Raw genomic sequence first — 113152 nt, forward strand, 5'->3', positions numbered from 1 at the left:
ATTTACTCCATCCAAAGATGGAAAAACCTTCCTCTGATACTTCGTGTGAGACTCTTGATACTTTCGCTATATCCAGCCCCGAAGAACCAGACCGCACCCAACATCAAGCGCCCACACTTATCGGCTGTTAGTTTTTAAAGAGCATTGCGCCAAGAATTTGCTTTGCTGCTTGCTTGCTTTCTTGCGCACCGTCATTCAACGGGAGGCGAATTATGCGGACCAATTTCGATGCCGTCAAGCGGCTTTTTTAAAAAAAATCGAATCAGAACCACGAGAAGGGCGCCTGCAGCCGACCGATGACTCGCAACGAATTGTCGCCCTGATCGCCGCAGCACGAATGTCGTAGCCCAGTGCTTCGGCCTGCACTCCTTCCTCCGCTAGATTGCACGCTCAATCGCGGGTGCAGATGTACGGCTGGCGCGAAGCCGCCCGGCCGCGACCGTAACCGGGCAGGAAGAACAAGCTCAGGATTCTTGAATGAGCACCCTCGCCGATAGCAGCGGGCACATGCTCGAGATCCCAATCGCGCACGCCGCAGGATGCGTTGACGGGGCACGATGACGCCGACCGCCAGTTCGTCGATGCTCTCGCCGTCGATCGGCATCGAGGGTTACAACTTTAGGGAGACGCTGTTAATCCGATGACCCGGAACGCCATCGGCCGGCATCAGCGCCGTGTTATACACGCTTCGGCGCCAGCGCTGAGCGTCAAATGCAACTCGACGATGCATCAGCGGCAAGGGCACGAGCGAAACGCCCGTTCTCGCCGATTGCAACGAGAAAACCAGTGTCCAGGGGCGTGAGCTACACGAGCGCGGCGAAGCAGAACGGCTTCAAGTTCAATTTGCTTTACGACGGCCCATATGAGCGCGCGATCTCGCTGTCTGCCGTCGCCGAGACATATTCGGCGCGGCGGGATCGACTAAAGGCAGTGAGGCCGCGACGTTTCTGATCGGTCATGACGGGGCGATCAAGGGTGTCGGAGCGAGCGGCTGTCGTTTAGCGGAACGGCGATTCCTCACTGAGACAAAAATTTTCTGGATGCCTCGGTTACGTTTGCAGCCGCGCCTTGTCTTTATCCGGACGCGACGGTCGCCGGGGTCGCGCTTTTCAGCAACGGCCAGTTGCTGACGGCGCTGACGCTGCCCGATCGGTCGGCCGAGTTCGTCGTTGCTGCTGCGAAGTAAGGGACGCGGCGTTTGAGTCGAACGGAATCGATGGCGCCCTCTCGATGCATCTGCCCACCTTTAATTTCGACGGGTCGGTTGATTTAATTCTGGCGTCTACTCAGGCTGTCGGCGAGTGCTGGTTTGCGTGAGTTTCATTTTAAGACCGTTAGTTGCGCTCGCCCCCGCTGGGGCTTCGGCAGATTTCCGGCGACGCGCCGCACCGTCGTACGTAGACTCGAAATTCGATCATCGCGTTGTATCTGCGCGTCCGGTTCGAACGCGGCGAAAAACCGGCGACACGCCTTGGATGTTTTCAAGATGAGCCCTAGGCGCGGTCAAACGCGGCGTCCAGGGACCCGTCAAGTCACTCGCAAGCGTGGATGTTCGCCGTACGATCGGACGACCGGTAGAACCGGTGCGCCGAAGCTGCGTCGCTCACCTTTCGCGATCACAAATCGCAAAGTATGTTTCGTTATCCAAACCAGTTTTTTATGGCGCAGGCGGACGGCGAATTCGATTTCGGCACTCGCTGGGCTACCGCGTCCAGCGCTGCACCGAATTTCGAAGTCGACTGCGAAGACTCCTTCGCGACGAATAGCTAGCGCATCCGCAAGAGGCCATCTGTGCCCTTGCGCCGATATCTGCGATGCTCCGCGCGCGCACCTGGCGCGCGCTGCAGGCACGAGCTTCGTCTCGTTTGGCCGTAATGCCGCGCTAGCATCATGCTGGCCGACGGCGAGCACTGTCCGTTTAGCCGCGCGCATCATTCAATCCTGGCGGAGAGACCTACGATGACTCGTCTGAGTTCTGCGCTGGCTCACGCGACCGTTATTGACTGCCTTCGCAATGCGCGCGTTGACGTGCGGTTCGAGCGGCACCCGTTCGAGTGCGGCGTTTGCGGCTCAGGATCGACCGATGAGGCCGATAGCAAGCCGAGTGCCATCAAGCCCGGAGCAGCGGAACGTCACATATTCAGCTCGACGCGATCCGCCGCCGCGCGCCCGTATTAAGTGGTCTTCTTCAGCGGATTGTGAGCGGCATCAGCCAGAGTTGAATCAGTGATCAAAGCCATATCGTGACGCCTTCTCACGACATTGATGTGGCGCTGCCGGACGCAAACTAAACGCAAGTAGATGCTACGACACAGTGGGATTCTGGAACCGAGGAGGTAGCCATGGCTTTGCTCGAATTGCTCGGCACGACGTTGTTTGTCGCCGTCGTGTTTTTTTCGTTACTGGCGATGATGGACATCCTGATACCGCGCTCGATTCCTGCCTCGATCGGTGGCCGTTCATTTGACCACTCGCGCGCAAGCAAAATTGCAAGAGCACACTCGCGTGCACGCTAATCACGCACCTGGGCTCCGCATCTTCGCTAATTTTCGACTGTGCTGACGGAACCGACTTAAGGCCGGAGCAAGTGCTGAATGCTTGACCCGTGACTACTTTAGGTGGGCCGGTGGCGCCGGCAACGCGACAAATCGCATACCGACGTTTTATCGGACGTGAGCTTGCATGGACGGCCGGTCAGTCCGGTCCAATGCCTACGGCGACGCCCTCGGGCGGCGATCACGTCTCGACGATCGACCGTATTGAATACTACACCGGTCGTTTTGATCACTACAAACGCTCATATGCCTCGTTCGATCGCGCATTCGACGCAGCGATGCTTGAGACGTCCCGCCTAACGCAGGGCCGTTCCGTGGAACAATCCCTCAAGTAGGGGCGCAGACTACTTCTGGAGTCTTATGCAGCAAGGCTCTTTGGGTTTTATCGCTGCTGAGGGGATTGTTTCACGATCTCTTCGTCATCGCGATATGCGCGCGGCGCTCAAGCTGCAGTCGAGATTATTCGCCCCCGCTGACGGCCCGAGCAGATTATCGTCGCGCAGGGATGGCAGGAGGCCATACACATTCGCGACTTATCAAGAGCGCGAGGCATAAACAATCGGCCCGCAATCAATTGGTGGGCTACTCTCTAAACTTACGGATACGTCCAAGCCACCTTGATTTCGACGAACGGATCTGGACGGGAGGCTGGAGTAAATCGGAAAAACTGCGATGGTGTAGGCGGAGTGCTTGCGGCAAGGGCAGAGGTGCCTTGCCCTCTCGTTCCCACGACGCCGCGTTGGGCTTACCGGGCTACCGAATACCCGACAATCGGAATTCCTCAACTCGTTGCGAGTTCAATCGAGCGTCGGCTCGAAGGGCGGCCCCGCAGTTTGTGAAGCCGCTGTCTCTGCCTAATAAGCAGCGACATCGGCATGGCAATTGCGGAACTAGAAATCTGCCAGAGGGCGTGAGAGTGTCCCAAGTCGGGACACTCGCGGGATGGGGCTCAGAAATTCATCGAGTGAAAAACCGGACCAAGAGTGTCCCAAGTTGAGACACTCTGACTAAAGGACGATCGACGTGCGAGTCACGGAGGCGTCGGCTGAAGAAAACCGTCCCCGGCTATCGAACGTTCCTAACCGTTATCCCCGAACAACTGCGCGACCAAATCACGGATCTGCTTTTCTTTATCGGCCGTGAGCATGCCCGCTTTGATTTTGACAGTCAGTCCCATCGAATCCTTGGTGATCGACCCCGCCTGAGATCCGCCCGCGAAAATCTTGTCGATGCTTCGATCGCTCACGCCCTGCGCCGGCTTCCCCTCGTCCTCCAACGCCTGCTTAATCGCCTTCCCAAACTTCAACTGGTCCAAATCGCCCGCTACCACCCGCGCCCACAGATCCTTCGCAATCTCGAACGCAGCGCCATTCCGTCCGCGGAGTACAGAGACGACGCTCTCGGCAGCTGTCGCACCCAGTAAGCGAGGCTGCACATCCAGATCCTGAACAACAAAATCGGGCAGCTCACCGAACGACAAATAGCGATAGAGCTCGGATCGAGAAATCCCCAAGGCTTCAGCCATTCGTTTGCGGTTCGGAAACTCTTTCTCGGTCCGTCGAATCGATCGCGAAATCTCGTAGTCGCAGAGATCCTCGCGTGCGACGTTTTCCACTAGGGCAAGCATCGCCATCTCTTCATCCGAGAGATCGACGACCAAGACCTTGATAAACTCTTTTCCGATCATCTTGTGCGCGCGCCACCGGCGCTCGCCTGCGACAATCTGAAAACCCGCGCCGACGCGGCGAACGACGATAGGCTGGACGAGACCCGCCTCGCGAATCGACTCGGCCAGTTGCACAAGCTTCGCATCGTTGAACACCTGACGCGGCTGCCAAGGATTCGGAACGATTTCCGATACCGGTGCCTCTGACGCGGGACCGGCGTGCTCGAGTTGAGCGATGCGCTGTTGCGCGGCCGCCAATGCGGCCGCCATTCCCGGCGCGGTACGCGGGCTCGCGGCCTTTTCCTGCTGCGGATCGAGCTGAATGTCTTTGGCCGCACGAACTTCAGCGGTCTTGCTCATCATGCGGTCGCGAAGGCTGCTCATTGTCCTGCCCTCCATTGGGCAACATATTGGTCATCGATCCATTTGCAGTAATCCACCATCGGCTGTTTTACACGCGCCAAGGTTTTCGCGACGGTCTCGGCACGCGACAAATCGAACACCGTCGAGAACGCCAACGCACCATTACTCATGACGGAACTGGCCGGGATTTCGGTGGTATGCAACCAGTCTCCATAGGCTCGCTGGGACCACGAGCGTACGACCGGCGCAGACGACGTGCTCCCATAGTCCACACGCGAGAGCAGCACCGATACGAAATCGTAGGTTTTGTCGACCTCGTGTTCGACGAAGCCATTCGCAACCTCGGCAAACAATGACCAGAACGACACGGACGAAATGAAGTCGAGACTTTCGGGGACGAGCGGCATCACCATCGAATCGGCGGCCATCAGCCCGTTGAGCGTCATATACGAGAGCGACGGCGCCGTGTCCAGAATGATGTAGTCATATTGCGCACGCAGCGGTTCGATCCCTTTCCTTAGCACCGACCAGAACTCGAAGTTGGCATTCGTCTTCTGCGCCGTCGGCAGGTGGAATTCGGCGTCGTGCAAATAGTTATGTGCCGGAATGACGTCGAGCCCGTCCCAATACGTAGTCTGTACTTTTGACGAAAGGCCACCCTCGATATCCGGATCGTAAATAAAGGGCAGGACTGTATCCTCCCAAGTCAAATCCTTCTCCGCGTACAAGCCGCACAGTTCCGAAAGCGATGCTTGCGGGTCGAGGTCGATCATGAGAACCTTGCGACCACGCAGACTCAGCCCTTGACCAATGCACATCGACGTCGTTGTCTTGCACGAGCCGCCTTTGAAGTTCGCGGTGATCAGGACGCGACCCCGATGCTCGCGCGTGCCAGTGACGAGCGGCGTCTGGTAGATGTCCGAGACCTGTTGCACCCAAGTCCGCGCATCCTGCAATGAGAAGATGCGCGCACGGCCGGTTCCGTGCGTCTCGCCCGGAGGCAGTTCGCTTCCCTCCTTGGTTGCCAGATAGTTGATCTTTTGGCGATCGATTCCGCACATGTCGGAGAGCTCGCCGATCGTGAAGACGGGAGCCGTCTTCCGCGGCCTGGGCGCCAGAATCTGGTCTCGCAGTTCGTTCGTCATGACCGACAAACGCTCCGCGAACTCTCCAAGATTGGAGAGCTTTACCCTTCGATTGATCCCTGGCAGTTCACTCAAATTCATTCGGCGCTTCCTTTTAAGTCCACGGTGAGGTGTTTTATTACGCTCGGTGGTGTTTCCACGGTTTTGCTGTAACTAGACGTCGAACCGTAGAATACTCGCCGGGTTGATGAATGGCTATTGGAATCGAATGAAAGTTGCAAAATCGTTCGCCGCGCTGAAGAAAACCCTTGTTTATCCGACGCTTATGCACTCGCGCGGTGCCGCTGTTCTGGCTGAACGGCAGCGGATTGGCGCGTCGGTACCTCCATCAGGCAGCAACCTGACACAAAACACCTCACCTCAGCGAGAGGCCGCGCACGCTATGAGCCGCAAAGCGATCGCACCGATCACAATTCGCCTCACCCAAACACCCCGTTTTTATGTGAATGAAAACGCCGCATATGCAATCCCTTTTTGAGTACCCCGCAACCCCTTTGTCCTAACCGCTGGTTAGTTCGTTTTTTTAAAAAAACAAAACGTACCACCACCAACACACATACCAAGTCCCCTATAAATCAGATACATACGCTCACATGGTGAGGTTTACTGTGATCAAAGTGATGTGGATTGAGCATCAAGGTGCTGCGTTTACCACACCAAGGTGAAGCGAAATGCCGCCCAAGGTGAGGCGTCTGGGCGGTAATGGTGAGGAGATTTGTGATGAAGGCCGGTAAAGGTGAGCTTTTATGTGTCGACGGCGGCCCAAGGTGAGGTAGCTTGTGTTGACATCTCACCTTGCAGCCGTTAACGTACCGCTCGATAGCAAAACTACAGCGCGTGACGTGGAGGCGGGATGACGACAGGAGGGCAGGTGGCCACGTCCAGACAACTGGCACTGGCGTTATTCGACGACGCGAACGCCGAAGGCCTGCCCGTTGATGCTGCACGATCGGACATCGGCTTCGCGCGCAAGAACGTTCTGATTCGGATCGTCGATCTCGGTGTGTCGGCTCGTCGTCTTATCGACGCAGCGTATTTCATCGTCGCTCAGGAACACAAGGTTCACGATCTTTACGATGTCGAGCTGGACTATTTCAAGTGGCTCATGCGTTACTCGAGCCGCAACAACGCGCATCTCGAACAGGTGATCACGGAGGCGCAGCGGGCCCTCATTCAGGCGACCGCCGAACCCGATGCCGACGGCTCGAAGCCCTTCGGATCGGTTCAACTGATCGGACGTATTTCGTACGTGGGCGGGCGCTTCCAGTTCCGGGTGCCTCCGGATCTCATCGGGATCATCCGCGGTCCCGGGAAATCGCACTGGCTGAGCCTGCGCATCACATCTCTTTTCACGCTCAGCTACGCGCGCGTCATGTACGACCATCTTCTTCCGTACGCGGGCGAGGGTGTAACCGAATGGTTCACGCTCGATGAACTGCGCGCGTGGCAGGGAACGATGGGCGCGAAGGCACAGGAGTTCAAGTACTTCAAACGGGACTGGCTCGCGCCGGCGGTGGACCAGATCAATGAGGTGTCCGATCTTTCCTTGTCGTACGAGACGCGCAACGAACCGGGCTCTCGCAAGATCGGGCGCATGCGTTTTCGCGTCGAACGAAAGGAGATGGCCGAGCGTTTGCTTCACACGCACGAACATGCGCAGGCGCTGTATCAGACGCTGAAGCAGGAGATTGGTCTTTCGAGCACGCAATTCGGCCAGATCGCTTCCGACCGTGACACCTACACCGATGCACGCCTCGAACAGGCAATCGAGCGCACGCGTTTCAGTCTGAAGCTGGGCAAAGTGTCGAAGAGTCCGGCTGGCTTCTTCATGAAGGCCTTGAAAGAAGGCTGGATCGTCTCCGATGCGGAGCGTCAGATGGTACAGATCCAGGAAGGCTTGTCGCTGACAGACCAACGCGAGGCCGAGGCCAAGGAGCAAGCAGAGGCGCGTCGGGCATTGCAGGTCGCAGCGCAAGACGTCAATGCCCAGAACCGGATCGTCGACGAAGTTCGTCGGGGCTGGGAAGTGTACGAAGCCGCGACGCCGCGACAACGCGAGGACTGGCGCCGCACTTACAAGACAAGCCCCGGCGGGAAACTCACGCTGCGCAGGCTCGGCATCGATCCATCGAGTGACCTGGCCGAAGCCATCATTCAGAAGTACCCCGACCTGCGGGACGGATTCTCGGGGTATGTGTTCAACAAGGTGCGATCCGTGAAGGGCAGGGGCTAGCTGCATCGGGACGATGCCGCTCAGCATTACGGCTGCTCGATCGCCTACGCCCCGAGCGGACGCGCAACCTGCCTTGCGCGCTTCCCGACTTTCGTCGCAGATGCGAACAACGCAAGCCAGAACGATTTCGGCTAGCCTGTCCGTTTCATCTCCAACTTTCACCACGCTTATGTCCCGCGCTCTCCAAATCGACTTCGTCTCCGACATTGCCTGCCCGTGGTGCGCTGTCGGCCTGTCTTCTCTGCTACGCGCGCTGGAGCGCCTCGGTAACACCGTCGATGCGCGCATCACGTTGCATCCCTTCGAACTGAATCCGGACATGGGGCCGCAAGGCGAGCGCATCGTCGATTATCTCGGTCGCAAGTATGGCCGCACGCCGGAGCAGATTCGCGAGACGCAGGCGATGATCCGCGAGCGCGGCGCGCAAGAAGGCTTCGCTTTCGGTGAACGCAACTGGGTGTACAACACGTTCGATGCGCATCGGCTGCTGCACTGGGCGCGCATCGAGGGCAAGCAGCTCCCGCTCAAGCTCGCGCTGTTGCGTGCCTATCACGGTGACGGCAAGGATACGAGCGATCCGGACGTTCTCATCGAAGCGGCCCGAAGCGTCGGCCTCGATGGCGAAGCAGCGCGCGCGGTGCTGGAAAATGGGAAATATGCCGACGAGGTGCGGGCGGAGGAGCGGGAGTTCCAGCAACTCGGCATCCAGTCGGTGCCCGCGATTATCTTCGACCAGAAGTATCTGGTGAGTGGCGGCCAGCCTTCCGAAGCATTCGAGGACGCGATTCGGAAGACCATCGATGAGAACGGTTGAAGCAGTTGTCGATTTTCGGCGATGCTGGCCCGACACTTCTCAGCGCTAGCCGACCACATGTAGTTCACTCGTATGCCCCCGCCGTCAAACGCCCCACGCGCACTATGCGATGCCGTAGAGCGACGAGCGCGCGCATCAGCGCGAAGATTCATGTGGCCGTGCGATGGTCGCTCCAAAAGCGCTTCACGAGATTCCGCGTCGCGCCGTATGCATGACGACTGTCGATCTTGACGGGCCTGCCGTCCTTGTCGCGCTCGTTCAATGCCGATGGGCGCAGTCCAACCCTCGTCTGGAACGCGGCGCTCGCAAGCGCGCAGAGCATTCCTTCAGATGCGTGCACATGTCGCACGAAGACAGACGCAGCCTGTGCCCATGCGCAAGCCGATCAGCGCGCGAAGCGAATCGCCGCCGCCGGGACACTGATCGATGCGAGCGGACCCTACGTTGTGCTCGCGGCGCGCGATCGTCTCGATGTGATCGTCGTCCAAACGTGCGCGAGCAAGCCCGCGACGATCGATCTCGAACTGCACGCGGGCGCGCGGCTGCCTGTCGCTTCGTCGCCGCTGGGCTGGGCGCTCCTCGCCCGCGTATCTATCGAACGTTCTTCACGAGAAAGCGGTCGAGTTGCGCGGCGAAATTCTTGCCGTCGCGCGGTGCATACGGTGACGGTCCGCCCGTCTGGACGCCGGAGCCGCGCAACTGATCCATCATCGCGCGGATCGACAGGCGTTCCTCGATGTTGTCCGCGTTCATCCATTCGCCGCGCGGATCGAGCGCGAAGGCGCCCTTTGCAATCACCGAGGCGGCAAGCGGAATGTCCGACGTGATGATGAGATCGCCGCCCTCGGCAATCTCGACGATGCGCGCATCGGCCACGTCGAACCCCGCCGGCACCTGGATGGCGCGTATCCAGGGCGAGGGTGGCGTGCGAAGAAATTGATTTGCGACCAGCGTCACGTTCACCTTCATGCGCGGGCCTGCGCGAAAGAGGATGTCTTTCACGACGGCGGGGCAGGCGTCGGCATCGACGATGATTTGCATCGGTTGGTATCCCGGAATGTTATGTCGCCGTCGCGAAGGGGAAGCGAGCATAGCGTCGCGACGAGTATCGCACGATGTCTTCCGGCGACGCGGCGCGGACCCGAGCGCCTATACTTTCTGAAACGCATCTCCTCCAGAACGGAGAATCACCGTGAGAACGAAGCTGGCAAGCATTGCTGTGTCACTCATCATGGGCGTTGTGGGCGTGTCCGCGGCCCCGCTTTCCTATGCTCAAGATACCGGTTCGGCCGCAACGGACGCGACGCAAGCCGCACCCATGACGAAAGCGGAAAAAAAGGCCGCGCGAAAACAGGCGCGCGCGAAGAAGAACGCCGAGTTGAAGAAACTCGAGGACGCGGGCTACAACCCCGGCCGCGCCAACGATCCCAACTATCCCCAGGATTTGCAGAACGCTCAGAAAAAAGCGGGGATCGGGGCGGGCGCGAGTCAGTAGGTCTTTGCCCGTCGCGGGTTGCCGTTGCCGCTGAAGGCATCGGTCGATCTCGTGATAGGACGGCTGCGATAGCTGAACAAAAAAATCCGTGCAATTGGGGTTCGGGCCGCTTGCACGCCGAATTCTATTGTCCAACACTTCATTGCATTCCGATTAGCCAGATATCTGTCCGATATACCGGACAGTGCGCCGTGACTAGCTCTACGATGCGGACGGGCTTTGGAACCGGTTCGCTTCCCAATCTTTCCATCAGGACCCGCACATGAAACTCTCGAACTTAGGCGCAAGAAGTGTCTCGCTGTTCGTCATCGCCGCAGCGCTGGCGTTGTCCGCGTGTACGAAAGTTTCGACGCCGGCGGAAGGGGGCCCCACGGCAGGCTCTGCTCCCACGCTTCAGGCCGTACTTCAACGCGGTACCTTGCGTGTCGGCGACTGCCTGACCTTCGCGCCCTTCGGCTTCTACAACAAGGACGGTCAACCGGACGGGTACGACGTCGATCTCGCCAAGGAGCTCGCCAAACAAATGGGCGTCAAGCTCGAAGTCGTGAACACGACGAGCGCGAACCGGATTCCGAACCTGCAGACGAGCAAGGTCGATGTCGTGTTCTGCAACTTCACGCGCAACCTGGAGCGCGCGAAGGTCATCGAATTCACGACGCCTTACGTCGTCGCGAGCGAGGCGTTGCTGGTCAAGAAGAGCAGCGGCATTCAGTCCGTCAAGGACATGGGCAACCGTACGATCGCGACCGTGAAAGGCTCGACCAACGGCGATGAAGTCCGCTCGCTGAACATTCCCATCAAGATCCAGGAATACGACAGCTCGCAGGCCGCGATTCTCGCCGTGAAGCAAGGTCAGGCCGACGCGATGATCGAGGACAACAACTTCCTCGCATATCAGGCGACGCTCGACCCCGAACTGACCGTGACGAACGAAGCGCTCGTGCCGCTCGAATACAACGGCTTCGGCGTGAAGGCGGGCGATCAGGCGTGGCTCAATTACCTGAACCTGTTCCTCTTCAACATCAACGCGTCGAAGCTCAACGCGCAGCTCTACAAAAAGTGGTTCGGCACCGATCCGCGCTATCCGCTCAACCCGCAGTTCTGAGAAAGGCGTGATGTCGATATCGCATGAAACCGGAACGACGCGGAGGCTGAAATGAGTTACGAGTGGCTCACCTTGTGGGGCTATGTCCCCGAGTTCCTGAAAGCCGGCTGGCTGACTCTGCAAGTGACGCTGCTCGCGTTCGTGCTGGCGGTGCTGCTCGGACTGCTGACGGCGCTGGCCAGCATATCGCCGGTCGCCGTGTTCCGGTACATCGCCCGGGCTTATGTCGAAGTCATCCGCAATACGCCGGTTCTCCTGCAGATCTTCATCGTGTTCTTCGGCTTGCCGTCGGCGGGCATTTCGCTCGATGCCTACTGGGCGGGCGTAATCGCACTGGGGCTCAATGTCGGCGCTTACCTGTCGGAAGTGTTTCGCGCGGGCATTCAGTCCGTGCCGCGCGGACAGCTCGAAGCCGCGGGCATCCTCGGTCTCGAGCGCGGTCAGATCTTCACCGAGATCGTATTGCCGCAGGCCGCGCGTGCGGTTTATCCGGCGATCGTCAACTATCTGATTCAGCTCTTGCTCGGCACCTCGCTGCTGTCCGCGATTGCGTTGCCCGAACTGACGGGCACCGCGACGGTGATCAACTCGCGCACGCTGCTGTACGTCCAGACCTTCGCGGTCGTTCTCGTCGCGTATCTGGTGCTGAGCAACGTGCTGTCGTGGATCGCGAGCCAGCTCGGCGCCCGGATGTTTCATCCGCCGCTGATCGTGCGGCCGCGCGCACGGTTCGGCGGCTTCGCGTTGCGCCGCGCCAATCGCGCCTGATGCCCGAACCGGAGCCGCATCATGTCAATCGAATTGCTGAGAACCAGTCTGTCGATCCTGCTGCAAGGTCTCGTGACGACGCTGCTGCTGTCGGTCGCCTCGATCGTCGGCGGCACGTTGATCGGCCTTCTTGCCGCCGTGTTGCGATCGTTCGGACCGTGGGGCACGGATCGCATCGCGCGCCTTTATACCGAGCTCTTTCGCGGCACGCCTGTCCTGATCACGCTGATGTTCATCTATTTCGGTGTCTCTTACTTCGGTTATGCAATCGACGTATTCGCGGCCGGCGTGATCGGCCTGAGCGTCTATCAGGGCGCGTATATCGCCGAAGTGTTCCGTTCGGGGATCGAATCGGTGGCGAAGGGCCAATGGGAAGTCTCGCAGATTCTCGGTCTGTCGCGCATGCAGGCGTTCGCGTTCGTCGTGTTGCCGCAGACCGGCAGGATCGTGCTGCCGCCGCTCATCGGACAATACCTCTCGCTGATCAAGGACACGTCGATCGTCAGCATGATCGGCATGTCCGAGCTGATGCACGGCGGGCAGGCGATCGTCGATCGGATCGGCAAGCCGGTCGAGATATACGGGCTCGTCGCACTCATCTATTTCGTCGTGTGCTTCCCGCTTTCGCAATGGGTGCGCCACCATGACCGCAGGAGACTGTCGTGAGCAATCAAAGCCAGACCAGGCCCGTCATTTCGCTCTCGGGCGTGAGTAAAGCATTCGGCGCGACGCGCGTGCTCAACGAGATCAATCTCGACGTGCGGGCGGGCGAGGTGCTCGTGCTCATCGGCGCGTCGGGTTCGGGCAAGAGCACGGTGCTGCGCATCATGGCAGGACTCGAAAAGACGGATTCCGGCGAAGTCTGGGTCAACGACGTGCCGATGCACGACCCGAAGCGCGCACGCGACATTCGCGGTCACGTCGGCATGGTCTTCCAGCAGTTCAATCTGTTTCCGCACAAGACCGCGCTCGGCAACGTGACGCTTGCGTTGATCAAGGCGCGCAAGATGAATCCGGCCGATGCGCGCAAGCGCGCAATGGAGGTCCTCGATCGCGTCGGGCTCGCGGATCGGGCCGACCATTACCCGAGCCAGCTGTCGGGCGGGCAACAGCAGCGCGTCGCGATCGCGCGGGCGCTCGCGGTCGAGCCGGGTATCATGTTCTTCGATGAAGCGACGTCGGCGCTCGATCCGGAACTCGTCGGCGAAGTCACCGAAGTGATGCGCGGACTCGCACGCGACGGCATGACGATGGTCGTCGTCACGCATGAAATGGGTTTCGCGCGCAAGACCGCCGATCGCGTCGTCTTCATGGACAAGGGCGTGATCGCGGAGCAGGGCGAGCCGGAGGAGATCTTCGTCAACCCATCGAACGAGCGCACCCGGCAGTTTCTGCATCGCGTGCTCGACCATTGACGCATACGGAGTGAATGCATGGCAGTTACAGAATCGTCGCGAGCGAGAGGCGTGGACCGGGTCATTGCCATGTTTCGGCAATTGCATCTCGCCCAGCGCCCGATGACGATGCGCGAGTTGATCGAAGCGACCGGTGCGCCGCGTTCGAGCATCTATGAGCTGGTCGCGATTCTCGCGGAAGTCGGCTGGCTCGAAACATCGGCCGATGGAAGCGTCTTCTTCGGTCGGGAGATGCACTACTACGGCTCCGACTATGCCACGCACAACGACCTGATCAGCCGCGCGCATCAGTCGATTCTCGCGCTGGTGCGCAAGTATGACGAAACCACGCAGTTGTGCATGCTCGAGGGCAACAAGTACACCGTGGTGCTGTCCGAGAACAGCGCGCGCCCGTTCAACATCAGTTCGGATATCGGCGTGAGAGTGCCGATTCCGTGGACCGCGACCGGACGCCTCCTGCTGGGTCATCTGAACGCCGACGACATCCGCGCGTTGATTCCGCGCGAGGACTTCACGCTCGACAACGGCGTGACGATCGACTTCGATGAATTCATGCGCGATGTCCAGCGCGCGAAGGAACTGGGCTACTGCTGCACGGAAGGATTGTCGAACGCGTTTCGCCTGTGCATGGCGGCGCCCGTGCGCGATCGCGCCGGCATGCCGATCGCCGCGCTGTGCTTCATGACGGGTCGCGATACCGATCCCGAACGCCGGCAGGCGATGCTCGACGACCTGCTTCAGTCCGCGAAGGCGCTGTCGCACAGATAATGTTCGTATGGCTCGTCGCAAGTTCGCGTGGAAGAGCGCCGCGCGGCCGGGACGGTTACTTGCACGCTCACGCCGCAGGCGCACGGAGCACACTTCGTCCGCGAATTCATTTACCGCACGCCTTCGCTCTGGTTTGCGCTCCTCGATCGCATCGCGCGAAGGGCACGAGAAAGCGCGGTTCAGCTTTGCCAAGGTACTCGTAAACTCACGCTGTTACGATTTCGCCTCTTTCCTCTCGAAGACAACGAACTCATGAAAAAGGCTGTTCTCGCCGTATTGGCCGCTGGCATGGCATTTTTTTCCGTCGCTCCGGCTTTTGCTGACTCGCATCACCATCATCCGGTGTGCCACAAGGTGCGCGTGCATCATCATTGGGAGCGCCACTGCAAGTAAGCGCATTACGCTGCTGAAAGCACAGAGCCCCGTCGCGAATGCTGACGGGGCTCTTTTTTTGATGCGACGCTTCAGCGAACCCGCGCCACCGCACCGCCGCATCCGACAACGCCCACCCCAGCCCGAGGCTTTTCTGAAGCGACACGAAGTCCTTCAGCAATTCGGCTTGCGCGGCCACCACGTCCTGTTGCGCGACAAACTGCGTGCGTTGCGCATCGAGCAGATCGATGAGCGTCGATACGCCCGCCGTGTAACGCTGACGCACGAGCGTGGCCGAGCGTTCCGCCGATGCCTGAACCTGCTGAAGCCGCACCACGTGCTCACGCTGATTGCCATAACGCGACAGCGACGAATTGGCGTCCTTCAGCGCGCCGAGCACGGTCTTCTCGTAGCGCGCTTCGGCTTCGTCGCGCGCGGCTTCGGCGGCATCGACATTCGCCGCCGTCCGTCCGAAGTCGAACAGATTCCATTGCAGATACGGCACGCCGACCCAGGAAAAATTCTGCTTGCGCAGCAGATGGCCGGGGTCCGACGCGGAAAAGCCGATATCGCCGAGGAGGGACACCTTCGGGAAATAGTCCGCGATATGCTCGCCGATCTGCGCATTGCTCGACGCAAGACGCCGCTCGGCTGCGCGAATATCGGGACGCTGCTGCAGCATCGTCGCCGGATCGCCGATCGGCACCGACGACGGCAACGCGGGCAGCGGCGCACGCGCGCCGAGTTCGGCATCGAGGGCGCCGGGCGTGCGGCCCGTCAGCACGGCGAGCTGATCCAGCGAGTCGGTGATCTGCACTTGCAGCGGCACGAGCGTCGCGCGCGTCGTATCGACCTGCGTGGTGAGGCGTTCGACATCGACTTCCGCCGCCGTGCCGCGCGCGCGGCGCTGCTCGGTGAGCGTGAGCATCTGCTGTTGATACTCGGCCGTGTGTTCGGCGAGGGCGAGCCGCTGCTGCTGGTCGCGCAGGTCGACGTACACCGAAGCCACTTCCGCGGCGAGCGAAACTTGCGCGTCGGAAAGATCTGCATCCACGGCGTCGGCTTCGTCCGATGCGGCTTCGATCGCGCGGCGCGTGCCGCCGAAGAGGTCGATTTCCCAGGAGGCGTCGAAACCCACGGTGTAGAAATCGACCGGACCGCGCCCGTTCGATGCCGCCGCGCCCTGATCACCCGACGACGAGCCGAAGATCGACGTATCCGGCGAACGCATGCGCAGCGCCGCCGCCGAAGCCGACACCTTGGGCAACTCGTTGGCGCGCTGCCCGCTCAGTTGCGAGCGCGACTGGCGCAGACGCGCCCGTGCCATCTTGAGGTCGGGATTGTGCGCGAACGCGGCATCGATCAAGGTATTCAGTTGCGCATCGTCGAGTGCCTGCCACCACGCCGCGGGCGCATGCGTCGCGACAACGCCTCGTGCCGGTGCGCGCACGAATGCGCCGCTTTTCGCGGCATCGGACGCGACGTCCGGCGCGCCGTGATAGTCGGGGCCGACCGTGCACGCGGCGAGCGCCAGCGCGGCGAGCGGAAGCAAACAGGTGAAGCGTGAAGGAAACATCGTCGAATGATTCATGACATCAGTGGCCGGCGGACGGCATCTCGCCGGCTTGAGCGCGCGGCGTCTTGAGAAGGAGCGCGAGCGGCAGGCACGCGAGCAGTGCGATCGCCAGCACGTAAAAAGTTTCGGAGTAGGTCATCACGATTGCCTGCTGGCCGATTTGCATCGACAACTGACCGAGCGCCTGCATTTTCGCGTGTGCGATGTCGCCACCTTGCGCCGCGAAGCTCGCCGCGCTCGCCGCCATGCGCTCCTGACCGATCACCGAGTTCGCCGTCAGCGATTCGCGGATCGCCGCCGTATGGAAGTCGTTGCGACGGTCGATCACGGTGCCGATGATCGCGAGGCCGACCGACCCGCCGAGATTGCGCGCCATGTTGTAGAGGCCGGCCGCATCGCCGGATTCCTCGCGCGAAACCGCGGCCATCGACGCCTGATTGAGCGGCATCATCGCGAGCATCTGGCCGAAGCCGCGCAGGATCTGCGACCAGAAGAAGTCGTGCCCGACGCTTTGCGCCGTAAGCGAAATGTCGAGCAGGCAACTCGCCGCGAAGAACAGCAGCCCCGTGATGACCAGCACGCGAAAATCCACCTTGCCGAGCAGACGCGGCAGCACCGGCATGATGAGAAACGCGGGCACGCCGGACACCAGCATGATCGAGCCGGACTGCAACGCGTTATAACCCGCGACCACGCTCAGGAACTGCGGCAGCAGGAACGACACGCAGTAGAGCCCCGCGCCCACGGCGAACACGATCAGGATCACGCTCGCATAGCGCGGATTGCGCAGCAGCGAGAGCCGCACGATCGGCTTTTTCGCAAAGAACTGCGAGAGCGCGATGAAGAGGAAGCCGAACGCCGTGACGCAGGTGAGCATCACGATCTCGCTCGATTCGAACCATTGATTGCGCTGGCCTTCCTCCAGCACGACGGTGAGCGAACTCAGACCGATCGCCAGACCCGCAATGCCGAGCCAGTCGGCCTTGAGAAATGCCTCCCAGTGCGACTTCTCGGGCGGCAAGCCGGTGATGAGCAGCGCGACGAGCGCAAAGCCCACCGGCACGTTCACGAAGAAGCACCACGACCATGAGATGTTCTCCGCGAGCCAGCCGCCGAGCACGGGGCCGAGCAGCGGTCCGAGCAGCACGATCAGACCGAAGATCGTCATGCCGACAGGCATCTGCTCGCGCGGCAGCCGCGTGCGGATGATGGTCTGCGCGGTCGGGATCATCGCGCCGCCGGTGAAGCCCTGACCGATGCGGCCCACGACCATCATCGGCAGCGAGTTCGAAAGGCCGCACATTACGGAAAAGAGCGTGAACAGCACCGCGTTGCCGAGCAGGAAGTTGCGCAGGCCGAATACGCGCGTGAGCCACGCGGCGAGCGGAATCATCACGATTTCCGACATCAGGTAGCCGGTCGATATCCATGTGCCTTCGGTGCCGGTCGCGCCGATCTCACCCTGAATCTGCGGCAGCGCGGAGTTGGTGATGGAGATATCGAGCGTGGCCATCAGCGCGCCGAGCGCACCGGCCGTGACCGCGATCCAGTCGACGGCGCTCGCGCGTGCGTGCGATTCAGTCATGGCGATTCTCGGCGGCGACGCGCTTGCTGTCGTCGGTGGCCGCTTTCGTGTCGACATCGACCGTCACCGACAATCCCGGCAGCAGCACCTTGCGCGTTTCCGGACCCGTATCGACGCGAATACGCACGGGCACGCGCTGCACGATCTTCGTGAAGTTCCCGGTCGCGTTCTCGGGCGGCAGCAGCGCGAACTGCGCGCCGGTGCCCGGCGCGAAGCTTTCGACGACACCGTGCAGCTCGGTGCCCTTGAGCGCATCGACGTGCAACGTCGCTGGCTGACCGACACGCATCCGGCCCACTTGCGTTTCCTTGAAGTTCGCCTCGAGATACAGCGACTGGACCGGCACGACCGTCATCAGGCGCGTGCCGGGTTGCACGTACTGGCCGACGCGCACCGTGCGGTCGCCCACGCGACCCGCGACCGGACTCACGAGCGTCGTGTCGTCGAGGTCGAGCTTCGACTGGTTGAGCTGCGCCTGCGCCGCTTCCATCTGCGCGCGCGCCTGCGCGATCTGCGCTTCGGTCGCGCCGATCTGCATCGTGGCGGAGCGCGCGGCGGCGAGATTCGCGGCGAGCGTGGCGCGCGCCTGATCGCGCGTCGAAACGAGACTCGCGAGGCGCTCGGCGGTTTCGGCGCCGGTCGCGACGAGCGGACGATAGCGAGTGACGTCGTCCTCCGCGTGCGTGAGGCTCACGCGCGACACATCGGCCTGCGCCTTCGCCTGCTCGGCGTTCGCGTGCTGCTGCTTCAATTCGGCTTGCGCGCGCTGGATATCGGCGGCGCGCGCATCGAGCGTCGCCTTTGCCTGATCGAGCGATGCCTGATACTGCCGCGCGTCGAGGCGCGCGAGCGGCGCGCCCGCCGCGACGGCCTGATTGTCGTCGACCAGCACTTCCGTGATGTAGCCGCTCACCTTCGGCGCGATGGTCACGCTGTCGGCCTTGAGATAGGCGTCGTCGGTGGTTTCGACGAAGCGGCCGACAGTCCACCAGCGCAAACCCCACGCAACGCCGACGACGACCGCGACGATTCCGATCGCGATCAGCACGCGCTTGCGTGACGGTTTGCCCTGGGCGGCGTCAACGGGTTGGTCGCCGTGCGTGGGCACTGTGACTGACATGATTTCTCCGGGATCTTTTGCACTACCGCGTGCGTACGGTAGTCTTCGGTGAATACGAGACGGCGAGCGCGCTTGCGGCGTGTGCGATACACGCGGTGCGCTCGCCAAACTAGACGGTGTCGTCTAGTATGCCCGAGTCTAGACGATTGCGTCTAGTTTTGCCCGTCCCAGGAGAGACGATGAAGAAGCCTCGTGCGGATAATGAAAGCGAATTGCAGGGTCAGGAGCGCGGCAGCACCGCGCGTTCGCCGCTGCAGGCGCGCGGGCGTGCGCGCATCGAGGCTGTGCTCGACGCGACCGCCGAGTTGATTGTCGAAAAAGGTCTCGAGGGCGTCACGATGCACGGCGTCGCCCGGCGCGCAGAGACGCCGATCGGCTCGATGTATCACTTCTTCCCGGATCGCGACAGCCTGCTTGCCGCGTTGTGGGATCGGCACGCGGCGGCGCTCGACGAACTGGAAGACGAGCTTGGCCGGATCGACAGCGAGACGTGGCGCGGGCTGTCGGCGGAGGCGGTGATCGATCGCATCATGACGCCGCACATCGAATACTTCGAGCGAAAGACCGATTTCCTGATTCTGATGTCGGCGAGGCCGCACGACGAAGCGAAAAAGAAACGCAAGTCCAGCATGATGAGAAAGGTGATCGACGCGCGCATGCCCGGCGTGAAAGCGTCCGAGCGCGAACTTTACGTGGAGATGCTTCATGCACTCGCGGGCGGCGCGTTAGCCGTCAAATTGCGTCCGTCGATGGGCGATGTGCAGTTGGCGCGCCGCTATCTGCGCGAAGTCAAGCGAGCGCTGGCAGCCTATCTGGCCGCTGTGGAAGCGGCGGTCCTCAAGTGATGCGGTTGGGAAACAGCATGCGAACTGATTAGAGCTTCGTCGTGCGAAATATATCGAAGCGCATAGGAGTTCTTCGCGGCCGCGCCGAACGCAAAGCGCTACGCAGTGTTTGCATCCACGCTTATTCTCCGCCGCCGACGACCTCGGCCTGCCTCCGAAGCTGGCGCGTCATGAACTCGCTGGAATCGACATCGTCCGGAGTCAGCGAACGGCCACACGCTGAACACGCGGGCGTGTTGTCCGCGAAGAGGCGGTCGGTGCCGTCGTAGTGGCCGTTATCGGAGAGGCCTTGCAACGTCGCCCGATACCAGTGCGAGTGCCCGTCATCGTAGATGCTTTCCACGATCGAGCCGCGATGCCCGCAGGGGCAGTTCACGTGTGTGATGATGCCGACTTTCATGCGTGCCTCGATAACGATAGCGAAGCGTTGAAATGTGAGAAGCGCCCAGCAAGCGTGTCAATGGACAAAACACGCGCAACGCGTGTACCTGATTTCCTCGAATTTGGCAGGCGATCGGATAGCGAAGTTCATTCCGCATACAAGGAATCCGGCAAATAAGCGTCATCCTTCTCCGTAGCGGGTCGGGTCCGGTGAAAAGGACTCTCGACGCGTTTTCATTGTCGTCATGCATCGGCGGCATCGACGAAAATTTCGCTATACAAAATCCATAAACCGCGTAGGATGGAACAACTCAAGCGAGTTGAAATAATTCGCAGCATCCGATAGCGCTCAAGCGCCGGCCCCGAACGGGACAGCCTCACATCGGAGACCGTGCAACGCGGTCATTCGTGTCAGCTTGCCGATACTGCTCTACGCCCCCTTAATACATTGCCGCCTGCTTGCGGCGAGAGATCATTTCATGACAGTCGAAAACCGCCTTTACCGTGGCCTGGAAATATGCCCGCTCGTCTTTTCACATCGGGCCGCCGGAGCCGTTCACGCATACAACCAGGACGATGGGTTCGATGCCGCCGTGCGCATTCAGGAACCGCCGGAGTCAATGGGCCTGTCGCGCAGCCGTGTATTCAAGCTTAGCGCAAGCGAGCCGTTTCAGAGCGCCGGCGACGCGCGTCGCGCATCGATCGCCTATGCCGAGCAGATGATCGACAAGTGCCCGCAGGCGAGATCTTTCCTCGACTAGCGTGGTGAGCAGTTCGGGCAGCGCCCTCGATGGCCTGCTGTCGCAACCGGCGAGGCCGGGATTGACCGCTTCTCGCGGCGATCGGAGAGTAACTGTGATGCAACCCGACATCAGCAACATTCGCATCGATCCAACGCCGCGCCGGGCCGATGGGGAGTACATGGCGCATGCCCGCATCAGTACCAGCGGTGCGGACGGCCGCGAAACGGATGTCTTCGTGAGCGGCGACCTTGCCGGATTCGACCGGCGCGACGAGGCCGTCGCTTTTGCGGCGAACTGGGCGCGCGCGTGGCTCGAAGTCCGGTTTGGCTGAATTGACATCGGTATAACAAATGCCGTGATTTCGTATGCGCAGGCCGCCGCGCCTCTGGCTAACGTCTCACGTTGGCAAAGAAGCTGAATGTGGAGAGAGGATGGCCGGTTCCCGTCGAAATCAAGTAAGCGAAGTTCATCATCCGGACGCGCAAGGCGTCGTAGCCGATGCGGTGCAGTCCGACCGGCAGCGACGCGCAGACGAACAGCAACGGGCGGTACGCGCTTTGATCCGTGTAGCGAGGGATCAAGGCTTTGTCACGCATGCGCAGATCAATGATCACCTGCCCGATGATGTTGCCCAGCCGACAGTGCTCGAAGATATATCGCGCACGTTCCTCGAAATGGGCGTGACGGTCTACGAACAGGTTCCCGATACCGAAACGCTGTTGCTCGATGACGCGCTTCCTGCTGTCACGCTCGACGATCAGACGGAAGAAGACGCCGAAGTCGCGCTTTCGACCGTCGATGCCGAATACGGCCGCACGACCGATCCCGTGCGCATGTACATGCGCGAGATGGGTGCGAAGCAATTGCTGACGCGCGCGGCCGAGGTTCAAATTGCACGGCGAATCGAAGAAAGTATCAATGAGATGATTCAGGCCATCGCGGCTTGTCCTCCCACCATCTCGATGATTCTCGCGAGCGCCGGGCAGGTCGCGGAGGACAGGCTCGGCATCGACGAACTCATCGACGGCATCGACGATGCATCCATGCCGGCGGATCTCGACAAACCCGGGCGCGCCGATGGCGAAAGCGATCCGGAGGCCGAGGACGAGGCGAACCGGTTGCGGCTGATGCAACTCAGGCACGACGCACTCGATCTTTTTACGCGGGTGGGCCAGTGCGTCGATCAGCTGCGCGAAGCGGGCGCGGACGATGTTCCGGCCGCTCACGAGACGATTCGACATGAACTTGCGCGCGTGCGCTTTACCGCGCGCACGGTCGAACGCGCGTGCAACGACATCCAGCAGCGGCTCGCGCACGTGCGTCAGATCGAGCGGCGGATTTCCGGCATCGTCATCGACCGGTGCGGCATGCCGCGTGAGCAGTTCATTGCATCGTTTCCGGGCAACGAGACCGACCTCGACTGGACCGCGAATACCGCCGCGAAATCGCGCGATTACGGTCCATCGCTGGAACGCAGTCTGCCCGCCATTCAGGCCGAGCAGATGCGCCTGCTCGATCTCGAACGGCAGGCCGCCATGCCGATTCAGCGCCTGAAGCACATCGGCCGCAAGCTGCTCGCGGCGGAATCCCGCATGCGGCATGCGAAGAACGAGATGATCGAGGCCAATCTGCGGCTCGTGATTTCGATCGCCAAGAAATATATGAATCGCGGCGTGCACTTCCTGGACCTGGTTCAGGAGGGCAACATCGGATTGATGAAGGCCGTCGATAAATTCGAATACAGGCGCGGCTGGAAATTCTCGACATATGCGACGTGGTGGGTTCGTCAGGCCGTGACACGCGCGGTTGCGGACCAGGCGCGCACGATTCGCGTGCCAGTGCATATGGTCGAGACGATCAACAAGCTCAACCGCATTTCGAGCGAGATCCTGCAGCAAACCGGCAAGCCTGCGCTGCCCGCGGTGCTGGCCGAGCGCATGGAATTGCCGGAGGCGCGGATCGGCAGCATTCAGAAGATGGCCATGCGCCTGATTTCGCTTGAAACGCCGGCGAACGATGACGCTGACGCGACGCTTGGCGATCTGATCGAAGACTCGAACGCGGAGTCGCCGCTCGATGCCGTCGTGCGCGCAAGTTTGCGCGCTGCCATCGACGATGCTTTGAACGCGCTTTCACCACGCGAGGCCAGAGTGCTGCGCATGCGCTTCGGCATCGATATGCTCAACGAATTTACGCTTGGCGAACTGGGCACGCATCTGGGCGTGTCGCGCGAACGCGTCCGGCAGATCGAAAGCCAGGCAATCCGCAAGCTCATGCATCCTCGTCGCGCGGACAAGCTGCGTTCGTTTCTCGATCATTGAACGCCCGCAGGCATGGACGCAACGGACGCGCAGTGCAATGCGTCAGTCGTTCGTGAGGCTCATCAGTACGTCTGCGTACCAGGCGCTGTTGAGGCCGAGCGACTCGTCGACCTGCAAATCGCGCGTGTTCATGTCGATGGTCGACGAGTGAATGCCCAGCAGCCGCCAGGGAAGTGCGCCCGCCGCCCCGTTCTCATCGGTCGGCAGGTGGCTGATCACTACCGGCGCGCCGCTCGTGCCCCGGTGCGTGCGCGCATCCGTGATGAAGCAGCCTTTGCCCTGAAACCGCAGCCCGAACGCGGACGCGATGATGCCTTGTCTGACCACGGGCAGATGATGCAGCGAGTCATGAAAGCCCAGCGGAAAGCCGACGATCAGCACGGATGCGCCAATCGGCATTGCTTCGCCGGATGTGGGGAGATGTTCGGGACCAAACGCGGCGAACACGGCCGTAGCCGGCAACTGATTGCGGGGGACTTCGAGCACGGCGACGTCGATTTCGCCGCCGGTATCCGATGCCTGGCGCCACAAGCTCATGCCTTTGTCGTATAGCGGCAGTGATGCCCACGCTGACGCGCCCAGATTGCCGCCATCCACGTGCAATTCGATCTCGATACGGTCCGGATAATGCCGGCTCGGGGTGTCCGTGAGCACGTGACGGCTCGTGACGAGAAAGAGGCGATCGCCGCGCGTGAAGAAAAAGCCGCTCGCGTTGGTCAGATGGTGCGTCTGCGCGAAGGTGCGCACTCGCACCGCCGTGAGCAGAAGCGTTTCCACCGTGGGCCCGCGTGCCGCGTCAGATTCGCTGGGGACATTCGAACTGGCCGTGCTTCTTGCGAGGAAGTCTCGCAGCGCTTCGTGCTGCGGGCCCTGATTCTGCCGGTCGTTTTCCGACAGAAACTCCGCGACAGGCTTGTCCGAAACAGATCCGCCGGACGCTGCGTTTGGCACGTGCCTGACAACGGCACGCGCTCCATCGAACAAGAGCCAGCTGTCGCCGTTTGAACTGCGATAAAACTCGGTTGGGTGCATGCCGTAGTGTCCTGGTGACGCGCATTTGCAGCGTCGCCGTCGTCCACGCGACCGTCTATCCAAATGGGTCGCTTCGGGTGCAGCGGTCGCCGGGAATATGCAGATTGGAGAGGACGTGAACCGGAGCATGGATGCTCCCGCTCACGATTGAGGGACTCGAGCGGCGCGGGGTTTTATCGCCGCGTAAGGCAGTTGATTGATGGACAGCTATCGAATGCTCAAGCTTGAATCGACGATACGCATCTCGCTCGACCCGGTCAAGGTGTTTTCTCGGACCAGGCAGCGGGTGAAATGCGATACGCGGACGAACAAGTGCACGCGTGAATGAAGCGAGGCCCGCGGGCCACGCACTATCCGCGTGTGTCGATCCAGTCCTTCGCCCAGCGATAGGCGTAAGCGACCGCCTCGACTTCTTTCGAGAAATAACCGAGGGAATAAAAAGTGTATTGAGATTCTGAAGAACGCTTGCTCGTACGGTCGACAGACACATTTGCCGAAAACGTACGATCCGGCAGGCGGTGGGCGGTCGCTTGTACCGCATAGCCTTGATAACTCTGAATAGATGCCATTAGGTTTTATATTTTTTGGCGCTGATACTTACGTTCAAACGCGATGAGTGGGAAAAGAGTGCGCGCAATCAGTCACCGACCAATGTCGGGACACGCGGCAGGGAGGGGGTGAGGAGAAAAGCGGAGAGACCTGAGGGAACGGGACCCGGAGAGCGGATCCCGTGATGCTGCGATTACAGCGGCTTGATGTTCGAAGCTTGCATGCCCTTCGGGCCGCGCTTCGTTTCGAAGCTTACCTTCTGACCTTCAGCCAAGGTTTTGAAACCGTCAGCGCGAATCTCGGAGAAGTGCGCGAACAGATCATCGCCGCCGTTATCAGGGGTAATGAAACCAAAACCCTTGGTGTCATTGAACCACTTGACGGTGCCGTTATCCATGAAAAATCCTTGAAATAAAAATTGGGGTGTTGAAGAGGTGAAGCATCAAGGAGAGAGTGGACAACGAATTCCGGTGCAACGGACGATTGATGAGCAGCAGTCGACTTCTTGAACTTCAATTTGAATAGTACCAAACCCCAATGAATTGGTCAACTATTAGTCGAATTAATTGCGGCGAGCGCGGCGGGACGGCCTCATCGGCATCCATCGGCAGTCATCGGCGACAACGCGCCGCTCGACGATCTGCGTCGCAGCCTTCATGGGACCGTCGCGCTTCGTCCGACAATACGGAGAATTAATGATTGACTGCCTCACGCCGCGAGGCCGATGCTTTCGGCAATACTTCGTCATGGAGCCCCTGGACTGATTACGCGCTGAACATATTTCCTTCCGCCATGCGCGACATTGCATGGTCTCGATAAACGGAGAAGAGAATGCGAAGGATACGAGGGCTGGTTCTCGCTATTTCATCAGGAGTATTGATTTCCGGATGCGGCGGCGACGCCGGGTCCGATGCTCCGGGTTCGAACGGAAAGAGTGCAACTGGGCAGCCGGCGGCGCAGGAAGGTGCCACGACCAAGGGTTATGCGCTGTCGACCGTCATCTGGGACCGCGTTCCCATTGGCGTCTGCTGGGACATGAGCAACGCCGATTTCGCACGGTACTCCGCAGAACGCGGCTGGAGCCGTCTCGCGGTTCAGGCAACCTGGGAGGAGCATTCGGGCGCCCGTTTCACGGGATGGCAGCAGTGCACGAACGATCCGAACTACTACGGCATACGGATTACTGTCGAGGACGAGCCGGGGAGCGCACCGCACACCCTTGGCCTGGGTGCGATGCTGGACAACGCGGCGGGCGGAATGGCGCTCGACTTCACCTTCAGGAACTGGAGCCAGAGTTGCCAGGGGCGTGAAGAGTACTGCATTCGACGGGTTGCCGCGCACGAGTTCGGTCATGCGCTGGGCTTTGCGCACGAGCAGAACCGCCCTGACACCCCTTCGACGTGCAACGAGCCCGCGCAAGGCACATCGGGCGACACGATGATCGGCGCATGGGATCTCGCATCGATCATGAACTACTGCAATCCGAACTGGAATGGCGACGGCGAGCTTAGCGCCACCGACATCGAAATGGCGCAGAAATACTACGGACCCCCGCGGCGCACCGAAACCGTGTACACGTTGACGCGCGCCCAGGCCCCGGCTCGGGTGACCGCGTACGATCTCGCTTCGCGCGTCGCCAAGGCTTCGATCGATCTTTCGCTGACGGGCGACTATAAACAGGTCGATCAGATGTTCGCCAGCCTGGACGGGACACGGCTGCACGTGCTTCTGGAGAGAAATCCGACGTCGATCGATCTCGCCACGATCGACACCGCAACCAACAGGGTTCTGCACGTCACGCCCATCGGTCCATTGCTGACGACCTCCACCGGATATAGCCTCGAGCCTGCGCCGGATGGGAAACAGGTTTATCTGTCGAGCAAGAACATCATCAACGTCATCGACACCGAGTCAGGCGCGCTACTCAGGAAGCTGGTGCTGCCTAAGGACTTCAGCCTCATCAAGGTAGTGACGGCGAAGAATGACGACGAACACCTCTACGCGCTGGCGAGCGCGCCGGGAGCGAGGCTGGAAGTTCTGCGCATCGAGACGGCCAGCGGGTACATCGTGGGCGGCTATCCGGCGGGTTCGGCGTCGAGCACGATGAGCGGCGAATTTACCGTGACCGACGATGCGAAAAAGGCTTATTTCGTGAGCTTTGCGTCCGTTCAGGCCGCGGGCAGCCTGACCGAAATGGATCTCGGGAGCGGCATTACGCGCGTGCTGACCGATCTGCCGGAAAAGAAACCGAGATTCCTCACGGCCATCAATAACCAGCAGATTCTTTTTGCTGACGACAACGACACGAGCCCGAGTCCGATCATCCTCTATGACGTGACGAGCAGAACCCGCACGACCTTGCTGAATTCACCGAGCATGGTGGCATACATGCAATACGATCCGATCAACAGGTCCATTCTCCTCGAGCGAAGCGGCGTTTGGTCGGTCAATCAGTTGAAGCAGCGGGCGGACGGCAAGTACCGGAGCACGGACCTCGGACTGCGGTCATTCACCAGCGGCGCAACGTACAACGGTCTCGCACCGTTCGTATTGGTGGCGCGCTGAACAACGCCATGGCGGGCGCCGTGGGCGACGGTCCATGCGCGCCCGCGCCGTCTCGCGGCCTTCGAAATCGCATGAAGAAAAATATTAAGCGATCCGAACGATGATATTCGTCAGATGTAATGCGGCGAGCTTCGACCCACTGATGAGCGGAAAGACGAAATTGAGAATACGCGCTTGACGATAGCCGAAAGTGCCGTATGATGGTCCTGTATATTGCAGTGCAGCAAAAACCATTTCGGTCATAACTACGGCGTCCCGTCGAATCTCATTTCAGGAGCATCAATGTTTCCTTCATTCCCTAATCAGACATTCGCATTCCCGGCAGCCAACGTGCAAGTTCTCGTGAATATCACCAAGCGCTATGTGAGCGGGCTTCAGCAGCTTGCCGAACTGAACGTTCAGACCGTGAAGACCGTTTTCGAAGAAAGCGCAGCGGTCGCCGGTGCGGGCCCGAAGGCGAAACCGGGCGACTTTCTGAACTGGCAAACTACGCTGCTTGCCGAGATGCCCGAAAAAGCGGCCGCATATTCAAGGCACTTTTTGCAGATCGTTCGTGCGACTCAGACGGATATCCTCAATGAAGCGAGTGGCCCGCTCAAGCAGTTCGGCTTTGAGTTGAAAGGGGTGACTGATTCTGTTTCGCAGAAGCCGCTCGCACTCCTTTCGGATATCGCCAGGACGTCGACCGATGTTGCGGATGCCGGCGCCGAGGCGATCAGCGAATCCGAAAAGGCACTCCGGCCTTCGAAAGCCGACTCGAAGCGCTAATGCATGTCATCAACCTGACGTGCTGCTAATGATGTTCAAAGCCCGCACCAAGCGGGTTTTTTATTCCGCCCGACCCCACGGGGAAAATCGATGAATCCCTTCCATCCCCTTGCGTGGGCGCACGACTCGTTCTGGTCGTTCTTCCCTCGCGAAATCGTCGGTCTCACGGCACAGTTATTCGACAACGCCGAGACCGCGATCGCGGCACCCGCAACTCCATTGCAGTCGGAGAGCGAAGCGCACACAGCGCATGCCAAAGATGACCCGCCGCGCAGCGACACGCCGGTCGCGCGAGTGAGCGCGACCGCCTCCCACGCCGAAACGCTCGTGCCCGAAGCGACCGCTCATCGTTGGTTGAGCAAACATTTCGAGCATGGCAACGAGACGTATCGATTCAAGGTCTACATTCCCGGTGCACACGATGGTCGTCCGTTACCGATGATCGTCATGCTGCACGGTGCGCAACAGGACTCGGACGACTTCGCGTCAGGGACCGGAATGAACATCGTTGCCGAAGAGAATGGCTTTATCGTCGTTTATCCGGAGCAGCCGGAGAGTTCGAATCCACTGAAATGCTGGAATTGGTTCCTGCCGGCGAATCAGACACGCGAATCGGGCGAAGCGGCGGCGATCGCGGCGCTCACGCGCGAGGTCGCGGACATGTTTAACGTCGATCGCGCGCGCATTTATGTTGCAGGCATGTCGGCCGGTGGCGCGCTGGCCGTCAATCTCGCCGTGACTCATCCTGAGCTGTACGCTGCCGCGGCGATTCATTCAGGGCTGGCATTCGGCGTCGCCGACGAGCAACTGGCGGCACTCTGCGCGATGAATGACGGCAAGGGAAAGGTGCGCCTTCCGCAAGCGTCGTCCGGGCGAGCCACGGCGCGCGCCGTGCCGCTGATCGTCTTTCACGGCGATGCCGACGACACCGTGCATCCGCGTAACAGCGAACAGATCGTGTCGATGAGTCGGCTATTGCATGGCATGTCTGACGACACGGTGACGTCATCCGTGGTCCACGTCGCCCAGGAGGAGGGCGGCCACGCTTATACCCGACACGAGTTTCATGATCGTGACGGTGTATTGATCGGCGAGCAGTGGATCGTGCACGGGCTGGGTCATGCATGGTCGGGAGGCCATCCCGATGGAACCCACACGGACATCCGCGGACCGCGGGCGAGCAGGGAAATCGCTCGATTCTTCGATCGACTCGCAGGAAACGGTAGCCTCTAGCCGCCGGCGTCCGGTTCAATGACGTCCGCATTGATTTTTCCTTCTCGCCGCCTAGACTTCGATTCCACACCATAAGCAGTCGACGAAAGCGCGAATTCGTCTGCGCATTTCCACAAGTGCTTCTGCCTGTCCGTGGGCGTGCCGAGAGGAGAGACGATGAAATGCATCGAATTATACACCGGCCACGACGGCCACTCGTCGTTCAGAACCGTCCACACATTCGAAGCAAGCCCCGTGATATTCAATGGCGTCGCCGTGTCGTTATCGGCGCCGCAGCCGTGCGAAAGCGTGCTCGTGCATGAGTTCGACGCAGACTATGTGCTCGGCTGGCACAACCCGCCATGCAGACAGTACGTCGTCGTCCTCGAGGGGGAACTCGAAATCACCGTGCAAGGCAGTGACGCCGCGCAACGTTTTGCAGCAGGCGCGATATTCGTTGCCGGTGACATGAACGGCACAGGCCATACGACGCGCGCCATCCGATCAGGCCGCGCATTGGTCGTCAACCTGCGGGGATGACACCAATGTTATCGAAGGATGCGCTGGCAGTCGTGACGGGCGGCGGCAGTGGCATAGGCCTCGCCGCCGCCGAACGATTCCTTGCCGAAGGCGCGCGCGTGGTCATCAGCGGACGTAACGCGGAAAAACTCGAACGTGCCGCGCACAAGCTCGGCAGGAACGCGCTGCCTGTTGTCGCCGACGCCGCGGTTCCCGACGACATGCGTCGGTTATACGAGACGGCAGTCGGCCACTTCCAATCGAATGTCGATATCGTCGTCGCCAATGCGGGTGTATCCCGTCAAACGCCGGTGCGCGACACGTCGCTGGCGCAGTTCTCCGAAGTGTTCGATACCAACGTCGGCGGGGTCTACGCCACCGTGCGCGAGGCACTGCCGTTTCTCGCGAGACCGGCGTCGATCATTCTCGTTGCGTCGCTTGCGGCCCATCAGGGCACGAAGAATTTTTCTGCGTACTGTGCGTCGAAGGCGGCGGTCGTTTCGCTTGCAAAGAGTTTCGCGGCGGAGTTCGTCGAGTCCGGCATACGCGTCAACAGCATTTCGCCGGGCGTGGCCAATACGCCTATATTCGATAGCCTCGGCATGTCGGAAGCGCAACTGCTGGAATGGTCTCGCGTAATTCCGATGAAGCGGCCCGCCGACCCCGCCGAAATCGCCGCAGCCATTCTCTTTCTTGCTTCCGATGCATCGCGCTACATGACAGGCGCCGACCTCGCAGTCGACGGCGGCATGTCAGGCATCAGTCCATTTTGATGGATGCTGTCAAGACGCCGCGCTAACCAGAAGCGCGCGCCTTTTTCCCGCACCCCGCGAAAACCCCTCTGCCGCCATGCGAAGCACGCTTCGCGGCTCGCCCCCGTTATCCCCGCATCAAGCGAAGCGGCATTCGCCGGCATTGCCAGCGCTCATCGTCTAACCCCTTGCGCGACAAGGCTTTGGCGCGTTTCTTCAAACTGGCACGACCTTCGCAAACAGAAGTGCGTGCGAGCTTCGAGTCTCGCCAAACAGCGCAAAAGGAGCGACAAAATGCACGATATCGGAAGTTCCCGGCCCACCGGATGGGGCCCCGGCTATAACGAGTTTGAGCAGGAATTGTCGGCCGAAGCGGCGGGCGAGACGGCTCAGGAATTCGAGGGCGAAGGCGAGTTCGAAACCGAGTTCGAAGTCGGCGAAAGCGAGTTCGAGAACGAATTCGAAGGCGAAGTCTCGGGCGAAATGCAGGAGATGGAACTCGCCGCCGAACTGCTCGCCGTCAGCAACGAACAGGAGATGGAACAGTTTCTCGGCGGGTTGATCAAGTCCGTCGGACGCGCGGCGACGAACTTCGCGAAGTCGTCCGCGGGCAAGGCGCTCGGCGGCATCCTGCGCTCCGCGGCGAAGTCCGCGTTGCCGATCGTCGGCAGTGCGCTCGGCAACTTCGTGGTGCCCGGAGCCGGCGGGCTGATCGGCGGCAAGCTCGCGAGCATGGCCGGCAGCGCGCTGGGTCTCGAACTGGAAGGGCTCAGCAACGAGGATCGTGAGTTCGAAGTCGCGCGCCGTCTCGTGCGCATCGGCCAGCATGCGACCCAGCATCTCGCGTCGATGCCCGCGCACGTGCCGCCCGCCCGTGCGGCGCGCATCGCGTTCCTGCGCGCCGCGCGTCAGGTTGCGCCGGGACTCGTGCCGGCAATGCGCGCGATCTCGCGCAACGGCATCGCGGCCGCGCGCCAGGCGCCTGTGGCGATCTTCGGTGCCCCCGCGCGCCGCTATCCCGGCCAGCGCTATGCGCCGGGCGCGTACTACGACGGCGCCGCAACCGCATCGGCCTACGAGGGCTCCGCGCCCGCCGCGAGCGCGCCTTGCCCGAACTGCGGCACGCATACGCAGGTCGCGATGCCTCACAGCGGGCAATGGCGTCGTTCGCGCAACGGGCGGGCCATCATCCTCTATCTGGGCCCGCGCCGTACGGCGTACTGAACCGCGAGGCTCGAGTGCGATGAACTCGTGTGAAGAAGCGCTGCGTCTGCTCGAACAAGAGGTGCTCGGCATCCGGGCACGGCTCGACGCGCAACTCCCGTATGCCCTGCAGATGCCGATGGTGCCCGCCGCGAACGTCAGCGACGAAGCGATGGGCGCCATCGAACGGCACATGCAGGCGGCCCGCCAGCAACTGCGCAAGCGCATCGCGCAATTTCTGCGGCAGTTGCGCACGCTCGCGGCCACGCCGGCGAACGTGGCCCGGGCGCAGCGCCGCCATGCGCTCCTGAAGCTGTATTTCCAGGCCGCGCTCACGCATTTCGAGATTTTCGCGGAGGTGCTCACGCAGCGCAGCCAGCACGGCACCGGCATCTGGCTCGCGGGCCTCGATGTCGCCGCGCAGGACGGCCTGCGACAGCCGGGCGTGCCGGTCGCGCCGCCGCCTGTCATCTGCTACGTCGAGCGCGGGCACGGCGGCGCGATACGGCGCGCGCGCACGCGGCTGCCGGGCGGCGGCAACAATCCGGTCGCGGTGATTCGCATGCCGCGCGAGCGGATGGTCGGCACGGGCATCGCGGCGTCGCTCTATCACGAAGTGGGGCATCAGGCGTCGGCGCTGCTCGATCTCGCCAACGCGTACAAGCGCGCCTCGCCGTCGCGTTTCGTGCGCGGGCCTTCGATCTGGCGTGCCTGGGATCGATGGATCGGGGAGATCGTCGCCGATCTGTGGGCGGTGTCGCGTGTGGGCATCGCGGCGAGCGTCGGGCTGATGAGCGTCGTGAGCCTGCCGCGCGCGTTCGTCATGCGCATCAATCTCGACGACCCGCATCCCGCGCCGTGGATACGCGTGAAGCTCTCCGTCGCGATGGGCCGCGCGCTCTATCCGCATCCGCAGTGGTCCGCGCTCGAAGCGGTGTGGGAGCGGCTTTATCCGCGGATGCAGATGAGCGCCACGCAGCGCAGTTCGTTCGATGCGCTGTCGCGTGCGATTCCACGCTTCGTCGCCGTGCTGCTGTCGCTGCGGCCGCATGCGTTGCGCGGCCGGACGATCGGCGCCGCGCTCAGTCTGCCGGACCGTCATCCCGAAGCGCTGCTCGCGCTCTGGCAACGCGTGAAGGCGCGGCCGCAGCAATTGCTCGCGGATACGCCGGCGCTGTCGTTCGCCGTGCTCGGGCAGGCGCGCTACAGCGGTCTACTGCCGGCGCAGACGGAGTTGAAAGTGATCGCCGAGCTGCTGCAACGCTGGGCGCTCGCGGGTTATCTGCCCTGGAGCGCGGGCAGCACGCAACTGAGCGTCGCGCTCAATCAGCGACGGCCGCCCGCAACCTCGCCTCACGCAAGTTCGCTGCACGCAAACCCATTCGCCGCATACGCATGATTTCATGAAGGAGCACAACGATGAGCACCATCTTATTTCCGGGCGTGCTGCAACTGAAGATCGATCGGGACGATCCCACCGATCCCGGCAACTACACCGTGCAGATATCCGTCGAAACGCTCGCCGCCACCGAGCGCAACGCGAAAGGCCTGCTGCTGCGACGCGCCGGCTTCACACCCGCTAAGCCGGCCGCCGTGAGCGCGGGCGGTTCGATCGACGGCGCGCTCACGCTCTACACGAATCCGGACAAGGCGAGCGAGCTGGACGCGGGCGACCTGATGCTGCAACTGGTCGATGCGCTCGGCGCGTTCGTCACGGCCGACACCGACCCGAACGTCATCACGAAGATGGCGGCGTTCCTGCTGCGGGGCGAGAACGTGAAGCTCACGGGCAAATTCACGGCGCCGCTCGATGCCGGGCCCGCGGCGGCGCCGGTGAATGCGCCGGTGAATGCGCCCATGAACGCGCCGGTCGATCCGAAGCGCATCGAACGCATCAAGGTGGGCGCGCGGCCCCTTGCGAACCCCGCGTCCATCGACCCGCTCGCCAACGAGCACCACGCCCTCGCGCCGCTCGCCGAGCACGCTGTGGCGCTGCCGGACCCGCCCGCATCCATCGAGGTCGACGACCAGGACAACGGCGGCGATCTCATCGGCGAACGCTCGGGCGTGGTCAACGACAACAGGATGTTCAGCAAGCTCACGCCGGTCACGATGCGCCGCGCGACGCTTCCGCTGACCGCCGACGTCGCGCTGTGGATCCTCATCAAGCGCAACGCCGACATGCTGTCGTGGGACAACTACACGCGCAATCTCGATCTGCTGTTCTTCACGGGAAAGAGTGTGGACGGCATTCCGCTCTACAACGAAGCCACGCGGCTGAGCCGCCGCCGCTTTCTGCCGTTCACCGATACGGAGGCGTATCGCGCGCTCAAGGTGGCGACCGAGGCGTTCGTCGTGACGTGGGGCGCGGTCGTGCAGAACGGCGACGACATCGTGATGCTCAAGGATCTGCTGATGGGCGACCAGCGCGCGGTGGCGCTCGCCAACGAGCGCCTCGGGCTCAATCTCAACACGACGGACGTGTCGATTCTCGCGGACATGTACTTCAAGGAGAAAGGCCAGCTCGACGATTCGCCGTCCGTGCCTTATCTGGAGCGCATCGTCAGTCAGTTGCAGGGCACGGGGGCGGGCGAGATCGCCGTCGAAATGACGAAGGAGATTCGCGGCGAGCGGAGCGATCAGTGCGGCGGCAAATGCCTCTGGCTCACGCAATGGAACAACAACTACTCCGCGAAGCTGTTGCACCCGCCGCTCGTCGAACTGATCTGGAGCTACTGGATGGAAGAGCTCCAGCTCGTGCAGACGATGAACGCGGTGTCGCGGCGCTTCCAGAACATCTCGAGCGGCCCGCGCGATCCGCTCGGCCAGCTCGAGCTCGATTCGCTTCGGCCCCTGAACAATCTCATCTGGGGCTGGGTGCAGGACGAGCAGCATCGTCTGCCGATCGAGCGGCGCGCGGCGGAATACGCGCATCAATACGGCCTGCAACTGTTCGGGCGCGCCGTTCCGAAGATGCGTACCGCCGATAACCGCAGCAAGTTCCTCGAAGCGTTCCACACGCTGCTGAACCTGTGCGTGCCGTTCTTCCGTCAGGCCGACGACACCACGGTCGTGCCCGACGGATTCCCGATCCTGAACGCGCTGCGCGAAGTGCATCTGATCCTGTCGGAAGGCGCGCACAACCAGTTCCTCGATCTGCCGACGACCTCGCGCATCGAAATGATGATGCAGCAATGGCTGCTCGCGCGGCCCGAATTCCGCGAGTATCTGCCGCGCCGCGCGATGGTCGCGTATCCGGAGCCGTGGATGCATTCCGTCGAAAGCATGCGCAAGCTGCAAGGCTGGGGCGACACCAACTCCTTCCAGTTCTGGCAACTCGCGACGATGGGCGAGCAGATCGTCTCGTCGATCCGCTGGGGCGACTGGAACTCGATCAACGATCCAGCCAATGCCGCGAACTGGGCCACGTTCTTCCGGCCGGAGATCCAGGCGTACATCCACTCTTACCGGGCGGTGACGGGTGTGGACGTGAGTGCGGAACCGGTCGATGTGCAGGTGCCGGGCATTCATCTGCTCAGGCGTCTGCGCGAGCGGCGCGGCAGTCTCGCGGCGTAAAGAGAAGAGGGGCGCGCGATGATCGACTTCGCTTCCGCGCTGTATCTCGGCATGCGGCATCCGGCGGGCGCGCTCGGCGCGTGGGACGCGCTCACGACCGGGCTGCCCGCCGCGCTGGCGGCCGCGCCGCTCGCCCGCCGCGTCGCCGCCGATGCCGCGTCGCTGCAGGGCACGGAAGCGGGCATGGTCGGCGCATCGACGCTGCATCTGGCGATCGATGCGTTCGACCGGCTCGGCCGCACGCATGCGCTGATCGCCGACGACGCGCTGTATCCGGTGATGCGCTGGGCGCTCGAGCGGATGATGGGCCGGGGCGTGCCGGTAACGTGGTTCAGGCACGGCGACGCCGCCGATCTCGCGCATAAGCTCGCGCGGCGCGCGGCGGCTCGCCCGCCCGCCGTCGTCACCGATGCGACCGTCGGCAATGGCGTGCCCGCGCCCATCGAACGATACGTGAACGCGGTACGGCGCGAAGCGGGGCTCGTGCTCGTCGATCACAGTCAGGTGCTCGGGCTGACCGGCGAGCGCGCATCGTCGCGCAGTCCGTGGGGGCAGGGCGGCGGCGGCGCCTTGCGGCATGCCGCGTTGACAGCGCCGTCGACGCAGCCGGTGCTGCTGCTCGCGTCGTGGGCGAAGGCCTTCGGCGCGCCGCTCGCGACGCTGTGCGGGCCGGCGGCGCTGATCAACGATATTGCCCGCGATGGCCCCGCGCAATCGCATTGCAGTCCCGCGAGCGCCGTGGCGCTGCTCGCCGCGCTCGACGCGCTCGCGATCAACCGCCGCGCGGGCGCACGGTTGCGGCTGCGGCTGTTGCATCGGTTGCATCGTCTGCATGACGGGCTGCGCGCGCTCGCGCGGTTCGCCGTGCCCGATCTGCATGTGTCGGGCCGATGGCATCCGCTGCAACGGCTCGAACTCGCGAGCGACGAACGCGCGCTCGCGCTGCATGCGGGCTTGATCGCGCGCGGCATGCGCACCGCGCTGCTGCGTCAGCGCGGCGGCGGCTACGCGCTGATCGTGATCGCGCGGGCCGATCATCGCGTCGCGGACATCGACGCGCTGCTCGACGCGATCGCGTCGCTCGCGCCGCGCCTTCCCGCTGCGAGGGGTGTCGCGCGGCGCATTACAGCATCTACGGAGATCGAGCATGTTTAAGACCGCGGACGGACACACACTGGAGCTCGCGCCGTGGCGCATGCGCCGGCTCATGCGGCTCGTCGCGCAGGCGCGGCGCACGCCGCCAGGCATGAGCTCGCGCACGCTCGGGCAGGACATGCAGATCCTGCTGCGGCGCGCACGGCGCGTGAGCGCCGACCCTCATCGCGGGATCGTGCGTTTCGAAAGCTCGGGCGCGTGCTGTCGCGCGTGCTTTCTCGCGCGGCAGAAGCGCGATGCGATGGAGATCGTCGCGCTTGCGGTCGCGCCGGGCGCGCATGTGCACGAGCAGGAAGCCGGAGGTTTCGGGATCGACTTCGAATCGATGCCGAAGTCGGCGAACATCACGCTCGCATGGACGCCTTACGACAGTCTCGAAAGCGCCGCGAAGAACGTGCGCGGAAAAGGCGTCTATATCCTGACGCGCGGCGGCAAGCCTCGCTATGTGGGCAAGTCGCTCGATCTCGCCGGGCGCATGCGCATGCATCGCCTGTATGCGACGCAGCACGGCGCCGGCCTCGGCGTGTGGGTGGCCAATACGCGCTCGCCGGAACAGGCGGCGGCGGTCGAGCACGCGCTCGTGAGGACGCTGGGCCGCGGCCTGACGAACTCGAAGCTGCATGGCGACATGCGAATCGGCAAGCGCGGGCTCGATATCAACGGTCTGCTGCCGACAGTGTTCGGAACCTACGAAAAGGCCCCGGGAAACCGGGCATTCCGCAAGCCGGGTGGAATTTTCGAGCTCGCGCCATGATCATCGACTTCCATGTACACGCGGGCCAGGGCGACGGCATGACCGGTCCGTGGGACACGACCGCGCCGCTCGCCGCTTACGCGCGCCGCGCGACACGCGCGGGCATCGCGCGTTCGGTGCTGCTGCCGGTGTTTCAGTCCGACTACGCGCGCGGCAACCGCGATGTCGCGGCGATCGTGCGCGCGGACCCGCAGCGCTGGATCGGCTTTGCGATGGTGCATGCCGAGCGCGACCGCGAGCGCATTCATCGCATGATCGAGGAAGCCGTGCTGATGCTGGGCCTGCGCGGGATCAAGGTGCATCGGCACGACGCGCGCATTCATCGGCAGGTCTGCGATGCCGCGCAACGCTGGAATCTGCCCGTTCTCTACGATCCCGGCGGCGAAACGGGCGGGCTGGAGCTGCTTGCGCAAACGCATCCGAATGTCGCGTTCGTGTTCGCGCATCTCGGCAGCTTCGCCGATGACTGGGCCGCGCAGCGGCGCGTCATCGATCTCATCGTTCGATATCCGAATCTGTATGCCGATACGTCCGGCGTGCGGCGCTTCGATCTGCTCGAAGAAGCGTTTCATCGCGCGGGGCCGCGCAAGCTGCTCTTCGGCACCGACGGCCCGTGGCTGCATCCGGGGCTCGAACTCGCGAAGATCCGCGCACTCGAGCCGTCGCGCGAAGCGTTCGACGCCATCGCGGGCGGCAATGCGATGCGCCTCCTCGCGCGCTCGCGCGTCATGGCGGCGCCGCGCGCGGCCGCTCACTGACCTGCTTCGGACGGCCGCATCTGACGACGCAACTGCAGCGCGCGCGGCGTGACGCGCAAGAGTTCCGCCGCGCGGCTCGTCGATCCGGCGCGACGCTCGGCCAGTTCCACGGCAAGCGTCTCCGCAATCTGCCCGATGTTCTTCAGCCCGAGTCCGGCGTCGAGCGCGCCTTCGATTGCGAGCGCGAGCGCCTGTTCCCATCCGCTCACGCTGACGGAGGGCGCGCCGGGCGTGAAGGCGTCGCCCAGACAGCCGGTGCTCAGCACCCGAAAGCCGCGCTGCCTGTCCGCGAGGCGCAGCACGACGTTGCGCAGCTCGCGCACGTTGCCCTGATAGTCCGCCGCAACGAGACGCTGCATTACTTCGGGCATGACCTGCGGCGCGGCATCGCCGTGTTCGGCGAGAAAGTGTGCGACGAGCAGCGGGATATCGTCGCGCCGCTCGGCGAGACTCGGCGCGCGCACGGTCCATCGCGCGATGCGGAAGTACAGGTCGTTGCGAAAGCGCCCGGCGAGCACTTCGCCTTCGAGGTCCCGATTGGTCGCACAGGTGAGACGGAAGTCCGACTTGCGCCACACGTCTTCACCGATGCGCTTGTACGTGCGTTCCTGAATCACGCGCAGCAGACGCGCTTGCAAACGCGGCTCCAGTTCGCCGATTTCGTCGAGAAAGAGCGTGCCGCCGTCGGCCATTGCGACGGCGCCATCGCGCGCGCAGACGGCGTGCGTGAATGCGCCTTTCGCGTGACCGAAAAGCTCGCTGCCCGACAGTTCCGGGCTGAGCGTCGTGCAATCGACGACGACGAACGGCCCGCGCCTTCGCACCGGATCGAGATCGTGCACGAGGCGGGCGAGCAGCTCCTTGCCGCAGCCGCTTTCGCCGAGCAACAGGCAAGCGCCGTCGCCGAAGCGGCCGATTTCCGCCACCGTGCGCAGCGTGTTGCGCCAGATCGTCGACGTGCCGACTGCGCGCTCGCGCAGCCATTCCGAATCGAGGATCGACTCCATCTCCGCGAGACGCGCGACGCGTCGCGCGATTTCATCGAGCAGCAGGTCGTCATCGCGGGCAAGCACCATGTCGCACAGCGACGCGGGCCACCATGCCTCGGGCTGGCAGTCGGCGCGCGTGGCCGGCGTGCATCCGACGATGAAGCCCTCCGGCAACGGATGGCGCCGCAGCCAGCGCGCGGCCGCATCGGCGACCCGGTTGCCCTGCGCGATCACGACGACCACGTATGGGCCCTCGCCCGTCGAACCCATTTCGACTTCGTCAGGGACGCCGCGCTCGCGCAACGCTGCATCGAGCGCGCGCGGATCGTCGTGATGCAGAACGATGCGCATCGCGTTCACATCGGCAAGTGGTCTTGCGGGCTCAGCGAGGCTCGGGTTCTGTCAACGCGCGAACGCGTGCCGTGTGCGTGCCCCGCGCGATGCGCTTGTCGGGAAATGTCCGCGTGTTTCGCATGTGAACCTCGCATTCGGCCGGCTGTCATGCGCCATGCATGCGCCCGCGATCGGGCAGCAAGGCAAGGACGCGCCGTGCCTGAACACGGCGCGCGTGCCTCTGCCCACATTGATCAATGCCCGAAGGATGGTTCCCGCTTTGAGTGTGCGGTCGCGTTGTGATGCCGACGCGTGTGTATCGGAGCCGGTCGAGCAGCTTTCGTGTATGCGTATCGTAGGAAACGTTTGCGCTGTCCTGTTGAACGAAAGCGCTTTACGTGAGGGTTAGCGCACAATCGTCCGCTAATACGCCGAGGGGCGCGAAACCGAATGAATTCGTTATCCGTATCAATGACCGCTAAGTGCGTGATCCTGGCGGATAACGTCTTCAAACGCGGGCTGCGCGGGTTTTCAGTACTTGCTTCGTGAAACGGCGCGGCCCGGTCTTTCGTGCCCGCATCGGCGGCCGACTCGAATGTGGACCCAACGATTGGTCCCGTCTGGCACTAACTTTCCGGATTTTTCGCTGTGGATACTCGGTCACCGGTTCGCTGCACGCGCAACGAGCCTGCACCGGAAAAGGGAATGCCGCGCGCAAGGCGTTTCCCATCCTCCACTTCTCCAGGAAAGCTCATGAAAACGATCCGCGTCTCCGGCTTGAAATGGTTGCCCCGCAAGCTGCTTCGAACGTTCGCGCCGGCGCGCGCGCTGGCCTCGCTTGCGATCGCCGCGTGTGCATGGGGCGTCGCACAGGCAGCCCATGCCGAAGACAAGGAAGTGACGATCGCGTACCAGCAGATCGTCGATCCGTGGGTCGTCGGCATCGCCGATGGCTCGATCGCCAAAGCGACGGGCTACAAGATCAACTGGCGTCAGTTCGAATCGGGCGCGAAGGTCGCGACCGCGATGGCGTCAGGCGACGTCAAGATCGGCGTGATCGGCTCCAGTCCGCTCGCCGCCGCCGTGAGTCAGGGCGTGGATGCGCAGCTCTTCTGGATTCTCGACAACATCAACGAGGCCGAGGCGATGGTCGTGCGCAACGGCTCGGGCGTCGAGAAGCCGGCCGATCTGAAGGGCAAGACCATCGGCGTGCCGTTCGTCTCGACGACGCACTATCACACGATGTTTGCGCTGCAGCACTGGGGCATCGATCCGTCCTCCGTGAAGATTCTCAACATGCAGCCGAATCAGATCGCGGCGGCATGGGAGCGCGGCGACATCGATGCCGCTTATGTGTGGGACCCGGCGCTCTCGCAACTGAAGAAGAACGGCAAGGTGCTCATCACATCGGGCGACCTGTCGAGGCTCGGCAAGCCGACCTTCGATGGCATCGCCGTCGATCGCGCATGGGGCGAGGCGCACAAGGACTTCATGGCGAAGTTCGTCAAGGCTATTTCCGATCTCGATCAGCAATATCGCAGCGATCCGTCCAGGTGGAGCGCGCAGTCGCAGCAGGCCGCGGCGATCGCGAAGACGATCGGCGGGACGCCGGCCGACGTGCCGGGATCGCTCGCGCTGTACGGCTATCCGTCGGCGCAGGAGCAGGCGTCGAAGCAGTGGCTGGGCGGCGGTGCAGCGAGCCGCGCGGCCTTCGCGCTGAAGGACACGGCGGACTTCCTCAAGCAGCAGAAGCGCGTCAACGCGGTGCTGCCGGACTATTCGAAGTACGTGACGGCCGAATACGTCGAGGCGGCTGAAAAGCTGAAGTGAGTCCGACTGCGGGCACGCGCCGCGCGCCCTTGCCATATCCGCGTCCGGGAGGACATATGAGCTGCATGCAGGTGAAGAACGTCAGTGTGGTGTTTCCCGGACGACGCCCGGGCGAGCGCGTGCATGCGCTCGATGGCATCGATCTCACGATCGGTGATGGCGAATTCGTCGTCGCGCTCGGTGCGTCGGGTTGCGGCAAGACGACGCTGCTCTCGCTGATGGCGGGCTTCATCGCGCCGTCGTCCGGCGAGATGTTGCTCGGCGGCAGGGCGGTCGAAGGGCCGGGCGCCGATCGCGGCGTCGTGTTTCAGAAACATGCGTTGCTGCCGTGGCTCAACGTGCTCGACAACGCGACTTTCGGACTGAAGTTGCAGGGCGTGCCGAAGGCGCAGCGTGAGGAGATCGCGAAGCGCAACCTCGCGCTGGTCGGCCTTCAGGACTTCCACAAGCACATGATCTATCAGTTGTCGGGCGGAATGCAGCAGCGTGTGGGCATCGCCCGTGCGCTGACCTGCGATCCCGCGATGCTGCTGATGGACGAGCCGATGGCCGCGCTCGACGCCCTCACGCGCGAGACCATTCAGGAACTGCTGCTCGATGTCTGGCAGCGCACGCAGAAGATGCTGTTCTTCATCACGCACAGCGTGGAGGAGGCGCTTTTTCTGGCGAGCCGCCTGATCGTGATGTCGCCGCGTCCGGGCCGCATCACGCATAGCTACGATCTCGATTTCAACCGCCGCTTCCTCGCCACGCGCGATGCGCGCGCGATCAAGTCGAGTCCCGATTTCATCGAGATGCGTGAGCGCGTGCTCGGCATCATCTACGGCGACGAACGCGCAGCGCATCAGGCTGCCGAGGAGATTCAGCATGGATAAGCGCGTATCGATGACGGTGCCCGCTGCCGCGATCGAACGGGAGATCGGCGCATCGCGGCGACCGCCCGGCAGACCCGCGCGACGGTCGAAGAAGAAGCCGGTGAAACCGGGCGACACCTTCGGCGTGCCGGGCTACGGCAGCAGCCTTGCGATGAGCATCGTCACGGTCGCCGTGCTGCTGGCCGGCTGGTTTCTGATCACCGGCATGCATTGGGTCAAGCCGCTGTTCCTGCCGTCGCCGCAAGCGGTGTTTGCGAAGTTCGTCTCGGTGGCGAGCGAAGGTTTCGCCAACTCGACGCTCACCGAACATATCGCGGCGAGCCTGTTGCGCGTATTCGGTGCGTTCGCGCTCGCCTGCGCCACGGCGATTCCGGTCGGCGTGATGATGGGCGTCTCGCGGCATGCGCGCGGCGTGTTCGATCCGCCTATCGAGTTCTATCGGCCGCTGCCGCCGCTCGCATATCTGCCGCTCATCATCATCTGGTTCGGCATCGGCGAGTTCTCGAAGGTCTTTCTGATCTATCTCGCGATCTTCGCGCCGCTCGCCATTGCCGCGCGCGCGGGCGTGCGCTCGGTCTCGATCGAGCAGATTCACGCGGCCTATTCGATGGGCGCGACGCGCACGCAGGTCGTCATCCACGTGATTCTCAAATCGGCGCTGCCGGAGATCTTTACGGGAATGCGCATTGGCATCGGCGTGGGCTGGACGACGCTCGTCGCCGCGGAAATGGTCGCATCGACGCGCGGCCTCGGCTTCATGGTGCTGAACGCGGCGGAGTTTCTGGCGAGCGATGTCGTGATCATGGGGATCATCGTCATCGGCTTCTTCGCGCTGTGCTTCGATCTGCTGATGCGGTATCTGGAGAAGGCGATGGTGCCGTGGAAAGGGCGGGTGTGAGTGCTGTACCGGCGAATGCGGGCGCTGCTTCGCTACGCCCGCAAGCGCCTGCATGTTCGCGCATTGCGCCTGGCCGTTTCGTACAGTGGCTAATGGCCGTCGCGGTGCGCTGCGACAGCTTAAGCATCGACTGTGCCGCCGGATCATCGACCTCGTCGTGTCGTCGAGGCCCGACGAAGGTTACTGATTGGTCGGCTCTCCCGGGTCCTCGACGCCTTTCTCGATGTTGTCTTTCTGATCACCATAATCCTTTCGATTCGCGCCATTGGTGATCTCGACATCGCCCTTTACCTTGCGGTCTTCATTGCCGGTGACGGTTCCGATTACCGTGTCTGTCCACCCTTTGATCTGTTCCTCGATACCTTCCTTTTGATCGCGGTTCATCGTGTGCTCCGTGGTTCGTATGTGAATCGGCGGTGTGTCCTGCGATGTCCGAAGCGCTCGTCGTGAGCCTAGGCTTCATTGTCGGACTTGCCTGGTCTGCCGCTGCGGCTCGCGGGTTCGAGATCCGGATCGACGTGATCGTGTTCGGGTGCGTACGGACCCTCGTCGGGATGTTCCTTGCCCTTCGGCACGAGGCTCGGGTCGATGTTGCCGTGCTCTCGCTGCTCGATGGTGCCGTCGCGTTTCTCTTTTACATCGCCTTCGCCGAGCGTTTTGCGGCGTTCGTCCGCGCGCTCGACGGGATCGGATGGTTCGTTTTGCATCGTCTGCTCCTTTGCGTCGGATGGGATTGCGTCGTACTTCCAAGCAACGGATATGCCCACGTCCCCGGCGTGTTGCAGCGCGGAAGCGGGTTTGTCAGGCGCAGGCAGTCAGGGGGCACACGTCATGCTGAATCAAGGCAATCCTCAACGAAACGCGGGTATGCCATGCGAATCAAACTGAAATCGCTCGACGAGCAGGTCATCGTCATTACAGGCGCGACAAGCGGGATAGGGCTCGTCACCGCGCGCCTTGCCGCTACACGCGGCGCTCGCCTGATGCTCGTCTCGCGTGATGAGACAGCGCTCACGGAACTCGTTCGAGAGTTGTCGCGGGACGCTCACGACCGCGTCGCGCATGCCGTGGCGGACGTCGGCGACCGGACGCAACTGCAGGCGGCCGCGGATGCCGCGATCCAGCGCTTCGGCGGATTCGACACCTGGATCAACAATGCGGGCGTGTCGATTTACGGACGTTGCGCCGACGTGCCGCTTGACGAGCAACGCAAGCTCTTCGACACCAACTTCTGGGGTGTCGTGAACGGATCGCTGATCGCCGTGCAACATCTGCGTGAGAAAGGCGGGGCGCTCATCAATCTGGGCAGTGAATTGTCGGATGTCGCCGTTCCGCTGCAGGGCGCATATGTGGCCTCGAAGCATGCGGTGAAAGGCTATACCGATGCGCTGCGCATCGAACTCGCCAATGAAGGCGCGCCCGTATCGGTGACGCTCGTCAAGCCCGCTGGCGTCGACACGCTGTTCGTCGAGCACGCCAGGAATCATCTCGACCGGCAGCCCAAACTGCCTCAGCCCGTCTATGCGCCCGATGTCGTCGCGCGAGCGATTCTGCATGCGGCCGTGCATCCGACACGCGACATATATGCAGGCGGCGCATCGCGCGGCATGGCGTGGTTCGGGCGCTCGGCGCCGCGCGTCTACGACGCCATACTGAGCAAGCTCGGCGTGAAGGCACAACTTACCGACGAGCCACGTCGCGACGGCGACGCGCTCGATCGCGGCGGCGCGGATCTGCGCGAACGTTCGGGACGTCATGGCAGGGTGCGCGAACGCAGCTTCTACACCGATGCCTACACGCTCGCCGCAGGCCCGCGCGCGGCGCTCATCGGGATCGCGGGCGTCATGTTGGTCGCGGCAGCGGGGCGCTACCTGCGCGAGGCCAAAGGGCATCGCATATCGGCGTTCTGAAGCGGCGTCGGGAAGGCTGATTCGGCAGCGTCACGGCGCAAAGCCGGTCGAGAGATAGGGAGGCATGGCATGCAAACGCACATCCGGGAATTACTCATCCGCGCGATAGGCTCCGGCTCCGCTGCCGGACTGGCGTCGGCAGCGGTCGCGTCCGCCGGCGCGATGCACAAGGGGCACGGGCCGTACGCGGCGATGAACGCCGTCACGCATTGTTTGTGGCGCGACGCATCATGGCGAAGGAGGCCGAGCGCGAAGTACACGGGCCTCGGCGCGGCGATTCATATGGGCAGCGCGGTCTTCTGGGGCGTGCTGTTTGAAGCGCTGTGCGAGCGCGGATACCGGCGATCCGGGGGGGCGAGCATCGCGAACGCAGCCGCAACGACTGCGGTCGTGGCCTACGTCGTCGATTATCACGTCGTGCCCAAGCGTCTCACGCCAGGTTTCGAGAGCCACCTGTCGAAGGGCTCGCTGGGGCTGACTTATGTCGCGCTCGGTGCGGGCTTCGCGCTCGCGGCGTTGCTGCGGCAGCGGGCATAGCCTCCCCCTCGACGGATGAGACCGCTGTTCCGGTGGCGCGTTGGGCGTCCATGCCGCATGGTCGTTTGTGCGTCGCTTGTGGCGGGTTTTCGTTGATGCCTCTTGGCGCGCTGGAGATCTGTCCGTTGATCAGCAATCGCTAGACGTGGCCCAGTGTCTAGGCGCTACTGGCTGGCGCCCGAGGGCGTGTCGCTGGCGGCCGTAGCAGGGAAGCTCGCCGCAGCCGGACCGGATGCACCCGACGCTGGCGCAGCCGCCGCGGTGTCGCTGGCCGCGTTGCCCGTGGTGACGGTCGTGCGGTTGCGGTTGCAGCCCGCCGTGAGACAACTGCACGCCGTCAATGCGATGATCAGCGATATTTTGATGCGGTTGGAAGCCTTCATGGTGCGCTCCTGGTCAGACGGCGGGTGAGAAGCGATGAGCCCTCATTTGAAGGCAGAGAAGCATCATGCGTACCCGGCGCGGCTCATGCGAAGGAATCGACGGCAGGTTTCACGCATGGTCGTGGTCGGCATCGAGCGGGATCACGGGTGCATCGCCGCGGAAGGACGACGCAAACAGCGAAACCCGATCCGAGTGGGCCGTACTGGATTCGAACCAGTGACCAACGGATTAAAAGTCCGCTGCTCTACCATCTGAGCTAACGGCCCGGACGCACTCGACATCGGTCGTCATCCCGCCACTTCGCGCGTTCCGCTCATCCAATATCAATAGTCCGACTCGCGGATCGTGCCGGCTCCGTTTTCGGCACGGTCAGCGTCAGCACACCGTTATCGAATTTGGCCAGAGCGTGGTCAGGGTCGGCGTCTTCCGGCATCGGGATCGTGCGCATAAAGCGTCCATAGGCTCGTTCGAGCCGATAGCAGCCGTCCTCCTCGCTGCGAACGTCCTGCCGTTTCTCACCGCGCAGTACGATCGCTCCGTCCTCGACGCTCACAGTGACGTCATCGCGTTCCATCCCTGGCAGTTCAGCGGTGACGCGCAGCACTTTCCCTTCGTCGACCACGTCGATGCGCGGCTGGAAGCGCGACGAACTGAAGTCGCCAAACCATCGCTCGAACGCGCCACGACCTGCGAACGGGTCATGAAGGAACTCCTCCACTGCCCGCCACGGCTCGCGGGAGAACAGCCGCGGAAGGTCAGGCCACGAGGCACGCCACTGTTCGTTTTCCGGCGGGCTTTCCGGGCTCTGCGCCTCGGACTTGTGCACCGCCCCGCGAAGAAACTTGAATGGATTCCACTTTTTTGGATCGGTGTTCATCGTTTCCTCCTTCAGGATGCACGGCAAGCGAGCCGAATCGGAGGGTGGCGGCTGACGCGCCGCCACCGATGATCCCCTTGCCGCTACCCCCTGCTTTCGCCTTCAGTCCGTCCGTACCTCGATCCGGCGCGGACGAGCTTCATCCCGTCGCGGGATCGTCAGCTTCAGCACGCCGTCCTTCAGGCTTGCATCGATTTTCGATGCATCCAGGTCGCCGCCAAGAGAGAACGCCCGCGCAAAGTGAGGCTGGCGAACCTCGGCGTGTTGCAGGCGCAGACCCGCGGGCGTGGATACCGCCGCCTCGGCCTCGATGAACAGGTTGCCATCGTGGACCTTCACGTCGAGCCGGTCTTTTGTAACGCCGGGCAGATCGGCCCACAGGGTTACGCCCTGGCTATCCTCGAAGATGTCCACGGGCGGCGTCAGCGTGATCCGGCGTGGCGACGAGTCGTCTTCGCGCCGGGTCATCGCCGTTTCGTCTTTCCGGGTAAGTTCGGTCGTGTCGTTCATGATGTCAGTCCTCAATCCTGCGACAAGTTTCATTGAACAGTGATGGCCCGCGGCTTCGACATCTCTCGCTTGCCGATGCTCACAATCAGACAGCCATTGATGTACTGTGCCGCGACCTTGTCGGGGTCCGCATGGTCCGGCAGTTCAATGACGCGCCGAAAGGCACCGGCGAACCGTTCCTGCGCATACGTTCGCGTGTCGTCGCCGGCTGCTTCCGGTCGCGCAGTCCCGCGCTCGCCGCTGATGTTCAGCAGCCCTTTGTCGATGGATACATCGAAGCTTTTCGGATCGACACCCGGCGCGAACGCGACGATCTCGATGGAATCGTCGGTCGAACCGATGTTGACCTGCGGAAAGGCGCCGGAGCGCCCCGAACGGATGCTGGAAGGGAAACCGCCGAAGGCGTTCGCCATCTGGCGTTGCAGACGGTCGAACTCACTGAAAAGGTCGGTCCCGAAGAAGAGATCGCTCATGGTCATTTCCTCCTTTCAAGCAGCAGGAAACGAACTGGCTTACGCGCTCCAGTCCGTCTGCCGTGCTGCAGGCAAACAAATCGAAACACGCAGCGCGCCGGACTGCCGGCGCGACTGTCCGAGCGAAATTCAAGATAGTTTCGGGAGCGGAAATTTCAAGGGGGCAAGGCGATTTTTTGCACAAAATCAACTGCCGTTCAAAGCCGCTTGGCAACTCTTATATAAGACATAAGACATAAGACGTTTGACGTTGTCCGCGACCTTAAATTAGAATGGCGATGAACGCGGTGCCCGGAACAGCCTCGGTGTGTCTGGAAAGCCTTTCCCTGAAACGCAATACAACGGTCCCCCATGCTTGAAAATTTTCGTGCTCACGTAGCCGCACGCGCAGCGCTCGGCATTCCTCCTCTGCCGCTGACCGCCCAGCAAACCGCCGAACTGGTCGAATTGCTGACGAACCCGCCCGCCGGCGAAGAGCAGATCCTGGTCGATCTGATTACCCACCGTGTGCCCGCCGGCGTGGACGAAGCCGCCCGTGTGAAGGCGGGCTTCCTGGCCGCCGTGGCCAAGGGTCAAACGGCCTGCGCGCTGATCTCGCGCGCCCGCGCCACCGAGCTGCTCGGCACGATGCTGGGCGGCTACAACATCCAGCCGCTGATCGAATTGCTGTCCGATGCCGAAGTGGGCGTCGTGGCCGCCGATGCGCTGAAGAACACCCTGCTGATGTTCGATCAGTTCCATGACGTCAAGGAACTGGCCGACAAGGGCAACGCCAACGCCCGCGCCGTGATTCGAAGCTGGGCCGACGCCGAGTGGTTCACCAGCCGCCCGGAAGTGCCGCAAAGCCTGACCATCACCGTCTTCAAGGTGACGGGCGAAACCAACACCGACGACCTGTCGCCGGCCCCGGATGCGACCACCCGCCCGGACATTCCGATGCACGCGCTGGCCATGCTGAAGAACGCCCGTCCCGGCATCACCCCGGAAGAAGACGGCAAGCGTGGCCCGGTCAAGTTCATCGAGTCACTGAAGGAAAAGGGCCATCTGGTCGCATACGTGGGCGACGTGGTGGGTACCGGCTCCTCGCGCAAGTCGGCCACCAACTCGGTGCTGTGGTTCACCGGTGAAGACATTCCCTTCGTCCCCAACAAGCGCTTTGGCGGCGTGTGTCTGGGCGGCAAGATCGCCCCGATCTTCTACAACACGATGGAAGACGCCGGCGCCCTGCCGATCGAGCTCGACGTGTCGAAGATGGAAATGGGCGACGTGGTCGAACTGCGCCCGTACGAAGGCAAGGCGCTCAAGAACGGCGAAGTGATCGCGGAGTTTCAGGTCAGGTCCGAAGTCCTGTTCGACGAAGTGCGCGCCGGCGGCCGCATTCCTCTGATCATCGGTCGCGGACTGACGGCCAAGGCACGAGAAGCGCTGGGTCTGCCCGCATCGACCCTGTTCCGCCTGCCGCAGCAGCCCGCCGACAGCGGCCGGGGCTTCTCGCTCGCCCAGAAGATGGTCGGCCGCGCCTGCGGCCTGCCGGAAGGCCAGGGCGTCCGGCCGGGCACGTACTGCGAACCGAAGATGACCTCGGTCGGCTCGCAGGACACCACGGGCCCCATGACGCGCGACGAACTCAAGGATCTGGCGTGCCTGGGCTTTTCGGCCGACCTCGTCATGCAGTCCTTCTGCCACACCGCCGCCTATCCGAAGCCGGTGGACGTGAAGACGCACCAGACGCTGCCGAACTTCATCAGCACCCGTGGCGGCATCGCGCTGCGTCCGGGCGACGGCGTGATCCACTCGTGGCTGAACCGCATGCTGCTGCCCGACACCGTGGGCACGGGCGGCGACTCCCACACCCGCTTTCCGATCGGCATCAGCTTCCCCGCCGGTTCGGGCCTAGTCGCCTTTGCGGCGGCCACCGGCACGATGCCGCTCGATATGCCTGAATCGGTGCTCGTCCGCTTCAAGGGCAAGATGCAGCCGGGCGTGACCCTGCGCGACCTCGTCAACGCCATTCCGCTGTACGCCATCAAGCAAGGCATGTTGACGGTTGCGAAGCAGGGCAAGAAGAACATCTTCTCGGGCCGCATCCTCGAAATCGAAGGTCTGCCCGAGCTGAAGGTCGAACAAGCGTTCGAATTGTCGGATGCGTCCGCCGAGCGTTCGGCCGCCGGTTGCACGGTGCACCTGAACAAGGAACCGATCATCGAATATCTCAACAGCAACGTCACGCTGCTGAAGTGGATGATCGCCCAGGGCTACCAGGACCCGCGCAGCCTGCAGCGCCGCATCACCGCAATGGAGCAGTGGCTGGCCGATCCGCAACTGCTTTCGCCGGATGCCGACGCCGAGTATGCAGCCGTCATCGAGATCGATCTGGCCGACATCCACGAGCCGATCGTGGCCTGCCCGAACGATCCGGACGACGTGAAGACGCTGTCGGAAGTCGCCGGCGCCAAGATCGACGAAGTGTTCATCGGTTCGTGCATGACGAACATCGGTCACTTCCGCGCCGCGTCGAAGCTGCTGGAAGGCAAGCGCGACATCCCGGTCAAGCTGTGGGTGGCTCCGCCGACCAAGATGGACCAGAAGCAATTGACCGAGGAAGGCCACTACGGTGTTTTCGGCACCGCCGGTGCGCGTACCGAAATGCCGGGCTGCTCGCTGTGCATGGGCAACCAGGCACAGGTGCGCGAAGGCGCGACGGTCATGTCGACCTCCACCCGTAACTTCCCGAATCGTCTGGGCAAGAACACGAACGTGTACCTCGGCTCGGCGGAACTTGCGGCGATCTGCTCGCGCCTAGGCAAGATCCCGACCAGGGACGAGTACATGGCCGACATGGGCGTGCTCAGCGCGGACGGCGACAAGATCTACAAGTACATGAACTTCGATCAGATCGAGGACTTCAAGGAAGTGGCCGACACCGTGAACGTGTAAGTGTTCTTGTCGTAGCGCCACGCAACGGCGCCGCGGGCTGAAGCCTGCGGCGCCGTTCTTCTTTTCGGGACGAGGAGATTGACGCGCCTCGCATCACATGAGTACCGTTGGAGTTCTTGCGGATACACGGCAACCTGGAGCAATCAGTGAAGAAAATCCTCATCATCGGAATTGGCGCAGGCGATCCGGAATACGTCACCGTTCAGGCGATCAATGCGATGAACCGGGCCGACGTGTTCTTCGTGATGGACAAGGGCGTATCGAAGGCGAAGCTCGTCCAGGTGCGCAAGGAAATCATCGAGCGATACGTCAAGGAGCGGGGCTATCGCATCGTCGAGGCAACGAGCCCCGAGCGTCAGCGGGACGTCGCGAGCTATGTCGATGCAGTCGAAACGCTGAATCACGAGAAGCAGATCGTGTTCGAGCGCCTGATCGAGGAAGAACTGCGTGACGGCGAATGCGGCGCATTTCTCGTCTGGGGCGACCCGTCGCTCTACGACAGCACGATGCGCATCGTCGAAGCCATCGCCGGCAGCGGACGGCATCGGTTCGAGTATGAGGTCATTCCGGGCATCAGCAGCGTTCAGGCGCTCGCGGCGAAACATCGTGTCGCGCTCAACACGATCGGGCGCGCAGTCGAGATCACGAACGGCAGAGGCATCGCCGAAGGTTTTCCTAAGAATGTCGATAGCGTCGTCGTGATGCTCGACGCGCAGAATGCGTTTCGACAGGTCGCGGATGAGGATCTCGATATATTCTGGGGCGCCTACGTGGGCACCGATGACGAGATTCTCATAGCGGGCCGGCTGCGCGAAGTGATGGACGACATCGAACGCGTGCGCGCCGAGGCACGCGCACGCAACGGCTGGATCATGGACACGTATCTCCTCAAGCGACGAACGCAGCCGAAAAACTGAACGAAAACAGCAGTGAAGTTCGATCCGCGTCGGACGATCAGGCGCCCTGCCGCAGGCTTCGTGCGGCCGCGACCATGTTCTTCTGCGCGGGAATGACTTCATCCCACTGACGCGTCTTCAGGCCGCAATCGGGATTCACCCACAAGCGCTCGGCGGGGATGCGCTCCGCCGCCTTCTTCATCAGATCGACGATGTGCGTCTCGCTCGGGATGTTCGGCGAATGAATGTCGTACACGCCCGGCCCGATCTGGTTCGGATATTCGAAGTCATTGAACGCGTCGAGCAGTTCCATGTCGGAGCGCGATGTTTCGATGGTGATGACATCGGCATCCATCTCCGCGATCGACGCGATGATGTCGTTGAACTCCGAATAGCACATGTGCGTGTGGATCTGCGTCTCGTCGCGCACGCCGTTGGCCGTGATACGAAACGACTCGACCGCCCAGCGCAAGTACTCGTTCCACTGCGAGCGGCGCAGCGGCAGGCCTTCGCGCAGCGCGGCCTCGTCGATCTGGATGACGCGCACGCCAGCCTTCTCGAGATCGAGCACCTCCTCGCGAATCGCGAGCGCGAGTTGCTGACACGACACCGAGCGCGGTTGATCGTCGCGCACGAAGGACCAGTTGAGGATCGTCACCGGACCGGTGAGCATGCCCTTCATCGGCTTGTTCGTCTGCGATGCGGCGTACCCGATCCACTCGACGGTCATCGCCTTCGGTCGGCTGATGTCGCCGAAGAGAATCGGCGGCTTCACGCAGCGCGAGCCATACGATTGCACCCAGCCGAACTGGCTGAACGCGTAGCCATCGAGCTGCTCGCCGAAGTATTCGACCATGTCGTTGCGTTCGGCTTCGCCGTGCACGAGCACATCGAGACCGAGCGCTTCCTGTTCCTTCACGGCGCGCGTGATCTCACGCTCCATCGCGGCCTGGTAGCCGGCGTGATCGAGTGCTCCCGCCTTGAACCGGCTGCGCGCGCGGCGGATCTCGCCCGTCTGCGGAAACGAGCCGATGGTCGTCGTGGGAAAGGCGGGCAGGCCGAGGATGGCTGCCTGCTTCTTCGCGCGCTGCTCGTAGGCGCTCTGACGCTTGCCGAGGGCTGCGTCGATCTTCGCGATCGCGGCCTTGACCGCGGGATTATTCACGCGCGGCGACTTTCGACGGCGCTCGATCGCGGCGGCGTTCGCCGCGAGCGCATCGGCGACCGAGCCGCGGCCGTGGTTCAGCGCGCGGGCCAGCACGTTCAACTCATCGAGCTTTTGCAGCGCGAAGGCGAGCCATGATCTGATGTCGGCGTCGAGCGTGACTTCGCTGTTCAGATCGACCGGCACATGCAGCAGGGAGCACGACGGCGCGATCCAGAGGCGTTCACCGAGTTGCCGATGCAAAGGCTCCAGCCAATCGAGCGTCGCATCGAGGTCGCTCTTCCAGATGTTGCGGCCGTTGATCGCGCCAATGGACACGATCGCGGTCTCGGGCAGGTGCCTCACGACTTCATCGATCTCATCACGCGCGTTGATCGCATCGATATGCAGGCCGTCGACCGGCAGCTTGCATGCGAGCGGGAGGTTGTCCTGCAATTGCCCGAAGTACGTTGCGAGCAACAGGCGCACACGTCGCGCCGACAGCGCATCGTAGGCGGTGACGAACGCATCGCGCCATTTCGCATCCAGTTCGGTGACGAGCGCCGGTTCGTCGATCTGCACCCAGTCGACGCCTTGCGCCGCGAAGTGATCGAGCAGCGCGGCATATACCGGCAGAATGCGCGGCAGCAGCGCGAGCTTGTCGCTGTCATCCTTCGCCTTGCCGAGCCACAGATACGTCACCGGGCCGATGATGACGGGCTTCGGATTCACGCCCTGAGCGCGCGCTTCGCCGAGTTGTTCGATGAGGCGCGACGCGTCGAGCCGGAACTGCGTGTCCGCTTCGAACTCCGGCACGATGTAGTGATAGTTCGTGTCGAACCACTTGGTCATCTCGCCAGCCGCGACGCCGCCGCAACATGCGGCGTGGTCTTGCGCGTCCTGCGCCGACCGGCCGCGCGCGACGCGGAACGCGTTGTCCAGCGCATCGCCGTGAAAACCACGCACGCGCGCCGGCAGGTTGCCGAGCGTGAAGCTCATATCGAGCACCTGGTCATAGAACGCAAAGTCGCCGACGGGCACATGGTTCAGATGCGCCTGGTCCTTCCAGTGGCGCGCGCGGAGCCCGGCGCCTTCGGCCTTCAGCGCATCCCGCGACGATTCGCCTTTCCAGTACTTTTCGAGTGCGAACTTCAGTTCACGCTTCGCGCCAATGCGCGGGAATCCCAGGTTATGTGTCGTGACCATCGTGCGATGTCGTCCGTAAAGAATAGATCGTTGCCGATGATAGAATTTTTGACGTATGAATAAAAATGGATTGTTTTCATACTTCGATTAACTTTCTTCATGGAGCGGCGATGCTGGAACGCAGCCATCTGATGGTCGTGCGGGAAGTCGAAAAGCAGGGCTCGCTGACCGCCGCAGCCGACGTGCTGAATCTCACGCAGTCCGCTTTGAGTCACACGGTCAAGAAGCTGGAGCAGCAACTGGGCACGCCGGTCTGGACGCGCGAGGGCCGCAGCATGCGGCTCACGCAGGCGGGGCATTATCTGCTGGGCCTTGCCAACCGCATGTTGCCGCAGTTCGAGCAGGCCGAAGTGCGCATGAAGCAGTATGCGCAGGGCGAGCGCGGCACGTTGCGCATCGGGATGGAATGTCATCCGTGTTATCAGTGGCTGCTGAAGGTCGTGTCGCCTTATCTCGCCCGCTGGCCCGATGTCGATGTGGACGTGAAGCAGCGGTTTCAGTTCGGCGGCATCGGCGCGCTTTTCGCCTTCGACATCGACGTGCTCGTCACGCCCGACCCGCTCAGGAAGGACGGATTGAAATTCTCACCCGTATTCGATTATGAGCAGGTGCTGGTCGTGGCCGAAAACCATGCGCTGGCTTGCGCGGACTATGTCATGCCTGAGCAGCTTGCGTCCGACGTGCTCATCACCTATCCGGTCGAAACGGATCGGCTGGACATCTACACGCGGTTTCTGACGCCGGCAAATGTGGTGCCGAGACGTCACAAGGTGATCGAAACCACGGACATCATGATGCAGATGGTGGCAAGCGGGCGGGGCGTGGCGGCGTTGCCCCGCTGGCTCGCCGAAGAATATGCGGACCGCATGCCGATCACGCCGGTCAAGCTCGGCAAGAAGGGCATCGCGAAAAAGATCTACCTCGGCGTGCGCGAGGCCGATCGGTCTATCGACTATCTGGCGGCATTCATCGCGTTGGCGCGCGAGGCGGATTGGGCGCAGTCGCGCGCCCGCGCGTGACGGTGAGCCCGAAGGCACGAGCAAATAACAGTTGACCGCACCCGTTAACCAGCCTATAACCATCCATATGGATGGCAACAGGAAGGAAATCACGGATATGGCGAAACAGGAAGGTTTTGACGCCGGACGCTCCCGAGGCGGCGAAACGGAAAAAATTACGATCAACCTAGGTCCTGTCGACCTGGGTCAGATCGACCTGCTCGTGGAAGAAGGCTTTTATTCGAACCGGACGGATCTGATCCGAACGGCGATCCGTAACCAGTTATCGGTTCACGCGCTGGTCGTCAAGGAAACGGTGACGCGACGCGAACTGGTGCTGGGCCTCCAGTACTTCTCCCGGCGGGATCTCGAAGCGGTGCGCGCGGCGAACGAGCGGCTCAATATCCAGGTTCTCGGATTGGCCAGCATCGCCAACGACGTATCGCCCGAACTCGCCCTCGCAACGATCGACTCGATTCTGGTGCGCGGTGCATTGCATGCATCGGCGGCTGTCAAGGCCGCGCTGGCGGATCGAATCCGCTAATGCCCGCATCGAACAACATACACACGGTAAATAAGATGAAACTCAATGAAGGTTTTCTGGACTCGATGAAGGCAGCGTTTGCGCACTTTCGCGAGAGCGATCCCGTCGCAGCGACGGAGGTGATTCAGCGCGCCTTGCGCGGCGCGCCGGCAAGCGCGGCGCCCGAAGCACCGGCTGCGTCCGCAGCACCGGCAGCACCCGCAGCGCGGGATGCGAAGGAAGAATCAAGGGCGTCGCACATCGCCGACATCCTGCAAAAGTTCGGCCGTGCCAGGCCGCACACAAGCAAGCCCGAAGTCGAAGATCGCGGGCATTTCAGCACGCGCAGCTACTCCGGCGCCGCAGGCCAGCGCAATTACAAGCTCTACGTGCCGAGCGGTTATCGCAATGAGCCGCTGCCGCTCATCGTCATGCTGCACGGCTGCACACAGGATGCAGACGACTTCGCCGCCGGCACGCAGATGAACGCGCTGGCCGAGCGACACGATTGCATCGTCGTCTATCCGATTCAACCGCAGGGCGCGAATCCGTCGAAATGCTGGAACTGGTTCAAGCCCGCCGATCAAAACCGCGAGAGCGGCGAGCCTTCGCTGATCGCTGGCATCACGCGCGAGGTGATGGCAAGCCACAACGTGGATTCGAAGCGCGTGTATATCGCCGGCTTGTCGGCAGGCGGGGCGATGGCGGCAATCATGGCGCAACGCTATCCCGATCTATACGCTGCGGCAGGCGTGCATTCGGGTCTTCCTGTCGCGAGCGCGCACGATTTGCCGTCCGCGCTCGCCGCGATGCGTGGCGGCAAAGGCCGCGCACAGTCGCGCGCGGCGGACGCGCCCAAGTGCCCGCTCATCGTGTTTCACGGCGATGCGGATACGACCGTGCATCCGGCCAACGGTCGGGACCTCGTTCGCGGATTCAGCGTGAACGCCTCCGCGGCCAGCCAGCCGTCAGCCGGGGCGGCAAGCGCGCGCAAGCATACGGTCGCCCATCTGAAGTCGTCAGACGGCGTGCCTGCGGAGCTTTGGACCATCCATGGCGCACCGCACGCATGGTCGGGCGGCAGCCCGCGCGGTTCTTATACCGATCCGTCCGGGCCGGACGCCAGCGCGGAAATGATGCGCTTCTTCCTTGCTCATCCGCGCGGTCATTGAGCGCACGGGGCACTGACACCGCAGCCGGGATCGAATGTCGATACCCGGCGCGACGGTAGTGAATGTTGGCATTGGGTATCCGACGGCATGGCGATTGCGGTGAGACAGGGTGCACCGCACATCCGCCTATTCCAGGAGAATCCCATGGCTGCCAAGACCTTGAATGATCTGTTCATCCACGCCCTTTCCGACGTGTACAGCGCCGAAAAGCAATTGACCAAGGCGCTGCCTAAGCTGGCGCGCGCCGCAACCCATCCCGAACTTGCCGCCGCTTTCACGACGCATCTTGAAGAAACGCAAGGTCAGGTCGAGCGAATCGACCAGGTCGTCGAGGCTTGCGACATCAAACTCAAGCGCGTGAAGTGCGTCGCGATGGAAGGCCTCGTCGAAGAAGGACAAGAACAGATCGAAGAGATCGAAAAGGGGCCGATTCTCGATGCCGCGTTGATCGCAGCAGCGCAGAAAGTCGAGCACTACGAGATCGCGACGTACGGGACGCTCGCGACCCTCGCGAAGAAACTGGGCTACGAGCAGGGGATGAATCTGCTGCTGGAGACGCTCGAAGAAGAAAAGGCCACCGACACCAAGCTGACAATGCTGGCCAAACAAGAGCTTTCGGAAGCAGAGGTCGGGAAATAACGATTACGAGAAGGCGGTCGGGCGCGGGGTTCGCTCGCGCCCGCTCCGCGGCCCCGTTTGAAGGCTTCCAAACCAGTCAGAACGTAGTGGGACGCTGCGGTTTGGTTCATTCGGCAGTCTCGTCCGATCGGGAATGCCAAGTGCGCGTGATGTTCCTGACATCCTGGAGAAGACAATGCGCACACACACAGGAGCCCGGCTACTCCTGGCCGACGACGATAGCGTGACGCTTCAGGCTTGCGCAGACGCACTGGTGCTCGAGGGATTCGAAGTTCGCACCGCGATCGATGGATATTCCGCACTGACAGTCATCCTGAGTTGGCAGCCCGATATCGCGTTGCTCGATATAGAAATGCCGGTCATGGACGGGCGCACGGTCGCACGGAACGTTCGGACCGTGGCTTCAAAAGCGCCCCCCTTGCTGATCGCGCTGACGGCTTTGGACTCTCTTGCGGATCGATTGGCCTCTATTCAAGCGGGATTCAACTATCACTTCACAAAGCCTGTTCAGTTCGAAGCGCTTCTGCGAACGCTCGACTTTCATCTTGACAAGTCGATCAGGCACTTTCCGCCAGTCGATGGCAAGGCCTGACAGCCAATGCAAAAAAAGCGGCCCATCCTCGGGCCGCTTTTGCATTGCTGTTACACCAACCCGATCACGCAGCTTGGCCTGCTCCGAGTTCAGCACCCGTGACCGGGTCGCTGCTGGGATCGGACGCCGTGCGTGCAGCCATGGCTTGCAGCGTTTCGACATCCGCCGGCGTCACCGTTACCGTCGCCAATCCATCGCCGCCATCCACTGCGGGTTGGGGATCGCCGACAAACGTCCACTCCGGTCCGTCGTTCCACGGGCCACGCGTGACTGCCGCGTCGCCCTGCGACATCTTGTAGTAGACGCCCGCGAATTCCGGGAAGCCGGGAAGCTTGCCTTGCGGAAAGTTCGGCTGTATCGAATGAAGGGCTTTTTCGAATGATTTCTGATGCGCGATCTCTCGCGTCATCAAAAAGCCGAGCGTGTCGCGAATGCCCGAATCGTCCGTCACGTTGATGAGCCGCTCATAAACGATCTTCGCGCGCGCTTCGGCCGCGATGTTGGAACGCAGGTCGGCAGTGGGTTCGCCGATCGTATCGACGTACGCGGCCGTCCACGGCGTGCCGGCCGAGTTGATCAAGGCAGGTCCGCCGCCATAAAGCAGGGATGTGGTGTGCGAATCGTTGCCGCCGCCTGTCATCGAGCGATAGAGTTCTGCCTCGCTCTCGACCGCCTCGGCTAGCTGGCCTTTCGCACCCTTATTCAGCATCGCGATAATCGAGCCGATGATTTCCAGATGGCTCAGTTCTTCGGTCGCGATATCGAACAGCAGATCCTTGCGACCCGGATCGTCCTCGCCCACGGCCTGCGTGAAGTATCGGCATGCAGCGGCGAGTTCGCCTTGCGGTCCCCCGAACTGTTCGAGCAACAGGTTAGCGAGACCGGGATTGGGCGCTGCGACGCGCACGGTGTATTGGAGGCGCTTGTTGTGAATGAACACGACGTTTTCCTTTGAAGAAGAGTCTTCGCCATGTGCACGAGACGTCCCGTATTTATCGGACGCTCTCGCCAATGACGATATTTCGCCGAGCAGTCCCGCGCCAGAATTGACGCGGCACGCCTTCTGATGAAGGCGCTCAGTTCTCAAAGCGAAAATCGCTTTGGCGTGGTTAGTTTCAGTTATCGGGTGTCGATAAGACGGGTGCCTGCATCTCGCGTTGAGAGGCGGCACCGCAAGTGGGCTAACGCTTTGCTTTGCGCTTTTTTGCTTTGGCAGGTGTGAGCGCCGCGGTCCAGAAATCGACCACGCCGCGTTTCGCTGCGGCATTCGCACGACCGCGCGCCGAGCCGATCACCGTGTTCGCACCGCTCAACCACATGCTCATGAACGGATTCTTTTTCGTCCAGGGATTTTTCATGGAATGTCCCTCACAAGAGCCAGGGCGAGCGCCATTCAGAGACGCCCGGCAATCGCCCCGGTTTTCACTTACACGGATTTCGTCGGCGTCTTTACGATCGCATCGTCCGCGCTTTGCGTGCCGGGCGGACGTTCTTGCTCCGCCGTCTTGAGACCGGCCGTGCCGGCGCCGACATGCTGGACTTCGACGTCCGTGCCGCGCAAGGTTTCGTTGATGGTTTCCGTGCGTTCGGTTGCCTCGCGGCCTACGACGACCTCTTCGATGACGTGTGCGGTCTTGGCCACCACTGCATGCTCAGCCGTCTCGCGAATTTCCACCGAACCTTCCTTCAGATCGGCGGCCGTGGCGACGCGATCCACCGGCCGGCGCTCGATCGTCGCGTGGGCTTCGCGCAGATTCACGGTCTCGGAAACAGGCGTTTCCGTGGCACGGGAGTAGACGCGCACGCCACCGGTCTCCACTTCGCGCTTGCCCACGTCGAGCGATTCACGCGTCACCGCGAACGCTTTGCGATCCGCGGCAACTTCATCCGGCGTGTAAGCCTTGGCGGTGGAGTCGAAGCCTGCATAGCCATTGCTCTTCCATTGCGCTACGCGTTCATCGATATCTACGGCGCCCGCTTCATGCAGAGTCGAGCGCACCAGTCCGACGTGCGCTTCATCGACCACCGTGACGGTGAGCAATGCGCCGCCGCGTCGGACGGCTTCCTGATAGTCGCCCACCTCGTCCGGCCGATCGTCTGCGCCGAACATATTGCTGAAGAAATGTTCGATCTTGCCGAATACGCCGACTTCGTCCGTCGTCGCGGTCGACGAGCGCGTATCGACCACCGTGCGCTCGCCGGGCACGTTTGCTTGCCCGGTGGCGTGCACCTCCATGTCGGCGCGGTCGAGACCGCCTTGGACTAGGCGCGAGACAGCGGTCTCAGCATCCTGAAACGAGTCGAATACACCTACGATTGCCTGAGTCATATGTAGCTCCGAATATATGTTGGCAGCCTGACGGCCGGCCAGAAATTGAAATCTATACAGCGGGATTTGAAGCGGACTCGCCCACGCCTGAGGACGGTATCGCGGGGTCCGCGATCCAGTCTCCAGCTGATCCGACTCGTCTTTCTACGACGACTTCCTGATGCTGCACCTCGGCGACGTGGACGTCGGACGTGGTGGAGACGACCGTCGTAATACGCAGCTCTTCTCTGAGCATCAGCCGGAGTTCGGTCACCGGCACATACTCGAAGACGGGCACGATCAAGGTGTCGCCCTCTTTGCGCGGAGCGAACTCGGCATCGACGAATTTATTGACTGCAACACGTTCCATCTGCACGGCGGTGCTGTGCAGCAGAACGGGAAGCTCACGCAGTTCGGTATGGGTGATGGTGCGAACGCGAACCGCGCCGGTTTCCTGTTCGTGGGCCGAAAGGGCTAGCCGTTCCTCGCTAGCAGTCAGCGTAGCCGAGTCGCTAGCGAGTTCCCGCATAGGTTCAGCGTCACTGCTCATGTCCGTGCTCCGGTTCGCGAGGCGCGTCGCTCAGTGCGCAGGACGGCTGCGCGGTGCGGTGCGGTCAGTCGAGCGGACGTTATCGTCCTCGTAGGCAGCACCGCCGGCGTCCTCGAACCGCGGCTGATGACGAAAGCCCGCGCCACCCGAAACAAGGGCGATGATCGCGCCGACCACGAGTGCCGCGAAAGAGAACCATGAGGCACGGGCAACGCCGCGCGCTGCCGTGTCGGCCGCCTGGCGCGTATCGGCTTCAGCCTGAGGACTGGAGGCCATGGCGGTCGCCGAGGCCACCGCGCCCTGAACCTGAGCCTTGAGCGAACCCATCATCGTTCCACTGGCGGCGGACGGATTCGCGGCGGCGGTCACCGTCGCGCCTGTCGATGCAATATTGCCCGCGGTGTTGACGGCGCTGCCGACCAGCGACGTTGCACCGTAAGCCATCACGATGATCATCACCGCCCAGGCGAGGAGGCCGTGAAGCCAGCCCAACACCGGCGCGCAACGGCCGGCGAAGTACGAACCGATGAAGACAGCGATGACCGTCATCGCGATCATGTAAGCGCCCGAACCGAACGCGAAGCCGCGCGTGGGGTCGGGCTGAGTGAGCGGCGACAGGACCGACGCTCCGATAGCCGTTCCGAGCACGGTGAGAACGAGGTAAGCGATCAGGGACAGGATGACCCCGGCGATGACGGCACCCCAGGAGATGCGGGGAAGACCGTCTTGTGTAGTGAGCAGGCGCATGTTCGAATCCATATCGTTAGGAAACCGAAAAACATTGAGTTTTCGGAGGTGGTGCTGAGGTTGGTAGCGCAACGGCTATGCCCAGGGGGCGAAGCGGATGGAGCGAGGCCTTATGCGCACGTTCCGTTGCCCGGATGAGCGCAATTAAGCGATATCCACTCAATCTATGAGTGCCGATGGGTCTAATTACCCGTGGACGCTACGGCGACGGATGCGCTCGAAAGAGTTCGAGCTGAGGGAAGTTTCAAGGAGCTGGACTGGCTGCCACGCGAAGTTCGCTGGGCGTGCTCGACCGGCCTTCGGCATACAAAACCCGCTCGAAAGCGGGTCCTTGTTGCTGCAATGGGTCGTGCTGAAACGAGCAGACCCAGCTATTCAATGCTTTTGATTCGGCTTGTTCACCGACTGCATGGCGGTATCGGCGCCGGTCTTCACGGCATTGCCCGCGGCCGAGACATTCGATTGGGTTTCCTTCGCGAGTGAATCCGCCGCGTTCGCTGTGGCGTCGAACGATGCCGAGGTCGCCTGCTTCAGGTTTGTCTCCACAGCCGCAGCAGCCTTTTCGGACGCCGCGGATGCGTTTTCCACCGCGGTCTTTAAGACCTCGTTGACTTGACCGCCATACGAAGCGAACTGGCTTTGCGCCTCGCGCACCACATCCTCACCGGTCGCCGAGACAATTGCATAAAAATGGCGACTATACGATGCCGATTTTTCCTGAAACTGCTTGAGCAAATTCGATTGCCATTCGCTCACGTCGTTCCCGTTCTCAGGCGTTAAATTAGCTGCACCCTCGTTTTCGGAAATGAGCGTTCTGACCGTTTGCACATTCAATTGCGTCAGCTTTTGAAAACCGTCCATATATTTATCGGTCAGGCTCATCCAGGCCTGGAATTTGGCTTTTTGAAACGCTGCTACTTGTTGCGGAGAAATCATGAACATGGAATATCCCGTGGAAATTTAGAAAGGGTTTGAATCCGAGGCAACGCGGCAAATCTGTTGTTGCACCGCACAGTGAAATTCATGCTACAGCATTAAATTCGAGCGTCAAGCCTTATTTCAGTTAACCCGGAATCAAATTCCCGGCTCGTATTTTTTACGCCGCCCCATTTCGATAATTCCCCGAATGACTTGGAACAGGTATAAACGACCCATTTAATCTTCCAGCACGCCACCTGATTGAGCCGCATATCGTGCGTCGGCGACGGCGTCGAAGAACCGCATCATCTCGCGCGCAGCGTGCGGTCCCCGGGCGTCGGTATGCGTGGCGTTGGAATCGCCGCCCGACCAGGCGTGCCCAAGCCCGTGAATCAGCCACTGTTCGCCGAAAACCTCGCCGCCGCCATGACAAAACGTATTGCGGGTATAGGGATAGCCTTGCTCCACTTGTCCAAGCTCGGTCGTAACCGATGCGCGCGCGTCCTCGGTCCCGGCTATCAGGCTCCGATGCATCTGCATGAGGACCTCGGCGTTTTGCGGATGCACCGTAGTGTCCTGATCGCCATGAAAGACGATAAGGGGCACCGCGCGGCGCACGCCTATCGCATCTCGCGCGGCGCTCAGCTGGGGCGCGCAGGTGCCCATCCTCATTGCAGACATCGCCGAAAAGGCTTCGTCGGCGACGCCGAACGCCAGGCCGGAATGAATTCCAGCCGCCGCGTAAAGATCGGGGTGAGTGACCGCAAGATTGACCGCCATCGCGGCACCCGCCGACATTCCGGCGATGAAAACCCGCGTCGGGTCGATCTCGTAAGATGCCATCACCTCGCGCGTGATGCCTGCGATGATGGAGGCTTCGCCGGAATCGCGGAGCTGATCCGCCGGCCGAAACCAGTTCCAGCATCGGAACATATTGGCACTGGTTCCCTGCTCGGGATACACGACGATATGACCGCCGCTTTCAGCGGCGAGATTCATTTCGGTGCCGAGCGCAAAGTCGTCGGCGTCCTGGCCTGCGCCGTGAAGCATGACGATCAACGATGTGGCTGCGCCGTCATAGCTCGATGGCACGTAGACCTTGAATTCATGCACGCCCGTGGGGTGGGAAAATCGGCCGGAGAGCCATTGCGGGCCCGGTTGCAGCGCGCGTTCGGTTTTATTGCCTGATTTCGGTGAGTGCGAATCGAGATTCGATGCTTCGGTGAAATCGTCATTAGGAACGGCCGAAACGAATAACCCTAATCTGGGGGGTAACTGGCTGTCGAAGGGCGGATGGCTCAAATTGCTTCTTGCGGCTGCTACGTTGAAATTTTTCATTGGACGCTTCTATTTAGAAATGACACAAGCAAGTGTCAAGCGTGGATTGGATACAGGCGTGTCACCGGGCGGCCAGCGAAACTCGAAATGGCCTATTTCCCGGCGGGGGCAAACGCTGCAAATTAAGGTAGTCAGGGAAAAACAGATGCGGTTAGTGCGGCTGATCAAGATTTGTAATTGTGCGCTTCGATATCATCGTACTCGCGTTTACCCTTAACACGAAGGCGAAGATAAATACTTACGCGTGTCGGTACCACAAGATGTCGACATACCGGGTGGAAGCAGGCATACGGTCATCGTTTCCGGCAACCGCGCCGAGTGCACGCGCATAGCGCAGAATAAGACTCTGGGCACTTATAGAGCGAAACGTGCCTGAAGGAAAGCAAATCCATGGTCCAGAGACTACCCACTACAGAGAAAGCGATGAAAAAAGGAAAGACGAAAGTTACGCGTCAGGATGCCGAGCGGCTTTTTGAGGGCCTGCCGGCCGGCACCACGAGAGCAGCGAGCCGACCGGAAAACCCATTCGGTGACGAGCCGGTCAAGGCGGCGAGCCGTGCCGACGACGAAACCAAGCTTTGGAAAGACAATCTCATCACGCTTCCGGTGACGATCGAGTTGCCGAGTGGCTACGCGTCCGCGTCCCGCATGCGCGAGGCGCTTGCGCAGGCGTGGCGCGTGAAGTGGGTGAGAGTGACCGAAAACGAGGTTGTCGGCGATTTTCCTGAAGGATGGAAAGCCGTGCGCCCGGGAACAGGACCGACAGAGTTGCGAGATTCGTCCGACGTGGTACGCGCCGTCTACGGCTGGGCAAAGGATGCCGAGCTCAGGATATTGCCGCGCTACCTGGTGGAGTCGCAAGCGAACAGCACGAGCGGATTAGGCAGCGTGCTTGTCCGCGACCGCGAGACTGGCCAGGTCCTCGAGAGGTCATCGGTCTGGTCGGCGCAAACGGGTACGAATCATCCGGACTGGAGCCGGCTGTCGAACTGGCTCAGCGCGCGCTATCCACACAATCGAGACCCGCTGCGGTACTGGGAAGACTGTGAGGCGAACGTCCCACGCTGAGTCGCTTTGGAAAAGGCGCTCACGCGCGAATCTCGTAGCGAGCGTCATCGCGGTCGTCGACGTCGCGCCGTGCCTGTGCTTGTGCTTGTGCCCGGGCGGACACTGGATGACATCGCCTGCGGGGATTCCGAATCGCGGCTCCCTGCCTCGCTCGATTTGCAACTAATCGTCTGGTTCGCCTGTAGTCCGAGACAGCTTCGCCAATCATCTGCGCGCCTCGTCAAGAATTAATTCGCTATCCAAAACATCCCCGCTACATCGAAAAAAGACACGAAGCGCGCTGTGATGACCAAACGATGCCGCCGCTGATTTGCTTTCGCCAAAGCATTCGTTGGCGATGCGCGCATCGCGCTTTAGCATCGGGCGCCAGAGATGATTTCACGCTCTGGCGGCTTTCCAGGAAAACTTCATGCGATACAAGGGATATGACGTGGCACCGTCCGCACATGCGTTGCCGAGCGGCCTGTATGCGGCGAACCTGATTATCGAGAGCCACACGGCGGCGAGCGGGGCATCGTTTACGTTCGATGCGCTCGACTACTTCTTCGAGCCCGATCACGCCATCGCATATGCGGCGCGCTGGGCCCGGCTATGGATCGATCAGCGCAGCAAGTCCGCGCGCGCCGGTGCGTGACAGGGCGCGCGGCGCTCAGGCGAGATCGGGCGGTGCGGCCTTGAGCACATCGACGTGCTTCGGTATGAGGCCGAGCTCGACGAACGTATCGGCGATCTGCTGCTGCTCGCCGATGATGTCGCGCGTAATGACCTCCGTGCCGAACGCCTGCCGGCTCACCGCGAGTTCGACGACAGGTTGCGGCAAGCCCCAAAGCCGCGCGAGCTCGCGCGCGAGTTCGTCCGGATGCTGCTTGCCCCACTGATCGACCGCCTTGATTTCCTCGATGACGATGCGGATCACATCGGGATTCTTCGCCACATAACGCTGCGACGAAAAATAGTAAGCGCGATTGCCGACGACGCCGCTCGCATCCGCCACGATGCGCGCATTCAGCGTCTTCTGCGCCGCGGCGAAGAACGGGTCCCAGATGACCCACGCATCGATGGAGCCGCGCTCGAACGCGGCGCGCGCATCGGCGGGGGCGAGAAAGGCCAGTTCGACGTCGCCATACTGGAGACCGTGCTTGCGCAGCAGCTTCACGAGAAAGTAATGGACGTTGCTGCCCTTGTTGAGCGCCACGCGCTTGCCCTTCAGATCCGCCGCCGCTCTGATCGACGATTGCGCGGGGACGATCACGGCTTCGGATTGCGGTCGCGCGGGCGTCGCCGCGACATACGCGAGCGGCGCACCGGCCGCCTGCGCGAAGATCGGCGGCGCCTCGCCGACATCGCCGAAATCGATCGAGCCGACGTTGAGCGCTTCCAGTTGCACGGGGCCGGCGGAAAACTCCGTCCAGCTCACGGATACGTTGAGCGGCGCCAGCCGCTTTTCCAGCGTGGCGCGTCCCTTGAGCAGGTTCAGATAACCCTTCTGGTTGCCGATGCGAAGCACGCGCGGCTCTCCTTGCGCGCCCTGCTGCGCGAAGGATGCGGGCATCGCGGCAAATGCGGCGGCGCTCGCCGCGGCGCGCGCGGAAAGAGACAGGAAAGCACGGCGAGCAGCGATAGGTCTACGTTTGGACATGACGGGAATCCGGCGTTTCTAAGGAGCCTCAGATCGTAGAGCGAAGGCGCATACGGACCAACGTAGCAATGGATATAACGCTATCGTCATCGCGTTCATATGCTTGTGCTTCCGGTGGATAGCCGATTTCACCGCGTTCGCGCGCAACGCCGGGCCGAATCTCTCAGTCTGCTTTCGGACCTGGACTGTTGCGAAGCCGTGGGCGGCCTCTGGTCGGCGACGCACAGACAGTGGCGGCGCGCTGCAGGAATATGCAAAGGCCGGCGCGGACAGCTTCGTGCTGCCGGGCTATTGGCGTTTGAATTTCCGCTTCGCCGGGCAAGGGGCGCGTCACGACCGGCGCGTCACGGCCCGCGGTGAAGAAGCGGAGTTTGTCATCGTAAGGGAGGAGTAGATGAAGATGGCTCACCGGGTCACGTCGTCGACGAGCGGCCCCGAATGGGGACTGGTGTTCGGTTTGATCATGACGGCGATCGGCGTGGCACTGTGGTACCGCGGCGTGTCCTCGTTCGCCGATACGGTCGACCAGTCGCTGGGTGTCGCGGCCTTGCTCGTGGGCGTTTTCATGTCCGTGTACGCCGGCCGCGAAACCCTTCACGCGAGACGGCGCAAGTAGCATCGGACCCGGCTGTCTCGAACGTTCGGGCAGCTACTCGATCTGCAAGGCTTCGTTCGAGAATCCCGCGAAGGCGCTCGACGGCGCATCGGGGGTCGGCGTCAGCGCAGGCTACGCGATCGGCGCGACGCAGCACGACCACGAGCGCCTCGACGATCAGATAACCGCCGCCGGCCCGCACGCATTATCGGTGGCTATATCGAAAGACAAAAAAGTCATTTCCGCTGTGCAGCCGACGATTTCATACTGAAGCGTTGATCCGCCGCGCAAAGGGGAAGACCGATGAGCAACAGATCGATTTCCGGCGACGCCGTCGCGGGAAACGCCGCACCGTCGAGCGAAGCGCGCAAACCTTTCGGCACGGAAGACTGGTGGGCAGTCGCCATCGGCTTGCTTGCGATCGTCGTCGCGTATGCGCTGTTCGCCTCGGGCAGCAGCATCAAATGGCTGGCCGTCGCGCCGGCGAAATGGTCGGGCATCGGGCAACTCGCGGGCGATCTCGGCAAGCATGCGAGCGGCTACGTCGCGCTCTTCATCACGTTCGCGGCGGTGTTTTCGGTTGCCATCGCCGCGCTCGGCCTGCACGTCGGGCGATTCCTCGCGGGCTTTCTCGTCATCTTCGTCGTGTCGACGATCATCTTCGCGGCGGGCGCATGGGTAGAGGCGAGCGCCTACAACCTCGAACCGCCGCTGATCGCGCTGGCGCTCGGGCTCTTCGTGTCGAACCTCTTCACGTTGCCCGCCTGGCTCGCACCGGCGCTGCGCGTCGAGTTCTATATCAAGGTCGTCATCGTGCTGCTCGGCGCGACGCTGCCGCTCACGCTGATCGTCTGGGCAGGACCGGTCGCGATCGGACAGGCAACCATCGTGTCGCTCGTCACCTTCTTCGTGATCTACGGCGCGGCGCGGGCGCTTGCCATCGACAAGCGCTTTGCCGCGGTGCTGGGCGTCGGCGGCGCGGTATGCGGCGTGTCGGCCGCCATCGCGATCGCCGGCGCGGTGCGCGCGCGGCGCGAACAGGCGTCGGTGGCGATCACGCTGGTCGTCGTCTGGGCGATCGTGATGGTGTTCGCGCTGCCCGCCGTTTCGCGCGCGCTCGGTCTGCCGACCGGCGTCGCGGGCGCATGGATCGGCACGTCCGAATTCGCCGATGCCGCCGGCATCGCCGCTGCGCAGGCCTACGGCGATTTCGCGCGGCATGCGCCGGGCGTCGTGGCCGGCGCGCCCGATGCGTCGCTGCAGGCCTTCGTGCTGATGAAGGTCGTCGGGCGCGATATCTGGATCGGCATCTGGGCGTTCGTGCTCGCGATCGTCGCGACTACACGCTGGGAGCGCGATGCCGCCGACGGCGTGCAGGCCAAACCGAGCGCCCGCGAAATCTGGACGCGCTTTCCGAAGTTCGTGATCGGCTTCGTCGTCGCTTCGGCGATCGTCACGTGGATCGCATCGCACTACACGCTGGCGGACTATCGCAGCATCGTGACGCCCGCGTTCGTCGCGCCGATCGTCGCGCTGCGCACCTGGGCCTTCACGTTCTGCTTCCTGAGCATCGGACTGACGACGCGCTTCTCGACGCTCGCCGGAACCGGCGCGCGGCCGCTCGCGGCTTTCACGGCAGGCGTCGCGGTCAATGTCGTGATCGGCTATCTGCTGTCGGTGCATCTCTTCGCGCCGTATTGGTCGGCGCTCGGGCAATGAGCGCGCGGTCTTGCGCGGGCGCGCCCGAATGCGGGCGATGCCGCCATTGGGCCGATGACCGCGCGTTGCTCGAAAAGCGTATCCCCGGGCTTGCGTCGTTCGGCTCGGCGTACGGCGCGAGCTTGGGCGAAAGCCGGTTGTGCCTGCGCCACGACCGGCTGACGATGCCGCGTGATCGCTGCATCGCGTTCGTCGCGCGAGCGGCAGTCGATACGCCGTCTCACGATTGACGACCTGCAATGCATTGCAGAAAAGCTTCGTTGTGGAACCGTTCCCGGCGGCCTAGATTTTGAAGCAATGGTCCTGCACGGAGCGAAACCATGAGCGATGTGGTGGTCGAACAACCGGTCGAAGTCGAGGCCGCACTCAACTATCTCGTGCCCACGGGCGTCAGGCCGACTGCCTACGCTTACGAGCCGCCGCCCGGCGTGCCGCGCCGCACCGGCGAATATCGCACGCATGCGGTGACGATCTCGAATGCGCGGCTGCGACCGCCGCCGGGCGGTCTGTCGCTCGACAGGAACGGTTTCGAGCTGCATCGCGAGCCAAGCGCACTGTCCGATTTCTCCGACGATGCCGCCATTCGTTCGGTCTACTACTCGCAATCCGAGCGTCTGCTGAAGCAGTGGACGGGCGCGAAGCGCGTCGTCATCTTCGATCACACGCTGCGCGACGGCAGCGCCGCGCGCGCGAACGGTGTCAGGGAGCCCGTGCATCTGATCCACAACGATCAGACCTTCGTATCGGGACCGCGCCGCGTACGCGATCATGTTCCCGCCGACGAAGCCGCGCGACTGCTGCAAGGGCGCTTCGGGATCGTCAATCTGTGGCGGCCGGTGGGCGACGTGGTCGAGTCTTCGCCGCTCGCACTGTGCGACTCGCGCAGCATCGATGAGCGCGACATCGTCGCGCAGGACTTCATCTATCCGACGATGACCGGCGAAACCTATGCGTTCGTCCACAACCCGCGGCATCGCTGGTACTACTTTCCGCGGATGTCGCCCGACGAGGCGCTGCTCATCAAGATCTACGACTCGGCGGGCGATGGCCTCGCGCGCCTCACCGCGCACACCGCCTTCGACGATCCGGCTTCGCCGCCCGACGCGCGGCCGCGCCGCAGCATCGAACTGCGCACCTTGCTGTTTTTCTGAAGCGCAACGAGCCGCCGTCGCTCGTTCCCAGACAAGATCGATCAATGGGCCTTGAGCGCCGCGCGGACAGTGCGTGCGAGTTCGTCGAGCTGGAAAGGTTTGCGCAGCGCGGTAAAGTGCGTTGCCGTGATCTTTGCGATATCGACGTCCGCGTATCCGGTGGCGAGGATCACTGGAATGTCGGGCCGGATATCGCGCACACGCATGAGGACTTGCACGCCGTTCAAGCCCGGCATCGCATAGTCGACGATCAGCAAGTCCGGCTTGTCGGTGTCGAGGCGCGACAAGCCGCTTGCGCCGTCGTGCGCGTGCGTGACCTTATAGCCCAGCACCTCCAGGCATTCGACGAGCATCGCGCGCACTTCTTCGTCGTCCTCGATGACGAGAATGTGACGTGCAAGGAGCGGGACATCGGGCGAAGCGGCTTCGACGCTCGACTCCGCAATATCGCTCACGCTGACCGGAAGCCAGATCTGCACCGTCGTTCCCTTGCCCGGCTCGCTCTCGATGCGCGCTTCGCCGCCCGCTTGTCGAGCGATGCCATAGACCTGACTGAGTCCAAGCCCCGTTCCTTTTCCAATCGGCTTGGTCGTGAAGAATGGATCGAAGACACGTGAGAGCACGTTCGGCTCGATACCGGAGCCGGAATCGCTGACGCTGACCACGACATAACGTCCCGCAGGGAGCGCCGCATCGTCCGACGTTCGTTCGTCGGCATGAATGGAGAGGCGTCCGCCGCCGGGCATCGCGTCGCGCGCGTTGATCGCGAGGTTCAGGACCGCGAGCTCGAGCTGGTTGGCATCGGCCTTCGTCCAGAGGTGTCTGGAACTCGAAGTCGTCGACAAGTCGATATGCGATCCAAGCGAGATCGAAATGATGTCTCGCATTCCGTCCAACAATGGGGCAACGTTGATTGCCTTGAGGTCGAGGTTGCTCGTGCGGGAAAACGTCAGTAACTGCGCGGTGAGCTTCGCCCCTCGTTCGGTGGCGCGCTTCGTCGTCGCGGCCATCCTGCGGACGCGCTCGTCATCGCTGATGCGCGAGAGCAGTTCAGCGTTCGCCATGATGATGTTGAGCAGATTATTGAAGTCATGCGCGATGCCGCCCGTCAACTGTCCGAGCGCTTCCATCTTCTGAGACTGAACGAGCACTGCTTGCACCTTGGCGCGCTCATGAATCTCTTTCATGAGGCGATTGTTCGCCGACGCGAGTTCCTGCGTGCGCTCCTCGATGCGGCTCTCGAGGGATGCGTTGAGCTTTTCCAGTGCTTCCTGAGCTTGTGCCCGTTCGATCAGATGCTCTTGCGATTCCGCAAGATGTCGACGTGCGTCATATTGTCGAGTGCGAGCGCGCAACGCCGAGGCGACCGCGCGGCGCAGGGTTTCCGAATTCAACGGCCGCTCGAGCACCAGGACATTGCCCAGTCGCTCGAGCATGTCGATGCTCGCCGCCGAACGCCCGCTCGAGAGTTTCCCGGAAAGCAGCACCACCGGAAGGTCCGACCAGGCCGCCTGCTTTTGCAGCCATTGCGCAATCGCCGCACCGTTGTCATGCCGAAGCGACTCTTCGGTCATGATGGCGAGGCCCGCGCCCCGGTCGAGTTCCGTCGCAAGCTCATGCAAGTCGGCGCATACGAAGCACGTGCGATTTTCCGGCGCGAGGACGTCGGTGATCACACGGGCGTCGCGGCCGAACGGGGCCAGAATTAGAACGCGATACTCCATGTTGTCATCGGCCCGGAGGTTCGAGTGACTCGCCGCGGGCCGGCGCAAGCATGGGCGAATCGCCGGAATACGAGGGCAGGCCGCTCAGGATGCCCTCGAAGTCGCGCAACGCTTCACCGACAACCAGTCCTTCACTGTCGAGCCGGAACTGCCGGATCGAGCGCTCGTGTCCGTTCGCGCGACTCTTCACCGCGGTAATGGCGCTCAGGACTTCGCCGTGACGCTCGAAATATCGGAACAACAGGACGACGTCGCTGAGATAGCTGATGTCGATGTCGCTTTGAATTTCTCCGATGATGCCGTGCTGCCCCAGCACCAGTAACGTAATCACGCCGCGCTGGTTGAGGTAGGTCAGCAATTCGTGCATCTGCAGGAGCAGATAGCGTTCACCGGGCATGGCCTGAAGATACGCATTGAGGCTGTCGATGGCGACGAATCGTGCACCGTGTTCCTCGACGCACTTGCGCACGTCGCTCGCAAACTCGCCGGGAGCGATTTCGGCGGGGTCGATCTGGCGAAGCGTCAGCAGTCCGCTATCGAGGTGCGGCCGCAGGTCGATGCCGAGGTTCGTCGAGCGACGCAGGAGCGTCATGCGCGTCTCATCGAAGAGATAGTAGGTGCACGGCTCGCCGCGTTCGAGCGCAGCGAGAAGACAGGACGCGACCGTGGTCGTCTTGCCGACGCCCGAAGGCCCGACGATCAGCGTGTTGGTGCCCGGAACCAGTCCGCCACCGAGCAGCGCGTCCAGGCCGCCGGTGCCGGTGCTGAGCGCGCTGGACGAATAGTCCGTGTGATGCTCGGCTGCGATCAGACGCGGATAGACCTCGATGCCGCCCGTCTTGAGCGTCATGTCGTGAAAGCCTTCGCGGAACCGGATGCCGCGCATTTTCGCGATCCTCAGGCGCCGGCGTTCTCCGCCGTAATCGTGCGTCACGTTGTCGAGGCTAATGACGCCATGCGCGATGCTGTGCAACTGCAAGTCGCCCGGCTCCGAGGTATTGTCGTCGAGCAACAACACGGTGCAGGCACGCGTCGCGAAATAACGCTTCAGGGCAAGGATCTGGCGACGATAGCGCAGCGGATTCTGCGACAGCATGCGAAGCTCGGACAGGCTGTCGAAGACGAGCCGGGCGGGCTTCATCTCATCGACCTTGGCGATCACGTCGCGAACGGTTTCTCCCAGCTCGACCTCGGCAGGATGCAGCACACTCTGCTCGAAGCTCGGGTCCAGCCCTTCATCCGAGAGCAATTCCGTGATGGTGAATCGTGTCGTGTCCCAGCCGTGACTTTCGGCGACCGCGATCAGTTCCGCCTTCGTCTCGGACAAGGTGACATAGAGGCCGGATTCGCCGTTCTCGACGCCCTTGAGTAAAAATTGCAGGGCGAGGGTCGTTTTACCTGCGCCCGGCGCCCCTTCCACCAGGTACATCCTGTGAGGGGTCAGCCCGCCGCCCAGGATGTCGTCGAGGCCCAGAATGCCGGATTCGATGCGGCCGTTCGGGGCGTGAAGCAGTTTTTCCGGCATATGCGCGCTCTTCGATATGAATGTACGGATCGGTAGAAGCGGCAGCGAGCAAGAAACGAGCCCCCCCGGCCGCGGTCGATGGCGCAGCGGCCAGGGCGGCACCGGGTTCGCGGCGAAAGAAAGGGATTCGAAACCTGGTGATTCGCAGCTACGACGCGATTGCCGCCTCGGTGATCTACGCCTCTGGCTTGCTGCGCCCGTACAGCAGCAACATCGCTGCGATCACCACGCCGTAGATGATCTGACGTCCCGCTTCGGGCATCTGTGCGACCGAGAGGATCGACTGCAGCAGCGTGATGAGAATTGCGCCAGCCACGGTGCCGAGGTACGACCCGCGACCGCCCAGAATCGACGTGCCGCCGAGGACGACCGCCGCGATGGCCGGCAACAGGTAGGCATCGCCCATCGACTGCGCGGCCTTCGACGCATAACCTGCGAGCAGCACGCCGCCGAATGCCGCGAACGCGCTGCACACGGCGAAAGCGGCCACGGTCACGAGCCGCGTATCGATGCCGGAAAGATACGCCGCGCGTTCGGTGTTGCCGATCGCGTACAGCGTTCGGCCGAACGTCGTGCGCGACAGCAGGAACATCGTCGCGCCGCCGATCACGACCCACAGCGCGACCGCATTCGGCACGCCCGGCACGAGCCAGCCCGCCGCGAGCCATCGCATCACGTCCGGCGCGGAATCCTGCGGCGACGATCCCCCCGTGTAGACGATCATGATGCCCTGCGCGACCGCATTCGTTGCGAGCGTCGCGATCATCGACGGAATGCGCAGGAGCGCCACGAGAATGCCGTTGACGACGCCGATCAGCACGCCGCAACCGATCCCGACCGGAATCGCGAGGACGCGTCCCAGTTCGCCGTGCCCGGCGACGGCGCACGCCATCATCGCGCCGACCGTGATGGTCCACGGCAACGACAGGTCGATGTGGCCGAGCAGGATCACCATCATCAGGCCGGTCGCGATGATGCCGAGGAACGCGCCGACCTTCAGTTGCAGCAGGATGTATTCCGGCGACGTGAAGCTGCGCGAATACATTCCGCCGACGAGCAATAGCGCGACGATGCACGCGAACGCGATCACGATCGGTTTGTCGATCCGGCGCGCGAGCCTCGACACGAACGTGCTGCGGCCGTTTGCGGACACGTCGCTCATTGGAACCACTCCAGGCGGTTGCGCACCCGGAACAGCCCGCACGCGCCGATCGAGACCGCGAGCAGAAGAATCACGCCCTGGAAGAGCGGCTGCCACAGCGCATCGACGTTGAACACGAACAGCAGGTCGCCGATCGAACGGAACGCGAATGCGCCGAAGACCGCCCCGATCGCGCTGCCCCTGCCGCCCAGCAGCGACACGCCGCCGATGACCACGGCGGCGATCGAAAACAAGGTATAGGAGTTGGCGCTGCCGAGGCTCGCTTCGCCCGTGTCCGTGAAGAACGTCAGAAAGAGGCCGCCGATCGCGGCGAGCAGGCCGGCGAGCGTGTAGCTCGCGAACTTCGCGCGGCGGATCGGCATGCCGGAGAGGAAGGCCGCGGGTTCGGACGAGCCGGTTGCATAAGCCGCGCGCCCGATCGCGGAGCGCTTGAAGGGCACCCAGACGATCACCACGGCCGCGAGCAAAATCAGCAGGCTGGCCGGGACGACGCCGGCGACCTTGCCGGTCAGGGCGTCGGCGAGATCTTCGTTGATGGCGCCGCCGGGCACCGGGCGAAGCAGCAGCGCCAGTCCGTAGTAGACGGCGCCCGTTGCGATCGTCGTCACGATGGGCTGCAGACGGCCGAAAATGATGATGACGCCGTTGAGCGCGCCGCACAGCGCGCCCGCCGCGAGCACACCGGCGATGCCGAGCGCGCTGTGCAGCGCGTCGCCCGTGACGATCCACGATCCCAGGCAATTCGTCAGCACGAGCATCGTTCCGATCGACAGATCGATGCCCGCCGTCAGCACGACGAGCGCCTGGCCCATCGACACCAGCGCGAGCAATACCGCCTTGTTGGCCGCCGTCTGAAACACATTCGCCGACAACGTCGACGGATAGTTGAAGAGGTAAATCGCGAACATCAGCACGAACAGGCCGAATGCGAACGCCGACCCGCGATTTTCCGCATACCAGTAGCGCAATCCGCTCATGGCGCGACTCCTGTGGAAGGCGCAACCTGTCCGACGGGCAGGTCCAGCGCACTGGCGATGAGACTCTGCTCGGTGATCGCCGCCCCGACCAGCTCCTTCTTGATCCTGCCTTCGTACAGCACGAGCACGCGGTCGCAGCAGCCGATCAGCTCGTCATAGTCGGTCGAATAGAACACGATCGCGGCGCCCTCGTCGGCGAGCCGCCTGAGCAACTGATAGATCTCCTGCTTGGTGCCGACGTCGATGCCGCGTGTCGGGTCGCAAAGCAGCAGGATTCGCGGCTGCCGGACCAGCCACTTCGCGATGACGACCTTTTGCTGGTTGCCGCCCGAGAGCGAGCCCACGGCCGCATCGACGCTGAACGACTTGATCGCGAGGAGCGCCATCATCCGGTCGACGAACGACTGCTGGCGGTCGCGATCGATCACGCCTGCGGTGGACATGCGATCGAGCGCGGCAAACGACAGGTTTTCGCGCACCGACATCGGCAGCATCAACCCTTCGGTCTTGCGGTCCTCCGGAATCAGCGCCATGCCGATGCGATTGGCGCGGGCGGCCACGGGGCTTTCGATCGACACGGCCTTGCCATCGATCTCGATCGCCCCTGTGCAACCGCGCAGCACGCCGAACAACGCGAGCAGCAGTTCGCGCTGGCCTTGTCCGTCGAGGCCGCCCAGCCCGAGTATTTCGCCGGGCCTCACAGAAAAGCTGACGCCGCGCAGGGTGTCGTTCCACGCGAGGTCTCGGCAGGCGAGCACCGGTGCGGCGGCGCCGCGCTGCCCGGGCGCGTCCGCGGGCCTGGCGGGAAACACATGCTGGTACTTGCGGCCGATCATCATTTCGACAACCTCGTTGTCGGAGCGCGTGCCTGCCTCGAAGCTCATCACATGACGACCGTTACGGTAGACGGTGCATTCGTCCGCGAGCGCCTTCACCTCGTGCATCCGGTGCGAGATGAACAGCAGCGCGAGCCCTTCGTCGCGCAGGCGCTTGAGCACGTCGATGACGCGCGCCACGTCGGCCGCGGTCAGCGCCGACGTGGCTTCGTCGAGAATCAAAATGCGCGGCTCGTGGGCCAGCCCCTTCGCGAGTTCGACCATCTGCTGGCGCGACAGCGGCAGATCGCGGACCTTTGTAAGCGGATTGATGTCGGCCGCGCCGGCGCGCGCGAGCGCGGCCTCGGCCTGGCGGCGCTGGGCGCGGCGGTCGATCATGCCGAAGCGTCGCGGCGGGTTCGAAGCGAAGATGTTGTCCGCCACGCTCAGGTCGGGGATCAGCGACAACTCCTGATACACGCAGACGATGCCGGCCGCGTTCGCCGCGGCGGGCGACGCGAACGAGACTTCGCGACCGTCGAGGTGCATCGTGCCTTCGTCCGGCTGCACGACGCCGGACATCACCTTCAGCAGCGTGGACTTGCCCGCGCCGTTCTCGCCGAGGACCGCGTGAATGCGTCCCCGGCGCACCGCGAGTTCCGCGTGATCCAGCGCGACGGCGCCGCCGTAGCTTTTCGACACCCCGGACATCTGAAAGAACGGCCGCTCTGCGTCCTGCCGCATGCTTCGTCTCCCGTCACGTGGCCGGCCATCGTCCGGTTACTGGTTGCCCTGGCTCTGCTTCATGATTTCCTGTGCGGAGAAGTTGATGCCGCATGTCGGAAACGAGTTGCCGACGAAGAAGTTGTCGGATTCGTTGGGGAAGTAGTTGACGCCCGCCTTCAGCTTCGCATCGTCCGTGATGTCGAGGGGCAGCTTGATCGCCACGGGAATCGTCTGACCGTCCAGCGCGGCGAGCGCGGTCTTGATCGCCACGGCCACCTGCGCGGGACCGCTGCCCGCCGACGTGCATTTCAGGCCCTGGCTGCCGTACTGCGCGCAGAACTTGCGAAAGCCGTTTTCCGTCTCGCCGCCGAACGGAACGAACGGATGCTTCGCGTCGATCATGGCGCGCACGACGCCGGTGTCGCCGCCCTGCGCCGAAATGCCGTCGAAATGGCCCTGCACCGCAATGGCGTCGGCGGCGGCCTTCTGCGCGACGCCGTCGTCCCACTTGCCGTAGACCTGGACGATGTTCCACTTCTTGCCGGTCTCGTCGAGCGTTTTCTGGAAACCATTGTGCCGGTCAGTATCGACCGAGGTGCCCGCCACGCCGCGCACCTCGAGCACCTTGCCGCCGTTGGGCACATGGCTCGCGAGCCACTTGGCCCACAGCACGCCGAGCCCGTACTGGTCGACGTCGACGTTGATCGCGTCTTCGCTGTCGAGCGTGTTGTCGAACGCGATCAGCACGACGCCGGCCTTCTTCGCGCGGCGAATCGCCGGGCCGAACGAGGACGGATTCTGCGCATCGACGATGATCGCGTCATAGCCCGCATCGATGAAGTTGTTGACGGCCGAGATCTGCGCCGGGACGTCCTCGCCGGTCGAGACGACCTTGAATTCCTTGAGTTTCGCGGCGACCGCCGGTTGCGCGGTGTACGCCTTGGCCGTCTTGATCATCTGGATGCGCCAGGTGTTGGCGATATAGCCGTTCACGAGTGCGATGCGGTAAGGGCCGTTCTTCTTCGGATACTTGACGAACTTCGTGTCGCTCTTCCAGGGAACCATGCACGCCGGATCGCTGGACGGACCGGAAACGATCGAAGCCTGCGCGAAAGCCGCACTTGCGCATAGCGCCAGTGCCGCGCTCGCCGCCACTCGAAGCACCTTGATTCCTGGACGCATGTTGTCTCCTTTTTGTTGGATTGAATCTAACGACTGCTGGCGCACAGGGCTCGTCGTGGATTCGCGACACGGTGCGCGCAAAGCGAGGAATCTTTCAGATTTGCCAGGCGGGATGCGATCGGACTGGCAGCAGGACTTTTTCCAAAGGCGCCCCTCGAAGCGCGAGGAAGGGCACGCGCGTACACATTCGCGTGTGACAGTACTGGCATACCAATCCACGCGCGATAGTGGTTTACGAGCGTGCGCCATGTATGACGCAATCGGGCTGAAAGGCTTGATGGGAAAGGCTGTAGCACGATCGGCTTGCGGCCGTCATGGCGCGCGACGCGGACCGCTGCGCGCGGCGATGCCGGCACATTTCGCGCGCGAGGCCGGCGAGTTCACGCGGGCCTCGCGCTAGCCGGAGCAGCGGCCCGACAGTTCGAAAGCATGGCACGCGGCGCACGCGTGAGCCTAGCTGTCGCGCGCCACGTCTGCACTGGCGCTGCTGTAGAGCGGCGCCGTCTTCCCACTGGCGATGCTGTCGCCGATAGCCTGCAAGTCGAGAGAAGGCGTCTTCGCGAGCAGCACGTAGGCGAGCCGATTCGTGCGCCACGTGACCGTTTTCATTTCGCCGACCCGACTCGCGCGCACCGGCGCATCGCCCTCGTTTTCCTCGATCACGCACAGCGCGACCGGATCGCCGCGTTCCGGCAGATACACCATCTGAATGAGCGGACGGTCGTGATAGTTCAGGCGCTGCACGCGCTTGAACTTGAGGCCGACCTGACGCAGATCGGGAACGTCGACCGGCATGCCGTCGCGCTGATGGATATCCGCCAGCACCTGCTCGGTGGTGGCCTTGTCTTCCCGGATATTGGCAACCGTGTCGCGCCCGTAGAGCACCTGATAATCCGCGACGCTCTGCACCCATGGATCGACCCCCGGCTTCAACGGATTCACGCCCCCGAGATAACCGGTGAGCACGCCGGAGCAGATCGCACCTGCGACGAAGGCCGCGGCGGCCCATTGCATCGAAAAACGGCGGCTGCCGCGCCGCGCGTCGCGCTCTTGCGGCGCGCTGACGCTCACAAGTTCCTCGATGCGCCGCGTCAGGCTTTCAGGCACGGGCGGCACCGATTGCCGGTCGTAAGCTGCGCGGTAAGGCAGGACCGATGCCTGCAATGCCGCGGCCCGTGCCGCCAGTTCGTCGGAATGCGAGATCGCCGCCTCGACTTCCGCGCGCTGCTCGGGCGAAAGCTCTCCGTCAACATAGGCCATCAGCAGCGTGTCATCGACATTCATCATAATGATTCTCCTTTTCGGGCCGCGGCCGGCGACTGCGCACTGAACTTCTGGCCGATCGTCAGCCGCGCGCGCGACAGCCGGCTCATGACCGTGCCGATCGGCACGTCGAGCACCTCGGCGGCTTCGCGATAGCTGAGTCCTTCGATCGCGACCAGCACCATCACGACACGCTGCGCCTCGGGCAAAGCCTCCACGGCGTCGATCACCTGCCGATGCAACAAATCGAGCTCCGGATTGTGCGCCGCGGGATCGGCGAAGGATTCGATTTCCTCGTCCTGCCAGTCCATGCTGCCGCGGTTTCGAATCGAACGAGCGCGCAGTTCGTTCATCCATGTCGAGTGCACGATCGAAAACAGCCAGCTGAGCGCCGACGTGCCCGGCTGAAGCTGATTGCGCCGCTCGAGCGCCCGCACGCACGCCCGCTGCACGAGATCCTCGGCGTCGTGCGGGTTCTGCGTGAGCCGCAGTGCAAATCGCCATAGCCGCGGCAACAGCGTCGGCAGGACGGTTTGCAGGTCGTCGTCGTTCATCGGCGCAACTCCTGAAATGGGCGCACTCATGATTGACAACACTCCAGGCTGGAATCTATTCCACGAATTTTTCGAGTTTTTTTGCGGAATAAGCAGGCGCGGGCGGCTGTTTTCGGGTCACGGATCGCGCAACGCGGCGCACTCGAACCACCGAATAGGAGACAGATCATGGAGACCCTCCTCGACCGGGCCCGGCAAGCAGGCATGGCGGTCATGCTGGACGCGTGCATCGGACGCGAACGTTTTCATAGCATAGTCGGTTCGGCGGCGACCCTCGAACGATTTGCACAACTTTGCGAAACGCCTGCGGTGGATCGCGAAACGCTCGCGGGCTGGGCGGCGCTGTGCGAGCGCGGGGACATGCCGGCCGTGCAGGCTGCGATCCGCCGGGCGCTCGGCGCGTGATTCAAGGTTGATGCCGGACGTTGAAAAACGCATCGAAGCAGTATGAACAGTTAGCAATCCAAATAAATCAGGGCGATGGAAGTACGCCCGAATTTCAACTTCGCGATCAACGACGACGCGAATTTTGCCTGTGCCGCAAGGCGCATTTTTCTCTGGAGACTGACATGGCCGTAGATATGTTTCTCAAGCTGGGCGACATCAAGGGTGAATCACTGGCGGTGGGTCACACCGACGAAATCGAGGTGCTGAGCTGGTCGTGGGGATGCTCGCAGACGGGCACCACGCACACCGGAACGGGTGGCGGCACCGGGACCGCTTCGGTGCAGGATCTGTCGATCAGCAAGTACATCGACAAGAGCTCGCCCACCATCGTGCAATCGTGCTGCCAGGGCGTGCACATGCCTGAGGCCGTGCTCACGCTGCGCAAGGCGGGCGGCAACGAGCCGGTCGAGTATCTGAAGATCACGCTCAAGGAAGTGCTCATCAGCAGCCATTCGGTCGGCTCGGGCGGCGGCGATCAGGTTGCCGAGAACATCACGCTGAACTTCGCCGAATTCAACATGGAGTACCAGCCGCAGGACAACAACGGCGCGAAGAAGGGCGGCGTGGTGACCGGCAAGTGGAACATCCCGAAAAACTCGGCGACATCCGACTCCGGCGCGAGCAGCAGTTCCAGTTCGTCGAGTTCGACGAGAAGCCGCTAAGCCGCCTTCCGTTCAATGCGCCTCGCGGACACCGCCATGAACCTCGCAGATATCGCAACCTGGCTGACCGACCTCACGCCGGATTCTCCGTGCGGCGAGGACGAAGAGTACAGCGCCGATTTCCGGGCGCTGGAGCAGGCAATCGCCGGCAAGCCCGACGCCCAGTATGGCGGCACCGTGATCGCCGCGACGCCGCCCGACTGGACGCTGGCTCACGCCCTCGCGACGGCCCTGCTCGCACGCACACGCGACTTGCGGGTGGCGGTGCATTACACGCGGGCGAGCATGGTCCGCGAGGACTTCATCGGGCTTGCGCGCGGGCTCGCGCTGATCGAAGGGCTGCTCGCGCGGCACTGGAGCGGCGTGCATCCGCAACTCGATGCAAGCGATGGCGACGATCCGACCGCGCGCGTCAACGCGCTGTCGGCGCTCATCGACGGCTCCGGGCTCGTGGGCGAGCTGCGCGATACGCCCTTCGTCGCGCCGCGCGGCCAGCGCGGATTCACGCTGCGCGACATGGAAGTGCTCGCGGGCGAAGCGCCGCTTTTCGAAGGCGACGAGATGCCGACCCTCGCGGCCATCGATGCGGCGTTCGCTCAAGCGGGCGCCGAAGCGGGACGGGCGCAGTGCGAGGCGCTGTCGTCGGCGCGGGCTTCGCTCACGCAGATCGAGACCTTGCTGACAGAGCACGTGGGGCCGGCGCGCGCGCTCGACTTCGGGCCGCTCGCGCGTCCGCTCGGGCGCATCGCGGAGTTCGTGGCGGCGCGGGTCGGAGCGCCCGATCCGGATACGGGGCGAGGGGGCAGTGCGATGGAGACCCATAGCAGTGAAGAGGGCGCGGGTTGCGCAGCGGCGGCGCATGCCGCCATCGGCGGACCCGCCACGCCCCGGCGTATCGCGAGCGCGCAGGACGTGAGCGATGCGCTCGACGCGATCTGCGCCTACTACGACGAGCACGAGCCATCGAGCCCGCTGCCGGTGCTGCTGCAGCGGGCCCGCAGGCTGGTCGGCAAGCGCTTCATGGAAATCATCGAGGACGTCGCGCCGGACGGCGCACATCAATTCAGGCATCTGGGCGGGGTCGTCTGACCGGACTCAGGCAAAAGCAAAGGAGTGGACATCGTGGCAAAGGAAAGCAGTCAGAAATTCATCGCGCGCAATCGCGCGCCGCGCGTGCAGATTGAATACGACGTCGAAGTCTACGGCTCGGAAAAGAAAGTGAACCTGCCCTTCGTGATGGGCGTGCTCGCGGATCTCTCCGGCCAGAGCGCGGAGCCGCTCGCGCCCGCCGCCGAGCGGAAGTTCCTGGAGGTCGATGTCGACAACTTCGACGAGCGTCTCAAGTCGATGAAGCCGCGCGTCGCGGTGCAGGTGCCCAACACGCTGACGGGCGAGGGCAACGTCGCCGTCGATCTGACTTTCGAGAGCATGGACGACTTCACGCCCGCCGCCATCGCACGCAAGGTCGAACCGCTGCGGCAACTGCTGGAGGCGCGCACGCAGCTCGCCAACCTGCTGACCTACATGGACGGCAAGACCGGCGCCGAAGCGCTGATCGCGCGCCTGCTGGAAGAACCCGCGCTGATGAAAGCACTGAGCGCAGAGCCTCGCCCGAACGGCGACGAAGACGAGCCCACTACCGGAGCATGACGCGATGAACGATCTCAGCATCCAGCAACAGGCCGGCGCCAGCGTGATGGAAACGGCGCCCGCGCTCGACGATTTCTCCACGCTGCTGCAAAAGGAATTCAAGCCGAAGTCCGAGCGGGCCCGCGATGCCGTCGAACGCGCCGTGCGCACGCTTGCCGAGCAGGCGCTGCGCGACACCGGCGTGATCTCGGGCGACGTCCTCGCGACCATCGAGGCGCTGATCGCGCAGATCGATCAGGCGCTCACCGGCCAGATCAATCTGATCCTGCACAGCGAGCCGTTCCAGAAGGTCGAGAGCGCATGGCGCGGCCTGCACTACCTCGTGAACAATACGGAGACCGACGAGTCGCTCAAGATCCGCGTGCTGAACATCTCGAAGCCGGAACTGCACAAGACGCTGAAGAAGTATCGCGGCGTGGCGTGGGATCAGAGCCCGCTCTTCAAGAAGCTCTACGAGGAGGAGTACGGACAGTTCGGCGGCGAGCCTTACGGCGCGCTCGTCGCGGATTACTACTTCGATCACAGCGGCCCCGACGTCGACCTGCTCACGCAGATCGCGAAGATCGCGGCGGCGGCGCATGCGCCGTTCATCGCGGGCGCGGATCCGGCCGCGCTCCTGATGGAGTCGTGGCAGGAACTCGCCAATCCGCGTGATCTGACCAAGATCTTCCAGACGCCCGAGCATGCCGCGTGGCGCTCGCTGCGCGATTCGGAGGATTCGCGCTACATCGGCCTCGCGATGCCGCGCTTTCTGGCGCGCGCGCCCTACGGCGCGAAAACGGACCCGGTCGAAGCCTTCGATTTCGAGGAAGACACCGCAGGCGCGAACAGCAGCAAGTACGCGTGGGCGAACGCGGCGTATGCGATGGCGGCGAACATCACGCGCTCGTTCAGGATGTTCGGCTGGTGCTCGCGCATTCGCGGCGTCGAGTCGGGCGGTGCGGTCGAAGGCCTGCCGGTTCACGCGTTTCCGACGGACGACGGCGGCGTGGACATGAAGTGCCCGACCGAGATCGCGATCAGCGACCGCCGCGAGGCCGAGCTTGCCAAGAACGGCTTCATGCCGCTCGTGCACAAGAAGAACTCGGACTTCGCGGCGTTCATCGGCGCGCAATCGCTGCACAAGCCGGCCGAGTACGAAGACCCGGACGCCACCGCGAACGCCAATCTCGCGGCGCGCCTGCCGTATCTCTTCGCGTGCAGCCGCTTCGCGCATTACCTCAAGTGCATCGTGCGCGACAAGCTCGGCTCGTTCAAGGAACGCGAGGACATGGAGCGCTGGCTGCAGAACTGGATTCTCCAGTATGTCGATGGCGACCCCACGCACTCGTCCGACGACACCAAGGCGCGCAAGCCGCTCGCGGATGCGCAGGTCGTCGTCGAGGAAGTGGCGGGCAATCCGGGCTACTACACGTCGAAGTTCTTCCTGCGCCCGCATTACCAGCTCGAAGGTCTCACGGTGTCGCTGCGGCTCGTGTCGAAGCTGCCGACCGCCAAGACCGCCTGAGCCTCGCCGTGTCCGCCCGTCCTGCCTCGTTTGCTCAAAGGGAGTTGCTCATGTCCGAACCCTCCGCCCGTGACCGCCTGCAACCGTCGTTGCTGGACCGGCTGACCGATTTCGAGCCGCACGCGCGTCATGAAGCGCGCGAGCGTCGCGTGGTGTCGGCGCGCGCGCTGCGCGAGAGCGTCCAACGCGACATCGGCTGGCTGCTGAACGCGAGCGGTCTCGCGGACGGCGCACACGCGCCCGGTCTGCCGCACGTCGCGACATCGGTGCTGAACTACGGCCTGCCGGACCTCGCGGGGCGCAACGTCGCGGCGCTCACGCCCGGCGCGCTCGAGCGCGTGATCCGCGACGCGCTGTGGGCGTTCGAGCCGCGCCTCGCGCGCGAATCGGTGCGCGTGACGGCGATCGACGATACGAAGGGCGCGGCGCGCAGCCATGTGATCCGCTTCGAGATCGAGGCGCAGATGTGGTCCCAGCCGTATCCCGAGCGGCTTTTTCTGCGCACGGAACTGGATCTCGAAGCGGGCGAAGTGCGCGTCGCCGATGCATCGACCACGCGCGCCGGATCATCGGCCGGGGAGCAGCAGGCATGAACCCCGCGTTCCTCAAGTACTACAGCCAGGAGCTTCAGCACGTCCGGGAGATGGGCGGTGAATTCGCCGCCGCGTTTCCGAAGATCGCGGGACGGCTCGCGCTCGACGGCGTCGAATGCGCGGACCCGTACGTCGAGCGGTTGCTCGAAGGCTTCAGCTTCCTCGCCGCGCGCGTCCAGATGAAGCTCGACGCCGAGTTCCCGCGCTTCACGCAGCATCTGCTCGAACTGGCATATCCGCACTATCTGGCGCCGACGCCGTCGATGGCGGTCGTCCAGTTGCACGCGGACCATAGGAATCCGCAGCTTGCCGCGAGCGCCGATGGCATCGTCGTGCCGCGCCATACGGCGTTGCGAGGCATGCTCGACAAGTCCGCCTCCACGCGTTGCGAATACCGCACCGCGCATGCGCTCACGCTGTGGCCGGTCGAGATCGCGCGGGCGAAGTTCTTCACCCATGCGGGCGGCCCCGGTGCATCGTCGTTGCCGGCCAACGTCCGGGGCGGGCTGCGCCTGCGTCTGCGCGCGACCGGCGCGCTCGGCTTCGAGCGCCTTTCGCTCGATCGTCTCGCGCTCTATCTGCGCGGTCCGGACGGCTTGCCCGCGCGCCTGCACGAGCGTCTGCTCGCGCATTGCATCGGCGTGGCGGTGATGCAGCCGGGCGACGGCGCAAGCGCGTCGACCACGCTCGCCGTGCTCCCGAAGACCGCGTTGCAGCCGATGGGTTTCGCCGAGGACGAGGCGCTCCTGCCGGTCGGTCAGCAATCGTTCGACGGCTATCGGCTCTTGCAGGAGTATTTCGCCTTCGCGCCGCGCTTCATGTTCGTCGAGCTGGCCGGCCTGCGCGACGCGCTTCGTCTTTGCCGCGGCGCGGAAGCGGAGATCGTGATCCTGCTCGATCAGGCCGATGCGTCGCTCGAACGCGGGGTCGACGTTTCGCACTTCGCGCTCAACTGCACGCCCGCGATCAACCTGTTTCGCCGCCGCACCGACCGCGTCGCGCTGTCGGACACCGAGTTCGAGTATCACGTCGTCGTCGACCGCACGCGGCCGATGGACTACGAGATCCATCAGATCGACGAAGTGACCGGCTACGGCGCGGGCGCGGCCGCCGAGAAGCAGTATCGGCCGTTCTACTGCGCGAAGGATCTCGATGCGCCGGGCGAGGGCGGCGCGTTCTATCAGTTGCGGCGCGAGGCGCGGCGTGCGTCGGTGCGGCAGCAGCAAAGCGGCGCGCGCAGCAGCTATCTCGGCAGCGAAGCCTTCATCGCGCTGGTCGATGCGGCGAGCGCGCCCGAGCGCGGCGAAGTGCGTCAGCTCGGCATCAGCGCGTGGTGCACGAACCGCGATCTGCCGCTTTCGATGCCCGTCGGCGCGGGTTCGACCGACTTCACGCTCGATGCCGAGGCGCCCGTCACCGCCGTGCGCTGCGTCGCGGGCCCGAGCCGGCCGCTGCCGTCGTTCGCGCAGGGGCCGGCGTCGTGGCGGCTGCTCGATCATCTTTCGCTGAACTACGCGTCGCTCGTGGATACGAACGCGCAGGAAGGCGCCCGCGCGCTGCGGGAACTGCTCGCGCTGTACTGCCCCGCCGACGATGCCGCCGCGCACCGGCAGGTCGAAGGCCTGCGCTCGGTGTCGTGCGAGCCGGTCGTGCGCCGCCTGCCGTCGCCGGGGCCGATCGTCTACGGGCGCGGCCTCGCGGTCACGCTGCGCTTCGACGACGCCGCGTTCGAAGGCGCGAGCGCGTTTTTGCTCGGCGCGGTGCTCGCGCAGTTCTTCGCGCGCTACGTGTCGATCAATTCGTTCACCGAGACCGCCGTCGCGACGCTCGCGCGCGGCCCGATCATGCAGTGGCCTGCGAGGACCGGACGATGCGCGACGCTCTGACCCTCGACGGCATGCTCGTCCGTGACGCGCGCCGCTTCGACTTCTTCCAGGCGCTGCGGCTCATCGAGCAGGCGCATGCAGAGCGCCCGCGCCTCGGCCGCTCGCTCGCCGCGCGCGACGATGCCGTGCGCCTCTCGCAGGACCCGGAGCTGATCTTTCATCCGACCGCGCTCGGCGAATACGTGCCGGGCGAGAACGGCCGGCCGGGGCGGCTCGCGGTGAATTTTCTCGGCCTGCTCGGCCCCAACGGCCCGCTGCCGACGCACCTGACCGCTTACGTGCGCGAGCGCGTCCGTCACGCGAACGATCCCACGCTCGCGCGCTTTCTCGACGTGTTTCATCACCGGATGCTGTCGCTGTTCTATCGCGCGTGGGCGGATGCGCAGCCGGTCGTGAGCGCCGACCGTCCGGGCGACGATCGCTTCGCGGGCTACGTCGGCAGCCTGTTCGGTCTCGGCGCGCCCGCGCTCGCCGATCGCGACGCGGTGCCCGATTCCGCGAAGCGCCACTTCGCCGGCATCCTCGCCGCGCCCACGCGCCATGCGAGCGGGCTGCGGCTCATTCTCTCGCGCTTCTTCGGCGTGCCGGTGTCGGTCGAGCCGTGGCGCGGCCACTGGATCACGCTGCCGGAAGAAGGCCGCACGCGTCTGTCCGGCGCGCGGCTCGGCGAATCGACGGTCGTCGGCACGCGGGTGTGGGACTGCCAGCACAAGTTCCGCATCGTGATCGGGCCGCTGCGCTACGCGGACTTCGCGCGCTTCCTGCCGGGCGGGCAGAGCCTCGTGAAACTCGCCGACTGGGTCCGCGATTACGTGCGCGATCCGCTCGACTGGGACGTATCGCTGCATCTGAAGCGCGACGACGTGCCCGCGCTGCGTCTGCAGGGCAATACCGCGCACGGCGCGCGTCTGGGCTGGAACACGTGGCTCACGAGCGGCGCGCCCGTGCATGACAACCATCGGGTCGTGATCGCCGGGCAGGCGGGCGCGAGCCATCGCAAGGAGACTCCTCATGACTGAGATCAGCCGCATGGCGTTGTTCGGCAAGCTTCATCCGCTCGCCTATCGGGCGATAGAAAACGGCGCGGCGTTCTGCAAGTTGCGCGGCAATCCGTATGTCGAGCTCGCGCACTGGGTGCATCAGATCCTGCTCGCGGCGGATTCCGACCTGCGGCGCCTCGTGCGTCACTTCGATCTCGACGAGACCGCGCTCGAACGCGATCTGACCGCCGCGCTCGACCGCCTGCCGCGCGGCGCGAGCGCAGTCTCCGACATCTCCGCGCAGGTCGACGAAGCCGTCGAGCGCGGCTGGGTCTTCGGCTCGCTGATGTTCGACGCCGCGAACGTGCGCACGGGCCATCTCGTGATCGGCATTCTCCGCACGCCGAACCTGCGCAACGCGCTTTACGCGCTCTCGCGCCAGTTCGAGAAGATCAGCTTCGATGCATTGTCCGCACGCTTCGATGCGCTGCTCGAAGGCTCGCCCGAAGCGCAGGCCGCGCCTGCCGCCGAGCCCGTGGCGCTGCCCGCGCAGCATGACGCGCTCTCCCGCTATACCGTCGATCTGACCGCCGAGGCGCGCGAGGGCAAGCTCGATCCCATCGTCGGGCGCGACATGGAGATTCGCCAGGTCGTCGACATTCTCATGCGCCGCCGCCAGAACAACCCGATCCTCACGGGCGAGGCGGGCGTCGGCAAGACGGCGGTGGTGGAAGGCTTCGCGCAGCGCATCGTCGCGGGCGAGGTGCCCCCCGCGTTGCGCGACGCCGTTGTGCGCACGCTCGATGTCGGCCTGCTGCAGGCGGGGGCGAGCGTGAAGGGCGAGTTCGAGAACCGGCTCAAGCAGGTGATCGAGCAGGTGCAGAAGTCGGACAAGCCGGTGATCCTTTTCATCGACGAGGCGCATACGCTCGTCGGCGCGGGCGGCGCGGCCGGCACCGGCGATGCGGCCAACCTGCTCAAGCCCGCGCTCGCGCGCGGCACGCTGCGCACCATCGCCGCGACGACGTGGGTCGAATACAAGAAGCACATCGAGAAGGACCCGGCGCTCACGCGCCGCTTTCAGGTCGTGAAAGTGCCCGAGCCTTCGGAGGACAACGCGATTGCGATGATGCGCGGCCTCGTGCGCAAGATGGAGTCGCATCACGGCGTGCAGGTGCTCGACGAGGCGCTCGAAGCGGCGGTGAAGCTCTCGCATCGCTTCATTCCCGCGCGCCAGTTGCCCGACAAGGCCGTGAGCCTGCTCGACACCGCCTGCGCGCGCGTCGCGGTGAGCCAGCAGGCGCTGCCCCCGGCCATCGACGATGCGAAGCGGCGCATCGAAACGTGGCAGACCGAAAGCGAGATCGTGGCGCGTGAAGCCGCGCTCGGCATCGACACGCAGGAACGCGCGGCGGATGTCGCCGCGCGCCTCGACGCCGAGCGTGCGCGTCTCGCGGAATTGACGGCGCGCTGGGAAGCCGAACGTGCGCTGGTCGCGCGCATTCTCGCGGCGCGCCGTGCGATCGGGGAGGGCGGCGAAGCCGTGACCCTCTCCGACCTGCAGGGCCTGACCGATGAACTCGCGCAACGCCAGGGCGAAGCGCCGCTGATTCTGCCGGGCGTGGACGCGCATGCGGTGGCATCGGTCGTGCAGGACTGGACCGGCATTCCGGTCGGCCGCATGGTGCGCGACGAAGCCGCGAGCGTGCTCGATCTCGCCACGACGCTGAACCGGCGCATCGTCGGGCAACGCCACGCGATGGACATGATCGCGCGCCGCGTGCAGACCGCGCGCGCCGGCCTCGACGATCCCGGCAAGCCCGTCGGCGTGTTCATGCTGGCGGGCACCTCGGGCGTCGGCAAGACCGAAACCGCGCTCGCGCTCGCCGAAGCGCTTTATGGCGGCGAAGAGAACGTCGTCACCGTGAACATGAGCGAGTACCAGGAAGCGCACACGGTGTCGCTGCTCAAGGGCGCGCCGCCGGGATATGTCGGCTACGGCGAAGGCGGCGTGCTCACCGAGGCGGTGCGGCGTCGTCCGTACAGCGTCGTGCTGCTCGACGAATTCGAGAAGGCGCATCCGGACGTGCACAAGCTGTTCTTTCAGGTCTTCGACAAGGGCCGCATGGAAGACGGCGAGGGCCGCGAGATCGACTTTTCCAACACGCTGATCCTGCTCACAACCAACGTCGGCACCGAGCTGATCACGCAACTGTGCGGTGGCGGGCGCGAGACGCCGTCGCCCGAAGAGATCGCGCGTGCGCTGCGCGCGCCGCTGCTCGACGCCTTCCCGCCCGCGCTGCTCGGGCGCGTCGCGGTGATTCCGTACTACCCGCTCGACGACACGATGCTCGATGCGGTGATTCGCCTGCAGCTCGCTCGCATCGAGCGGCGCATCGCGGAGCGCCATCGCGTGAAGTTCGCCTATGACGACGCCGTGGTCCGACAGATCGCGCGCCGCTGCACCGAGCTCGCGAGCGGCGGCCGCATGATCGACGCGATCCTCACCAATACCGTGCTGCCCCGCGTGAGCGCGGAATTCCTCGGCCGTCTCGTCGATGGCCGCAGTATCGGAAAAGTCGAGGTCGGCGTATGCGACGGCGACTTCACCTATGCCTTCGATTGACAGGGAGCCAGCCATGCCTCAACAAGTCAGCATGGGCGCGACGTTGCAGTGCTCGTTCGGCATGACGCCGTCGACGCTCGTCGTGCTGCCCGTGAACCGCGTGCGCTGCGAAGGGCCGCTCGCCGCGAACATCATGGATCACGAGCCGCTCGTGAACATCATGCCGTTCGGCATGTGCACGTCGGCGGCGAATCCCGAAGTCGCCTCGGCGACCGCCGCCGCGCTCGGCGTCCTGACGCCGATGCCCTGCGTGCCCGCGACCATGACGCCGTGGGCGCCGGGCGCGGTCACCGTGCTGCTCGGCAACCAGCCTTCGCTCGACAACGTGTCCAGGTGCCTCTGCAACTGGGGCGGCGTGGTGACGGTCGTCGAGCCGGCGACGTGCGCCACCCGGATTCCCTGAAGACGAGGCCCGCCATGATGCTCTCCGATACCAATCGCATCGCGCACGTGAGCTGTGCGCTCGGCAAGAACGCGCTCGTGCTCTGGCGCATGCGCGGACGCGAGGCGCTGGGGCGGCTCGCGCAATGGGATCTCGAACTGCTCGCCGATCAGTCGAATCTCGACATCGCGACGATGCTCGGCAGTGATTTCTCGCTGTCGCTGGAGATTCCGGGCGACGGCGCGCGCGAATACAACGGCATCGTCACGGCGTTCGAGCTGGCGCGGCCCGCGAGCACGCAGCCCAACCGGCCGGCGCTGTATCGCGCAACGGTGCGGCCGCGCCTGTGGCTGCTCACGCGCGCGTCGCATTGCCGGTTCTTTCATCAGATGACGGTGCCCGCGATCATCGGCAAGGTGCTCGCCGACTATCACATCGACTTCGAGAACAAATGCTCGGCGGCGTATCCGAGCCTCGAACACTGCGCGCAGTACCGCGAGACCGACTTCGATTTCGTGAGCCGGCTCGCCGAGCGCGAAGGCATTTACTACTTCATCGAGCATCGGGGCGGCACGCATCGGATGATTCTCACGGATTCGTCGCAGGTGCACGAGAGCGCGCCGCACGGCGCGACGCTGCGCTTTCGTCCGCAGCCCGCCGCGCCGCACGAGCACGAATGGGTCTATGCGTGGTCCGCGGGCGGCGAGGTGGCGACGGGCATCGTCGAAACCAACGACTACGACTTCGAGAAGCCGTCGCAATCGGCGCAGGAAGGTCTCGTCGCGCGCGCCCGGCGCAGCGAGCCGTTCGACAAGGCCGTCTACGCGATGCAGGAGCATGGCCTCGGCTACACGCGTCACGAGGACGCCGAGCGCTTCGCACGCGCGCATGTCGATGCGCATCAGGCGGGCAACGTCTTCGTGAGCGCTCGCGCGACGGCGCGCGGCATCTGGCCCGGCGGCCTCGTCAGGCTCACCGGCCATCCGCTCGACGTGCAAAACCGCGAGCATCTCGTCGTGGCGGCCGAGTACGCGCTCAACTCGGACGACTATCTGTCCACGCTCGACGCGCGCGACCGGCCGCCCGTTTTCGATTGCGCGTTCAGGGCGCTGCCGCGCGATGCCGGCTTCCGCGCCGCGCGCAGCACGCCCCGCGCATGTGTCGCGGGACCGCAGACGGCGGTGGTCGTCGGGCCGAAGGGCGAGGAAATTCATACCGACAAATACGGCCGCATCAAAGTGCAGTTCCATTGGGAACAGCTCGGCCCCACGGAGGCGCGCGAGTCCTTGCAGCGCTGCTGGGTGCGCGTCGCGCAGCCGTGGGCGGGCAAGGGCTACGGGGCGTTCTTTCTGCCGCGCATCGGTCAGGAAGTGCTCGTGCATTTCATCGAGGGCGACCCGGACCAGCCGCTCGTGATCGGCAGTGTCTACAACGCGGCGCAGACGACACCAGACGAACTCCCCGCGAAGATGGCGCGCACGACGCTCAGGAGCAATTCGACCAAAGGCGGCAACGGTTTCAACGAAATGCGTTTCGACGATACCAAAGACACCGAGCAACTGTTCTTTCACGCCGAGCGCGATCTGGAGACGTGGGTGAAGCACGACGCGCTGACGCGCATCGGCGGCGAACGGCATGTAATCGTCGAGCACGACGATCTTGCGCGCTGCAACGGCAGCCGCAGCGACGCGGTGCAGGGCGGTCACAGCGCGCGCATCGGCGGCAAATATTCGCTCGATGTCGGCGGCGATACACATCACAAAAGCGGGGCGAATATTTTGGTGGGGGCGGGTGTTAACGTCGATGTGAAGGGCGGGGCCAACGTCACCATCGAGGCGGGCGTGACGCTCACGCTCAAGGCGGGCGGCAACACGATCGTGCTGGGGCCGGAAGGCATCGCGATCAGCGCGGCCGGGCCGGTGTCGATCGACGGCGTCGTCGTGCAGATCAACTGCGGCGGCGGCGGTGGCGGCGCGGGCGCGGCGAGCGCATCGCCGGATGCGCCCGCCGATCCCCGGCAGGCCGACGACGGCACCACATGAACGCACACGAAGGAGAGATCATGCATCTGACGCTCGCGGTCGAGACCTATCAGGGCATCCCGACCGACGCCCCGCTTTCGTGCCGCTTCGGCGCGGCGGGCGGCACCATCGGGCGCGGCTCCGACAACACGCTCGTGTTGCCGGATGCGGCGAAGACCGTGTCGCGGGTGCATGCGCGCATCGACTGGACCGAGGACGGCTGGCGGCTCGCCGACCTCGGCAGCAATCCGAGCCGGCTCAATGGCCGGCCGCTGTCCGCCGGGCAGAGCGCGCGTCTTGCCAGCGGCGACCGGCTGGAGATGGGCGGCTACCGGCTCGATGTGCGGACGATGGAACGCGCGCCCGCCGAAGCTTTCGATGCGCCGCCCGGCGTGCATGACCGCCACGGTTTCGATCCGCTCGAAGCCGTGAGCCTTCAGGACAACGCAGCGCCGCGCTCTTTCGCGCACGATCCGCTCGCGCTGGCGGCGGTCCTCGCTGATGCGCCGCTGCCGGGTCCGCGCTTCGATCCGCTCGCCGCGCCGCTCGACGGTGAGCACGAACCCGCGACGCGGCTCGATGGACGCGCGGCGTTCGCCGGATCGCAGAGCGATCACGTGGCGCCGGAGCAGTTCGCCTATGTGCCGCCAGCCGGCGCGGTAGCGCATGCGCCGGCGGGCGGCATTCCGCATGATTACGACCCGTTGAGCGAAGACGCATGCGCGCCGCTCGCGGCCGTCGTGACTCCGCCGGCGCAGCCTGCCGCGATAAGGCCCGAAGAAAGACCCGAAGAAAGACCCGAAGCGGCCAACGAAGCCATTGCCGAATCGGCCTTTGCCGCGCTGCTCGACGGCATGGGCGTCGATGCCGGCACGCTCGGCACGCGCAACGCCGCCGAAATCGCGCGTCTCGCCGGCGCGATGCTGCGCACGGCGGTGCGCGGCGTAGTCGACGTGCTGCTGTCGCGCTCGGTCCTCAAGCGCGAAATCAGCCTCGACACGACGATGCTCGTCCAGCGCGACAACAACCCGCTCAAGTTCTTCCCCGACGGCGACGGCGCGCTCGCGCAGATGCTGCGTGGCGCGAGCACGGGATATCTGCCCGCGCAGACCGCGCTCGAAGGCGCGTTCGACGACATCCGCCGACACGAGCTCGCGGTCCTCGCGGGCACGCGCGCCGCCATGCAGCATCTGCTCGGCCGCTTCGATCCGCAGGCGCTCACGCGCGCCGATACGCGGCGCGGCTGGCTCGACTGGCTACCCGCATGCCGCAAGGCGCGGCAGTGGGACCGTCTCGTCGCGCTGCATGCCGAGCTCACCCGCGCGAGCGCCGACGACCTTCAGGCGCTGTGCGGCAGCGCGTTCAACGACGCATACGAGCAGCACGCGAACAGCTTCGCCGATACGAAGCAGACTTCCTTCCACTGAGAGCGAGGCATCGATGTCCTGGAACAACAAGGTGATCTGGTCCGAAGGCATGCTGCTTCAGCCGCAGCATCTGCAACAACACGACCGCTACCTGCGCGCGCAGATCGAGACGCGCTGCGCGGCGCTGCGGCCCTATGCGTTCGGCTTCTCGGAACTGGAGATCGACGCCGCGCAACTGAAGCTCGGCCGCATCGCGCTGGTTTCGTGCGCGGGCGTGCTGCCCGACGGCAGTCCGTTCCGACTTCCTTCGGATGACGAACTTCCGCTGCCGCTCGCCGTGCCCGAGGACGCGCGCGACCTGACGGTCGTGCTCGCGCTGCCCGTCGCGCGTCATGGCGTGCCCGAGGCCGCGTATGCGGCGCAGGCCGGCCACGATGGTTTCGTGCGTCACCGCATCGCGGAAACCGAAGTGCCCGACAGCAACGAAGGCGCGGTCGGTGCGGCGCTCGTGCAGGTCGGCAAGCTGCAATTGCGGCTCGCCTTCGAGCGGGACGTGGCCCATGCGCATACCTCGCTCGGGATCGCGCGCATCGTCGAGCGCCGCGCGGACAACAGCATCGTGCTCGATGCCGCTTACGCGCCGCCCTGTCTCGACTATCGCGTGTCGCGCCGGCTGTGCGGGTTCGTCGACGAACTCACGGGCCTCATGCACCAGCGCGCCGATGCGCTCGCCGCGCGCCTCGCCCGCCCCGCGGCGACCGGCGCGGCGGAGATCGCCGACTTCCTGCTGCTGCAGGTGCTCAATCGGGCGGAGCCGCTGTTCGCGGGCATCGCCTCGACGACCGGGCTGCATCCGCACGATCTGCATCAGCATGCGCTGCAACTGGCGGGCGAGCTCGCGACCTTCAGCCAGCCCGGCAAGCGTCCCGCCGCGTTTCCCGGATATCGCCACGAGCGGCTGGATGAAACCTTCACGCCGCTCGTCGATGCGCTGCGCGTCGCGCTGAACGCGGTGATGGATCCGCATGCGGTGCCGATCGCGCTCGAGGAGCGCAAGTACGGATTGCGCGTGGCGATCGTGCCGGATCGCGACCTGTTCCGCTCGGCGAGCTTCGTGCTCGCGGCGAAGGCCGATCTCGCGCCGGCCGCGCTTCTGAACAGCTTCCCGCAGCAGGCCAAGCTCGGACCGGTGGAGCGCATCCGCGATCTCGTGAATCTCCAGTTGCCCGGGATCGCGCTGCGCGCGCTGCCGGTCGCGCCGCGCCAGTTGCCGTTCCATGCCGGCTACACCTATTTCGAGCTGGAGCGCAGCGGCGATCTGTGGCGACAGTTCGCGACCTCGGCCGGCGTCGCGCTGCATGTCGCGGGTGACTTTCCGGGCCTCGAACTCGAATTCTGGGCGATCCGCCCGTGAGCGCCGCGCCCTCTTCGAAGAAGGACCTCATCGTGAATGCCCCGATCTTTCCGCCAGCCGGCTTCGACCCGGACGACACCATCCTGATTCCGCAACCGGGCGGGTCCGTTGCGGCACGCCCGCGCCAGGAGCGCCAGGAAGAGAGCGCGCAGGAGCGGCCGGAAGCCGCGCCGCGCGCGTCGGTCCTGCCGGTCGCGAGCGGCCTGAGCCCGCTCGTGCGTGCGGCGAACCCGATGCTCGAACTCGCGCTGCCGCTGCGCCATCGTGCGGCCATCGCCGATATCGAAGGTTTGCGCGCCGAGCTCGTGCGGATGGTGCGGGCCTTCGAGCACGACGCCCGCGCGAGCGGCATCGACACCGAAACGCTCGCGGCGGCGCGCTATTGCCTGTGTACCTGCATCGACGAGTCGATCTCGGGCACGCCGTGGGGCAGCGGCGTGTGGGCGAGCCGCAGCCTGCTCGTCACCTTCCATAACGAGGCGTCGGGCGGCGAGCGCTTCTTTCTGATCCTGCAGCGGCTCGCGCAGGACCCGGCGCGCCATATCGACGTGCTGGAGCTGCTTTACGTGATCCTGTCGCTCGGCTTCGAAGGGCGCTATCGGCTGATCGACGGCGGGCGCAGCCAGCTCGACTCCGTGCGCGAGCGGCTCGAACGCATCATCCGCAACCAGCGCGGCCCCTTCGAGGCCGAACTGTCGGTGCACTGGCGGCCCGCCGAGCGCGCGCGCAGGCCGCTCGGGCAGCGCATGCCGCCGTGGGTCTGCGCCGCGCTCGCGGGCGTCGTGCTCGTGGCGACGCATATCGCGCTGGCCGTGAGCCTGAACCGCACGTCGGACCCCGTGTTCGACGCGCTCAACCGCATCCGCGTGAGCGAGCGGCCCGCGGCGCAGCCGGCCATGATCGCGCCCGCCGCGATGCCCGCCGCCGCCGCGACGCTCTCGACGTTCCTCGCGCCGGAAATCCGCCAGGGCCTGGTTTCGGTTCGCGAGGCGGCGGATCGCTCCATCGTCACGATCAACGGCGACAACCTCTTCACCTCCGGCAGCGCGACGCTCGACCCGGCCTACGATGCGCTGATCGGCCGCATCGCCAACGCGCTGAAGCAGGTGCCCGGCAGAGTCGTCGTGACAGGCCACACGGATGACCAGCGCCTCCTGTCCGCGCGCTTTCCGTCCAACTGGCATCTGTCGCAGGCGCGCGCCGAAAGCGTGCGGGCGATGCTCGCGTCGCTCACCGGCGTGCCCGCGCGCTTTTCCGCCGAAGGCCGCGGAGACGCCGAACCGCTCGCGCCGAACGACACGCCCGCCGGCCGCGCCAAGAATCGTCGCGTGGAGATCACGCTGCTCGCCCCGGGCGCGTCGTCCTGAGGCGCGGCTCATTCGTTTAGCAGAACAGGCATGGAGACATCGATGAAAAAGATCGCAGGAACGCTCAGGACACCGCAATGGATCACGTTCGCGGGCGTGCTCGCGCTGCTCGTCGTGGTGTGGTTCGAAGGACCGCTCTTCGCGTTCGACGGCCACGCGCCGCTCGAATCGCCGCGCGCCCGCTGGATCGCGATGACCCTGCTCGTCGCCGCCTGGGCGCTCGCGTGGGGCGTGCGCCTCGGCGCCGCGCGTCTCGTCAACCTGCGCTTCATGAGCGGCGTCGCGGGGCAGGGGGCGGGGGCATCGGCGGGCAGCGCGGAGCTCGCCGTGTTGCGCGAGCGCTTCGAGCAGGCGCTCGCGATCCTGCGGCAGGCGCGCATGAAAGGCGTCAACGGGCGTCAGTGGGTGTATCAGTTGCCGTGGTACATGTTCATCGGTGCGCCCGGTACGGGCAAGAGCACGGCGCTCTCGAACTCGGGGCTGCGCTTTCCGCTGCGCGAGAAGCTCGGCGACGAGGCGATCGGCGGTGTCGGCGGCACGCGTCATTGCGACTGGTGGTTCACGGACGACGCCGTGCTCGTCGATACGGCGGGCCGCTTCACGACGCAGGACAGCGACGCGCAGGCCGACGAATCCGCCTGGACCGGCTTCCTGCAACTGCTGCGCAAATACCGTCCGCGCCGGCCGTTGAACGGGCTCATCGTCACGCTGTCGGCGGCCGATCTCGTGCGCCAGGACGACGCCGCCCGCGAGGCGCACATCCGCACGATCCGCAGCCGCCTGACCGAGCTGAGCGAGCGGCTCGGGGTGCGCTTTCCGGTCTACGTCGTCGTGACGAAGTGCGACCTGCTCGCGGGCTTCACGGAGTTCTTCGACGATCTCGGCGAAGCGGAGCGCAAGCAGGTCTGGGGCATCACCTTCGCGCTCGATGAATCCCCGGGCGCGGGTCCGGCGCTCTCGGCGTTCCCGGCCGAATTCGATGCGCTCGGCGCGCGCTTGCAGGCGCGCGTGCTGCATCGCATGCAGCGGGAAACGGACGTAGCGCGGCGTGCGCGCATCTACGGCTTCGCGCAGCAGTTCGCGGGCCTTCAGCCGGCGCTCGGGCGCTTCCTCGACGGCGTGTTTCGCGGCACGCGCTTCGAAGCGTCGCCGCTCCTGCGCGGCGTGTATTTCACGAGCGGCACGCAGCACGGCAGGCCGATCGACCGCGCGATCAGCGCCATCGCGCAATCGCTCGGATTGCAGCGCGACATCGCCTATAACCGCGACGCTTCGGGGCGCGCGTACTTCATCAACGGTCTGCTCAGGGACGTGGTGATTGCCGAGGCCGGGCTGGTGGGCGCGAACGCGCGCTTCGAGCGATGCAGCGCGTGGCTGCGGCGCGCGGCGCTGGCGGCGGTCGGCGTGGCGCTCATGCTCGCGCTCGCGGGCATGGCGGTGAGCTATCAGCGCAACCGCGCGTATGTCGCGGAGTTCGACCGGCAGACGCAGCACGTGCGCCAACTGGCGCGCGACGCGAATGCGGCCGCCGATCCGCTCGCGGTGCTGCCGCTGCTCGACGCGGCGCGCGCGCTGCCCGGCGGTTACGCGGACGCCGGCAAGCCGGTGCCGTGGCTCACCCGGCTCTGGCTCTATCAGGGCGACAAGCTCGGCCAGGAGGCGCGCGTGACGTACCGCCGTCTGCTCGACCAGACCTTGCTGCCGCTCGCGGTCGGCAAACTCACGCAGGAGTTGCAAGACGGCGGCGCGGGAAATGATTCGACCACCGAGGCGTATCGCTATGAAGCCTTGCGCGCCTACCTGATGCTCGGCGACGCGCGCCATTTCGATCCCGCCGCGCTGCGCGCGCATCTGGTCCCGGCACTGGCACGCGACGCGAGCCCGGCGCAACGAAGCGCGCTCGATGCGCACCTCGCCGCGCTGTTCGACCGGACGCACTTCGATCCGTCGCTGCCGCTCGACGAGGCGCTCATCGAGTCGGCGCGCGCGCGGCTGGCCGAACTGCCGCTGTCGCAGCGCATCGGCAACCGGGTCGATGGCGAACTCGCGCAGGCGAACGTGCCCGCGTTCAGCGTGAGCGCCGCGGCCGGTCCCAATGCGCCGCTGCTGCTCAGGCGCGCGAGCGGCGCGCCGCTCACGGGCGGCGTGGCGGGCGCGTACACCTTGAACGGCTACGCTCGCTACGCCCGGCTGCGCGACGCCGCGCTCGCCGATGTCGCGAAGGATGCGTGGGTGCTCGGCCGCGACGACGTCGCGCCCACGCCCGAAGGCGTCACCGCGCTGCGCACCGCGCTCGACGCGCGCTATTTCGACGCCTACGTCCACGCGTGGGACGCCCTGCTCGACGATGTGACCGCCGTGCCCGTCACCGCGCTCGCCGATGGCGCGCGCGTCGCGAACGAACTGTCGGCGCCGGATTCGCCGCTCAGGAAGCTGATCGTCGCGGCGGCGCGCGAGACGACGCTCGCGTCGAACGCATCGGGCAAACAGAACGCGACGACGCCCGTCGACGAGCACTTTCAGGCGCTGCATCAACTCGCGGGCAAGCCGGGCGATGCCGCGTCGCTCGATCGCGAATTCGCGCCGCTCAAGGACGCCGCCGTCTATCTCGATGCAGCCGACGCCGCGCGCAGAACGGGTCAGCCCGCGCCCGCCGGCGATGCGCTCGGCAAGCTGAGGCTCGCGAGCCAGACGAGCCCGGCGCCGCTCACGCCCGTGGCCGCGTCGCTCGCCGCCGCGGGCACGGCGCTCATGGAGGGCGGCGAGCGCGCGCGCCTCAACGCGTTGTGGAACGCGAGCGCCGGCCCGTTGTGCCACCGCGCGCTCGATGGCCGCTATCCGTTCGTGCACGGCTCGACCCGCGATGTCGCCGCCGACGACTTCGGCAAGCTCTTCGCGCCGGGCGGTCTCATCGACGATTTTTTCCAGAAGAACCTCGCCGCGCTGGTGGACACGAGCGCGCCGGTCTGGCAATGGCGCGCCGGCACGCCGCCGGCGGGCATGCCGCGCGATGCGCTCGCGCAGTTCCAGCGCGCCGCGCAGATCCGCGACGCGTTCTTCCGCGACGGCGGCCACGACATGTCGATCCGTTTTCGCGTGAAGGCGCTCTCGCTCGATCCGGCGGTGGCGCAGGTGAATCTCGACATCGACGGACAGCAGCTCGCGCTGAAAGCGGACGGCGTTCAGTCGATGCTGTTGCAATGGCCGGGGAGCAGGAACACGGGCCGCGCGAGCGCGCAGTTCGATCCGCCCGCGACCGCGCAGGGCGCGGCGCTCGACGCGAGCGGACCGTGGGCGCTGCTGCATCTTCTCGACGCGGGCAGACTCGAGCCGACCGCGCAGCCGGACCGCTACACACTCACGCTCGCGTCCGCCGGTCGCCGGGCCGTGCTCGAACTGGATGCGACGAGCGTCGTCAATCCGTTGCGGCGCGCGCCGCTCGAGCAGTTCCGCTGCCCGGAGCATCTGTGATGACGGGACCGGGCATCGCCGGATGCTTCGGCAAGCTGCGAAGCAACGGCGACTTCGTCTCGCGGCGCTTGCCGCCGTGTTTCGTCGAGCAGTGGGATGCGATGTTGCAGGCCGGTGTGCTCGCGAGCCGCGCAACGCTCGGGCGTGCGTGGCTCGATGCGTATCTGACCGCGCCGCTGTGGTGCTTCGCGCTCGGCGACGGTGTCATCGGCGAGACCGGATGGGCGGGCGTGCTGATGCCGAGCGTCGATTGCGCGGGCCGTCATTTTCCGCTCACGATCGCTGCGCCCGTCGAGTCATTCGCGTGGCGCTTTCAGATGGACGGCTGGTTTTCGCGCTGCGCCGCGCTCGCGCTCGCGACGCTGGATCGGGACGCACGTCTCGCCGACTTCGACGCCGCATTGCTCGCGCTCCCGCACGCGCACGCGCACGCGGATGATGCGGCGGGCGTCCCGGTGCCGTCCGGGGCGGGCGAGCGGGGAGTGAGCCATTGGTGGCATGCGGGATCGGTGCGCGCGAGCGCCGGATTGCCCGATGCCGCGTTCGTCGCGGCGCTATTCGATCGTGCAGGCTAGATGCCGTCGAAGCAGACGATGACGGCCGTGATGTTGTCCTTGCCGCCTGCATCGAGAGCGAGGGCGATGAGATGCCTGCACGCCGCGTCGATTCCGTGCGGCTTCACGCCTTTCAGCACGGCCTCGATCTCGCGATGCGACACCTCGCCGTGCAGCCCGTCGCTGCACAGCAGATAGCGGTCGCCGGGAAGCCAGTTGTGCGCTTGGACGACGGGCGCGATGGACGGCAGCGGGCCGAGCGCCTGCAGCAGCACGTTGCGCGGCGGCAGATGTTCGATGGCGCCGCGCTCCAGCGCTTGCTGATAGAGCGTCTGGTCGCGAGACAGTTGCGACAGCGCGCCGTCGCGAAAGCGATAGAGCCGGCTGTCGCCGACGTGAAACGAGATCAACTGCAACGAGCCGGGCGGCTGCCAGATGCCGGTCAACGTCGTGCCCATCGATCGTTGCGGCGTGAGACGCTCGCGCTGGTTCATCGCGTGGAGCGTCGCATTCGCGTGATCGAGTGCGTCGGCGGCGGCGCGCATCGCACACGCCGGCGCGTCGTGCAGGGTGGCGTCGGGATCGTCGGCGCTCGCATGCGTGGCGGGCCGGGCGGCGAGTTCGGCGGCGATGCACTCGAGCGCGGTCGCACTCGCGCGCGCACCGAATGCGTGACCGCCCATGCCGTCCGCCACCGCGACGAGATTGAGCCCGGCGTGGATCAGAAAGCGGTCCTGATTGTCGCGGCGCACGCGCCCGGCATCGGTGTGGCCGAACGCCGAGCAGGCGGCAAGGCGCAGCGGAGCGCGGCGCGTCAACGTGTCGGAATCCATCGGTGAAAGCTCCTTCGGATGCGTGCTTACAGTCCGACGTCGCGCCTGAAGCGCGAGCGGTCGTGTTCGTTGGAGATCGCCGCCGCGAGCCGCTCGTGCAGCGCTTCGAGGCTGCCTGAGCGCGAGGCCTCGCGTTTCGCGACGATGTTCGCGATCGGGCCGAGATAGACCGCGAGCTTCGACGCGGCGGCCTGTACCTCTTCCACGCCGAGCGACGGAAAGCGCGATGCGTCCAAAGACGTCGCGGCGCCATGCGTCGTGCCCGCGCGGGAGCCTTCCTCGAAGGCCGCGACGAACAGCGCGCGGCCCTTGTCGGACGGCACGTGCGGGGCGAGCAGCGCGACCAGCGCGGGCAGGTCCGGCGCGCCGGCGATGGGCGCTGCCGCGCGCCGCACGAGCAGACGGGCCACCGGCCCGATCTGCCCGGCGAGTTGCATCTCGACCGAGGCGAGCATGGCGGCGGGCCACATCGTGAGCGAGGGCAGCGAGTCGCCGCGCCAGGCGCCCGAACCGGAGGCGAGCGGCCCGTCGGGACTCACCGTGCGTGCTTCCAGAATCGTGCGGTCGTCGGCCGGGACGGGCGCGTGATCCAGCGCACGCTGAAAATCGGCGGCGGTCTGAAAACGCGCGTCAGGGCGTCGTGCCAGCGCGCGCATCAGCACGTCGTCGAGCGCGGGGGTGAGCGCCGGATTGCAGGCGGACGGCGCGCGCGGCGTTTCGTGCATGACCTGCCGCATCACCTCGGCCTGCGATGCGCCCGTGAAAGGCCGGCATCCAGTGAGCATCTGATACAGCACGATCGCGGCGGAAAAGAGATCGGAGCGTCCGTCGACGGACTCGCCCGTGAACTGCTCAGGCGACATGTAGCATGGCGTGCCGATCATCGCGCCCGCCAGCGTCAGCGTGGACGATTCGACGTGTGCGACGCCGAAGTCCGCGACCTTGAGCCGCCCTTGCTCGCTGACGAGCAGGTTCGCGGGCTTGATGTCGCGATGCACGACGCCGTGCGCGTGCGCGAAGCCGAGCGCGGCGAGCAACTGGCCGAACCAGTCGACCGCGGTCGCGAGTGCGAGCGGACGGCCCGCGTCGAGCAACTGCTTGAGGCCTTGCCCGTTCACCAGCTCCATGGCGATGAAGGCGGTGTCCGCGGTCTCGCCGTAGTCGTACACGCCGACGATATTCGGATGCGCGAGCCGTCCGCCGGCCTGGGCTTCGTTGCGCAGGCGCGCCAAGAGGCTCGCGCGTTCGCCGCCGTCGAAGAGATCGTGACGGACCGTTTTCAGCGCGACATGCCGCTCGATGTGCGGATCGAACGCGCGATACACGACGCCCATCGCGCCCGCGCCCAGCATCGCCTCGATGCGGTACTTGCCCAGGTGCGTGATGCGCGGCGGGTCCATCGCGGCACCCGTCATCTCATGCCTCGATCATCTTGAATGCTTCGACGAGGCTCGTCTTCATGCGCGCGAACGACGCGGCGAGCGAAGCGATCTCGTCGCGGCCGCGCTCGGTGAAGTCCGCGCCGTCGAGTTGCCCGAGGCTCGCCTGATCGGCGGCTTGCGAGAGCGCCCGGATGCGCCTTGTCACGAGCAGATGCACCATCACGTTCAGCGCGATCAGCAGCAGCACGAACACCGCGAGCAGCGAGGCGAGAAAGGTGCGCAGCACCGCATCGCTGCGCGCGACCGGCAGCGCCATCGGCACCGACACGAAGTCCGCGCCGATGACTTCATGCATCGCCCAGTTGAAGCCGTTGTTCGGGCCGTATTTGTCGATGAGCGTCTTCGGCGCGCGCGAGGGCACGCTGTGGCATTCCATGCACGCGGCATCGTTGATGCGGTTGGGGCGCGCGATATACAGGTTCTGCCCGGAAGGCGTGTCGCGCAGACCGACGACTTCCTTCAGCTCGGGCTTGTCGTGCAGATGCCGGATGACGTCCGCTTCCCAGTCCGAAGGACGGTCGCGCGGATTGGTCGGATTGAGCATCGTCGAACGATACGAGTATCCCGCGAGACGCTTCTCCAGCGTCATCAGGGTTTCGACCGCCGAGAACGCCGGCACCGATTGCGGCACGAAGCTGTATTTGAGCTGCGTCTGCAGGAGCGGCGTGACCTGCGTCGCGGTGTAGTTCTGCGCCGCGCTCGCGGCTTCCATCAGGACGCGCGCATTCTGCACGGTTTCCTCGATGGCCGCGCGCCGCAGCAGTTCACGCGCGGCAAACCCGGCCGACGCGAAACCGATGACGAACACCGCGAGAAACACCAGATTGAACTTGACGGCGAGCGACAGTCTCATGACTCCACCTCGGTTGATTGCGCGTTGACGGGCGCGACCGCGCGCCGGCGCGGCATGGCGGGCGGCGGGCACAGCACGCGCCGCCATTCGGGAAGATCGCGCAGGTTCTGGCGCACTTGCGTGCGAAACGGCTCGCCCTGTGCGAGCGGCCGAAAACGCGCGACGAAGGTGCGCCGGATATCGAGCGGTGCGGTGAGCCAGCCGGCGAGGTCGGCATACGTCGCCGGACGGCCTTGCACCGGCGCGTCGGGTTTCGTTTTCGCGAAGGCGACGAACGCGAGCGGATCGCGGAACGAAACCGGCATCGCGGCGATGAACGATTGAGCCGCGCGCGGGTGCACGTCGAGCGGCTTGCCGGCCGCACGCTCGATGTAGCGCTCGCCGTCGAATGGCTGGCGCGCTTCGGCGTGCTCGGGCAGGGCGAGCGTCACGCTTCCGGTTTCGATGAAGAGCGAGGTCGCATCGCGGCTTGCGTGCAGGACGGCGGAACCTTCGCGCAGGGCAACGCGAAGCGCCGCGGTCTCGATCGACAGGGGTTCGGCTGCGGCGTGAATGCGCGCGATCTTGATCCAGCCCGACAGCAGCGCGAGCGCAACGGCGTGCGGCGCCGCATCGATGGCGAGGCGCGTATCGGCACCGAGGGCGACGATCGTGCCGTCGTCGTCTTCGATTTGCGCGCCGCCGTGGGCATCGGTGGCGAGCAGATCGCCGGGCTCCACAGCGAAGGGTGCATCGACGCTTACGACCGTCTTGCCGCGGACCAGCGTGACCGCGCCGTCGGGCAGCAGGACGGGCTGGCCCGCGTATGCGCACTGGAGCGCGCATAGAGACGCAACGGCGAAGCCTGAGCGCAGAGCGTGAGAAAGGGTTCGGACGTTCATCGCTGTCGATGCCTCGAAGCATGGAGGGATTGCGACGAAAACAGCCGGGACACCGCTTCTATTCCAGAGAATTTCCCCTATGGCCGATGGAACAAATCGGCGCCGCCCGGTGTTGTCGGCAGGACGAGACCGCCGCGCGATGCCGTTCGTGATCGCGCGTCGCTTTCGCACACTCGAACCACTCAACCAGGGCAATCTCCATGATGAGCAAACTTGCTTCACAAGCCGTGGCCGGCGCGCTCGCGCTCGCCGCCTCGCTGACATGCGCAACGAGCCAGGCGGCGTGGCGCGTCGACAGCGGCCAGTCCACGTTCTCCTTCACGACCACGAAGGCCGCCCGTCCGGGCGCGGCGGCGCTCGCGGAAGTGCAGACGTTCAGGCAGATCGACGGCTCGATCGGCGATGACGGCAAGCTCGTCTTCGATGTCGATCTCGCAAGCGTCGAAACGAACATCGACCTGCGCAATCAGCGGCTGAAGGACATGCTGTTCAAGGTCGCGGATCATCCGAAGGCCGTGTTCAACGGTGCCGTCGATATGCGGCGCGTGCAGGCGCTCCATACGGGCGCGAGCATGGACATCGACGTGAGCGGCGCGCTCGCGATCAGCGGCGTGGCACGACCGCTGAGCGCGAGCTTGCGCGTCGTGAAGCTCGCGAACGGCGCGCTTTATGTCGGTACTCGTCTGCCGATCGTGGTGAACCTGAAGGACTATGGCCTGCAAGACGAGGTCGAGGCGCTGCGCGCGCTGATGAACCTCGATGTGCTCGCGGGCTCCGCGCCTGTGAGCTTCGCGGTGATGCTCGAGCCGCAAAGATGAGCGGCTGAACGGCGGACGCCTTCGCGAGCGCGAGGGCGTCCGATGTGTCGAAGATCGCGGGGTGTTACGCGTTCAGGAAACCGAGAACGGCCTTGCGCAGTTTCAGGTCCCAGGTCTGCTCTTGCGCGTGGTTCGCGGCGAGCGTGAGCAGGCCGCTGATCATCGCATCGTCCGACTTGAACGCGAAACCCGCATCCCCGAGATAGCTCGATCCCCAGACCTTGAGGCTATCCACGTATTTGCAGCCCGCCGTGTAGGCCGCCTGCGTGATGATGGTCTCGTCGTCCTTGAACATCGCGAGAAAGTGCATCTTGTCGCCGCAAATGCCCGAGTTGAGGGCGAGCACCGACAGCGCCGGAATCGATACCGCGTAGCGCTTGAACCAGTTGTTGAACGCGATCGGCCGGGTATGCAGTGCATCGCGCTGCATGCGGGCGTCCCAGTACTCCTTCGCCTGCTCGCAGAACCGCTTGATGCGCTTGATTTCGACGATCTTCCAGATGACCTTCGCGAGCGTTTCCATGATGGAGACGACCGCGTCGACGATGGTCGATGCACCCTGACTCGCGAACTGCAAGCCGAGGCTCGCGCCGCCTTTCACGAGGTCGTACACGCCGGAGCCGATGCTCAGCTTCATCGCGCGTCTGATCGCTTCCACGATGGTACCGGGGTGTCCCGCGAGCAATTGCACATCGCGGCCCTGCACCCATTCGCGATACTTGGTGATGCTGCTGTCGACGGTATTCGCGATGCCCTTGGCGATGTCGAGGCCCGCGCCGATGAACGGTGCGAGCGTGGCGAGCAGCTTGCCGCACAGCACGTCCACCAGCTTGCGCAAGAGCGCGGGCATCGTATCGAGCGCGAAGCCGCCGGGATCATTGCGAATATCCGTGACTTTCTCGCGGATCATGTCCCAGAGTTTTTTCGCGCCTTCCTCGACCTTGGCGCGAATGGCATCGTAGAGACGGCGCGCCGCACTGCTCAACGCAGGCAGCGTGACAGTGGATAGCGTGAGCTGATTCGAACTCACGAGCGTGGGTTCCTTGTGCTTCTTTATCTTCTTCTGAACATGCTCGAGTGCGAGCGATGCCGACTTCTGCACGAGACTGTTGTCCAGTACCTCGGCGGCGCGCGACGCCGCGACATTGGCCTCCGGCGCGAAGCCGAGACCGACATTGGTGACTTCGAAAGCGCCTTCGAGAAGCACCTGGAACGTGTCGTCCTCGACTTCCATGTTGCCGAAGAGATAGAGGACGCCGAGCCGCGAATTGATGAGCGCGGGCGCCATGAAGTCGAGCGCGCCGCCTGCGGCATCGGAGTCGCCCTGGCCGTGCAGTTGCTGGTCGAGCAGCGTGAAGCACTTCGCGCCATTGCGGGAGATTGTTTTCCAGGCATCGCCGGGACCGACCGACTGCTGCCAGCGCTCGAAGGCGCGCACAAGGCTGTGGAACCGGTGAACGGTTCGGATTCTCTGGTACAGAAGGATCTGCTCGTCCAGATCTTTCAACGCTGCACTGCGCACCTGAAGCAGCGACGACGTTCCTCTCAGCCATTCATCGTGGCGAACGATGTCGGGCAAACTGGCGTAAGCGTAGGGCATGGATGGGTCTCCTCGGAACCGGATGTGATCGTTGGCTGCGCCGCGCCGCCCTAGCACCACGCGATATCGTTGAGCTTCACGTAGTGGGTTTCGATCAGGCGGCCGCTGCGACTGCGCAGGTCCACCCGGTAGAAGCAGCCGAAACTGAAAAAGCTCTGGTCCAGGATAAAGATTGCGCGGTGCATGATTCCCCCTGTTCGTGCGGTTCGGCGGATGAAAACGCGCCGTTCGGATCGCCACGGGTTGCGGCGACCGTGATATCAGAACAACGGGGTGCGCGCGTTTCTTCCGCGTGCGATCGACAATTTATTTTCGGGGGGATGAAGGAATAAAAGAGGCGCTCGCGTGTGAGGCTCGATTGCGATGTCGGGCAGCGCGCTTTCCGTGGTGGGGCCGGACAGATGGAAGCGGCTCCATCGCTTCGACCGGTCCGGTGTGTGGGCAATGCCGGCCGACGCGACGTATCCTGTATTGCAGTGGCAGTCGATGCAGCACTGAGACGTTGTGCGCGAGCCATCTGATATACGGTGCCGACGGCTTTTGCAGGTTTGCGAACGACCGTTCTTAATTGACGATGCGCCACTTTGTCATTGCAGGCTTAAGCGTGGCACTCCGTTTGCTTTGCGCACGAGAGAACTATGGACGGAGCATGATGAAAGCGACTATTTGGGGCCATAGCCTGTTGCCAGACGGCCATGAGGAGATTCATCGCTTTGCGTTTGAACTTCAGGACGGAAGCGAAGCGCCGCCCGTGCGGGAATCGGTTTCCCTGCGTACCGCGCGCGTGATCGTGGCGCATCTGCACGACGGCAACGCATTGATACAAATGTTCCGGGCAATCGTCGACACTGAATCAGCGAAGTACGACGAATTAATCGGCCGAAGCTTCGAGGACGATTTCCTCGAGAACGGTCCAAGCGATCGGGTCAATAGCTCGCAGGGGTGGGAAAACGCGGAGCAGTGAGCCTGGATCGAATCGGAACGGCGTTGCGGGGTGACGCGAAGAGTCCAACATCGACCGTATGCTCTTTCAACGTTATTTCGATGTTCGGGGCGCGCAGGAAGCGAACGCAAAGGCCGCTCCGTCAACGGATCGATTTACGAGGAAGGAGTCAGCATGAGCGCGCGCTTGCCTTGTATTGTTCGCGGCCTCGCACGGCGGACCGCGATTTCTGCACTGGCGATGTCGTGCTCCCTCGCCTGCGCCGGGAATCTCAATTTCCTCAAGGACACGCCCATCACCTATATGCGACCGGCCGACCGCCAGGCGCTCAACCGCGCGGCACAGGAAGCGCTAGACACGAAGAAGGACGGCGAATCGCTCAAGTGGAGTAACGCGGGCACCGGCAATACGGTGCACATCGAAGGCACAGTCACGCCTCGCGATACTGCGAAGAGCGGGAGCGAGACGTGCCGTAAGGTCACGCTCGTTGCGGTCGCAAAAGGGCAGACGCAATCGTGGACGCCGACCGCGTGCAGGAAAGGCGGCGGCCAATGGAAAATCAAACGGCAGTGACAGCGCGTTCAAAAGCTGACGGCGAAGCCGAACGACACGCCGCGCACGTTATGGCCGAAGACGTAACGCGCCATCGCGCGCGTGCGCGTGATGACGACCGGATACTTGCTGCTGTCGAGTTCGAGACCCACGCCGAGCGAAGTCAGATCGTTGAAGCCGAGCACGCCGGCGCTGTCGCCGAAGTAATGCGAATACGCGGTTTCGAGCACATAGCGCACGGGGCGGTCGAGCGCGGAAAGGCCTGTGGGCGCGCGCCAGCGCCCCCACAGGCTGAACTGCTGCGCCGTCGCCGATCCCCGCACGGCTTCCGACGATCCGCCGAAACTGCGTAAATAGATATCGGTCGCGCGAAGTTCGAGATCGACCTCGTAGTGCTCGCGGTAATGCTCCAGGTCGAGCATCAGCGAGCCGCCCACGCCATACGCATTGAGCGCGCCGTCTTCGAGGAACTGGAGGTTGGTGTTGGCGACATGGTTGAACACGGTCTCGGCGACGTGCAGATCGCTCGCCACTCGGCCGACCATGCCGTTGACGATCGGCCGCAGGCGCAACTCGTCGGTGATCGGGAAATCCCAGCCGATGCCGATGGTCGAACTGGCCGTGTTCCATTTCACGGGCACCGGGCGTTGCTGATTGCCGCTGGTTGCGATGAAGATCGGATCGTACCGGCTGTATGCGACGGTGCCTTCGAGATAGAGCGGGAGCGAGCGGCTGAGGGTGAAGCCGCCGCCGAACTGCGTCTGGCCGAAGCCCGGATTGCCGCTCGTGCCGTTGTTGATGGAAAGCGAACTCGTCGTGACGTCGGGCACCGCGGTATAGGACATGATCGCAAGCACGCCATTCGCGTACTTCCTGACGTTGGCGCCGACGACCGTGCGGTCCGGCGATGCAACCTGCGCATAAACAACCGAGGGCGTAACGACGAGAAAGAGTACGGGCAGCAAAAGGCTGTACAACCGACTACGGGGGAGGATGGGCATGCTCGGCGGTCAGGTGGACGTTGAGTGCGTTTGACGTTGTGCAACCTGATCGCGTGAGCGCAGGCTGTTGCCCAATCCTGCGGCGACGCGCCGGAAATTTAGCTTACCGATCGCTATGGGCAAACACGAATTGTCCGAAATTGAATGGTTCGAACGGAGATCGATCGAGACGGCGACAAGCAGCATTGCGCTGCAGTCACCGGTGCCGAACGGCGGGTCTCGTCTAGATCCTTAACCGTCTCGATCCGAGGCATCCGGCTTGCACCCCGGACGCCCGGAATTCGCTTCGACGACCCTCAGAAGGAAGACGCCTGATCCGCACGCGCGGCCTCGCGATACGCATCGACCGCGCTGCCGATGGTTGGATGAAAGCGCTCGGCGGGAAAGACCGACGTCAACTCGAAGCGTCTGAGCTTGTCGCGCACGGGGTCTTTCATCTCGGCGAAATGCAGGTCGATGCCGCGTTCTCTCAACGCGCGATTCAACTCGCGCAGCATGTCGGCGGACGTCACGTCGACGCTCGTCACGGGCTCGGCGGTGACGACGACGCGCTTCACGGGCGTCGGCGCGTGATCCACCGCCTCGATCACGCGCTGCTGAAACAACTCCGCATTCGCAAAGAAGAGCGGCGCATCCCAGCGAAACAGCAGCAGTCCGGGAATCTGTTCCGCGTTCGGGTAGCGCTTCAGGTCGTGATAGCCGCGCAATCCTTCCACCCGGCCGAGCACCGCGAAGTGCGGGCGCCAGCCGTCCCACAGGAACTCGATCACCGCGATCGCCACGGCGATGCAGATGCCCGGTATCGCGCCGAACACGGCGACGCCGACGAAGCAGCAGATGGAAAGCCAGAACTCCCACTGCTGGATGCGATAAATGCGTTTGAGATCGCCGAACTCGAAGAGGCCGATCGCCGCCGCGATCACGACGGCCGCGAGCGCACTGTTGGGCAGATGCCGCAGCAAATTCGGCGCCGCGAGCAGGACGGCCGCGACGGCGAGCGCGCCGACGATGCCCGTCACTTGCGTGCGCGCGCCCGCTGCTTCGGCGACCGGCGTGCGCGACGAACTGCTGCTGATCGGAAAGCCCTGGAATAGCCCGGTCGCGAGATTGGCAACGCCCAGCCCGATCATTTCCTGATTCGGATCGACGCGCATGTTGGCGCGCGCCGCGAAGGTGCGCGACAGCACGCTGGTGTCCGCAAACGCGATCAGCGCCACGGCGCAGCCGCCCAGCACGATGCGGAAGAAATCGGCGCCGCTCGCCCACGGCAGCGAAAACGCGGGCAATCCCTGCGGAATCGTGCCGAGCACCTTCACGCCTTCGCGGTCGAGATGCAACACCGTGACGCACACGGTCGCCAGCACGACGGCGACCAGAATGCCCGGCACCTTGTCGAAGCGCTTGAGCAGCAGAATGAGCACGAGACTGCCCGCGCCCACGGCGAAGCTCGTCCAGTTGGCTTGCCCGGCGGCGATGGCTTCGGAGAGTGTCAGCAGATCGCGCAGCGGCCCCTGATCGTCGATGGAAATGGCGAAGAGCTTCGGCAACTGGCTGATCAGCACCGTCAGCGCGATGCCGTTCATGTAACCGTAGCGAATCGGCTTGGACAGCAACTCGGTGACGAAGCCGAGCTTCAGCAAGCCGAAGACGATGCACACGACGCCCGAGACGACCGCCATCATGCCCGCGACGGCGATGGCGCGTGACGGATCGCCCGCGCTGCCGATCACGACGACCGCGAGGACGGGCGCGGCGAGCGCCGAATCGGGGCCGAGCACGAGAATCCGGCTCGGACCGAAGATCGCGTAGGCGAGCAGCGGAACGATCGTCGCGTAGAGGCCGCACACGCCGGGCACGCCCGACGCCTCCGCGTACGCGATGCCGACGGGCACGAGCATCGTCGTCAACACGAGACCGGCGACGATGTCGTTCTTCAGCCACGCTGCGCGATAGTCCCTCAACATCGCGACGACCGGCAGATGGCGCGTCCAGCGCCGCACTGCGTCGGGGGCGCCCCGCCGCGACCGGACCGTGTGATCAGTTGGCATGGATCGGCATCGTGAAGCGTTCAATGAAGAAAGCGCGTGAGCACGACGACATACGCCGCCGTGACCGCGAGCTGGCACACCGTGAGCGGAAGGCCATAGCGCAGGAACCGGCCGAAGCTGATCGGCGCGCCTTCCTGCGTGCAGATGCCCGCAGCCACGACATTCGCCGCCGAACCGACGAGCGTCGCGTTACCCCCGAGCGTCGCGCCGTACATCATGGCGATGAAAACGGGAATGACAGGCGCGGGCCACTGCGTGAACTGGTCCGACATGGCTGACTCCGGAACGAACTCGGCCGTGACGAGATAGCCCTTGACCATCAGGATGGACGCGGCCGCGACCGGCACATTGGCGAGCAGCGAGGAAAGCAGGCCGATGCCGCAGATCATCGCGAGCGCGACGAGCGTGAGGCGCGTGCCGAACACCTCGTACAGCTTGAGCGACATCACCTGCAGCAGCCCCGTCTTCGCCATGCCCTGCACGAGACAGAAGATGCAGGTGAGAAAGAGCAGCGTCTTCCAGTCGACATCGCGCAGCACGCGATCGGTGGGCTCGACCTTGAACGCATACGCGACGAGCAGCGCGAGCGCGCTCGCGATCACCGCGACGACGGGCGGCACGATGCGCGTGGGCAGTTCCTCGCCGAACACGAAGAGCACCATCATGAGCGCGAGCACCGCGACCGCCAGCGCGGCGTAGACCGGCCGCTTCAGTTTCGCCCGCGCGACGCGGGGCGGCAGGGGCGCGACGGTTCGCCAGATCCCGCGCATCAGCACGGGCAGCAACGGAATGACCACGGCGATCGCAAGCACGCCGCCGAGGCTCGCGCGCCGCAGATACTCGATCGAACTGCCGACGAGGAAGGTCGCCGGATCGCCGACGAGCGTCAGCAGACCGGCGGCATTGCTGAGGAGGGCGGTCAGGATCATCGGCGGCACGATGTCGATGTCGAGCGCGCGGGCAACGCGAATGATGATCGGAGCGAGGAGGATCACCGTCGTCGCATTGGGAAGCAGCGCGCACAGCGGCGCGACGATCACGATCAGCAGGAGCAGAAAGCGCTTGCCGCTACCGCCCGTGGCCCTGAGATAGTAGTCGCCGACGAGATCGAACAGGCCCGTGGTCGCCAGGATTCGCGCGACGATCATGCCGCCGAACAGCAGGCTTATCGGTCCCGCCGCGGTTCGGGCGGTCGCAAGCAGATCCTGCTCGCCGATGATGCCGAGCGCGATCAGCACACTCGTGCCGACGAGCGCGGCGACGGCCATGTCGATCAGATCGAAGGCGATCACGAGTATGACCACCGAAAACACGCCGACGACGAGGTAGATTTGCCAGTCGCTCATGATGGGCTCGCGCAGGCGTCATTGCATCGGCGGCGCGTACATCAGGCCGCCGCGCCGGAAAATTTCGTTCGGACCGCGCTCGAGTTTGATCGGGCTTCCGGTGCCGAGATT

At 64.0% G+C, this 113152-nt stretch carries 106 protein-coding genes, 1 tRNA gene and 3 pseudogenes (1 of these 110 cut by a window edge); 63 read left to right on the plus strand and 47 right to left on the minus strand.

Translation table 11 applies throughout. From position 1 onward, the window contains the following. The first annotated feature begins 2342 nt into the window (after nucleotides 1-2342). Nucleotides 2343-2516, plus strand: coding sequence for a hypothetical protein (locus tag NCR38_RS31665; RefSeq protein ID WP_250478289.1), 174 nt, complete (start codon nucleotides 2343-2345; stop codon nucleotides 2514-2516). 1117 nt (nucleotides 2517-3633) lie between these two features. Here the strand turns inward: NCR38_RS31665 and NCR38_RS31670 are convergent. Together NCR38_RS31670 and NCR38_RS31675 are read right to left on the minus strand one after the other, a co-directional pair. Next, nucleotides 3634-4605 carry a ParB/RepB/Spo0J family partition protein gene (locus NCR38_RS31670; RefSeq protein ID WP_250478290.1) on the minus strand — a complete coding sequence of 324 codons (972 nt, stop codon included), beginning with the start codon at nucleotides 4603-4605 and terminating at the stop codon, nucleotides 3634-3636. Next, nucleotides 4602-5810, minus strand: coding sequence for a ParA family protein (locus tag NCR38_RS31675; protein ID WP_061118385.1), 1209 nt, complete (start codon nucleotides 5808-5810; stop codon nucleotides 4602-4604). The genes NCR38_RS31670 and NCR38_RS31675 overlap by 4 nt, the downstream gene beginning before the upstream one ends. Nucleotides 5811-5937: 127 nt before the next feature. On the opposite strand from NCR38_RS31675, the gene NCR38_RS31680 reads away from it, so the two are divergent. From NCR38_RS31680 to NCR38_RS31690, 3 genes are all read left to right on the plus strand, one after another. After that, on the plus strand, nucleotides 5938-6207 hold the full coding sequence (locus NCR38_RS31680; protein ID WP_250478291.1) for a hypothetical protein: 270 nt from the start codon (nucleotides 5938-5940) through the stop codon (nucleotides 6205-6207). A gap of 375 nt (nucleotides 6208-6582) precedes the next feature. Further along, the gene (locus tag NCR38_RS31685) at nucleotides 6583-7962 is read left to right on the plus strand and encodes a replication initiation protein (RefSeq protein ID WP_061118386.1); all 1380 of its coding nucleotides are present in this window, start codon (nucleotides 6583-6585) and stop codon (nucleotides 7960-7962) included. A gap of 169 nt (nucleotides 7963-8131) precedes the next feature. Continuing rightward, a complete protein-coding gene (locus NCR38_RS31690; RefSeq protein WP_250478292.1) occupies nucleotides 8132-8776 on the plus strand; it encodes a DsbA family oxidoreductase in 645 nt (214 codons plus the stop codon). Nucleotides 8777-8924: 148 nt separating this feature from the next. Here NCR38_RS31690 and NCR38_RS31695 read toward each other — a convergent pair. After that, nucleotides 8925-9198, minus strand: a pseudogene (locus NCR38_RS31695) (hypothetical protein); the annotation flags it as partial. Nucleotides 9199-9367: 169 nt separating this feature from the next. Continuing rightward, entirely contained in the window at nucleotides 9368-9817 is a 450-nt protein-coding gene (locus tag NCR38_RS31700; protein WP_250478293.1) for a YaiI/YqxD family protein, read from the minus strand. Between the two features lie 190 nt (nucleotides 9818-10007). Here NCR38_RS31700 and NCR38_RS31705 point away from each other — a divergent pair, with 190 nt between their 5' ends. The 6 genes from NCR38_RS31705 to NCR38_RS31730 all read left to right on the plus strand — a co-directional run bounded on the left by NCR38_RS31705 (nucleotide 10008) and on the right by NCR38_RS31730 (nucleotide 14327). Beyond that, complete coding sequence (locus NCR38_RS31705; RefSeq protein WP_061118389.1) at nucleotides 10008-10271, plus strand: DUF4148 domain-containing protein; 264 nt, start codon at nucleotides 10008-10010, stop codon at nucleotides 10269-10271. A 262-nt stretch (nucleotides 10272-10533) separates the two neighbouring features. Then, nucleotides 10534-11376: a transporter substrate-binding domain-containing protein gene (locus NCR38_RS31710; protein ID WP_061118390.1), complete on the plus strand. Its 843-nt coding sequence runs from the start codon at nucleotides 10534-10536 to the stop codon at nucleotides 11374-11376. Nucleotides 11377-11427: 51 nt separating this feature from the next. Further along, nucleotides 11428-12144: an amino acid ABC transporter permease gene (locus NCR38_RS31715; protein WP_061118391.1), complete on the plus strand. Its 717-nt coding sequence runs from the start codon at nucleotides 11428-11430 to the stop codon at nucleotides 12142-12144. 21 nt (nucleotides 12145-12165) lie between these two features. Next, on the plus strand, nucleotides 12166-12810 hold the full coding sequence (locus tag NCR38_RS31720; RefSeq protein ID WP_061118392.1) for an amino acid ABC transporter permease: 645 nt from the start codon (nucleotides 12166-12168) through the stop codon (nucleotides 12808-12810). After that, complete coding sequence (locus NCR38_RS31725) at nucleotides 12807-13559, plus strand: amino acid ABC transporter ATP-binding protein (protein WP_250478294.1); 753 nt, start codon at nucleotides 12807-12809, stop codon at nucleotides 13557-13559. The genes NCR38_RS31720 and NCR38_RS31725 overlap by 4 nt, the downstream gene beginning before the upstream one ends. A gap of 18 nt (nucleotides 13560-13577) precedes the next feature. Beyond that, nucleotides 13578-14327 (plus strand): IclR family transcriptional regulator, encoded by a 750-nt coding sequence (locus tag NCR38_RS31730; RefSeq protein WP_250478295.1) that lies wholly within the window; start codon nucleotides 13578-13580, stop codon nucleotides 14325-14327. Nucleotides 14328-14817: 490 nt separating this feature from the next. On the opposite strand, the pseudogene NCR38_RS31735 reads toward NCR38_RS31730, so the two are convergent. From NCR38_RS31735 to NCR38_RS31745, 3 genes and pseudogenes are all read right to left on the minus strand, one after another. Further along, nucleotides 14818-16275, minus strand: a pseudogene (locus NCR38_RS31735) (efflux transporter outer membrane subunit); the annotation flags it as partial. 19 nt (nucleotides 16276-16294) lie between these two features. Then, the gene (locus NCR38_RS31740; RefSeq protein ID WP_250478297.1) at nucleotides 16295-17860 is read right to left on the minus strand and encodes an MDR family MFS transporter; all 1566 of its coding nucleotides are present in this window, start codon (nucleotides 17858-17860) and stop codon (nucleotides 16295-16297) included. Next, nucleotides 17853-18980, minus strand: coding sequence for an HlyD family secretion protein (locus tag NCR38_RS31745; protein ID WP_061118397.1), 1128 nt, complete (start codon nucleotides 18978-18980; stop codon nucleotides 17853-17855). Before NCR38_RS31745 ends, NCR38_RS31740 begins: the two co-directional genes overlap by 8 nt. A gap of 179 nt (nucleotides 18981-19159) precedes the next feature. Here NCR38_RS31745 and NCR38_RS31750 point away from each other — a divergent pair, with 179 nt between their 5' ends. Further along, nucleotides 19160-19825: a TetR/AcrR family transcriptional regulator gene (locus tag NCR38_RS31750; RefSeq protein WP_061118398.1), complete on the plus strand. Its 666-nt coding sequence runs from the start codon at nucleotides 19160-19162 to the stop codon at nucleotides 19823-19825. A 121-nt stretch (nucleotides 19826-19946) separates the two neighbouring features. Here the strand turns inward: NCR38_RS31750 and NCR38_RS31755 are convergent, their stop codons facing one another. Further along, a complete protein-coding gene (locus NCR38_RS31755; protein ID WP_061118399.1) occupies nucleotides 19947-20225 on the minus strand; it encodes a hypothetical protein in 279 nt (92 codons plus the stop codon). A 460-nt stretch (nucleotides 20226-20685) separates the two neighbouring features. On the opposite strand from NCR38_RS31755, the gene NCR38_RS31760 reads away from it, so the two are divergent. Together NCR38_RS31760 and NCR38_RS31765 are read left to right on the plus strand one after the other, a co-directional pair. Further along, complete coding sequence (locus tag NCR38_RS31760) at nucleotides 20686-20967, plus strand: hypothetical protein (RefSeq protein ID WP_250478298.1); 282 nt, start codon at nucleotides 20686-20688, stop codon at nucleotides 20965-20967. A gap of 97 nt (nucleotides 20968-21064) precedes the next feature. Beyond that, nucleotides 21065-21280: a hypothetical protein gene (locus tag NCR38_RS31765; RefSeq protein ID WP_061118401.1), complete on the plus strand. Its 216-nt coding sequence runs from the start codon at nucleotides 21065-21067 to the stop codon at nucleotides 21278-21280. 58 nt (nucleotides 21281-21338) lie between these two features. Here NCR38_RS31765 and NCR38_RS31770 read toward each other — a convergent pair whose 3' ends face one another. After that, on the minus strand, nucleotides 21339-21545 hold the full coding sequence (locus tag NCR38_RS31770) for a hypothetical protein (RefSeq protein WP_250478398.1): 207 nt from the start codon (nucleotides 21543-21545) through the stop codon (nucleotides 21339-21341). Between NCR38_RS31770 and rpoD the strand changes: the two genes are divergently transcribed. Beyond that, nucleotides 21453-23270, plus strand: coding sequence for an RNA polymerase sigma factor RpoD (gene rpoD, locus NCR38_RS31775; protein ID WP_250478394.1), 1818 nt, complete (start codon nucleotides 21453-21455; stop codon nucleotides 23268-23270). The genes NCR38_RS31770 and rpoD overlap by 93 nt on opposite strands. A 42-nt stretch (nucleotides 23271-23312) precedes the next feature. On the opposite strand, the gene NCR38_RS31780 is transcribed toward rpoD, so the two are convergent. Beyond that, entirely contained in the window at nucleotides 23313-24047 is a 735-nt protein-coding gene (locus NCR38_RS31780) for a serine protease (protein WP_061118539.1), read from the minus strand. A gap of 997 nt (nucleotides 24048-25044) precedes the next feature. Continuing rightward, nucleotides 25045-25248: a cold-shock protein gene (locus tag NCR38_RS31790; RefSeq protein WP_061118402.1), complete on the minus strand. Its 204-nt coding sequence runs from the start codon at nucleotides 25246-25248 to the stop codon at nucleotides 25045-25047. Between the two features lie 638 nt (nucleotides 25249-25886). Between NCR38_RS31790 and NCR38_RS31795 the strand changes: the two genes are divergently transcribed. From NCR38_RS31795 to NCR38_RS31845, 11 genes are all read left to right on the plus strand, one after another. Next, nucleotides 25887-27416, plus strand: a complete 1530-nt coding sequence (locus tag NCR38_RS31795) for an ATPase (RefSeq protein ID WP_250478299.1) — start codon at nucleotides 25887-25889, stop codon at nucleotides 27414-27416. 213 nt (nucleotides 27417-27629) lie between these two features. Continuing rightward, nucleotides 27630-28184: a phasin family protein gene (locus tag NCR38_RS31800; protein ID WP_250478300.1), complete on the plus strand. Its 555-nt coding sequence runs from the start codon at nucleotides 27630-27632 to the stop codon at nucleotides 28182-28184. A gap of 90 nt (nucleotides 28185-28274) precedes the next feature. Further along, entirely contained in the window at nucleotides 28275-29417 is a 1143-nt protein-coding gene (locus tag NCR38_RS31805; protein WP_250478301.1) for a PHB depolymerase family esterase, read from the plus strand. A gap of 156 nt (nucleotides 29418-29573) precedes the next feature. Beyond that, a complete protein-coding gene (locus NCR38_RS31810; protein WP_250478302.1) occupies nucleotides 29574-29936 on the plus strand; it encodes a hypothetical protein in 363 nt (120 codons plus the stop codon). 5 nt (nucleotides 29937-29941) lie between these two features. Further along, a complete protein-coding gene (locus tag NCR38_RS31815) occupies nucleotides 29942-30688 on the plus strand; it encodes an SDR family NAD(P)-dependent oxidoreductase (RefSeq protein ID WP_061118407.1) in 747 nt (248 codons plus the stop codon). A gap of 273 nt (nucleotides 30689-30961) precedes the next feature. Further along, complete coding sequence (locus NCR38_RS31820; RefSeq protein WP_061118408.1) at nucleotides 30962-31891, plus strand: hypothetical protein; 930 nt, start codon at nucleotides 30962-30964, stop codon at nucleotides 31889-31891. Between the two features lie 19 nt (nucleotides 31892-31910). Further along, the gene (locus NCR38_RS31825; protein WP_061118409.1) at nucleotides 31911-33269 is read left to right on the plus strand and encodes a hypothetical protein; all 1359 of its coding nucleotides are present in this window, start codon (nucleotides 31911-31913) and stop codon (nucleotides 33267-33269) included. Between the two features lie 20 nt (nucleotides 33270-33289). Continuing rightward, nucleotides 33290-35446 carry an 8-amino-7-oxononanoate synthase gene (locus NCR38_RS31830; protein ID WP_250478303.1) on the plus strand — a complete coding sequence of 719 codons (2157 nt, stop codon included), beginning with the start codon at nucleotides 33290-33292 and terminating at the stop codon, nucleotides 35444-35446. 18 nt (nucleotides 35447-35464) lie between these two features. Beyond that, nucleotides 35465-36601: an aminotransferase class I/II-fold pyridoxal phosphate-dependent enzyme gene (locus NCR38_RS31835; RefSeq protein ID WP_250478304.1), complete on the plus strand. Its 1137-nt coding sequence runs from the start codon at nucleotides 35465-35467 to the stop codon at nucleotides 36599-36601. After that, complete coding sequence (locus NCR38_RS31840; RefSeq protein ID WP_250478305.1) at nucleotides 36594-37355, plus strand: hypothetical protein; 762 nt, start codon at nucleotides 36594-36596, stop codon at nucleotides 37353-37355. The genes NCR38_RS31835 and NCR38_RS31840 overlap by 8 nt, the downstream gene beginning before the upstream one ends. Beyond that, on the plus strand, nucleotides 37352-38113 hold the full coding sequence (locus NCR38_RS31845; RefSeq protein WP_061118412.1) for an amidohydrolase family protein: 762 nt from the start codon (nucleotides 37352-37354) through the stop codon (nucleotides 38111-38113). The genes NCR38_RS31840 and NCR38_RS31845 overlap by 4 nt, the downstream gene beginning before the upstream one ends. On the opposite strand, the gene NCR38_RS31850 is transcribed toward NCR38_RS31845, so the two are convergent. Further along, complete coding sequence (locus NCR38_RS31850) at nucleotides 38107-39453, minus strand: sigma 54-interacting transcriptional regulator (protein WP_250478306.1); 1347 nt, start codon at nucleotides 39451-39453, stop codon at nucleotides 38107-38109. The genes NCR38_RS31845 and NCR38_RS31850 overlap by 7 nt on opposite strands. Nucleotides 39454-40188: 735 nt before the next feature. Here NCR38_RS31850 and tauA point away from each other — a divergent pair. The 3 genes from tauA to NCR38_RS31865 are packed head-to-tail and all read left to right on the plus strand — an operon-like array spanning nucleotide 40189 to nucleotide 43038. After that, nucleotides 40189-41265, plus strand: a complete 1077-nt coding sequence (gene tauA, locus NCR38_RS31855) for a taurine ABC transporter substrate-binding protein (protein WP_250478307.1) — start codon at nucleotides 40189-40191, stop codon at nucleotides 41263-41265. A gap of 56 nt (nucleotides 41266-41321) precedes the next feature. Beyond that, nucleotides 41322-42140 (plus strand): taurine ABC transporter ATP-binding protein, encoded by an 819-nt coding sequence (locus tag NCR38_RS31860; protein WP_250478308.1) that lies wholly within the window; start codon nucleotides 41322-41324, stop codon nucleotides 42138-42140. Further along, nucleotides 42133-43038, plus strand: coding sequence for an ABC transporter permease subunit (locus NCR38_RS31865; protein ID WP_409241450.1), 906 nt, complete (start codon nucleotides 42133-42135; stop codon nucleotides 43036-43038). Before NCR38_RS31860 ends, NCR38_RS31865 begins: the two co-directional genes overlap by 8 nt. 180 nt (nucleotides 43039-43218) lie before the next feature. On the opposite strand, the gene NCR38_RS31870 is transcribed toward NCR38_RS31865, so the two are convergent. Together NCR38_RS31870 and NCR38_RS31875 are read right to left on the minus strand one after the other, a co-directional pair. Further along, nucleotides 43219-43422 carry a CsbD family protein gene (locus NCR38_RS31870; protein WP_250478309.1) on the minus strand — a complete coding sequence of 68 codons (204 nt, stop codon included), beginning with the start codon at nucleotides 43420-43422 and terminating at the stop codon, nucleotides 43219-43221. A gap of 68 nt (nucleotides 43423-43490) precedes the next feature. After that, a complete protein-coding gene (locus NCR38_RS31875; protein WP_061118415.1) occupies nucleotides 43491-43745 on the minus strand; it encodes a hypothetical protein in 255 nt (84 codons plus the stop codon). Between the two features lie 165 nt (nucleotides 43746-43910). On the opposite strand from NCR38_RS31875, the gene NCR38_RS31880 reads away from it, so the two are divergent. Further along, the gene (locus tag NCR38_RS31880) at nucleotides 43911-44948 is read left to right on the plus strand and encodes an SDR family oxidoreductase (protein ID WP_250478310.1); all 1038 of its coding nucleotides are present in this window, start codon (nucleotides 43911-43913) and stop codon (nucleotides 44946-44948) included. Nucleotides 44949-45017: 69 nt separating this feature from the next. Further along, nucleotides 45018-45485, plus strand: a complete 468-nt coding sequence (locus NCR38_RS31885; RefSeq protein WP_250478311.1) for a hypothetical protein — start codon at nucleotides 45018-45020, stop codon at nucleotides 45483-45485. 164 nt (nucleotides 45486-45649) lie between these two features. On the opposite strand, the gene NCR38_RS31890 is transcribed toward NCR38_RS31885, so the two are convergent. The 5 genes from NCR38_RS31890 to NCR38_RS31910 form a co-directional block, all read right to left on the minus strand. After that, the gene (locus NCR38_RS31890; RefSeq protein ID WP_250478312.1) at nucleotides 45650-45868 is read right to left on the minus strand and encodes a hypothetical protein; all 219 of its coding nucleotides are present in this window, start codon (nucleotides 45866-45868) and stop codon (nucleotides 45650-45652) included. 194 nt (nucleotides 45869-46062) lie between these two features. After that, nucleotides 46063-46135 (minus strand) — tRNA-Lys (locus NCR38_RS31895). A gap of 47 nt (nucleotides 46136-46182) precedes the next feature. Further along, nucleotides 46183-46746 (minus strand): Hsp20/alpha crystallin family protein, encoded by a 564-nt coding sequence (locus NCR38_RS31900; protein ID WP_250478313.1) that lies wholly within the window; start codon nucleotides 46744-46746, stop codon nucleotides 46183-46185. 102 nt (nucleotides 46747-46848) lie between these two features. Further along, nucleotides 46849-47256 (minus strand): Hsp20/alpha crystallin family protein, encoded by a 408-nt coding sequence (locus NCR38_RS31905; RefSeq protein WP_250478314.1) that lies wholly within the window; start codon nucleotides 47254-47256, stop codon nucleotides 46849-46851. Between the two features lie 29 nt (nucleotides 47257-47285). Next, nucleotides 47286-47729 carry an Hsp20/alpha crystallin family protein gene (locus NCR38_RS31910; protein ID WP_250478315.1) on the minus strand — a complete coding sequence of 148 codons (444 nt, stop codon included), beginning with the start codon at nucleotides 47727-47729 and terminating at the stop codon, nucleotides 47286-47288. Between NCR38_RS31910 and NCR38_RS31915 the strand changes: the two genes are divergently transcribed. From NCR38_RS31915 to cobF, 3 genes are all read left to right on the plus strand, one after another. After that, nucleotides 47728-47961 carry a hypothetical protein gene (locus NCR38_RS31915; protein WP_250478316.1) on the plus strand — a complete coding sequence of 78 codons (234 nt, stop codon included), beginning with the start codon at nucleotides 47728-47730 and terminating at the stop codon, nucleotides 47959-47961. The genes NCR38_RS31910 and NCR38_RS31915 overlap by 2 nt on opposite strands. A 119-nt stretch (nucleotides 47962-48080) precedes the next feature. After that, on the plus strand, nucleotides 48081-50666 hold the full coding sequence (gene acnB / locus NCR38_RS31920; RefSeq protein WP_250478317.1) for a bifunctional aconitate hydratase 2/2-methylisocitrate dehydratase: 2586 nt from the start codon (nucleotides 48081-48083) through the stop codon (nucleotides 50664-50666). A gap of 146 nt (nucleotides 50667-50812) precedes the next feature. Continuing rightward, the gene (gene cobF, locus NCR38_RS31925) at nucleotides 50813-51583 is read left to right on the plus strand and encodes a precorrin-6A synthase (deacetylating) (RefSeq protein WP_250478318.1); all 771 of its coding nucleotides are present in this window, start codon (nucleotides 50813-50815) and stop codon (nucleotides 51581-51583) included. A 37-nt stretch (nucleotides 51584-51620) separates the two neighbouring features. Here the strand turns inward: cobF and metE are convergent, their stop codons facing one another. After that, nucleotides 51621-53912: a 5-methyltetrahydropteroyltriglutamate--homocysteine S-methyltransferase gene (gene metE / locus NCR38_RS31930; RefSeq protein WP_250478319.1), complete on the minus strand. Its 2292-nt coding sequence runs from the start codon at nucleotides 53910-53912 to the stop codon at nucleotides 51621-51623. Nucleotides 53913-54022: 110 nt separating this feature from the next. Here metE and NCR38_RS31935 point away from each other — a divergent pair, with 110 nt between their 5' ends. From NCR38_RS31935 to NCR38_RS31955, 5 genes are all read left to right on the plus strand, one after another. Further along, nucleotides 54023-54931: a LysR family transcriptional regulator gene (locus NCR38_RS31935; protein WP_250478320.1), complete on the plus strand. Its 909-nt coding sequence runs from the start codon at nucleotides 54023-54025 to the stop codon at nucleotides 54929-54931. A gap of 97 nt (nucleotides 54932-55028) precedes the next feature. Continuing rightward, the gene (locus NCR38_RS31940) at nucleotides 55029-55454 is read left to right on the plus strand and encodes a hypothetical protein (RefSeq protein ID WP_061118547.1); all 426 of its coding nucleotides are present in this window, start codon (nucleotides 55029-55031) and stop codon (nucleotides 55452-55454) included. Between the two features lie 35 nt (nucleotides 55455-55489). Further along, the gene (locus NCR38_RS31945) at nucleotides 55490-56605 is read left to right on the plus strand and encodes a PHB depolymerase family esterase (protein WP_250478321.1); all 1116 of its coding nucleotides are present in this window, start codon (nucleotides 55490-55492) and stop codon (nucleotides 56603-56605) included. Between the two features lie 144 nt (nucleotides 56606-56749). Beyond that, nucleotides 56750-57244, plus strand: a complete 495-nt coding sequence (locus NCR38_RS31950; RefSeq protein ID WP_061118424.1) for a ferritin-like domain-containing protein — start codon at nucleotides 56750-56752, stop codon at nucleotides 57242-57244. A gap of 175 nt (nucleotides 57245-57419) precedes the next feature. Continuing rightward, a complete protein-coding gene (locus NCR38_RS31955; protein WP_250478322.1) occupies nucleotides 57420-57836 on the plus strand; it encodes a response regulator in 417 nt (138 codons plus the stop codon). Between the two features lie 64 nt (nucleotides 57837-57900). Here NCR38_RS31955 and NCR38_RS31960 read toward each other — a convergent pair whose 3' ends face one another. From NCR38_RS31960 to NCR38_RS31990, 7 genes are all read right to left on the minus strand, one after another. Further along, nucleotides 57901-58776: a manganese catalase family protein gene (locus NCR38_RS31960; RefSeq protein WP_061118426.1), complete on the minus strand. Its 876-nt coding sequence runs from the start codon at nucleotides 58774-58776 to the stop codon at nucleotides 57901-57903. Nucleotides 58777-59017: 241 nt separating this feature from the next. Next, nucleotides 59018-59194 (minus strand): hypothetical protein, encoded by a 177-nt coding sequence (locus tag NCR38_RS31965; RefSeq protein WP_250478323.1) that lies wholly within the window; start codon nucleotides 59192-59194, stop codon nucleotides 59018-59020. A 68-nt stretch (nucleotides 59195-59262) separates the two neighbouring features. After that, entirely contained in the window at nucleotides 59263-60165 is a 903-nt protein-coding gene (locus NCR38_RS31970; RefSeq protein WP_250478324.1) for a YsnF/AvaK domain-containing protein, read from the minus strand. Nucleotides 60166-60217: 52 nt separating this feature from the next. Beyond that, entirely contained in the window at nucleotides 60218-60694 is a 477-nt protein-coding gene (locus tag NCR38_RS31975; protein ID WP_250478325.1) for a YsnF/AvaK domain-containing protein, read from the minus strand. Nucleotides 60695-60724: 30 nt separating this feature from the next. Further along, complete coding sequence (locus tag NCR38_RS31980; protein WP_250478326.1) at nucleotides 60725-61441, minus strand: hypothetical protein; 717 nt, start codon at nucleotides 61439-61441, stop codon at nucleotides 60725-60727. Between the two features lie 375 nt (nucleotides 61442-61816). Next, complete coding sequence (gene phaP, locus NCR38_RS31985) at nucleotides 61817-62383, minus strand: TIGR01841 family phasin (protein ID WP_143756339.1); 567 nt, start codon at nucleotides 62381-62383, stop codon at nucleotides 61817-61819. A 213-nt stretch (nucleotides 62384-62596) separates the two neighbouring features. Further along, a complete protein-coding gene (locus NCR38_RS31990; RefSeq protein WP_250478327.1) occupies nucleotides 62597-63697 on the minus strand; it encodes a PHB depolymerase family esterase in 1101 nt (366 codons plus the stop codon). A gap of 423 nt (nucleotides 63698-64120) precedes the next feature. Between NCR38_RS31990 and NCR38_RS31995 the strand changes: the two genes are divergently transcribed. Beyond that, nucleotides 64121-64765: a hypothetical protein gene (locus NCR38_RS31995; protein ID WP_250478328.1), complete on the plus strand. Its 645-nt coding sequence runs from the start codon at nucleotides 64121-64123 to the stop codon at nucleotides 64763-64765. Between the two features lie 42 nt (nucleotides 64766-64807). On the opposite strand, the pseudogene NCR38_RS32000 reads toward NCR38_RS31995, so the two are convergent. Continuing rightward, nucleotides 64808-64906: pseudogene (locus NCR38_RS32000) on the minus strand (cupin domain-containing protein); the annotation flags it as partial. A 268-nt stretch (nucleotides 64907-65174) separates the two neighbouring features. Here NCR38_RS32000 and NCR38_RS32005 point away from each other — a divergent pair. After that, nucleotides 65175-65399 (plus strand): hypothetical protein, encoded by a 225-nt coding sequence (locus NCR38_RS32005; protein ID WP_061118432.1) that lies wholly within the window; start codon nucleotides 65175-65177, stop codon nucleotides 65397-65399. 15 nt (nucleotides 65400-65414) lie between these two features. Here NCR38_RS32005 and NCR38_RS32010 read toward each other — a convergent pair whose 3' ends face one another. Beyond that, nucleotides 65415-66404 (minus strand): sulfonate ABC transporter substrate-binding protein, encoded by a 990-nt coding sequence (locus NCR38_RS32010; protein WP_250478329.1) that lies wholly within the window; start codon nucleotides 66402-66404, stop codon nucleotides 65415-65417. Nucleotides 66405-66798: 394 nt separating this feature from the next. On the opposite strand from NCR38_RS32010, the gene NCR38_RS32015 reads away from it, so the two are divergent. The 4 genes from NCR38_RS32015 (at nucleotide 66799) to NCR38_RS32030 (ending at nucleotide 69869) form a co-directional block, all read left to right on the plus strand. Further along, nucleotides 66799-67020 (plus strand): hypothetical protein, encoded by a 222-nt coding sequence (locus NCR38_RS32015; protein ID WP_061118435.1) that lies wholly within the window; start codon nucleotides 66799-66801, stop codon nucleotides 67018-67020. Nucleotides 67021-67302: 282 nt separating this feature from the next. After that, a complete protein-coding gene (locus NCR38_RS32020) occupies nucleotides 67303-68718 on the plus strand; it encodes a YeiH family protein (protein ID WP_250478330.1) in 1416 nt (471 codons plus the stop codon). Then, nucleotides 68715-68948 (plus strand): hypothetical protein, encoded by a 234-nt coding sequence (locus NCR38_RS32025; protein WP_250478331.1) that lies wholly within the window; start codon nucleotides 68715-68717, stop codon nucleotides 68946-68948. Before NCR38_RS32020 ends, NCR38_RS32025 begins: the two co-directional genes overlap by 4 nt. Before the next feature lie 90 nt (nucleotides 68949-69038). Next, entirely contained in the window at nucleotides 69039-69869 is an 831-nt protein-coding gene (locus NCR38_RS32030) for a CmcJ/NvfI family oxidoreductase (protein WP_250478332.1), read from the plus strand. Between the two features lie 41 nt (nucleotides 69870-69910). On the opposite strand, the gene NCR38_RS32035 is transcribed toward NCR38_RS32030, so the two are convergent. The 8 genes from NCR38_RS32035 to NCR38_RS32070 all read right to left on the minus strand — a co-directional run bounded on the left by NCR38_RS32035 (nucleotide 69911) and on the right by NCR38_RS32070 (nucleotide 79797). Then, a complete protein-coding gene (locus tag NCR38_RS32035) occupies nucleotides 69911-71593 on the minus strand; it encodes a response regulator (protein WP_061118550.1) in 1683 nt (560 codons plus the stop codon). A 4-nt stretch (nucleotides 71594-71597) separates the two neighbouring features. Beyond that, nucleotides 71598-73118: an ATPase domain-containing protein gene (locus NCR38_RS32040; RefSeq protein ID WP_061118438.1), complete on the minus strand. Its 1521-nt coding sequence runs from the start codon at nucleotides 73116-73118 to the stop codon at nucleotides 71598-71600. A 175-nt stretch (nucleotides 73119-73293) separates the two neighbouring features. After that, complete coding sequence (locus NCR38_RS32045) at nucleotides 73294-74280, minus strand: ABC transporter permease (protein WP_250478333.1); 987 nt, start codon at nucleotides 74278-74280, stop codon at nucleotides 73294-73296. Beyond that, nucleotides 74277-75257, minus strand: a complete 981-nt coding sequence (locus NCR38_RS32050) for an ABC transporter permease (RefSeq protein ID WP_250478334.1) — start codon at nucleotides 75255-75257, stop codon at nucleotides 74277-74279. The genes NCR38_RS32045 and NCR38_RS32050 overlap by 4 nt, the downstream gene beginning before the upstream one ends. Beyond that, nucleotides 75254-76816, minus strand: coding sequence for a sugar ABC transporter ATP-binding protein (locus NCR38_RS32055; protein WP_061118441.1), 1563 nt, complete (start codon nucleotides 76814-76816; stop codon nucleotides 75254-75256). Before NCR38_RS32055 ends, NCR38_RS32050 begins: the two co-directional genes overlap by 4 nt. 36 nt (nucleotides 76817-76852) lie before the next feature. Then, nucleotides 76853-77980, minus strand: coding sequence for a sugar ABC transporter substrate-binding protein (locus NCR38_RS32060; RefSeq protein WP_061118442.1), 1128 nt, complete (start codon nucleotides 77978-77980; stop codon nucleotides 76853-76855). Nucleotides 77981-78433: 453 nt separating this feature from the next. After that, complete coding sequence (locus tag NCR38_RS32065; protein WP_250478335.1) at nucleotides 78434-79267, minus strand: anti-sigma factor; 834 nt, start codon at nucleotides 79265-79267, stop codon at nucleotides 78434-78436. Then, nucleotides 79264-79797, minus strand: coding sequence for an RNA polymerase sigma factor (locus NCR38_RS32070; RefSeq protein ID WP_061118443.1), 534 nt, complete (start codon nucleotides 79795-79797; stop codon nucleotides 79264-79266). Before NCR38_RS32070 ends, NCR38_RS32065 begins: the two co-directional genes overlap by 4 nt. A gap of 168 nt (nucleotides 79798-79965) precedes the next feature. On the opposite strand from NCR38_RS32070, the gene NCR38_RS32075 reads away from it, so the two are divergent. From NCR38_RS32075 to tagF, 16 genes are all read left to right on the plus strand, one after another. Then, nucleotides 79966-80202 carry a hypothetical protein gene (locus NCR38_RS32075; protein WP_250478336.1) on the plus strand — a complete coding sequence of 79 codons (237 nt, stop codon included), beginning with the start codon at nucleotides 79966-79968 and terminating at the stop codon, nucleotides 80200-80202. A 164-nt stretch (nucleotides 80203-80366) separates the two neighbouring features. Beyond that, on the plus strand, nucleotides 80367-80906 hold the full coding sequence (locus NCR38_RS32080; RefSeq protein WP_061118445.1) for a type VI secretion system tube protein Hcp: 540 nt from the start codon (nucleotides 80367-80369) through the stop codon (nucleotides 80904-80906). A gap of 36 nt (nucleotides 80907-80942) precedes the next feature. Then, entirely contained in the window at nucleotides 80943-81995 is a 1053-nt protein-coding gene (tssA, locus tag NCR38_RS32085; protein WP_061118552.1) for a type VI secretion system protein TssA, read from the plus strand. Nucleotides 81996-82028: 33 nt separating this feature from the next. Continuing rightward, the gene (gene tssB / locus NCR38_RS32090; RefSeq protein WP_250478337.1) at nucleotides 82029-82556 is read left to right on the plus strand and encodes a type VI secretion system contractile sheath small subunit; all 528 of its coding nucleotides are present in this window, start codon (nucleotides 82029-82031) and stop codon (nucleotides 82554-82556) included. Between the two features lie 46 nt (nucleotides 82557-82602). Next, on the plus strand, nucleotides 82603-84063 hold the full coding sequence (gene tssC, locus NCR38_RS32095; protein ID WP_409219334.1) for a type VI secretion system contractile sheath large subunit: 1461 nt from the start codon (nucleotides 82603-82605) through the stop codon (nucleotides 84061-84063). Between the two features lie 50 nt (nucleotides 84064-84113). After that, nucleotides 84114-84656: a type VI secretion system baseplate subunit TssE gene (gene tssE / locus NCR38_RS32100; RefSeq protein ID WP_061118447.1), complete on the plus strand. Its 543-nt coding sequence runs from the start codon at nucleotides 84114-84116 to the stop codon at nucleotides 84654-84656. Next, nucleotides 84653-86542 (plus strand): type VI secretion system baseplate subunit TssF, encoded by a 1890-nt coding sequence (tssF, locus tag NCR38_RS32105; protein WP_250478339.1) that lies wholly within the window; start codon nucleotides 84653-84655, stop codon nucleotides 86540-86542. Before tssE ends, tssF begins: the two co-directional genes overlap by 4 nt. After that, nucleotides 86527-87561, plus strand: a complete 1035-nt coding sequence (gene tssG / locus NCR38_RS32110) for a type VI secretion system baseplate subunit TssG (RefSeq protein WP_250478340.1) — start codon at nucleotides 86527-86529, stop codon at nucleotides 87559-87561. The genes tssF and tssG overlap by 16 nt, the downstream gene beginning before the upstream one ends. Beyond that, nucleotides 87554-90148, plus strand: coding sequence for a type VI secretion system ATPase TssH (tssH, locus tag NCR38_RS32115; RefSeq protein ID WP_250478341.1), 2595 nt, complete (start codon nucleotides 87554-87556; stop codon nucleotides 90146-90148). The genes tssG and tssH overlap by 8 nt, the downstream gene beginning before the upstream one ends. Nucleotides 90149-90161: 13 nt before the next feature. Continuing rightward, complete coding sequence (locus NCR38_RS32120; protein WP_250478342.1) at nucleotides 90162-90551, plus strand: DUF4280 domain-containing protein; 390 nt, start codon at nucleotides 90162-90164, stop codon at nucleotides 90549-90551. Between the two features lie 14 nt (nucleotides 90552-90565). Continuing rightward, a complete protein-coding gene (locus NCR38_RS32125; RefSeq protein ID WP_250478343.1) occupies nucleotides 90566-92572 on the plus strand; it encodes a type VI secretion system Vgr family protein in 2007 nt (668 codons plus the stop codon). Continuing rightward, nucleotides 92569-93978: a type VI secretion system-associated FHA domain protein TagH gene (tagH, locus tag NCR38_RS32130; RefSeq protein ID WP_250478344.1), complete on the plus strand. Its 1410-nt coding sequence runs from the start codon at nucleotides 92569-92571 to the stop codon at nucleotides 93976-93978. Before NCR38_RS32125 ends, tagH begins: the two co-directional genes overlap by 4 nt. Before the next feature lie 13 nt (nucleotides 93979-93991). Further along, nucleotides 93992-95332 carry a type VI secretion system baseplate subunit TssK gene (gene tssK / locus NCR38_RS32135; RefSeq protein ID WP_250478345.1) on the plus strand — a complete coding sequence of 447 codons (1341 nt, stop codon included), beginning with the start codon at nucleotides 93992-93994 and terminating at the stop codon, nucleotides 95330-95332. 32 nt (nucleotides 95333-95364) lie between these two features. After that, complete coding sequence (locus tag NCR38_RS32140) at nucleotides 95365-96699, plus strand: DotU family type VI secretion system protein (protein ID WP_250478346.1); 1335 nt, start codon at nucleotides 95365-95367, stop codon at nucleotides 96697-96699. 42 nt (nucleotides 96700-96741) lie between these two features. Next, entirely contained in the window at nucleotides 96742-100170 is a 3429-nt protein-coding gene (gene tssM, locus NCR38_RS32145) for a type VI secretion system membrane subunit TssM (RefSeq protein WP_250478347.1), read from the plus strand. Then, nucleotides 100170-100745, plus strand: a complete 576-nt coding sequence (tagF, locus tag NCR38_RS32150) for a type VI secretion system-associated protein TagF (RefSeq protein ID WP_250478348.1) — start codon at nucleotides 100170-100172, stop codon at nucleotides 100743-100745. Before tssM ends, tagF begins: the two co-directional genes overlap by 1 nt. Here the strand turns inward: tagF and NCR38_RS32155 are convergent. From NCR38_RS32155 to NCR38_RS32170, 4 genes are read right to left on the minus strand one after another with little or no spacing between them, the layout of a single operon-like run. Continuing rightward, entirely contained in the window at nucleotides 100742-101557 is an 816-nt protein-coding gene (locus NCR38_RS32155) for a PP2C family serine/threonine-protein phosphatase (RefSeq protein WP_250478349.1), read from the minus strand. The two genes, tagF and NCR38_RS32155, sit on opposite strands and share 4 nt — an antisense overlap. 26 nt (nucleotides 101558-101583) lie before the next feature. Beyond that, on the minus strand, nucleotides 101584-102972 hold the full coding sequence (locus NCR38_RS32160) for a serine/threonine-protein kinase (RefSeq protein WP_250478350.1): 1389 nt from the start codon (nucleotides 102970-102972) through the stop codon (nucleotides 101584-101586). A gap of 1 nt (nucleotide 102973) precedes the next feature. Continuing rightward, entirely contained in the window at nucleotides 102974-103852 is an 879-nt protein-coding gene (locus tag NCR38_RS32165) for a DUF3365 domain-containing protein (RefSeq protein WP_250478351.1), read from the minus strand. Then, nucleotides 103849-104733 (minus strand): FecR domain-containing protein, encoded by an 885-nt coding sequence (locus NCR38_RS32170; protein WP_250478352.1) that lies wholly within the window; start codon nucleotides 104731-104733, stop codon nucleotides 103849-103851. Before NCR38_RS32170 ends, NCR38_RS32165 begins: the two co-directional genes overlap by 4 nt. A gap of 200 nt (nucleotides 104734-104933) precedes the next feature. On the opposite strand from NCR38_RS32170, the gene NCR38_RS32175 reads away from it, so the two are divergent. After that, a complete protein-coding gene (locus tag NCR38_RS32175) occupies nucleotides 104934-105551 on the plus strand; it encodes a YceI family protein (RefSeq protein ID WP_061118460.1) in 618 nt (205 codons plus the stop codon). A gap of 64 nt (nucleotides 105552-105615) precedes the next feature. Here the strand turns inward: NCR38_RS32175 and NCR38_RS32180 are convergent, their stop codons facing one another. Together NCR38_RS32180 and NCR38_RS34280 are read right to left on the minus strand one after the other, a co-directional pair. Further along, nucleotides 105616-107151 carry a hypothetical protein gene (locus tag NCR38_RS32180; protein WP_250478353.1) on the minus strand — a complete coding sequence of 512 codons (1536 nt, stop codon included), beginning with the start codon at nucleotides 107149-107151 and terminating at the stop codon, nucleotides 105616-105618. Between the two features lie 50 nt (nucleotides 107152-107201). Next, nucleotides 107202-107336: a hypothetical protein gene (locus NCR38_RS34280; RefSeq protein WP_284502485.1), complete on the minus strand. Its 135-nt coding sequence runs from the start codon at nucleotides 107334-107336 to the stop codon at nucleotides 107202-107204. 464 nt (nucleotides 107337-107800) lie between these two features. Between NCR38_RS34280 and NCR38_RS32185 the strand changes: the two genes are divergently transcribed. Continuing rightward, entirely contained in the window at nucleotides 107801-108115 is a 315-nt protein-coding gene (locus tag NCR38_RS32185) for a hypothetical protein (protein WP_250478354.1), read from the plus strand. A gap of 153 nt (nucleotides 108116-108268) precedes the next feature. After that, nucleotides 108269-108667 (plus strand): RT0821/Lpp0805 family surface protein, encoded by a 399-nt coding sequence (locus NCR38_RS32190; protein WP_250478355.1) that lies wholly within the window; start codon nucleotides 108269-108271, stop codon nucleotides 108665-108667. Nucleotides 108668-108675: 8 nt separating this feature from the next. Here NCR38_RS32190 and NCR38_RS32195 read toward each other — a convergent pair whose 3' ends face one another. The 4 genes from NCR38_RS32195 to NCR38_RS32210 all read right to left on the minus strand — a co-directional run. After that, complete coding sequence (locus tag NCR38_RS32195) at nucleotides 108676-109647, minus strand: hypothetical protein (protein ID WP_250478356.1); 972 nt, start codon at nucleotides 109645-109647, stop codon at nucleotides 108676-108678. Nucleotides 109648-109943: 296 nt separating this feature from the next. Beyond that, entirely contained in the window at nucleotides 109944-111695 is a 1752-nt protein-coding gene (locus NCR38_RS32200; protein ID WP_250478357.1) for a SulP family inorganic anion transporter, read from the minus strand. Nucleotides 111696-111715: 20 nt separating this feature from the next. Beyond that, on the minus strand, nucleotides 111716-113041 hold the full coding sequence (locus NCR38_RS32205) for an SLC13 family permease (RefSeq protein ID WP_250478358.1): 1326 nt from the start codon (nucleotides 113039-113041) through the stop codon (nucleotides 111716-111718). Between the two features lie 18 nt (nucleotides 113042-113059). Then, nucleotides 113060-113152: the end of an amino acid ABC transporter substrate-binding protein gene (locus NCR38_RS32210; RefSeq protein ID WP_061118466.1), read on the minus strand. The gene runs 945 nt beyond the window's last position; only the last 93 of its 1038 coding nucleotides appear in the window; its start codon lies beyond the right edge, outside the window; its stop codon occupies nucleotides 113060-113062.

Source organism: Caballeronia sp. INML1 (genome assembly GCF_023631085.1).
Lineage (GTDB): Bacteria > Pseudomonadota > Gammaproteobacteria > Burkholderiales > Burkholderiaceae > Caballeronia > Caballeronia turbans.

Coding starts and splice junctions, on each gene's coding strand:
- NCR38_RS31665 (WP_250478289.1), top strand. CDS start 2,343: ATGGCTTTGCTCGAATTGCTCGGCACGACGTTGTTTGTCGCCGTCGTG.
- NCR38_RS31670 (WP_250478290.1), bottom strand. CDS start 4,605: ATGAGCAGCCTTCGCGACCGCATGATGAGCAAGACCGCTGAAGTTCGT.
- NCR38_RS31675 (WP_061118385.1), bottom strand. CDS start 5,810: ATGAATTTGAGTGAACTGCCAGGGATCAATCGAAGGGTAAAGCTCTCC.
- NCR38_RS31680 (WP_250478291.1), top strand. CDS start 5,938: ATGAAAGTTGCAAAATCGTTCGCCGCGCTGAAGAAAACCCTTGTTTAT.
- NCR38_RS31685 (WP_061118386.1), top strand. CDS start 6,583: ATGACGACAGGAGGGCAGGTGGCCACGTCCAGACAACTGGCACTGGCG.
- NCR38_RS31690 (WP_250478292.1), top strand. CDS start 8,132: ATGTCCCGCGCTCTCCAAATCGACTTCGTCTCCGACATTGCCTGCCCG.
- NCR38_RS31700 (WP_250478293.1), bottom strand. CDS start 9,817: ATGCAAATCATCGTCGATGCCGACGCCTGCCCCGCCGTCGTGAAAGAC.
- NCR38_RS31705 (WP_061118389.1), top strand. CDS start 10,008: ATGGGCGTTGTGGGCGTGTCCGCGGCCCCGCTTTCCTATGCTCAAGAT.
- NCR38_RS31710 (WP_061118390.1), top strand. CDS start 10,534: ATGAAACTCTCGAACTTAGGCGCAAGAAGTGTCTCGCTGTTCGTCATC.
- NCR38_RS31715 (WP_061118391.1), top strand. CDS start 11,428: ATGAGTTACGAGTGGCTCACCTTGTGGGGCTATGTCCCCGAGTTCCTG.
- NCR38_RS31720 (WP_061118392.1), top strand. CDS start 12,166: ATGTCAATCGAATTGCTGAGAACCAGTCTGTCGATCCTGCTGCAAGGT.
- NCR38_RS31730 (WP_250478295.1), top strand. CDS start 13,578: ATGGCAGTTACAGAATCGTCGCGAGCGAGAGGCGTGGACCGGGTCATT.
- NCR38_RS31740 (WP_250478297.1), bottom strand. CDS start 17,860: ATGACTGAATCGCACGCACGCGCGAGCGCCGTCGACTGGATCGCGGTC.
- NCR38_RS31745 (WP_061118397.1), bottom strand. CDS start 18,980: ATGTCAGTCACAGTGCCCACGCACGGCGACCAACCCGTTGACGCCGCC.
- NCR38_RS31750 (WP_061118398.1), top strand. CDS start 19,160: ATGAAGAAGCCTCGTGCGGATAATGAAAGCGAATTGCAGGGTCAGGAG.
- NCR38_RS31755 (WP_061118399.1), bottom strand. CDS start 20,225: ATGAAAGTCGGCATCATCACACACGTGAACTGCCCCTGCGGGCATCGC.
- NCR38_RS31760 (WP_250478298.1), top strand. CDS start 20,686: ATGACAGTCGAAAACCGCCTTTACCGTGGCCTGGAAATATGCCCGCTC.
- NCR38_RS31765 (WP_061118401.1), top strand. CDS start 21,065: ATGCAACCCGACATCAGCAACATTCGCATCGATCCAACGCCGCGCCGG.
- NCR38_RS31770 (WP_250478398.1), bottom strand. CDS start 21,545: ATGCGTGACAAAGCCTTGATCCCTCGCTACACGGATCAAAGCGCGTAC.
- NCR38_RS31790 (WP_061118402.1), bottom strand. CDS start 25,248: ATGGATAACGGCACCGTCAAGTGGTTCAATGACACCAAGGGTTTTGGT.
- NCR38_RS31795 (WP_250478299.1), top strand. CDS start 25,887: ATGAGCAACGCCGATTTCGCACGGTACTCCGCAGAACGCGGCTGGAGC.
- NCR38_RS31805 (WP_250478301.1), top strand. CDS start 28,275: ATGAATCCCTTCCATCCCCTTGCGTGGGCGCACGACTCGTTCTGGTCG.
- NCR38_RS31810 (WP_250478302.1), top strand. CDS start 29,574: ATGAAATGCATCGAATTATACACCGGCCACGACGGCCACTCGTCGTTC.
- NCR38_RS31815 (WP_061118407.1), top strand. CDS start 29,942: ATGTTATCGAAGGATGCGCTGGCAGTCGTGACGGGCGGCGGCAGTGGC.
- NCR38_RS31820 (WP_061118408.1), top strand. CDS start 30,962: ATGCACGATATCGGAAGTTCCCGGCCCACCGGATGGGGCCCCGGCTAT.
- NCR38_RS31825 (WP_061118409.1), top strand. CDS start 31,911: ATGAACTCGTGTGAAGAAGCGCTGCGTCTGCTCGAACAAGAGGTGCTC.
- NCR38_RS31830 (WP_250478303.1), top strand. CDS start 33,290: ATGAGCACCATCTTATTTCCGGGCGTGCTGCAACTGAAGATCGATCGG.
- NCR38_RS31835 (WP_250478304.1), top strand. CDS start 35,465: ATGATCGACTTCGCTTCCGCGCTGTATCTCGGCATGCGGCATCCGGCG.
- NCR38_RS31840 (WP_250478305.1), top strand. CDS start 36,594: ATGTTTAAGACCGCGGACGGACACACACTGGAGCTCGCGCCGTGGCGC.
- NCR38_RS31845 (WP_061118412.1), top strand. CDS start 37,352: ATGATCATCGACTTCCATGTACACGCGGGCCAGGGCGACGGCATGACC.
- NCR38_RS31850 (WP_250478306.1), bottom strand. CDS start 39,453: ATGCGCATCGTTCTGCATCACGACGATCCGCGCGCGCTCGATGCAGCG.
- tauA (WP_250478307.1), top strand. CDS start 40,189: ATGAAAACGATCCGCGTCTCCGGCTTGAAATGGTTGCCCCGCAAGCTG.
- NCR38_RS31860 (WP_250478308.1), top strand. CDS start 41,322: ATGAGCTGCATGCAGGTGAAGAACGTCAGTGTGGTGTTTCCCGGACGA.
- NCR38_RS31865 (WP_409241450.1), top strand. CDS start 42,133: ATGGATAAGCGCGTATCGATGACGGTGCCCGCTGCCGCGATCGAACGG.
- NCR38_RS31870 (WP_250478309.1), bottom strand. CDS start 43,422: ATGAACCGCGATCAAAAGGAAGGTATCGAGGAACAGATCAAAGGGTGG.
- NCR38_RS31875 (WP_061118415.1), bottom strand. CDS start 43,745: ATGCAAAACGAACCATCCGATCCCGTCGAGCGCGCGGACGAACGCCGC.
- NCR38_RS31880 (WP_250478310.1), top strand. CDS start 43,911: ATGCGAATCAAACTGAAATCGCTCGACGAGCAGGTCATCGTCATTACA.
- NCR38_RS31885 (WP_250478311.1), top strand. CDS start 45,018: ATGCAAACGCACATCCGGGAATTACTCATCCGCGCGATAGGCTCCGGC.
- NCR38_RS31890 (WP_250478312.1), bottom strand. CDS start 45,868: ATGAAGGCTTCCAACCGCATCAAAATATCGCTGATCATCGCATTGACG.
- NCR38_RS31900 (WP_250478313.1), bottom strand. CDS start 46,746: ATGAACACCGATCCAAAAAAGTGGAATCCATTCAAGTTTCTTCGCGGG.
- NCR38_RS31905 (WP_250478314.1), bottom strand. CDS start 47,256: ATGAACGACACGACCGAACTTACCCGGAAAGACGAAACGGCGATGACC.
- NCR38_RS31915 (WP_250478316.1), top strand. CDS start 47,728: ATGGTCATTTCCTCCTTTCAAGCAGCAGGAAACGAACTGGCTTACGCG.
- NCR38_RS31910 (WP_250478315.1), bottom strand. CDS start 47,729: ATGAGCGATCTCTTCTTCGGGACCGACCTTTTCAGTGAGTTCGACCGT.
- acnB (WP_250478317.1), top strand. CDS start 48,081: ATGCTTGAAAATTTTCGTGCTCACGTAGCCGCACGCGCAGCGCTCGGC.
- metE (WP_250478319.1), bottom strand. CDS start 53,912: ATGGTCACGACACATAACCTGGGATTCCCGCGCATTGGCGCGAAGCGT.
- NCR38_RS31935 (WP_250478320.1), top strand. CDS start 54,023: ATGCTGGAACGCAGCCATCTGATGGTCGTGCGGGAAGTCGAAAAGCAG.
- NCR38_RS31940 (WP_061118547.1), top strand. CDS start 55,029: ATGGCGAAACAGGAAGGTTTTGACGCCGGACGCTCCCGAGGCGGCGAA.
- NCR38_RS31945 (WP_250478321.1), top strand. CDS start 55,490: ATGAAACTCAATGAAGGTTTTCTGGACTCGATGAAGGCAGCGTTTGCG.
- NCR38_RS31950 (WP_061118424.1), top strand. CDS start 56,750: ATGGCTGCCAAGACCTTGAATGATCTGTTCATCCACGCCCTTTCCGAC.
- NCR38_RS31955 (WP_250478322.1), top strand. CDS start 57,420: ATGCGCACACACACAGGAGCCCGGCTACTCCTGGCCGACGACGATAGC.
- NCR38_RS31965 (WP_250478323.1), bottom strand. CDS start 59,194: ATGAAAAATCCCTGGACGAAAAAGAATCCGTTCATGAGCATGTGGTTG.
- NCR38_RS31970 (WP_250478324.1), bottom strand. CDS start 60,165: ATGACTCAGGCAATCGTAGGTGTATTCGACTCGTTTCAGGATGCTGAG.
- NCR38_RS31975 (WP_250478325.1), bottom strand. CDS start 60,694: ATGAGCAGTGACGCTGAACCTATGCGGGAACTCGCTAGCGACTCGGCT.
- NCR38_RS31980 (WP_250478326.1), bottom strand. CDS start 61,441: ATGCGCCTGCTCACTACACAAGACGGTCTTCCCCGCATCTCCTGGGGT.
- phaP (WP_143756339.1), bottom strand. CDS start 62,383: ATGTTCATGATTTCTCCGCAACAAGTAGCAGCGTTTCAAAAAGCCAAA.
- NCR38_RS31990 (WP_250478327.1), bottom strand. CDS start 63,697: ATGAAAAATTTCAACGTAGCAGCCGCAAGAAGCAATTTGAGCCATCCG.
- NCR38_RS31995 (WP_250478328.1), top strand. CDS start 64,121: ATGAAAAAAGGAAAGACGAAAGTTACGCGTCAGGATGCCGAGCGGCTT.
- NCR38_RS32005 (WP_061118432.1), top strand. CDS start 65,175: ATGCGATACAAGGGATATGACGTGGCACCGTCCGCACATGCGTTGCCG.
- NCR38_RS32010 (WP_250478329.1), bottom strand. CDS start 66,404: ATGTCCAAACGTAGACCTATCGCTGCTCGCCGTGCTTTCCTGTCTCTT.
- NCR38_RS32015 (WP_061118435.1), top strand. CDS start 66,799: ATGAAGATGGCTCACCGGGTCACGTCGTCGACGAGCGGCCCCGAATGG.
- NCR38_RS32020 (WP_250478330.1), top strand. CDS start 67,303: ATGAGCAACAGATCGATTTCCGGCGACGCCGTCGCGGGAAACGCCGCA.
- NCR38_RS32025 (WP_250478331.1), top strand. CDS start 68,715: ATGAGCGCGCGGTCTTGCGCGGGCGCGCCCGAATGCGGGCGATGCCGC.
- NCR38_RS32030 (WP_250478332.1), top strand. CDS start 69,039: ATGAGCGATGTGGTGGTCGAACAACCGGTCGAAGTCGAGGCCGCACTC.
- NCR38_RS32035 (WP_061118550.1), bottom strand. CDS start 71,593: ATGGAGTATCGCGTTCTAATTCTGGCCCCGTTCGGCCGCGACGCCCGT.
- NCR38_RS32040 (WP_061118438.1), bottom strand. CDS start 73,118: ATGCCGGAAAAACTGCTTCACGCCCCGAACGGCCGCATCGAATCCGGC.
- NCR38_RS32045 (WP_250478333.1), bottom strand. CDS start 74,280: ATGAGCGACGTGTCCGCAAACGGCCGCAGCACGTTCGTGTCGAGGCTC.
- NCR38_RS32050 (WP_250478334.1), bottom strand. CDS start 75,257: ATGAGCGGATTGCGCTACTGGTATGCGGAAAATCGCGGGTCGGCGTTC.
- NCR38_RS32055 (WP_061118441.1), bottom strand. CDS start 76,816: ATGCGGCAGGACGCAGAGCGGCCGTTCTTTCAGATGTCCGGGGTGTCG.
- NCR38_RS32060 (WP_061118442.1), bottom strand. CDS start 77,980: ATGCGTCCAGGAATCAAGGTGCTTCGAGTGGCGGCGAGCGCGGCACTG.
- NCR38_RS32065 (WP_250478335.1), bottom strand. CDS start 79,267: ATGATGAATGTCGATGACACGCTGCTGATGGCCTATGTTGACGGAGAG.
- NCR38_RS32070 (WP_061118443.1), bottom strand. CDS start 79,797: ATGAACGACGACGACCTGCAAACCGTCCTGCCGACGCTGTTGCCGCGG.
- NCR38_RS32075 (WP_250478336.1), top strand. CDS start 79,966: ATGGAGACCCTCCTCGACCGGGCCCGGCAAGCAGGCATGGCGGTCATG.
- NCR38_RS32080 (WP_061118445.1), top strand. CDS start 80,367: ATGGCCGTAGATATGTTTCTCAAGCTGGGCGACATCAAGGGTGAATCA.
- tssA (WP_061118552.1), top strand. CDS start 80,943: ATGAACCTCGCAGATATCGCAACCTGGCTGACCGACCTCACGCCGGAT.
- tssC (WP_409219334.1), top strand. CDS start 82,603: ATGGAAACGGCGCCCGCGCTCGACGATTTCTCCACGCTGCTGCAAAAG.
- tssE (WP_061118447.1), top strand. CDS start 84,114: ATGTCCGAACCCTCCGCCCGTGACCGCCTGCAACCGTCGTTGCTGGAC.
- tssF (WP_250478339.1), top strand. CDS start 84,653: ATGAACCCCGCGTTCCTCAAGTACTACAGCCAGGAGCTTCAGCACGTC.
- tssG (WP_250478340.1), top strand. CDS start 86,527: ATGCGCGACGCTCTGACCCTCGACGGCATGCTCGTCCGTGACGCGCGC.
- tssH (WP_250478341.1), top strand. CDS start 87,554: ATGACTGAGATCAGCCGCATGGCGTTGTTCGGCAAGCTTCATCCGCTC.
- NCR38_RS32120 (WP_250478342.1), top strand. CDS start 90,162: ATGCCTCAACAAGTCAGCATGGGCGCGACGTTGCAGTGCTCGTTCGGC.
- NCR38_RS32125 (WP_250478343.1), top strand. CDS start 90,566: ATGATGCTCTCCGATACCAATCGCATCGCGCACGTGAGCTGTGCGCTC.
- tagH (WP_250478344.1), top strand. CDS start 92,569: ATGAACGCACACGAAGGAGAGATCATGCATCTGACGCTCGCGGTCGAG.
- tssK (WP_250478345.1), top strand. CDS start 93,992: ATGTCCTGGAACAACAAGGTGATCTGGTCCGAAGGCATGCTGCTTCAG.
- tssM (WP_250478347.1), top strand. CDS start 96,742: ATGAAAAAGATCGCAGGAACGCTCAGGACACCGCAATGGATCACGTTC.
- tagF (WP_250478348.1), top strand. CDS start 100,170: ATGACGGGACCGGGCATCGCCGGATGCTTCGGCAAGCTGCGAAGCAAC.
- NCR38_RS32155 (WP_250478349.1), bottom strand. CDS start 101,557: ATGGATTCCGACACGTTGACGCGCCGCGCTCCGCTGCGCCTTGCCGCC.
- NCR38_RS32160 (WP_250478350.1), bottom strand. CDS start 102,972: ATGACGGGTGCCGCGATGGACCCGCCGCGCATCACGCACCTGGGCAAG.
- NCR38_RS32165 (WP_250478351.1), bottom strand. CDS start 103,852: ATGAGACTGTCGCTCGCCGTCAAGTTCAATCTGGTGTTTCTCGCGGTG.
- NCR38_RS32170 (WP_250478352.1), bottom strand. CDS start 104,733: ATGAACGTCCGAACCCTTTCTCACGCTCTGCGCTCAGGCTTCGCCGTT.
- NCR38_RS32175 (WP_061118460.1), top strand. CDS start 104,934: ATGATGAGCAAACTTGCTTCACAAGCCGTGGCCGGCGCGCTCGCGCTC.
- NCR38_RS32180 (WP_250478353.1), bottom strand. CDS start 107,151: ATGCCCTACGCTTACGCCAGTTTGCCCGACATCGTTCGCCACGATGAA.
- NCR38_RS34280 (WP_284502485.1), bottom strand. CDS start 107,336: ATGCACCGCGCAATCTTTATCCTGGACCAGAGCTTTTTCAGTTTCGGC.
- NCR38_RS32185 (WP_250478354.1), top strand. CDS start 107,801: ATGATGAAAGCGACTATTTGGGGCCATAGCCTGTTGCCAGACGGCCAT.
- NCR38_RS32190 (WP_250478355.1), top strand. CDS start 108,269: ATGAGCGCGCGCTTGCCTTGTATTGTTCGCGGCCTCGCACGGCGGACC.
- NCR38_RS32195 (WP_250478356.1), bottom strand. CDS start 109,647: ATGCCCATCCTCCCCCGTAGTCGGTTGTACAGCCTTTTGCTGCCCGTA.
- NCR38_RS32200 (WP_250478357.1), bottom strand. CDS start 111,695: ATGCCAACTGATCACACGGTCCGGTCGCGGCGGGGCGCCCCCGACGCA.
- NCR38_RS32205 (WP_250478358.1), bottom strand. CDS start 113,041: ATGAGCGACTGGCAAATCTACCTCGTCGTCGGCGTGTTTTCGGTGGTC.